The sequence below is a fragment of the Kribbella sp. NPDC004875 genome (genome assembly GCF_042873375.1).
Taxonomy (GTDB): domain Bacteria; phylum Actinomycetota; class Actinomycetes; order Propionibacteriales; family Kribbellaceae; genus Kribbella.
Genome location: NZ_JBIALI010000003.1, coordinates 1 through 114918, shown reverse-complemented (window position 1 = coordinate 114918; position 114918 = coordinate 1). Strand labels below are relative to the sequence as shown.

The 114918-nt window shown below is 68.3% G+C and carries 102 protein-coding genes (1 of these 102 only partly in view); 56 read left to right on the top strand and 46 right to left on the bottom strand.

Translation table 11 applies throughout. The features are described from left to right. The 8 genes in view from ACFYRH_RS17740 to ACFYRH_RS17705 are tightly spaced (at most 56 nt apart) and all read right to left on the bottom strand, a layout consistent with a single transcriptional unit that may run on beyond the window. Positions 1 to 587, bottom strand: the start of a protein-coding gene (locus ACFYRH_RS17740; protein ID WP_387775623.1) for a right-handed parallel beta-helix repeat-containing protein. Its footprint begins 2056 nt before the window's first position; only the first 587 of its 2643 coding nucleotides appear in the window; the start codon lies at positions 585 to 587; the stop codon falls past the left edge of the window. Between the two features lie 29 nt (positions 588 to 616). Then, positions 617 to 3334: a right-handed parallel beta-helix repeat-containing protein gene (locus tag ACFYRH_RS17735; protein ID WP_387775621.1), complete on the bottom strand. Its 2718-nt coding sequence runs from the start codon at positions 3332 to 3334 to the stop codon at positions 617 to 619. Positions 3335 to 3390: 56 nt separating this feature from the next. After that, positions 3391 to 4215, bottom strand: a complete 825-nt coding sequence (locus ACFYRH_RS17730) for an NAD-dependent epimerase/dehydratase family protein (RefSeq protein ID WP_387775618.1) — start codon at positions 4213 to 4215, stop codon at positions 3391 to 3393. Continuing rightward, positions 4212 to 6200: a TIM-barrel domain-containing protein gene (locus ACFYRH_RS17725; protein WP_387775615.1), complete on the bottom strand. Its 1989-nt coding sequence runs from the start codon at positions 6198 to 6200 to the stop codon at positions 4212 to 4214. The genes ACFYRH_RS17730 and ACFYRH_RS17725 overlap by 4 nt, the downstream gene beginning before the upstream one ends. A 2-nt stretch (positions 6201 to 6202) precedes the next feature. Beyond that, entirely contained in the window at positions 6203 to 7084 is an 882-nt protein-coding gene (locus tag ACFYRH_RS17720; RefSeq protein WP_387775612.1) for a carbohydrate ABC transporter permease, read from the bottom strand. Beyond that, positions 7081 to 8034, bottom strand: coding sequence for a carbohydrate ABC transporter permease (locus tag ACFYRH_RS17715; RefSeq protein ID WP_387775609.1), 954 nt, complete (start codon positions 8032 to 8034; stop codon positions 7081 to 7083). Before ACFYRH_RS17715 ends, ACFYRH_RS17720 begins: the two co-directional genes overlap by 4 nt. After that, complete coding sequence (locus ACFYRH_RS17710) at positions 8031 to 9404, bottom strand: extracellular solute-binding protein (RefSeq protein WP_387775606.1); 1374 nt, start codon at positions 9402 to 9404, stop codon at positions 8031 to 8033. Before ACFYRH_RS17710 ends, ACFYRH_RS17715 begins: the two co-directional genes overlap by 4 nt. Further along, the gene (locus ACFYRH_RS17705; protein ID WP_387775604.1) at positions 9401 to 10417 is read right to left on the bottom strand and encodes a 2-hydroxyacid dehydrogenase; all 1017 of its coding nucleotides are present in this window, start codon (positions 10415 to 10417) and stop codon (positions 9401 to 9403) included. Before ACFYRH_RS17705 ends, ACFYRH_RS17710 begins: the two co-directional genes overlap by 4 nt. A gap of 202 nt (positions 10418 to 10619) precedes the next feature. On the opposite strand from ACFYRH_RS17705, the gene ACFYRH_RS17700 reads away from it, so the two are divergent. Both ACFYRH_RS17700 and ACFYRH_RS17695 read left to right on the top strand, forming a co-directional pair. Continuing rightward, positions 10620 to 11327 carry a FadR/GntR family transcriptional regulator gene (locus tag ACFYRH_RS17700; protein WP_387775601.1) on the top strand — a complete coding sequence of 236 codons (708 nt, stop codon included), beginning with the start codon at positions 10620 to 10622 and terminating at the stop codon, positions 11325 to 11327. Between the two features lie 325 nt (positions 11328 to 11652). Continuing rightward, positions 11653 to 11985 (top strand): chorismate mutase, encoded by a 333-nt coding sequence (locus ACFYRH_RS17695; RefSeq protein WP_387775598.1) that lies wholly within the window; start codon positions 11653 to 11655, stop codon positions 11983 to 11985. Between the two features lie 131 nt (positions 11986 to 12116). Here ACFYRH_RS17695 and ACFYRH_RS17690 read toward each other — a convergent pair whose 3' ends face one another. From ACFYRH_RS17690 to ACFYRH_RS17670, 5 genes are read right to left on the bottom strand one after another with little or no spacing between them, the layout of a single operon-like run. Next, positions 12117 to 13049 (bottom strand): aldo/keto reductase family oxidoreductase, encoded by a 933-nt coding sequence (locus tag ACFYRH_RS17690; protein ID WP_387775595.1) that lies wholly within the window; start codon positions 13047 to 13049, stop codon positions 12117 to 12119. 46 nt (positions 13050 to 13095) lie between these two features. Next, entirely contained in the window at positions 13096 to 13884 is a 789-nt protein-coding gene (locus tag ACFYRH_RS17685) for an alpha/beta fold hydrolase (protein WP_387775592.1), read from the bottom strand. Positions 13885 to 13897: 13 nt separating this feature from the next. Beyond that, on the bottom strand, positions 13898 to 14578 hold the full coding sequence (locus ACFYRH_RS17680) for a phosphatase PAP2 family protein (protein ID WP_387775589.1): 681 nt from the start codon (positions 14576 to 14578) through the stop codon (positions 13898 to 13900). A 33-nt stretch (positions 14579 to 14611) separates the two neighbouring features. Continuing rightward, a complete protein-coding gene (locus ACFYRH_RS17675; RefSeq protein WP_387775586.1) occupies positions 14612 to 15289 on the bottom strand; it encodes a response regulator transcription factor in 678 nt (225 codons plus the stop codon). Positions 15290 to 15340: 51 nt separating this feature from the next. Further along, positions 15341 to 16729: an ATP-binding protein gene (locus ACFYRH_RS17670; RefSeq protein WP_387775583.1), complete on the bottom strand. Its 1389-nt coding sequence runs from the start codon at positions 16727 to 16729 to the stop codon at positions 15341 to 15343. Between the two features lie 204 nt (positions 16730 to 16933). On the opposite strand from ACFYRH_RS17670, the gene ACFYRH_RS17665 reads away from it, so the two are divergent. From ACFYRH_RS17665 to ACFYRH_RS17640, 6 genes are all read left to right on the top strand, one after another. Next, positions 16934 to 18319: an FAD-binding protein gene (locus ACFYRH_RS17665; protein ID WP_387775580.1), complete on the top strand. Its 1386-nt coding sequence runs from the start codon at positions 16934 to 16936 to the stop codon at positions 18317 to 18319. Further along, positions 18316 to 19020, top strand: coding sequence for an SDR family NAD(P)-dependent oxidoreductase (locus ACFYRH_RS17660; RefSeq protein ID WP_387775577.1), 705 nt, complete (start codon positions 18316 to 18318; stop codon positions 19018 to 19020). The genes ACFYRH_RS17665 and ACFYRH_RS17660 overlap by 4 nt, the downstream gene beginning before the upstream one ends. A 43-nt stretch (positions 19021 to 19063) precedes the next feature. Then, on the top strand, positions 19064 to 20203 hold the full coding sequence (locus tag ACFYRH_RS17655; protein ID WP_387775574.1) for a phosphodiester glycosidase family protein: 1140 nt from the start codon (positions 19064 to 19066) through the stop codon (positions 20201 to 20203). Then, positions 20200 to 21105, top strand: a complete 906-nt coding sequence (locus ACFYRH_RS17650; RefSeq protein ID WP_387775571.1) for a decaprenyl-phosphate phosphoribosyltransferase — start codon at positions 20200 to 20202, stop codon at positions 21103 to 21105. The genes ACFYRH_RS17655 and ACFYRH_RS17650 overlap by 4 nt, the downstream gene beginning before the upstream one ends. 91 nt (positions 21106 to 21196) lie before the next feature. Next, entirely contained in the window at positions 21197 to 22024 is an 828-nt protein-coding gene (locus ACFYRH_RS17645; protein ID WP_387778286.1) for an undecaprenyl-diphosphate phosphatase, read from the top strand. Positions 22025 to 22030: 6 nt separating this feature from the next. Continuing rightward, positions 22031 to 24058, top strand: coding sequence for a hypothetical protein (locus ACFYRH_RS17640; protein ID WP_387775568.1), 2028 nt, complete (start codon positions 22031 to 22033; stop codon positions 24056 to 24058). A 2-nt stretch (positions 24059 to 24060) separates the two neighbouring features. Here ACFYRH_RS17640 and ACFYRH_RS17635 read toward each other — a convergent pair whose 3' ends face one another. The 3 genes from ACFYRH_RS17635 to ACFYRH_RS17625 are packed head-to-tail and all read right to left on the bottom strand — an operon-like array spanning position 24061 to position 27251. After that, the gene (locus ACFYRH_RS17635) at positions 24061 to 25314 is read right to left on the bottom strand and encodes a hypothetical protein (protein WP_387775565.1); all 1254 of its coding nucleotides are present in this window, start codon (positions 25312 to 25314) and stop codon (positions 24061 to 24063) included. A 39-nt stretch (positions 25315 to 25353) separates the two neighbouring features. Beyond that, complete coding sequence (locus ACFYRH_RS17630; RefSeq protein ID WP_387775562.1) at positions 25354 to 26607, bottom strand: ATP-binding protein; 1254 nt, start codon at positions 26605 to 26607, stop codon at positions 25354 to 25356. Next, positions 26598 to 27251 carry a response regulator transcription factor gene (locus ACFYRH_RS17625; protein WP_387775559.1) on the bottom strand — a complete coding sequence of 218 codons (654 nt, stop codon included), beginning with the start codon at positions 27249 to 27251 and terminating at the stop codon, positions 26598 to 26600. Before ACFYRH_RS17625 ends, ACFYRH_RS17630 begins: the two co-directional genes overlap by 10 nt. Before the next feature lie 165 nt (positions 27252 to 27416). Between ACFYRH_RS17625 and ACFYRH_RS17620 the strand changes: the two genes are divergently transcribed. Next, complete coding sequence (locus tag ACFYRH_RS17620) at positions 27417 to 27746, top strand: glutaredoxin domain-containing protein (RefSeq protein WP_387775556.1); 330 nt, start codon at positions 27417 to 27419, stop codon at positions 27744 to 27746. Here the strand turns inward: ACFYRH_RS17620 and ACFYRH_RS17615 are convergent. The 9 genes from ACFYRH_RS17615 to ACFYRH_RS17575 all read right to left on the bottom strand — a co-directional run bounded on the left by ACFYRH_RS17615 (position 27743) and on the right by ACFYRH_RS17575 (position 36982). Beyond that, positions 27743 to 28366: a TMEM175 family protein gene (locus tag ACFYRH_RS17615; protein WP_387775553.1), complete on the bottom strand. Its 624-nt coding sequence runs from the start codon at positions 28364 to 28366 to the stop codon at positions 27743 to 27745. The genes ACFYRH_RS17620 and ACFYRH_RS17615 overlap by 4 nt on opposite strands. A 62-nt stretch (positions 28367 to 28428) precedes the next feature. After that, positions 28429 to 29256 carry a PIG-L deacetylase family protein gene (locus ACFYRH_RS17610; protein WP_387775550.1) on the bottom strand — a complete coding sequence of 276 codons (828 nt, stop codon included), beginning with the start codon at positions 29254 to 29256 and terminating at the stop codon, positions 28429 to 28431. Further along, positions 29253 to 30299 (bottom strand): sugar phosphate isomerase/epimerase family protein, encoded by a 1047-nt coding sequence (locus tag ACFYRH_RS17605; protein WP_387775547.1) that lies wholly within the window; start codon positions 30297 to 30299, stop codon positions 29253 to 29255. The genes ACFYRH_RS17610 and ACFYRH_RS17605 overlap by 4 nt, the downstream gene beginning before the upstream one ends. 10 nt (positions 30300 to 30309) lie before the next feature. Then, positions 30310 to 31248 carry an ABC transporter ATP-binding protein gene (locus ACFYRH_RS17600; protein WP_387775544.1) on the bottom strand — a complete coding sequence of 313 codons (939 nt, stop codon included), beginning with the start codon at positions 31246 to 31248 and terminating at the stop codon, positions 30310 to 30312. Further along, positions 31245 to 32213, bottom strand: a complete 969-nt coding sequence (locus ACFYRH_RS17595; RefSeq protein ID WP_387775541.1) for an ABC transporter ATP-binding protein — start codon at positions 32211 to 32213, stop codon at positions 31245 to 31247. The genes ACFYRH_RS17600 and ACFYRH_RS17595 overlap by 4 nt, the downstream gene beginning before the upstream one ends. Continuing rightward, positions 32206 to 33096 carry an ABC transporter permease gene (locus ACFYRH_RS17590; protein WP_387775538.1) on the bottom strand — a complete coding sequence of 297 codons (891 nt, stop codon included), beginning with the start codon at positions 33094 to 33096 and terminating at the stop codon, positions 32206 to 32208. Before ACFYRH_RS17590 ends, ACFYRH_RS17595 begins: the two co-directional genes overlap by 8 nt. Further along, on the bottom strand, positions 33093 to 34076 hold the full coding sequence (locus ACFYRH_RS17585) for an ABC transporter permease (RefSeq protein WP_387775535.1): 984 nt from the start codon (positions 34074 to 34076) through the stop codon (positions 33093 to 33095). Before ACFYRH_RS17585 ends, ACFYRH_RS17590 begins: the two co-directional genes overlap by 4 nt. Positions 34077 to 34079: 3 nt before the next feature. Then, positions 34080 to 35756: an ABC transporter substrate-binding protein gene (locus tag ACFYRH_RS17580; RefSeq protein WP_387775532.1), complete on the bottom strand. Its 1677-nt coding sequence runs from the start codon at positions 35754 to 35756 to the stop codon at positions 34080 to 34082. 50 nt (positions 35757 to 35806) lie between these two features. Next, entirely contained in the window at positions 35807 to 36982 is a 1176-nt protein-coding gene (locus tag ACFYRH_RS17575; RefSeq protein WP_387775529.1) for an ROK family protein, read from the bottom strand. Positions 36983 to 37160: 178 nt separating this feature from the next. Here ACFYRH_RS17575 and ACFYRH_RS17570 point away from each other — a divergent pair, with 178 nt between their 5' ends. Together ACFYRH_RS17570 and ACFYRH_RS17565 are read left to right on the top strand one after the other, a co-directional pair. Beyond that, positions 37161 to 37307, top strand: coding sequence for a hypothetical protein (locus ACFYRH_RS17570; RefSeq protein ID WP_387775526.1), 147 nt, complete (start codon positions 37161 to 37163; stop codon positions 37305 to 37307). Between the two features lie 278 nt (positions 37308 to 37585). Then, entirely contained in the window at positions 37586 to 38443 is an 858-nt protein-coding gene (locus ACFYRH_RS17565) for a DUF6011 domain-containing protein (RefSeq protein WP_387775523.1), read from the top strand. 5 nt (positions 38444 to 38448) lie between these two features. Here the strand turns inward: ACFYRH_RS17565 and ACFYRH_RS17560 are convergent, their stop codons facing one another. Beyond that, positions 38449 to 38670: a hypothetical protein gene (locus ACFYRH_RS17560; RefSeq protein WP_387775520.1), complete on the bottom strand. Its 222-nt coding sequence runs from the start codon at positions 38668 to 38670 to the stop codon at positions 38449 to 38451. Between the two features lie 72 nt (positions 38671 to 38742). On the opposite strand from ACFYRH_RS17560, the gene ACFYRH_RS17555 reads away from it, so the two are divergent. From ACFYRH_RS17555 to ACFYRH_RS17545, 3 genes are read left to right on the top strand one after another with little or no spacing between them, the layout of a single operon-like run. Next, positions 38743 to 39669, top strand: a complete 927-nt coding sequence (locus ACFYRH_RS17555) for a sugar phosphate isomerase/epimerase family protein (RefSeq protein WP_387775517.1) — start codon at positions 38743 to 38745, stop codon at positions 39667 to 39669. Beyond that, entirely contained in the window at positions 39662 to 40879 is a 1218-nt protein-coding gene (locus ACFYRH_RS17550) for an amidohydrolase (RefSeq protein ID WP_387775514.1), read from the top strand. The genes ACFYRH_RS17555 and ACFYRH_RS17550 overlap by 8 nt, the downstream gene beginning before the upstream one ends. A gap of 4 nt (positions 40880 to 40883) precedes the next feature. Continuing rightward, on the top strand, positions 40884 to 41549 hold the full coding sequence (locus tag ACFYRH_RS17545) for a GntR family transcriptional regulator (protein ID WP_387775511.1): 666 nt from the start codon (positions 40884 to 40886) through the stop codon (positions 41547 to 41549). 6 nt (positions 41550 to 41555) lie between these two features. Here the strand turns inward: ACFYRH_RS17545 and ACFYRH_RS17540 are convergent, their stop codons facing one another. After that, the gene (locus ACFYRH_RS17540; RefSeq protein WP_387775508.1) at positions 41556 to 42644 is read right to left on the bottom strand and encodes a sugar phosphate isomerase/epimerase family protein; all 1089 of its coding nucleotides are present in this window, start codon (positions 42642 to 42644) and stop codon (positions 41556 to 41558) included. Positions 42645 to 42749: 105 nt separating this feature from the next. On the opposite strand from ACFYRH_RS17540, the gene ACFYRH_RS17535 reads away from it, so the two are divergent. From ACFYRH_RS17535 to ACFYRH_RS17520, 4 genes are all read left to right on the top strand, one after another. Then, positions 42750 to 43964, top strand: coding sequence for an amidohydrolase family protein (locus ACFYRH_RS17535; RefSeq protein ID WP_387775505.1), 1215 nt, complete (start codon positions 42750 to 42752; stop codon positions 43962 to 43964). Positions 43965 to 43989: 25 nt separating this feature from the next. Continuing rightward, the gene (locus ACFYRH_RS17530) at positions 43990 to 45075 is read left to right on the top strand and encodes an MFS transporter (RefSeq protein WP_387775503.1); all 1086 of its coding nucleotides are present in this window, start codon (positions 43990 to 43992) and stop codon (positions 45073 to 45075) included. Between the two features lie 28 nt (positions 45076 to 45103). After that, entirely contained in the window at positions 45104 to 46114 is a 1011-nt protein-coding gene (locus ACFYRH_RS17525) for a zinc-binding dehydrogenase (protein WP_387775500.1), read from the top strand. Positions 46115 to 46316: 202 nt separating this feature from the next. Then, positions 46317 to 47915: an ABC-F family ATP-binding cassette domain-containing protein gene (locus tag ACFYRH_RS17520; RefSeq protein ID WP_387775497.1), complete on the top strand. Its 1599-nt coding sequence runs from the start codon at positions 46317 to 46319 to the stop codon at positions 47913 to 47915. 32 nt (positions 47916 to 47947) lie between these two features. Here the strand turns inward: ACFYRH_RS17520 and ACFYRH_RS17515 are convergent, their stop codons facing one another. Next, positions 47948 to 48955 carry a LacI family DNA-binding transcriptional regulator gene (locus ACFYRH_RS17515; RefSeq protein ID WP_387775494.1) on the bottom strand — a complete coding sequence of 336 codons (1008 nt, stop codon included), beginning with the start codon at positions 48953 to 48955 and terminating at the stop codon, positions 47948 to 47950. A 303-nt stretch (positions 48956 to 49258) separates the two neighbouring features. On the opposite strand from ACFYRH_RS17515, the gene ACFYRH_RS17510 reads away from it, so the two are divergent. From ACFYRH_RS17510 to ACFYRH_RS17480, 7 genes are all read left to right on the top strand, one after another. After that, positions 49259 to 49879: a nucleoside/nucleotide kinase family protein gene (locus tag ACFYRH_RS17510; RefSeq protein WP_387775491.1), complete on the top strand. Its 621-nt coding sequence runs from the start codon at positions 49259 to 49261 to the stop codon at positions 49877 to 49879. A gap of 14 nt (positions 49880 to 49893) precedes the next feature. Then, entirely contained in the window at positions 49894 to 51645 is a 1752-nt protein-coding gene (locus ACFYRH_RS17505) for a GH32 C-terminal domain-containing protein (protein WP_387775488.1), read from the top strand. Positions 51646 to 51811: 166 nt separating this feature from the next. Beyond that, positions 51812 to 53773, top strand: coding sequence for an ABC transporter substrate-binding protein (locus ACFYRH_RS17500; RefSeq protein WP_387775485.1), 1962 nt, complete (start codon positions 51812 to 51814; stop codon positions 53771 to 53773). 38 nt (positions 53774 to 53811) lie between these two features. Next, complete coding sequence (locus ACFYRH_RS17495; protein ID WP_387775482.1) at positions 53812 to 54804, top strand: ABC transporter permease; 993 nt, start codon at positions 53812 to 53814, stop codon at positions 54802 to 54804. A gap of 3 nt (positions 54805 to 54807) precedes the next feature. Continuing rightward, positions 54808 to 55989, top strand: a complete 1182-nt coding sequence (locus tag ACFYRH_RS17490) for an ABC transporter permease (protein WP_387775479.1) — start codon at positions 54808 to 54810, stop codon at positions 55987 to 55989. After that, the gene (locus tag ACFYRH_RS17485; RefSeq protein ID WP_387775476.1) at positions 55964 to 57049 is read left to right on the top strand and encodes an ABC transporter ATP-binding protein; all 1086 of its coding nucleotides are present in this window, start codon (positions 55964 to 55966) and stop codon (positions 57047 to 57049) included. Before ACFYRH_RS17490 ends, ACFYRH_RS17485 begins: the two co-directional genes overlap by 26 nt. Next, positions 57030 to 58088, top strand: a complete 1059-nt coding sequence (locus tag ACFYRH_RS17480; RefSeq protein WP_387775473.1) for an ABC transporter ATP-binding protein — start codon at positions 57030 to 57032, stop codon at positions 58086 to 58088. Before ACFYRH_RS17485 ends, ACFYRH_RS17480 begins: the two co-directional genes overlap by 20 nt. A 3-nt stretch (positions 58089 to 58091) precedes the next feature. Here ACFYRH_RS17480 and ACFYRH_RS17475 read toward each other — a convergent pair whose 3' ends face one another. From ACFYRH_RS17475 to ACFYRH_RS17460, 4 genes are all read right to left on the bottom strand, one after another. Then, positions 58092 to 58310, bottom strand: coding sequence for a hypothetical protein (locus tag ACFYRH_RS17475; RefSeq protein WP_387775470.1), 219 nt, complete (start codon positions 58308 to 58310; stop codon positions 58092 to 58094). Then, entirely contained in the window at positions 58307 to 59086 is a 780-nt protein-coding gene (locus tag ACFYRH_RS17470; protein WP_387775467.1) for a COG4280 domain-containing protein, read from the bottom strand. The genes ACFYRH_RS17475 and ACFYRH_RS17470 overlap by 4 nt, the downstream gene beginning before the upstream one ends. Positions 59087 to 59183: 97 nt before the next feature. After that, positions 59184 to 59756 (bottom strand): Chromate resistance protein ChrB, encoded by a 573-nt coding sequence (locus tag ACFYRH_RS17465; RefSeq protein WP_387775464.1) that lies wholly within the window; start codon positions 59754 to 59756, stop codon positions 59184 to 59186. Positions 59757 to 59830: 74 nt separating this feature from the next. Then, positions 59831 to 60553 carry a VIT1/CCC1 transporter family protein gene (locus ACFYRH_RS17460; RefSeq protein ID WP_387775461.1) on the bottom strand — a complete coding sequence of 241 codons (723 nt, stop codon included), beginning with the start codon at positions 60551 to 60553 and terminating at the stop codon, positions 59831 to 59833. Between the two features lie 284 nt (positions 60554 to 60837). Here ACFYRH_RS17460 and ACFYRH_RS17455 point away from each other — a divergent pair, with 284 nt between their 5' ends. Beyond that, a complete protein-coding gene (locus ACFYRH_RS17455; protein WP_387775458.1) occupies positions 60838 to 61587 on the top strand; it encodes a GAF and ANTAR domain-containing protein in 750 nt (249 codons plus the stop codon). Between the two features lie 162 nt (positions 61588 to 61749). Here the strand turns inward: ACFYRH_RS17455 and ACFYRH_RS17450 are convergent, their stop codons facing one another. Beyond that, entirely contained in the window at positions 61750 to 62205 is a 456-nt protein-coding gene (locus ACFYRH_RS17450) for an SRPBCC family protein (protein ID WP_387775455.1), read from the bottom strand. A gap of 87 nt (positions 62206 to 62292) precedes the next feature. After that, positions 62293 to 63783, bottom strand: a complete 1491-nt coding sequence (locus ACFYRH_RS17445) for a sugar porter family MFS transporter (protein ID WP_387775452.1) — start codon at positions 63781 to 63783, stop codon at positions 62293 to 62295. Positions 63784 to 63884: 101 nt separating this feature from the next. Between ACFYRH_RS17445 and ACFYRH_RS17440 the strand changes: the two genes are divergently transcribed. The 6 genes from ACFYRH_RS17440 to ACFYRH_RS17415 all read left to right on the top strand — a co-directional run bounded on the left by ACFYRH_RS17440 (position 63885) and on the right by ACFYRH_RS17415 (position 72725). After that, a complete protein-coding gene (locus ACFYRH_RS17440; RefSeq protein ID WP_387775449.1) occupies positions 63885 to 64208 on the top strand; it encodes a plasmid stabilization protein in 324 nt (107 codons plus the stop codon). A 173-nt stretch (positions 64209 to 64381) separates the two neighbouring features. Continuing rightward, positions 64382 to 65410 carry a LacI family DNA-binding transcriptional regulator gene (locus ACFYRH_RS17435; RefSeq protein WP_387775446.1) on the top strand — a complete coding sequence of 343 codons (1029 nt, stop codon included), beginning with the start codon at positions 64382 to 64384 and terminating at the stop codon, positions 65408 to 65410. Between the two features lie 146 nt (positions 65411 to 65556). Beyond that, positions 65557 to 66657, top strand: coding sequence for a glycoside hydrolase family 172 protein (locus ACFYRH_RS17430; RefSeq protein WP_387775443.1), 1101 nt, complete (start codon positions 65557 to 65559; stop codon positions 66655 to 66657). 11 nt (positions 66658 to 66668) lie between these two features. After that, positions 66669 to 68021, top strand: a complete 1353-nt coding sequence (locus ACFYRH_RS17425) for a glycoside hydrolase family 32 protein (protein WP_387775440.1) — start codon at positions 66669 to 66671, stop codon at positions 68019 to 68021. A gap of 114 nt (positions 68022 to 68135) precedes the next feature. Further along, complete coding sequence (locus ACFYRH_RS17420) at positions 68136 to 69212, top strand: LacI family DNA-binding transcriptional regulator (protein ID WP_387775437.1); 1077 nt, start codon at positions 68136 to 68138, stop codon at positions 69210 to 69212. Between the two features lie 78 nt (positions 69213 to 69290). Beyond that, a complete protein-coding gene (locus ACFYRH_RS17415; RefSeq protein ID WP_387775434.1) occupies positions 69291 to 72725 on the top strand; it encodes a sugar-binding protein in 3435 nt (1144 codons plus the stop codon). A 45-nt stretch (positions 72726 to 72770) separates the two neighbouring features. Here ACFYRH_RS17415 and ACFYRH_RS17410 read toward each other — a convergent pair whose 3' ends face one another. After that, on the bottom strand, positions 72771 to 73202 hold the full coding sequence (locus tag ACFYRH_RS17410) for an SRPBCC family protein (RefSeq protein WP_387775431.1): 432 nt from the start codon (positions 73200 to 73202) through the stop codon (positions 72771 to 72773). 129 nt (positions 73203 to 73331) lie between these two features. On the opposite strand from ACFYRH_RS17410, the gene ACFYRH_RS17405 reads away from it, so the two are divergent. Both ACFYRH_RS17405 and ACFYRH_RS17400 read left to right on the top strand, forming a co-directional pair. Beyond that, positions 73332 to 74702 (top strand): protein kinase, encoded by a 1371-nt coding sequence (locus ACFYRH_RS17405; protein WP_387775428.1) that lies wholly within the window; start codon positions 73332 to 73334, stop codon positions 74700 to 74702. 412 nt (positions 74703 to 75114) lie between these two features. Then, positions 75115 to 76443: an alpha-amylase family protein gene (locus ACFYRH_RS17400; protein ID WP_387775425.1), complete on the top strand. Its 1329-nt coding sequence runs from the start codon at positions 75115 to 75117 to the stop codon at positions 76441 to 76443. Positions 76444 to 76484: 41 nt separating this feature from the next. On the opposite strand, the gene ACFYRH_RS17395 is transcribed toward ACFYRH_RS17400, so the two are convergent. The 5 genes from ACFYRH_RS17395 to ACFYRH_RS17375 all read right to left on the bottom strand — a co-directional run bounded on the left by ACFYRH_RS17395 (position 76485) and on the right by ACFYRH_RS17375 (position 81273). Then, positions 76485 to 76874: a LysR substrate-binding domain-containing protein gene (locus ACFYRH_RS17395; protein WP_387775422.1), complete on the bottom strand. Its 390-nt coding sequence runs from the start codon at positions 76872 to 76874 to the stop codon at positions 76485 to 76487. A gap of 19 nt (positions 76875 to 76893) precedes the next feature. Beyond that, positions 76894 to 77034 carry an LPXTG cell wall anchor domain-containing protein gene (locus ACFYRH_RS17390; RefSeq protein ID WP_387775419.1) on the bottom strand — a complete coding sequence of 47 codons (141 nt, stop codon included), beginning with the start codon at positions 77032 to 77034 and terminating at the stop codon, positions 76894 to 76896. A gap of 3 nt (positions 77035 to 77037) precedes the next feature. Beyond that, the gene (locus ACFYRH_RS17385; protein ID WP_387775416.1) at positions 77038 to 78111 is read right to left on the bottom strand and encodes a glycosyltransferase; all 1074 of its coding nucleotides are present in this window, start codon (positions 78109 to 78111) and stop codon (positions 77038 to 77040) included. 317 nt (positions 78112 to 78428) lie between these two features. Next, on the bottom strand, positions 78429 to 80375 hold the full coding sequence (locus tag ACFYRH_RS17380; protein ID WP_387775413.1) for an exo-alpha-sialidase: 1947 nt from the start codon (positions 80373 to 80375) through the stop codon (positions 78429 to 78431). A 166-nt stretch (positions 80376 to 80541) separates the two neighbouring features. Next, positions 80542 to 81273: a FadR/GntR family transcriptional regulator gene (locus ACFYRH_RS17375; RefSeq protein WP_387775410.1), complete on the bottom strand. Its 732-nt coding sequence runs from the start codon at positions 81271 to 81273 to the stop codon at positions 80542 to 80544. Positions 81274 to 81370: 97 nt separating this feature from the next. On the opposite strand from ACFYRH_RS17375, the gene ACFYRH_RS17370 reads away from it, so the two are divergent. From ACFYRH_RS17370 to ACFYRH_RS17340, 7 genes are read left to right on the top strand one after another with little or no spacing between them, the layout of a single operon-like run. Further along, positions 81371 to 82966 (top strand): ABC transporter substrate-binding protein, encoded by a 1596-nt coding sequence (locus ACFYRH_RS17370; RefSeq protein WP_387775407.1) that lies wholly within the window; start codon positions 81371 to 81373, stop codon positions 82964 to 82966. A gap of 9 nt (positions 82967 to 82975) precedes the next feature. Then, a complete protein-coding gene (locus tag ACFYRH_RS17365) occupies positions 82976 to 83932 on the top strand; it encodes an ABC transporter permease (RefSeq protein ID WP_387775404.1) in 957 nt (318 codons plus the stop codon). Then, positions 83932 to 85890, top strand: coding sequence for a dipeptide/oligopeptide/nickel ABC transporter permease/ATP-binding protein (locus tag ACFYRH_RS17360; RefSeq protein ID WP_387775401.1), 1959 nt, complete (start codon positions 83932 to 83934; stop codon positions 85888 to 85890). Before ACFYRH_RS17365 ends, ACFYRH_RS17360 begins: the two co-directional genes overlap by 1 nt. Then, positions 85887 to 86945 carry an oligopeptide/dipeptide ABC transporter ATP-binding protein gene (locus ACFYRH_RS17355; RefSeq protein ID WP_387775398.1) on the top strand — a complete coding sequence of 353 codons (1059 nt, stop codon included), beginning with the start codon at positions 85887 to 85889 and terminating at the stop codon, positions 86943 to 86945. Before ACFYRH_RS17360 ends, ACFYRH_RS17355 begins: the two co-directional genes overlap by 4 nt. Beyond that, on the top strand, positions 86942 to 87862 hold the full coding sequence (locus tag ACFYRH_RS17350; protein ID WP_387775395.1) for a dihydrodipicolinate synthase family protein: 921 nt from the start codon (positions 86942 to 86944) through the stop codon (positions 87860 to 87862). The genes ACFYRH_RS17355 and ACFYRH_RS17350 overlap by 4 nt, the downstream gene beginning before the upstream one ends. Beyond that, positions 87862 to 88752: an ROK family protein gene (locus tag ACFYRH_RS17345; RefSeq protein WP_387775392.1), complete on the top strand. Its 891-nt coding sequence runs from the start codon at positions 87862 to 87864 to the stop codon at positions 88750 to 88752. Before ACFYRH_RS17350 ends, ACFYRH_RS17345 begins: the two co-directional genes overlap by 1 nt. Further along, the gene (locus ACFYRH_RS17340; protein WP_387775389.1) at positions 88749 to 89432 is read left to right on the top strand and encodes an N-acetylmannosamine-6-phosphate 2-epimerase; all 684 of its coding nucleotides are present in this window, start codon (positions 88749 to 88751) and stop codon (positions 89430 to 89432) included. Before ACFYRH_RS17345 ends, ACFYRH_RS17340 begins: the two co-directional genes overlap by 4 nt. A gap of 242 nt (positions 89433 to 89674) precedes the next feature. Here the strand turns inward: ACFYRH_RS17340 and ACFYRH_RS17335 are convergent, their stop codons facing one another. Beyond that, the gene (locus tag ACFYRH_RS17335; RefSeq protein ID WP_387775386.1) at positions 89675 to 90334 is read right to left on the bottom strand and encodes a FadR/GntR family transcriptional regulator; all 660 of its coding nucleotides are present in this window, start codon (positions 90332 to 90334) and stop codon (positions 89675 to 89677) included. A 105-nt stretch (positions 90335 to 90439) separates the two neighbouring features. Between ACFYRH_RS17335 and ACFYRH_RS17330 the strand changes: the two genes are divergently transcribed. The 9 genes from ACFYRH_RS17330 (at position 90440) to ACFYRH_RS17290 (ending at position 101423) form a co-directional block, all read left to right on the top strand. After that, on the top strand, positions 90440 to 91906 hold the full coding sequence (locus tag ACFYRH_RS17330) for an MFS transporter (RefSeq protein ID WP_387775383.1): 1467 nt from the start codon (positions 90440 to 90442) through the stop codon (positions 91904 to 91906). Continuing rightward, entirely contained in the window at positions 91906 to 92793 is an 888-nt protein-coding gene (locus tag ACFYRH_RS17325; protein WP_387775381.1) for an ABC transporter substrate-binding protein, read from the top strand. Before ACFYRH_RS17330 ends, ACFYRH_RS17325 begins: the two co-directional genes overlap by 1 nt. Further along, positions 92790 to 93788 (top strand): ornithine cyclodeaminase family protein, encoded by a 999-nt coding sequence (locus ACFYRH_RS17320; RefSeq protein ID WP_387775378.1) that lies wholly within the window; start codon positions 92790 to 92792, stop codon positions 93786 to 93788. Before ACFYRH_RS17325 ends, ACFYRH_RS17320 begins: the two co-directional genes overlap by 4 nt. 95 nt (positions 93789 to 93883) lie before the next feature. After that, a complete protein-coding gene (locus tag ACFYRH_RS17315; protein WP_387775375.1) occupies positions 93884 to 95269 on the top strand; it encodes an NAD-dependent malic enzyme in 1386 nt (461 codons plus the stop codon). Continuing rightward, on the top strand, positions 95262 to 96812 hold the full coding sequence (aceB, locus tag ACFYRH_RS17310; protein ID WP_387775372.1) for a malate synthase A: 1551 nt from the start codon (positions 95262 to 95264) through the stop codon (positions 96810 to 96812). The genes ACFYRH_RS17315 and aceB overlap by 8 nt, the downstream gene beginning before the upstream one ends. Next, positions 96800 to 97534, top strand: coding sequence for an aspartate/glutamate racemase family protein (locus tag ACFYRH_RS17305; protein ID WP_387775369.1), 735 nt, complete (start codon positions 96800 to 96802; stop codon positions 97532 to 97534). The genes aceB and ACFYRH_RS17305 overlap by 13 nt, the downstream gene beginning before the upstream one ends. A gap of 192 nt (positions 97535 to 97726) precedes the next feature. Then, positions 97727 to 99085, top strand: a complete 1359-nt coding sequence (locus ACFYRH_RS17300; RefSeq protein ID WP_387775366.1) for an MFS transporter — start codon at positions 97727 to 97729, stop codon at positions 99083 to 99085. Positions 99086 to 99111: 26 nt separating this feature from the next. Then, complete coding sequence (locus ACFYRH_RS17295) at positions 99112 to 100533, top strand: M24 family metallopeptidase (RefSeq protein WP_387775364.1); 1422 nt, start codon at positions 99112 to 99114, stop codon at positions 100531 to 100533. Next, positions 100530 to 101423 carry an ABC transporter substrate-binding protein gene (locus ACFYRH_RS17290; RefSeq protein ID WP_387775361.1) on the top strand — a complete coding sequence of 298 codons (894 nt, stop codon included), beginning with the start codon at positions 100530 to 100532 and terminating at the stop codon, positions 101421 to 101423. The genes ACFYRH_RS17295 and ACFYRH_RS17290 overlap by 4 nt, the downstream gene beginning before the upstream one ends. A gap of 16 nt (positions 101424 to 101439) precedes the next feature. On the opposite strand, the gene ACFYRH_RS17285 is transcribed toward ACFYRH_RS17290, so the two are convergent. After that, the gene (locus ACFYRH_RS17285; RefSeq protein ID WP_387775358.1) at positions 101440 to 102300 is read right to left on the bottom strand and encodes a MurR/RpiR family transcriptional regulator; all 861 of its coding nucleotides are present in this window, start codon (positions 102298 to 102300) and stop codon (positions 101440 to 101442) included. Between the two features lie 133 nt (positions 102301 to 102433). Here ACFYRH_RS17285 and ACFYRH_RS17280 point away from each other — a divergent pair, with 133 nt between their 5' ends. The 3 genes from ACFYRH_RS17280 to ACFYRH_RS17270 are packed head-to-tail and all read left to right on the top strand — an operon-like array spanning position 102434 to position 106341. After that, positions 102434 to 103876 carry an MFS transporter gene (locus ACFYRH_RS17280; RefSeq protein ID WP_387775355.1) on the top strand — a complete coding sequence of 481 codons (1443 nt, stop codon included), beginning with the start codon at positions 102434 to 102436 and terminating at the stop codon, positions 103874 to 103876. 1 nt (position 103877) lies between these two features. After that, the gene (locus ACFYRH_RS17275) at positions 103878 to 105050 is read left to right on the top strand and encodes an amidohydrolase family protein (RefSeq protein WP_387775352.1); all 1173 of its coding nucleotides are present in this window, start codon (positions 103878 to 103880) and stop codon (positions 105048 to 105050) included. Beyond that, positions 105040 to 106341, top strand: a complete 1302-nt coding sequence (locus ACFYRH_RS17270) for an amidohydrolase family protein (RefSeq protein WP_387775349.1) — start codon at positions 105040 to 105042, stop codon at positions 106339 to 106341. The genes ACFYRH_RS17275 and ACFYRH_RS17270 overlap by 11 nt, the downstream gene beginning before the upstream one ends. 100 nt (positions 106342 to 106441) lie before the next feature. On the opposite strand, the gene ACFYRH_RS17265 is transcribed toward ACFYRH_RS17270, so the two are convergent. After that, entirely contained in the window at positions 106442 to 107755 is a 1314-nt protein-coding gene (locus ACFYRH_RS17265; RefSeq protein WP_387778283.1) for an ABC transporter ATP-binding protein, read from the bottom strand. 72 nt (positions 107756 to 107827) lie between these two features. Next, positions 107828 to 109003, bottom strand: a complete 1176-nt coding sequence (locus tag ACFYRH_RS17260; protein WP_387775346.1) for an N-acetylglucosamine-6-phosphate deacetylase — start codon at positions 109001 to 109003, stop codon at positions 107828 to 107830. 142 nt (positions 109004 to 109145) lie between these two features. On the opposite strand from ACFYRH_RS17260, the gene ACFYRH_RS17255 reads away from it, so the two are divergent. Beyond that, complete coding sequence (locus tag ACFYRH_RS17255) at positions 109146 to 109931, top strand: glucosamine-6-phosphate deaminase (RefSeq protein ID WP_387775343.1); 786 nt, start codon at positions 109146 to 109148, stop codon at positions 109929 to 109931. Positions 109932 to 110219: 288 nt separating this feature from the next. On the opposite strand, the gene ACFYRH_RS17250 is transcribed toward ACFYRH_RS17255, so the two are convergent. Continuing rightward, positions 110220 to 111551, bottom strand: coding sequence for a Gfo/Idh/MocA family protein (locus ACFYRH_RS17250; protein WP_387775341.1), 1332 nt, complete (start codon positions 111549 to 111551; stop codon positions 110220 to 110222). Between the two features lie 22 nt (positions 111552 to 111573). Next, positions 111574 to 112239, bottom strand: a complete 666-nt coding sequence (locus ACFYRH_RS17245) for an SGNH/GDSL hydrolase family protein (RefSeq protein ID WP_387775338.1) — start codon at positions 112237 to 112239, stop codon at positions 111574 to 111576. Between the two features lie 95 nt (positions 112240 to 112334). On the opposite strand from ACFYRH_RS17245, the gene ACFYRH_RS17240 reads away from it, so the two are divergent. Further along, on the top strand, positions 112335 to 113540 hold the full coding sequence (locus ACFYRH_RS17240; RefSeq protein ID WP_387775335.1) for a putative glycoside hydrolase: 1206 nt from the start codon (positions 112335 to 112337) through the stop codon (positions 113538 to 113540). A 15-nt stretch (positions 113541 to 113555) separates the two neighbouring features. Continuing rightward, on the top strand, positions 113556 to 114827 hold the full coding sequence (locus ACFYRH_RS17235; protein WP_387775332.1) for a putative glycoside hydrolase: 1272 nt from the start codon (positions 113556 to 113558) through the stop codon (positions 114825 to 114827). The last annotated feature ends 91 nt before the right edge of the window (positions 114828 to 114918 follow it).

Genomic DNA, 114918 nt, shown 5'->3' with positions numbered 1-114918 from the left:
GAACCGGAGAAGACATGCCGGACCATGGCCCACGGTGCCCAGGTCATCGCCAGGTCGCGCAGGGAGACGGTGTCGACTCGCTGAAACTCCCACCCGCCGTTCGAGGTGTACGTCGGTGCTTCGTGCCCGTTCGCCAGCAGCTTCGGACGGGTGAACGCGATGACGGACGCATCACCCTCGCCGACGAAGTGAATGTTGGCCATCGGACGCTGCCATGCCCAGATACCGGGGGCCGGCGGTGGCGGGAAGTGGTACCGGCCGGACGGGATGTAAACAATCCCACCACCGGACGCCTTCAGGGAATCGACCGCGGCGTTGAACGCGGCGGCGTCGGATGTGACGCCGTCACCGGTCGCGCCATGGTCACGGACGTTCGCGACAGCCATCGCCTCGTAGTCGAGGCGAGGCATCTGTTCGAGACCGTCGCGCTGATAGAACGAGGCGGGCAGGTTCCTGATCCGGCCGTCGGGCAGGAGGTTTCCGGCGGAGGTCGCCGCCGCGGACTCGGTACCGGCCACGACGACTCCGGTCGCCGCGACGGCGGCTGATGCGGCCAGGAGGGTACGTCGCCTGACGGGAATGGTCACCTTGGCTCCTCAGAACAGGGGATGGACGGTCAGACGATCGTGAGATGGGTGATCGCGGCCTGTTGCTCGGTGGTCATCAGCACGTTGCTTCCGGCAACCGATGTGTACGTGTTGCCGGTGATGGTGAGCGTGTCGAGCTCGGACAGGTAGCGGACGGCTTGTCCGGTGGTCCAGTGCACCCGGGTGACCGGGCACTCACCACCGACCCAGATGGCGGAGAACGGTGCCGTGTCGACCGTGTTGCCAGTGACCGTGACAGTGGATCCGTCGGTAGCGCCGGCGCCTTCGCGGATGCTGTGGATCCCGATCGCTCCGGGCGTGTAGCAGAGCGGCCCGACGCAGGTATTGGTCACTGTGTTGCCGGTGATGTCGACGCTGTAGATCGGGAACGCGGGGTTGCGGCCCACCAGATAGATCCCCGACTGCGCGGTGTTGCTGATCTGGTTGTCGCTGATCGTCACGTTGGCGCCGCTGCTGACGCTGATGCCGCCGCTCTCGGCAGTCCCGTCGACGGTGTTGTCGTGGATGCGGACGTACTGCGACTCGCGGTAGATGACGCCGTTCCAGCCGAGGTGGATCCCGGCGTCGCGGCTACCGGTCGAGGTGCAGCCGGACAGCTCGACCTGACGGCTGGCCTCGATCTGGAGGCCGTGGTTGTTCGCGTCCTGGCTGGTGATGTTGTTGATCAGGACCTTGCGGCTGGAGTCGACCAGCAGGTTCGATCCGCCGGACCCGGTCAGTGTGGTGTTCGTTATCGAGCAGACCTGGGAGCCGGAGAAGTTCAGGAGCGCGCGGCAGTGTCGCAGCGACGGCTTGTTGGCCGGCGCGAGGCTGAGCTTGACTCCGTCGACCGAACTGTTGGTGCAGTTCACGAACCGGATGCCATGGTGATCCGGGCTGGTGAAGATCAGCTCGGAGCTGACTCCTTGGCCTTTGACGAAGATCTTGTTCTTGTCGAGGATCCCGAAGTGGTGCTGGATCTTGGTGTAGGGGTAACCGGACCGGGACGCGACCGGGTTGATGAGGTACTGGCCGGAGGGGATCCACAGAATGCCGCCGTCGGCCGGATCGGCGTACAGTGCGTCGAGCGCGGCGTAGAAGGCGGGCCCGTCGTCGTGTACGCCGTCCCCGACGGCACCGTAGTCGCGGACGTTGAAGGAGCTGAGGCCGGTCGTCGACGGGATGAACGGTTGATCCCAGGCGGTCTCGTTCCCCGCCGCGCGGATCGTGCTGTAGGTGTCGACGAAGGCCGGCTGGGTGCTGACGACGGTGTACCCGGTGAAGGCAGGGCTGACCGATCCACCAGTGTCGGTCTGCGGTGCTGCGGTCAGGTTGTTGTTGCCGCTGGCCGCGTTGGTGACCGTGCCACCGATCGAGATCGACGGGCCACCGTTGCCGAGGATGTCGTTGTCATGGATGTTCAGGCCGTTGATCGTGGAGGTCGGCCGCATCCGGATGCCGGCGCTGCCGGCCCGGCTCATCGTGTTGCTTCCGATGTCGACGTTGGTCGCGGTGATCGTGCGCCAGCCGTCGATCCCGAGCGTCACGTCGTACTGCTCGGAGCCGACGATCGTGTTGTTCGAGATCTCCAGGTCGTCGACCAGGTCGTGGACGGAGATCGCGCCATGGAAACCGGAGTTTCCGGTGCGGACCCGGTTGTCGGAGCGCATCTCGAAGTTGCTCCGGACCAGGGTGTTCCTGCTGACGACGGCGCCGCGGAGTACGGCGTTCGGCCGGTTGGCGATGTCGGTCTGGTCGATGTCGCTGAAGATCCCCGACGCGGTGGCCGTCTCGACCCAGTTGCCGATCAGCGAATGGTTCGTGCCACCGATCGTCAGGCCGCGGCCGCCGGCGACACCGATGGTGGTGTTCGACTGGAACAAGACGTTGCTGAACGCGGCACTGTCGGGATTGGTCCCGGTGTTCATGAAGTTCGCGAAGCCGTCGTCGGTGATGTTCTCGGCCCAGTTGTAGGCGGCGACCGAGTCGTTGGCGTCACCCAGGTTGAAGGCATCGGACGCGCTGTTCCGGATGACGCTGTCGACGATGTAGCAGTCGGTTCCGTCCGGCATGATGATGCCGGGCTGACAGTGATCGACGCTGACCCGCAGGATCTGTACCCCCGTAGGTCGGCGGCAGAGCAGCCCGGTCCCGGTGATGCAATGCCTCGTCATGATGTACGGCGTCCACTGGAAGGCGAGGTCCCGGACCGAGACGTTGATCGCGTCGTCGAACTCCCAGCCCTGCCCGGCGTCGCGAAGATTGGCGGTGTTCCCGTTGGACGGCAGCGCATCGCGCTGGAAGACCAGGACCGAGGCGTCGCCTTCGCCGACGAAGTGGATGTTGTTCAGCTTCGCCGCGCCGCCGCGGATCCACCAGCTGGTGGCGCCCGCGGCCGGAGCCGGGAACACGTAGCGGCCGGGCGGCAGGTAGACGATGCCGCCGGCCGTTCCCAGGGCGGTGATCGCGGCGTTGAAGGCTGCGACGGTGCTGGAGGCGTGCGTACCGTCGGAGTAGGCGCCGTGATCGGTGACGGATTCGACGGCCATCGTCGAGTACTGGATCTGGGGCATGCCGGCCAGGCCGGTGCGGTTGTAGAACGAGCTCGGAAGGTTCGAGACAACCCCGTTCTGGAGGTTGCCGATCGGGGTTTCGGCGCGGGCTGTGCCGCGGCCGAGGACGGTGAAGCCGGCGGCGGCTAGGGCAGTGGTGCCGAGGAAGGTACGGCGGCTCATCGAAGAGGGCATAGCGGAGCTCCCTGAGTGGTGAATGAGCTGGAGTGGGTACTGCGCGGTGCTCGTGGTCAGGCGGACGGGATCGCGGTGGCGTGCCGGAAGCGCGGGGTCCAATCGAGAAGAGATCTCGCGTTGGCGCAGTTCACGAGACTGGTGTGCGGTGCCGGATCGTTGCCGTCGTGCCAGGGGATCTGGTCGTAGTCCCTCGTGAGGACAGCACTGAGCAGGCGTCCACCCCAGAGGTCGTCTGCGGCGAGCAACGCGGTATGGAATCCGGTGAGATCGACGGTGAGAGCACTTCGAATCGCGCGGACGACGTCGCGGATGTCGACGTACGCGTAGAGGTCTGCAACTCCTGGTCCGGGGCTGCTCGACTTGTGGATGACATACGTGGGGCGCAGGCTCATGACGGTTGCGTCATGGCGGTCGGCGAACTGCCTGCACGCCTCTTCGGACAGATGTTTCGACAGCTGGTACGGCGAGGTCGGTGTGTGCGGGTGGTCGTCGTCGACCGGGAGATAGGCCGGAGTGCCGGCGCCGACGCAACCGAGCGCATTGATGCTCGACAAGTGGACGATCCGCGGAACTCCGGCGCGGGCGGCGGCGAGCAGGAGCGTGCAGGTGCCGGCGATGTTGATGTCGTAGGTGTCGTACTCGCGGCCTTTCCGGTCGCTCGGGAGCCCGCCGCAGTGGACGATCGCGTCGACGCCGTACAGGGCCGCAGTCATGGCTGCGAGATCGCGGACATCTCCGACGAGCTGTTGATAGGGCTCGGCGGTGACTATCGGCGCGACGTCGAGCGCTGTGACGGTCGCCCCGGCCTGGTGGAGGTTCTCACTGATCGCCGAGCCGATGGCTCCTCGTGCGCCGGTGACCAGGACGTGTCCGGTCATCGGTCCGCCTTGCTCAGCGTCTCGGCCAGGTCCGAACCCTCGCGGAGGAAGAAGCAGGTCTCGTCCAGCGGTACGTCGACCGTGAGCCACTGGCCGCCACGATGGACAGTCGAGGTCCGGGGATCCACCCACTTGGTGTCGGCGGGCAGCCAAACGTGGCGCGAACGAGCGCCGTACTCGAGGACCGGTGCCGCGAGCAGGTCCGGCCCGCACAGGAACTGGTCCGAGATGTCCCAGGATTGCTCCTGCTCGGGGAAGTCCAGGAACAACGGCCGCATCAGCGGCTGGCCGGCGGATGTCGCGATCGCCATCTGGGTGCTGATGTATGGCCGCAAGGCTTCGCGGAGGTGCAGGACCGGGACGATCGCGTCGTACACCTCCTCGCCGAAGGACCAGACTTCGTTCGGGGCTCCGCGCAACAACTCGCCGGCAAGGTCCGGACGGCGGTGGCCGTGCAGGCGGAAGAGTGGGGTGAAGACCTGGAACTGGAACCAGCGGACGATCAGTTCGCGGAGCTCGGGGTCGTCGTTCCCGGCCCAGGTGACGAAGCCGCCGATGTCCGCGCTCCACCAGGGCATGCCGCTGAGTCCGGCGTTGAGGCCGGCCGGCACCACGGCCTGGAGTGCGGCGAAGCTCGCGTCGATGTCGCCGGCCCAGACCGCCGCGCCGTACTTCGCGGTGCCGGCCCACGCCGAGCGGCTCAGCAGGAGTCCTTCCGTTTCCCCGGCGGCGGTCAGACCCTCGTGGAACGTCTGAGCGTTCCAGCGCGGGTAGAGCCCGGCGACCGCGGCTCCCGGCCCTGCGTGGTACTGCCACTGAGCGGGATCAGGCGCGACGAGTTCTGGCTCGCAGGCATCGAGCCAGAATGCCCTGATGCCCAGGTCGTGGTATCCGGTCCGGACTTGGTCCCAGACGAAGCGACGGGCATCGGGGTTGCTCGGGTCGTAGTAGTGCAGGAAGGCGGGACCGCTGGTTCCGACATCGACGAAGCGTGACCCGATCGACAGTTGGTCGCTGCGCAGCAGTAGACCGTCCTCGGCCATCTTCGGGAAGTTGGGGCTCTGTTCGCTGACCGTCGGCCAGATCGAGACCATGACCTCGACGCCGAGTTGCCGGAGTTGTTCGATCATGCCGGCGGGGTCCGGCCAGCGCTCCTCGTCGAACGCCCAGTCACCGTGATGCTTCCAGTGCAGGAAGTCGATGACGATCGCCGACAAGGGCAATCCACGGCCGAGATGCTCGTGGACGACCTCCATCAGCTCCTGCCGGTTGTCGTACCGCAACCTCGACTGCCAGAAGCCGGTCGCCCAGTCCGGGTACGGCGGGGCGTGACCGGTGAGGTCGGCGTACCGACCGAGGACGTCGCCGACCGTCGCGCCGCGGACGATCCAGTAGTCGAGTTCGGGTGCCGCGTCAGCGATCCACCGGGTGTGGTTGTGGCCCAGTTCGACGCGCCCTGCGCCCGGGTTGTTCCAGAGCACGCCGTACCCGCGGTTCGAGACGAGGAACGGGATCGCGATCTCGGCGTTCTGCTGGACCAGGTCGATGACGCAGCCCTTCTGGTCGAGCCGACCGTGGCGGTGCTGGCCGAGTCCGTAGAAGCGCTCGCCGTCGTACGCCTCGAACGTCGCGGTGATCCTGTGCAGGTCGCCGCCGGCGACTGGACGCAGGTGGCGCGGAGGCACGCTTTGCAACCACTGCTTCCGTTCGCGGAGGATCTCCAGGCCGGACCCGGAATCGAGGTATGTGATGGTTCCGCGACGATCCACCGCCGCGCGCAGACGGCCATTCGTGATGGTGGCGCTGCCGTCGGTCGACCGCTCGATGACAGCGGTACCGCCGGTTGCGGCCGGCTCCAGTGCGCCCGGCTTGTCAGCTGGGCGGACGCGTCCGGAGGTGCTGCGCACCCGGAACGCGTCGGGACCCCAGGCCTCGATGCGGGTCAGCTGGCCGTGGGCTCGAATCTCCAGTACCTCGTCGTTCATGGTCAGCCTTTCAGCCCGCTGAACCCGATACCGCGGACCACCTGGCGCTGGAAGATGATGAAGGCCAGCAACGGTGGCAGCGTCGAGATCAGCATTCCGGCGATCAGCATCGCCTGGTCGGAATAGGTGGCGAGTCGGGGCAGGGCCACCGACAGCGGTTGCTTGGTGGGGTCGGTCATCGCGACGAGTGGCCAGAGGAAGTTCTTCCATTCGGCCATCAGGGAGAGCAGCGCGACGACGGCGAGCATCGGCCGGGACATCGGGAGGACGAGGCTCCAGAAGATCCGGATCGGACCGGCGCCGTCGACCTGGGCCGCGTCGAAGAGTTCGTGGGGGAGCGCGTCGAAGAACTGCTTCGCGACCAGGATGTTGAAAGCGTGCGCGCCGGCCGGCAGCCAGATGGCGAGCGGCGTGTTGGCGATCGACACACCGAGCCCGGGAAGGTGGATCACGGTCAGGTAGAGCGCGACGAGGGAGACTGTGCCCGGGATGAACAGGGTTGCCAGGATGGCGCCGTACACGAGCTTGCCGAACCTCGGCCGGAGGACCGAGAGGGCGAACCCGGCAGTGGTCGCGACGAAGACCTGCGTCGCGCAGGAGCCGGCGGCGTACACGACCGAGTTGAGGAGGTAGTGGCCGACCTCGAGCTCGTTCCAGGCGTGCGACAGGTTGCTCCATCTGAACGCGGCCGGCCAGGCCTTCAGCGGATGCCCGATCAGGTCCTGGGTGTCGGACACGGCGCCTTTGAACAACCACCAGATCGGTACCAGGCCGGCCGCGGCAACGCACAACATCAGGACGAACTGGGTCAGCCGGATCGACCACCGGGTGATGGGATCGGAACGGTCGGACGGGGAGATGAGCCCGCGGGGAATGGTCGTCATGTCTTGCTCCATCGCCTCGTCAGCCGCAGATACACCGCGGACAGCACGGCCAGAACCATTGCCAAGAGAACGCTCAGGGCGGCCGCCGAACCGAAGTCGCCGCTGACGAACGCGTTGCGGTAGATGAGGTAGAGGACTGTCACGGTCGAGTTCTCCGGCCCGCCGTCGGTCATCACGAACGGCTCGGTGAAGATCTGCAACGTGCCGATGATCTGCAGCAGTAACAGGACGAGCATCAAACCGCGGAGCTGAGGCAGCGTCACGTGCCAGACGCGCCGGAGGATCGACGCTCCGTCGACCTCCGCTGCCTCGTAGAGCTCAGTGGGAACCGACGAGAGCGCGGCGAGGTACAGCAGCACTGTTCCACCGGCCGACTCCCAGACGATCAGCAGAACAAGGCTCGGCAGGGCTCCGCCGCTGGTCTGCAACCACGACAGCGGACCGATTCCGACAACGCCGAATGCGGCATTGAACAGACCGTGGTCGGGGTCGTAGAAGAACTTCCACAGCAGGACCGATACGACCGGTGGGACCACGACCGGGAGGTACACCAGGACCCGGAACACTCCTCCGAGGCGGCGCAGTTCGGACATCGCCAGCGCCAGGACGACCGGAAGTGGGAAGCCGATCGCGACCGCGAGGACGCCGAACTTGATCGTGTTCACGACGGCCGTCGTCAGCAACGGATCGTCGAGGACGTGCCGGAAGTTCGCGAGCCCGACCCAGACCGCGGGGTCTACCAGGTTGGTCTGCTGGAAGCTCAGCGCGAGACCGCGCAGGATCGGCCACCACGAGAAGTACCCGAAGGAGAGCAGCGCCGGCAGGAGGAACACCAGGCCCCACCAGCCGAACCGGTTCGCCCGCCGTCTGCGTCGGTGGGGTTCGTTGCCCGAGGCACGCGATACCGCGATGTCCTCGGGCACCGAACTCCGCAGCGTGGTCAAGGTCATCGCTGCCCTTGCTCGACGATGGCCTGCGAGTCCTTCTGCGCCTTGCCGAGGACGGTCGCCGGATCCGCGTCCTGCCGGGTGAGGACGGCCTGCACCGCGGTGTCGAGAGCGGCGTACAGGAGCTGGGCCGCGACCGGTGGCTCCGGCTTGTAGCTGAGGGCGCCGGTGCCGGTCACGAACGGCTCGAAGTTCTTCGCATCCACGGTGACGTAGGGCTTGATCGCGGTGGAGATCTGCTGCTGGACCGCGGTGTTGAACAGGGCAACAGTCGGTACGCCGACCGGGATGCCGGAAGCCTTGTTCGTCTTCGCCCGGGCCACGGCCGCGTCGGCGTCGTACTGCGGGCGCAGGTAGTAGAAGTCGGTCCATTTCATGATCGCGGCCTTCTGAGCGGCGGTCGCGCGTGGATTCGCCATCACGACCTGGCCGCCGACGAGCGTGGCGTTTCCGCCGTCCTGCGGGTAGGCGGCTGCTCCGAACGCCTTCGGGTCGCCCTTGTACTGGTTGATGTAGCTCGCGTAGTACCCCGGGTCCGCGATGATCATCGCGAACTTTCCGGCCGCGAAGCCGCTGTTGACATCGTCGTACCCGAGCAGCTGGTTGTTGCCCATCGACTTGTCCTGCCAGCGCATTTCCTTCAGCAGCGCGAGTTGCGCCTGGCTCTGCGTGTTGTCGACACTTGCCGCGAACTTCCCGCCCTGGTCGGACTCCATCTCACCGCCGCGCGAGTAGGTCGCCGCGGTGAGATGCCAGCCGCCGCCGTTCTTCACGGTCATCTCCGCGAAACCGACGACGCCGGTCCGTGCGGAGATCTGCTTGGCCGCCGCCCGCAACTCTGCCCAGGTCGCCGGCGGCTTGTCCGGGTCGAGGCCGGCCTTGGCGAAGATCGTGCGGTTGTACACCAGACCGAGCGCGTACTGGCTGGTCGGTATCCCGTACAGCTTGCCGCTGGAGTCCTTTACGTTCTGCAGGACCCTGGGATCGAACTCGGAGTACTTCCGCAGATCCTTCGCGGCATCGGTGAGGTCGGAGACCTGGCGACGAGCGATCAGGCCGGCCGGCTCGGTGAGCGGGACGAGCAGCATCGTCGGTGCCGAGCCGCCGGCGATCTGGGTGACGTACGACGTGGCGTCGAAGGTCGCGTCGGTGGTCTCGATCTTGATCGACGGATTCTCCTTCTCGAACGCCGCGATCTGGTCGAGGTAGGTCTTGCGGGCCTCGGCTTTGGTCGTCGGGGGGATGCCCATGACGGTGATCGTGGTGGTCGCGTCGGTGCCTGCCGCGGGCTGCGACGAACAGCCCGCGGCGGCCGCTGCGGTCAGCACTACCGCGATCGCACTCGCCGCGACGCGGGTTGGCCTTCGGATCATCGGACTCCTCCTGTGGTGCCGGTAACGGGGGCTTGGGTCTCGCGTGGGTTGCGGAACACGACGTTGCGCAGGGGTTCGCCGTCGCGGAGCGCACGGATGTTCGCCGCGACATCGAGCATTCGGCGCTCGAAGACATCTGTGGTGACGCCGGAGGTATGCGGGGTCATGACGACGTTCGGCAGGTCGCCGAACGAGAAGCGTGACGGCTGGGCCTGTGCGCCGGGTGCCGGGTACTGCCACCACACATCCAGGGCAGCCCCGGCGATTCTCCGGTCGGCGAGCGCGTGGTAGAGCGCTTCCTCGTCCACGATGGGTCCGCGGGCGACGTTGATCAGGAACGCGGATCGCTTCATTCGGTCGAGCATCGAAGCGTCGAGAAGATGCGTGGTCTCGCTCGACAGCGGCACCGTCAGAACGACCACGTCGCTCTCGGTCAGCAGGTGACCGAGGTCGTGTGGTCCGCCCAGCCAGTCCACCGAAGTGGCGCCCGCTGTCGAACTGCGCCGAGTCGCGAGGACCCGCATTCCCAACGCCTTCGACAGTTGGGCGACGTGGCTTCCGATCTCTCCGTATCCGATCAGGCCGATGGTCTTCCCGGCGAGAGTTTCGTGCACAGGCGCGGAGGCGTCGTTGAACACCGACAGCCAGCGGCCGCTGCGAAGAGCGCGATCCTCGACGAGCAGTTGGCGGGACAACGCGATCATCGCCATCAAGCAGTACTCCGCGATCGCCCGGCCGTGGTGAGACGTGTTGGCGACAACTGCACCCGGGCCGAGGCTTTCCAGCGCGATGCCTTCGTACCCGGCGCCCGCGACCTGGACCAGACGAAGTGCCGGCGCCTGCCCGGCCAGTGCCGCCGGGAGCTTGGAGCCGACGAAGACGTCCGCCTGGTCGAGCCAGCCGTGCCAGTCCGCACCGCTGCGGGCGCACCGGAGAACCGCCCCCGAGCCGATCTCGGCCGCGAGCCTCCCGGCGAGCCGGACCTGCATCGGATCGACCACCACGACCTGCATGCCGTCTCCCTGTGACTCGCCTCACGATCGAATAAGCAGATTAAACTGAGTAGACACGCAGCTGTCAACGGGTCACTGGGGGGTGCCTCGCAGCGGGTCGACCCGGTGGTGATGTAAGGTCTAATCTGACTATTGAGCCTAGTTCTGGGAGTTGCCGATGCGCGGACGAGATGTGGCGCACCCAGGTCGACATCACGATCGGGTGGTTGAGGAGGTCGGTCGCGCGATCGTGACCGGTCGCTACGAGGACGGAGAGTCCGTGCCGCCGGAACGCCTGGCGGAAGAGTTCGGTGTGTCCCGTCCCGTGATCCGCGAGGCATTCCGCGCTCTGCAGGGCAAGGGCCTGCTGATCGCGAGGCCGAAAGTCGGCACCCGCGTGTCGGACCCGCGGACCTGGAACTACCTCGACCCGCAGATCATCACCTGGCGCCTCGAGAGCGATCGGCGTACCGAGCAGGTCGACGAGCTGTACTCCGTCCGGCTCGCGGTCGAGCCGGTCGCGGCGCGGATGGCGGCGCTGCGGTCGAAGCCTGCGGATCTGGCGCAGCTGACGCGCGCCATCGACACCATGTATGCCGCCCTGGATCAGCGCGACCTGCACACCTTCGTCTCTGCCGACGTCAGCTTCCATGTCGCGCTGCTCGACCTGTCAGGCAGCAAGATGTTCGAGTGCCTCAGCAGTGTCATCGCCACCGCCGTACGGACTCGGGAGACGTTGGTGTTCCCGGTCGTCGAGGCGATGCGCCGAGGGCTCGAGCTCCATCGCCAGTTGGTGCAGGACATCATGACCGGGGCGCCCGAACTCGAGACGACATCCCGCAGGCTCATCGTCGACGCCCACGAGGAAGCCAACCGAGCACTCGGAGTCTGGGGTTCGGGCGCCGACAGCCAGGTCACAAGCCAGCGCTGACCGCCGCGGCGGTACCGATCGGTGCCTCCGAACGCAGCTGACAACCCAAAGGTGCGTGGTGGGACGCGGGTGAGGCCTTGTCTGCGCCACAAGGGCTCGCGGCCGTTTCCTTGGCTGTGCGAGCGGATGTGAACGCTCGTGGCGGTGATTGCGGCGACTGTGTCGACCTCTTCGTCGGTTAGAAAGGTGGAGTGGGCCGGTCGCCGAGTGGTGAGGAGTTCGAGTTGAGCGGAACGTTCGAGGCGGAGGCGGAGCAGATCAGCTCGGAGTCCGGGGTGCCCGTCGATGTCCGCGTCGCGGAGGGCCGCGCGCGTAGGCTTCGGCAATGACCACGGGCAACGGCATCCAGCCAGGGGAGGTCGATCCGGCCGTCATGGCCGAGCTCGGCCGGCTTCGGGACAGCATCGACAACATCGACGCAGCGGTCGTGCACATGCTCGCCGAGCGCTTCAAATGTACGCAGCAGGTCGGGCGTCTCAAGGCCGCGCACACGTTGCCGCCCGCCGACCCCGCCCGGGAGGCCAGCCAGATTGCCCGGCTGCGAAGTCTCGCCGAGGATGCCAAACTCGATCCGGCGTTCGCCGAGAAGCTTCTCGGCTTCATCATCAGCGAAGTGATCCGCCACCACGAACAGATCGCCGGAGCCACGAAGAGCTGACTCCGCGCCTGGTTGGCGCGGTTCGATGCCTCCACACACCGGTTGCCGGGACAACGGACAGCGCCGCGGCCTACTCGATCGCCGCCGTCAGGTGGAGCTTCCGCTCCACCTGATGTGCGGAGGACGTGCGGTCAGGGGACGCGGTGGCCGGCTGTGCGGAAGAGTTCGTACCACTCGGTGCGGGTGAGGGGGATGTCGGAGCCTTGGGCGGCGCCGGTGACTCGGGCGGGGGTGGTGGTGCCGAGGACTACCTGGGGCTGGGCGGGGTGGCGGGTGATCCAGGCGGTGGCGATTGCGATCGGCGGTACGTCGTACTGCTTGGCGAGGCGGTCGATCACGGCGTTGAGTTCCGGGTACTCGGGGGAGCCGAGGAATGGGCCGGTGAAGAAGCCGGCCTGGAACGGGGACCAGGCCTGGACCGTGATGCGGTGGATGCGGCAGTAGTCGAGGATGCCGCCGCCGTCGACCACCGCGGACTGGTCGAGGCCGGCCATGTTCGCGGCGACGCCTTGCGCGACGATCGGCGCGTGCGTGACGGACAGCTGCAGCTGGTTGACCACGAGCGGCTGCCGTACGGCGGTCTTCAGCAGCTCGATCTGCAGCGGCGTGTGGTTGGACACCCCGAAGGCGCGGACCTTGCCGGCAGCCTCCAGGTCGTCGAAGGCGCGTGCGACCTCGGCCGGCTCGACGAGCGCGTCGGGGCGGTGGATGAGGAGTACGTCGAGGTAGTCGGTGCGCAGTGCCCGCAGCGAGTCCTCGACGGAGGCGACAAGGTGCTCGTACGACGAGTCGTACCCGGTGCCGGGGACGATGCCCGCCTTGGTCTGCAGCGTGATCTCGGCGCGCTCGGACGGCGTCAGCCGGAGTGCGTCCGCGAACCGTTCCTCGGCGCCGTGCAGCGTCCCGCCGTACACGGCGGCGTGGTCGAAGAAGTCGATGCCGGCGTCGCGCGCGGTCCGCACGAGGGTGCGGATCTCGTCGTCGGTCTTGTCCCCGATCCGCATCAGTCCGAGGGTCACGTTCGGTACGGCGAGTCCGGTGGCGCCGAGGGGCACAGTCTTCATCGAGGGGTCCTTAGAGGTTGTGGAGCCGATGACGACGTGAGCCTACCTACCGCCCTGATTCGACCGCCCCGAGGAAGGTGTTCACCTCGGCGACGTACTGCGACCGGTTGTCGCGGCGCACCGAGTGTCCGGCGCCGGCGATCTGTACCGCACGGAACTCGCCCGCCGCGGCTTGCGCGCACTCAGCGGCGTACTCGGGAGAGATCAGACCACCGCGTGAGGTGTCACCGTGGATCAGCAGCACCGGGCAAGTGATCGCGGTCAGCAGCTCGGTCAGCGGGACCGGTTGCTGGAACGTGAGGTCGAACAGGTGCGGGTTGACCTGGGCCTTCGACACGGCCCACGGCTCGAGCTCGTCGTCGGGCCAGCCGGGGTCGTTGGCCCGGCCACGCGCGATCCGGTCCGGCAGGTCGAGGGCCCGGAGGCCGGCGAGCCAGTCCGGCTCGGACCACGGTTCGTCCTGATGGTTGCCCGCGGCCCCGGGCGGCGGGTCCTCCAGTACGACGGCACGCACCAGTTCCGGCCTCGACGCGGCCAGGTAGGCGGCCGCCATCGCTCCCATCGAGTGGCCAACCACGACGACCCCGCCGTCGTGGGGCCCGCTCGACAGCACGAGTGCCGCGTCGTCGCTCTGCGCGCTGTAGCGGATGGGCTCCTCGGGAAGGCCCGACTCGCCGTGCCCCCGCGCGTCGATCGTCACCGCACGGATCCCCGGCATCGCGCGGATCACCGGCTCCCAGCACTGCGCCGAGTCGGTGAAGCCGTGCAGAAAGGCGACGTCGACTGCCGCCTCATCGGTCCGGTACCAGGCCAGATGCCCCGTTCGCCCTCGCATGCCCCTGATGATTTCATCCGCTGCCCGGCGCCGCTCGGGAACCGACGCGCCGGCGTGTGGTGACGAAGTGGATGCCGGTGGCGAGCAGGCACAGCCAGGTGAGCGCGAGGGTCCAGCCGGCGAGTACGTCGGTGGCCCAGTGGTACCCGAGGTAGACGCGGCTGAGTCCCATCGCGATGCTCAGGACGACGGCGACCGCCGTACCGGCGATCTTGAGTGCTCGGGAGGCGGCCGAGTAGCAGAGCAGTCCGGCGAGCAGCAGGAAGAACGTCGTACCGCTGAGCGTGTGGCCGGACGGGAACGAGAAGCCGGTGTTGACGGTGCCGATCACCAGGCTCGAATCTGGTCGATGACGGCCGATCAGGAGCTTGATGAGCGAGGTGAGGACGGCGGCACCGGCCATCCCGGCCACGAGTACGACGGACGCTCGCCACCGACGCGTGAAGACTCTGAGGAGGCCGGCGACGACCACGGTGATCGCGGTCAGGACCGGCACCTGGCCGAAGAAGGTGATCGTCTGGGCGACCTTGCTCAGCCCCGCCGCGCGGTGCGCGACGAAGTCCTGGGTGAGCTGAGGGTCGAAGGCGGCGAGCCCATCACCTTCGACCACCGCGTCCGCCTGGACGACGAAGCCGATCGTTCCGAAGAGAGCCACGAGCAGACCGATCACCACACGACGCGACAGCAGGCTCACCTCGTTCGGATCGACGGTCGGAGGGGCACGGCGTCAGCCACCGTCAGGATCGAGACGGTATCCCATACCCCGGACGGTCTGGATCGCGTTCCGGTTGTACGGCGCGTCGAGCTTGAGCCGCAGGTAGCGGATGTAGACCTCGACGACGTTCGGGTCGCCCTCGAAGGCGGGGTCCCAGACATTCTCGAGGATCTCGGTCTTGTTGACCGTCTCGCCGCGATGCCGCATCAGGTACGCGAGCAGCCCGTACTCGCGGCGGGTCAGGACGACCTCCTGGCCGGCCCGTTCGACCCGACGCCGGACCGGATCGAGGCTGAGGTCGCCCGCGGTCATCACCACCGGCCGCTCAGGGGCTCCGCGCCGGATCAGCGCATGCAGCCGCGCGACCAGGATCATGAAGCTGAACGGCTTGGTCAGGTAGTCGTCGGCGCCCAGGTCGAAGGCGTCGGTCTGGTCGTACTCGCCGTCCTTGGCGGTCAGCATCAGGACCGGGGTCCAGATGCCGCGTTCGCGGATCTGCTCGAGCACTTTGTAGCCGTTGAGCTTGGGCAGCATGATGTCGAGCACGATCACGTCGTACGGATGTTCGGTCGCGGCCCACACACCGTCCTCGCCGTTGTGGACCACCTCGACGACGAACCCGTCCTCGGTGAGGCCGTGCCTGACCGTCTCGGCCAGGGGGATCTCGTCCTCGACTATCAGCACCCGCATGTTTCCAGTGTCTGCCCCACTGGCTGAGAGCAACCTGAGTCGACACGCTACTCAGGGTAATGGAATCATCACCGTTGCCGTGGTGCCGCCGTCGTCCGCCGGGCCGAGCGTCACGGTGCCGTGGTGGGCCTTGATGATCTCCTGGACGATCGAGAGGCCGAGGCCGGAGCCGCCGCTGGCCCGGGCCCGGCTCGTGTCCAGGCGGACGAACCGCTCGAAGACCCGTTGCCGGTCGCTTTCCGGGATGCCGTCGCCGTCGTCCTGGACCGTGAGGAGGGCGTGACCGTCACGTTCCGTCGTACTGAGCCGGACCGTGCTGTGGGCGGCCGTCGCGGCGTTCTCGACGAGGTTGCGGATCAGCTGACTGAGCCGCAAAGGATCCCCGTACACCCGGACCGGCCGGACATCGCCCACCACCCTGATCCGGTTGTTCTCGCGGAGCCGCAGGATCTCCATGTCCACCAGGTCGTCCAGATCGACCTCGGTGCGATGCATCGGCAGGGCCGCGTCGTCGGCCTTCGCCAGCAGGAGGAGGTTCTCCACCAGCCGCCGCATGCGCTCGGCCTCACCCTTCATCAACCGCAGCAGCTCCTGCCAGCTCTGCCCGCGGGCCGACGGCTCGATGACTTCGAGGCCGGCGGCGATGGTCGCGAGCGGCGATCTGAGCTCGTGGCTCGCATCCGCGACGAAGGCGCGCTGGGTGGCCTGTCCGGTCTGCAGGCGGTCCAGCATCTCGTTCATCGTCGCGGCGAGTCGCGCGATCTCGTCGTCCGTCTGTGGGACGGGTACCCGTTCGGTGAGGTCGCTGGACTCGATGCCCTGCACCCGCGTCCGGATCCGTTCGACGGGCCTGAGTGCCTGTCCCGTCAGCATCCAGCTCGCCGCACCGACCACGAGCAAGAGCACGGGAAAGCCGATCGCCAGGTACTTCGCCACGGTCGCGAGCGTCGATCGCTGCGTCTCCACGGACGACGCGACCACGACCGAGTACGTCTGACCGCCGTACTCGACACCGCGCGCGACGATCAGGTAGTCGTTGTCGTCGTCCAGCAGCCGCATCTCGCCGACCTCGGTCCGCTGAACGGTGCCGCCGGCGGGTCGCAGATGGGTCAGCGGTGCGGAATCCGCTCGCGCGGACGAGGCGGCGACGACCGTCCCCGAACTGTCCAGCACCTGCACGATCTGACTCGCCCGGGTCGTCCTGGCGAGATCGGTACCGAGATTGTCGACGCCCTCTTCACTCACCTGGGCAGCGACGTCGGCCGCGCGTCCGTCGGCGGCGTCGGAGACCGCGGAGATGAGCCCTCGCTGCAGCAGGAGCAGCAGGAGAGCGGCGCCGAGGGCCATTGCCACAGCGACGACGAGAACTGCGGCCGCGGTCGATCTGCTCCGCACGCTCGCGCGGTTCAGTCTGGAGATCGCGCTACGCAGTCCGGACAACTGGGACTCCCTGTCCTCTGCTCGTTGGTTCCTCCGTCCCGGCCATCGTCGCAGGGGTCCGCGGTGCAGAGGTGGACGCTGCGTCCAGTGTGGCGCCCGGCTGCTGAGTGTCGCCTGAGAGGCGATCGCTGGTAGTTGCTCTCAGCATCTGCCTGCGGGCGCTACTCAGGACGCTCTCAGTCGCCGATGCCTAGCGTCGACAGCATGACCGCTGAAAGTCCCGGCACCCAGTCGCTGTCCGGATGGGGCCGGACGTTCCGCCGCACGGCGAGGGTCCGGAGGCCGGAGCTCGAGGGCGGGCTCGTCGATGTGGTGCTCTCCGAGCCGAAGATCACCGTGCGGGGGGCGGGCAAGAGCTACGGCGACGCGGCGTTGCCGGGCGTCGGTGCGGGCGACGGAATCGTGCTCGACCTCACCGGTCTGGATCGGATCAGTGTCTTCGACGAAGGCAACGGCATCGTCGTGGTCGAGGCCGGCCTCGTGCTGAAGGATCTCATCGACCAGACGCTCCCGCTGGGCTGGAAGCTGCCGGTTGTCCCTGGAACCGAGCGGGTCACCATCGGCGGTGCGCTCGCCGGCGACGTCCACGGGAAGAACCATCCGGGCGCCGGATCGTTCGGACAACATGTGCTGTGGATCGACGTGCTGCTGTCGGACGGCTCGACGATCCGGCTGTCGGCCGGTCAGGATGCGGACGCGTTCTGGGCCACGGTCGGCGGTATGGGCCTGACCGGCGTCATTCTGCGCACTGCGATCCAACTGCAGCGGGTGGACACCGGCTGGATGATCAGGAACCGGCTTCGGACCCACTCGCTGGACGAGACCGTCGAGGTGATGCATGCGGCGGCCGGGCGGCAGGAGCTCGATCCCGATCGGCACGTGATCGCCTGGCTCGACGCGAACGCCCGGGGGAACCGGGCCGGCCGAGGCATCGTCGACGAGTACTACGACGCCTCGACACTCGATCTGCCCGGCGTGGTCGCGCCCTTCCCCGAGACGCGCGTGACGAGTTCGCGCGAGCACCGTTCGTTGCCGGGACCGGGTGTGGTGTCCGCGGCGACCATCGCCACGGCGTCGGCGGCACGGTGGCACCTGAGCAGGTCGGCCAACAGCCGGCTCGTCGCCCGGCGTACGGCGCTCTGCCCACTCGACCGTGCGGACGCGTGGCCGGCCGCGTTCGGGCGGCGGGGCGTGGTCCAGTACCAACTCGCCGTACCGCTGGACGAAGTGGGTGTGCTGCACGAGGTGCTCGCGTTCTTCAGCACCCACGGGTTGACGCCGGCGCTGGTGACGCTGAAGAACTTCGGGTTCGGCACCGCCGGACCGTTGACGTTCCCGATGCCGGGCTGGACGCTGGCGGTCGATCTTCCGGCGCGGTGGTTGCACGATGCCGGTGCGTTGCATCCGATCGACAAGCTGGTGGCCGGCGCCGGTGGCCGGGTCTACCTGGCGAAGGACGCCGTCACCGACGCGGAGCTGATTCCCGTGATGTATCCGCGGCTTCCGGACTGGCAGCGCACCCGCAGCCGATTGGATCCGGCAGGGGTCTGGACCTCCGGGCTCGCCGAACGACTGAAGCTGCTGTCATGACAGGCTCGGCTCTCCTGGTCGGCGGGTCGTCCGAGATCGGGATGGCCGTGCTGCTCCGCTTGCTCGGACCGGCGCCGCGCCGGGTGATTCTGGCAGGTCGCCCGAGCGGAGAACTCTGGCAGAACGCCGACAAACTTCGCGATGCCGGATACACGGTGTCGACGACGCAGTACGACGCGGGTCTCGACTCGGAAGAGATCGACGGCATGCTCGAGCACGCCTGTGCGCAGCATCCGGTCGAACTCGCGATCGTCGCGGTGGGGTCGATGACGGCGAAGTCGTTCGCGGAAGGTGTGATCGTGAACGGTCTTGCGGTGGCGCTACTGCTACGCGCGTTGGTGCAGCGCAAACCCCGGCACATCGTGCTGCTCTCGTCGGCCGCCGCGGTCCGTCCCCGGCAGTCGATCGCGGAGTACTCGATCGGCAAGCAGCTGGCCGATTCGACCGCGGTTCTGCTGGCGCGGCAGGCCGAAGAGACCGGCGTACGGCTGCTCGTCGTGCGGCCCGGGTTCGTCACGACCCGGATGACCGCCGGCCTCTCGAAGCCCCCGCTGGCCACCGATCCCGAGCGAGTGGCGGACCGCGTCGCCGCGGCGATGGAGCACCGCAAGACGATCGTCTGGGTCCCGCGCCCGATGGGTTTCGTCGTCCGGGCGCTGAGTCTGGTACCGCGGCGGCTGCTGCCGGCCGCATGGCGGTGACTTTCTCCGGGTCCTCTCAGGTCGGCCTGGATCTACTGGAGGCATGAAGCAGAACGCTCCTCAGCGTCGTCGGCGGCCGGTGCGGAAACGGTGGATCGCGCTGGCCGTCTGTCTGCTCCTGGTCGTTCCCGCGGTGTCGTACGTTCGTGCGTTGCTGTACCCGGGGAACGCGAGCTTCTCGGTCCGGACGGTGGAGTGGTTCCGCGATCACGGTGCCGGGGCGATCATCGACACCGTCGAGACCTGGAAGTACTCCCGCCAGCAACCGTCCGCGACCGGAGCCCCGATCGACACCACCGCCCCCGAGACTGCTGCAATACCGCGGCCCGGCCGGCCGGCGGTTCACGCGAGTACGGCGGCTCTGCCGGTGGTGCACCTGCTGCCGAAGCCGTTCGCGCACGAGGGGAGCTGGTCCGTCGCACGGCAGTCGACGTCCGGCGTACCGCTGGTGTGGACGACCTGGTTCCGGCCGGACCCCGGCCACCTGCCGGTCACGGCGGGAGCGGCGCTGTTGCCCCGCGGGAGCTATCACCTGCACCTGATGCCGGGGACGCGGGAGCCGGTCGTCGGAATGGCGTCCAAGGAGGGGTACTCCGTTCCGCCCGCCGACCGTTCTGCGCTGGTGGCGACCTTCAACGCGGGCTTCAAGATGCGCGACTCGCACGGCGGCTGGTGGACGAACCAGACGGCCGCGGTACCACTGATCGACGGCCGCGCATCGGTGGTGATCCTGCGCGACGGCTCCGCGCGCATCGGGACCTGGAACCAGACCGTCAGGATGTCCAAGGACGTCGTCGCGGTCCGGCAGAACCTCGACCCGGTCATCGTCGACGGCCAGGTCGTGCCGGGTCTGACCACGAATGCGAACGGGCGGTGGGGAACGGTGCGCAGCCAGTTCCAGTACACCTGGCGCTCCGGTCTCGGGACTGATGCCCACGGCAACTTGATCTATGTCGCCGGCAACAAACTGACCCTCGCGACGCTGGCCGCGGCCATGCACCAGGCGGGCATCGTGCAAGGCCTGGAGCTCGATATCCACTCGGCAATGGTCAGCTTCGACATCGAGCAGCCCGGCGCGAACGGCACCGTGACCGGCCGGCGGCTGTTGAACTCGATGAACTCACCGGCCAATCGCTATCTGGTCGACGACCAGCGCGACTTCTTCTATGTGACTGCGCCATGACCAATCTGCAGGCCCGGCCCTTTGTCACGCGACAGGAGTCCACGACCCGGGCGCTGCTGCGACTGAGCCGGCCGCGGCAGTGGCACAAGGCGGTGATGGTGTTCGCGGCTCCGGCCGCCGCAGGTGCTCTGACATCGCCGGTCGTGCTGCTGCAGGCTGCTGTGGCCGCGGTGGGATTCATCCTGCTGGCGGCGGCGATCTACGCGTTCAACGACATCCAGGACGCGCCTGACGACCGGAGGCATCCACGCAAGCGCCTGCGGCCGGTCGCGTCGGGCTCGCTGAGCCCGACCTTGGCCGCGGTGTTCGGCGTGACCGCCGCGCTCGTGGGGCTCGCGATCGAGAGTTCCCTCGGGTTGTCGACGTTCGCGCTGGCGGCGGCGTACCTCGTGGCGCAGGTGCTGTATGTCCTCGGTCTGAAGCACGTCGCGGTGGTCGACCTGATGATTGTGGCCCTCGGCTTCGTCCTGCGCGCCGCGGCCGGCGGGACCGCGACGGGGATACCGGTGTCGCATTGGTTCCTCCTGGTGTCCTTGTTCGGCGCGATGTTCCTGGTCACCGGGAAGCGGAAGGCCGAGCATGTGTCGGCCCGTAACGCGGTGAGCCGGCCGGTGCTGGCCGCGTACCCGGCGTCGTGGCTAGACCAGGTCATGACAGTGGCCTTGCTCGGTACGGCGTTGTCGTACGGAATGTGGGCCTTCCAGTACCTCGGTCACGACGTACTCCGTGAACTCCTGGCGATCTCGTTCGTCCCCTTCCTCACCGGCCTGCTGCGCTACGGGCTCCTGGTCTCGACCGGCCGCGGCGAGGAACCCGAGCACGAGATCTTCCACGACCGGGTGCTCCAGGTAGCAGGTCTCACCTGGGCTGCCCTGCTCGCCATCGGTATCTACAGCGGCTGACGGTCCGTTTTCTCTCAGGTCGCGCTCAGGAGGCCGTCGGTACGGTCTTGTCGACATCCGTACCGATCGAGGAGAGCAGTTGACGCACGGCGTGACGATCTGGGACTCGCTGGTTCTGGGAGTGGTCGAGGGACTGACGGAGTTCCTGCCCGTGTCCAGCACGGGCCACCTCACGATCGTGTCCAAGATGCTCGGACTCGAGATCGACGATCCGGCGGTGACCGGCTACACGGCCGTGATCCAGGTCGGAGCGATCGCGGCCGTCGTCCTGTACTTCTGGCGCGACATCAGGCGGATCGCGGTCGCCTGGGTGCGAGGCCTGCTCAACCGGGAGGAGCGGGACGACTTCGACTACAGCATGGGTTGGTACGTCATCGTCGGCTCGTTGCCGATCGGCATCGTGGGCTTTCTCGCGAAGGACCTCATCTCAGGTCCGCTGCGGAGCCTGTGGTGGGTGGCGGCCGGTCTGATCGGCTGGTCGTTCGTGATGGTCCTGGCCGAGCGGCTCGGCAAGCGGACCCGTCCGCTGACCCGGATCAGGATGCTGGACGCCGTGGTGATGGGCGTGGTGCAGTGTCTGGCGCTGATTCCCGGAGTGTCCCGGTCCGGGGCGACGATCTCGGCCGGCCTGTTCCTCGATCTGGACCGGGTGGCAGCGACCAGGATCGCGTTCCTGCTCGGCATCCCGGCGTTGGTCGGCGCCGGCCTGTACGAGCTGAAGGACGCCCTCAACGGTGGGACCGGGGCGGCGGCCCTGGTGATCGGGACGGTCGTCAGCTTCGCGGTCGCCTACGCATCGGTGGCCTGGCTGTTGCGCTTCGTCTCCAAGCACTCGATCGAGGTCTTCGCGTTCTACCGGGTCCTGCTGGGTACGGCGCTTCTGGTGGTCCTGACAAGTGGCGTCGCCGCGGCGACGTAGGCCGTCATGAGAGCGTTGGAACGCGGTTCGGCGATGCTGCTCTGGGCGTTGGGGTTCCTGGCCCTGAGCGTGGCTCTTCCGCCGACCGCGACGGCGGCTCCGCCGACCGGCGCTCAGGTGGTCGTCCTCGGAGTCGGCGGTCTGAGGTGGACCGATCTCTCGGCGGCCGCAACTCCCAATCTCTGGCGGTTGGCCGGGCAATCCGCGGTCGCGGCCGTGTCAGCGCGTACGGCGAAGGTCGACAGTTGCCCGTCCGATGCGTGGCTGACGCTGAACACCGGCGTACGCATGGCTGCGCCGCGGCGCGCGGACGGTGTTTGTCCGGATCCCGGCGAACTGATGCCGTCGCGGGGGAGTACGAACGTCTCGCGATGGTCCGAGATCGCCAACTCGTCGTACGACCCTGAGCCTGGTCTGCTGGCGGCCGGCGCCGCGCACCGTGGCTGCGCGACCGCGGTCGGTCCTGGAGCCGGCCTCGCTCTCGCCGATGCTCGAGGTCACGTGGCGCGGTATGCCGCGCGGCTCGACACTGCCGATCTGCACGTATGTCCGTTGACCGTGGTCGATCTCGGGAGTCTTCCGCAGGGCCGGAGTCGCGGCGAGGCCCTGAGGGCGATGGATGCTGCGATCGGCACGGTGAATCGCGCCGTACCGAATGCTGAGCTCGTCGTGGTTGGTATGGGCAACGAGTCGACTCCACACCTGCAGACGTTGCTGATGCACGGAGGCGCCGACCAGGGCTGGATCGATGCGAACTCGACCCGGCATCGTGGTCTCGCGCAGTTGACCGACGTCACCCCGACCGTCCTCGCGAGACTGGGCGTCGCCGTACCGGATCGAGCCGTCGGTTCGGTACTGCGGACCACGCCCGGAGCACCGCGTGATCCGCAGACGCTGGTGGATGAGCTGAGTCAGTTCGACCGCGCCGCACAGACCATCGACCAGAACATCGTGGGGTTCTACTTGCTGGTCGTTGCCGGCGCGTTGATCGCCAGTGCGCTGCTCATCGCCTTCCGCCGACCACAGTGGCCGCTCCTCGTCGTCGCCTCATTGCCTGTGGCATCTTTCCTGGCGAATCTCCTGCAGTGGTGGCGGTTCTCCTGGGCTGCCGCCGGCCTGTGGGTGGGCGCCATCGGGTGGGCAGTCGCGATCGGGACGCTGGCCCGGTTCGGTCCGTGGCGACGGCAGCGATTCGGGTCGGCAGGTTTCGTGGCGGCCGTGACGGCTGTGGTTCTCGTGGCGGACGTGGCCACCGGGTCGCGGCTGCAGTTGTCGAGTCTGTGGGGCTTGTCGCCGCTCGATGCGGGACGATTCTACGGATTCGGAAATGTCGCGTTCGCTCTCTTCGCGATGAGCGCGCTGATCGCCGGCACGTGGATCGCCACGCTGTTGATCCGCCAGGGCCGCCGTCGATGGGCCGCGGCGGTCGTCGTCGGGATCGGTGCCGTGAGTGTGGCGGTCGACGGGTGGCCGTCGTTCGGCGCGGACTTCGGCGGAGTGCTTGCGTTGGTGCCCGGTTTCGCGGTCCTGGTCGCGGCGGTCGCCCAGGTCCGGCTCCGACTTCGTTGGGTACTGATCACCGGGGCGACCGCGATAGTTGCGGTCGTGGGGGTCGCGCTCGTCGACTGGTCGCGCCCGGCGGGGAGCCGAACGCACCTCGGCCGCTTCGTCCAGCAGGTGCTCGACGGCGGCGCCGGCAGCACGGTACAGCGAAAGCTCGATGCGAACGTACAGTCGTTCACCGACCGGCCGTGGCTGGCTATGCTCGTTGTGGTGGTCGTGGTGTTCACGGCGGTGCTGGTCATCCGCCCACAGCGCCTCCCCAGGTTGCGAGCCGCCACGACCTTTGCGGAAGAACCTCTGCTGCGGGCCTGTATCGCAGCGTGTTTGGTCACCGCGGTCGTCGGGCTCGTCGTCAACGACTCCGGTGCTATCGTTCTCGGCGTCTGCTGCGCGGCCGCGGTGCCGCTACTCGTCCACGCGTGGCACTCGGTCACGTCCGATCGGGAACCGCGCAGGCAGCCTCTGACGTAGCGTCAACCGAGAGTTTTCAGCAGCGCATCGATCGCTTGCTTCTCGGCTGCCGCGTTCTTGGTCTCGCGCACTGAGGTGAACAGGTCGTCGTTCTGGTTGTCGATGAACGCCCAGGCCTTTTTGTCGAGCGGTTCGAGCTTGTCCTGGTCGTCGTCCCAGGCCTTCTCGTAGGCGTTCACGGCGCCGTTCAGTGCGCCTTGGTCGCTCTTCGCGAGGTCGGACCGCATGCTCCGGACCAGCGTCCGGTAGCGGGCCACGTCGGTCTTCGGGAAGTGTGCGACGGCCTGAGCCGACGTCAGGTGGATCTTCGCGCCCGGGTTCGGACCCTCGTTCTCGGCGGCCGCGTTCGCGTGCGGCTGGGCGGAGGCCCAGTTGAGCAGTACCGCGGCCGCGACGGCGGAGGCGAGCATGACGCCGGCCATCGGCCACTCGCGCCCCGGCCGGTGGTACTTCGCGCCGCCGTCCCGGTGCTGCCGGCCCTCGATGACGTCGGACCTGGTCAGCGTCAGGTAGACGACGGTCGCCAGAATGGCCGCCAGGAAGATGATGCTGGTCACCAGCGTCCCCAGTCCCAGGCCCTTGTCCGGGACCCTCGGGGAGGCCAGCCAGTCACCGAGGTTCGCGCCCAGCGGGCGAGTCAGGATGTACGCGATCCAGAACGCGAGCACCGGGTTCGCGCCGAACCGCCAGCAGCTGACGACGATCGCGATCAGCGCGAGCGGCAGCAGGACGGACACACCCGGGCTCCACCCGGTCAGTTCGAGAGTCCAGTCGCCGGCCGCCGTACCCAGGGCGAAGGTGACCAGGACGGCCAGCCAGTAGAACGCCTCACGAGGCCGGGTGACGATGCTGTGGATCGACAGCGTGCGCTCACGAGCCCACCAGATGCCGAACACGGCCGCAAGCCCGATGCTGAACACCGTGGTGCTGATCCACAGTGGTACGCCGAGTTGGTCGGTGAGGATGTCCGTGTACAGCGTGCCGGTCACGCTGACGACCACGACGGTCAGCCAGTAGGCGGCCGGCTGATAGCGCGACCTGGTCAGCTGCCAGATCAGGACCGCGGCGAACACGACGGTGAAGATCACCGCGGTGGCGATGAGTCCGACGCCGAGCTGCATGTTGATCCAGTCGGCGAAGCTCTCACCGACAGTCGTGCAGAGGATCTTGATCAGCCAGAACCACAAGGTGACCTCGGGGACTTTGTTCAGCAGCACCCGGGGCGCCGCGGTGCGCGACGCGGTTTCGGTAGTCATGCCGGCCAGACTTGCGCAGTACACCTGCAGACAACCTGACTACGGCGCCGGGAACCTGACCTCGACGTGACCGTTGCCTTCCGCAAGGGCTCGCACCCCGACCCCGGTCGCCGTTGCGATCCGCCGTACGACGGCAAGCCCCAGGCCGGTCCCGCTCGTCGCACTGTGACCGGGAGCGAACGCACGCTCGACATCGTCCGGATCGAAGCCCGGCCCGTCGTCGAGGACGTGCACCAGCACGTCGTCGCCGGCCGCCTCGACGATCAGCGCGACCTTCGCGTTGGCGTGTCGCGTGGCGTTGTCGAGCAGCGGGGCGAGGACCGAAGCGACGACTTCGGCCGGTACGGCGACTTCGACGTCCATCGGCCCGTCGACCAGGATTTCACGGCCCTCGACGACTCGGCGGAGCACCGGTCGCAAGCGACAGGAGGACTCGCGGCTTCGAGTACGCGCCGCATCGAGGATCGTGGTCACGGCGGTGGACAGACGGTCGGTCTCGGTGAGGACGACCCGGGGATCGACTTGTATCCCGGAGATCTCCGCGAGCTGGGCCTCGCCACGCAGTACCGTCACCGGCGTTCGCAGCTCGTGGGCGATCTCGTCGGTCAGCCGGCGCTCGTCGGCGATCGTCGCGGACACCCGGTCGAGGAGGCGATCGAACGTCTGGGCCAGTTCACCGAACTCGTCGCGCGGCGGTCCCAGCCCGAAGCGCCGGTCCGGGTCGTGATCGCCCCATTCGTCCGCCATCGCCGACATCTGGTGCACGACGCGCAGGGCCCGACTCACCCCGACGTACGCCGTGACGCCGGCGAGCACGATGACGAGCGCACCGAGGATCAGCGACATCACCAGATCACGCTGCTCGGCCTTCTCGAACGGAGCGAGGTCGACCATGACCACCACGGTGACTTGGTGTCCAGGGACCATCAGCGGTTCGGCGTACAACAGGTATCGGCCTGTCGGGAGGAAGCCGGAGCGGCCGGCGGTGCCGAGACGTTCGGCTGCGGCCGCCACGGCCGGGTGTAGTTCGCCGTCGATCAGGCGGCCGTCGGAGAAGACCCAGGCGACGGTGTCGAAGGCGTCACCCGCGCCCTCGACGAGGGTGATCTTTCCGTTGCGTGATTCAACCGTCGCCGCGACGGCGTCGGCGCGAGTGTGTGCCAGCGTTCGGGTGTCGGTCTCGGTCGCCCGCGAGGCGAGCACGTGGCTGAGAACGACGAGTACGGCGACAACCAGCGTCGCCGTGAGCACCGCGAGCGAGACGATCCGCGCGCGGAAGCCGGTCAGTCCCATCGGTAGCCGACTCCACGGACGGTGCCGACCCGATCTGCCACCCCGAGACGGTCGAGTTTCACCCGCAGCCGGCGCAGGTACGAGTCGAGGGTGTTCTCGCTGACCTGCGCACCGTGCGGCCAGCCCGCGGCGATGAGCGAATGCCGGCGTACCACCTCGCCCGGGACAGAGATGAGCCTGCCGAGGAGGCGGAACTCGGTCGGCGTGAGCGCCTCGCCGACCGCGCCCCGGCGTACCTCGTGGCTGGTCGGATCGAGCACCACCTCATCGGCGGTGGCAGTCACGGTGGTCCGTCGCAGCAGTGCCCGGATGCGGACCAGCAGCTCCGGGATGTCGAACGGCTTGGTCAGGTAGTCGTCCGCGCCCGCCTCGAACCCGCTGACCTTGTGATGAGTACCTCCCAGCGCCGTGAGCATCAGCACCGGCGCATCGACACCCCGCGCCCGCAAGGCCAGACAGACGTCCCGGCCGTCCGCATCCGGCAGCCCGATATCAAGAATCACCACCTGCGGCTCCGGCTCGAGCCGCGCAAGCATGTCACCCGCACCCGCCGTAGCCACCACCTCATGCCCATCACCCCGCAAGGCCCGACTCAAAAGCCCACGCAGCGCCAGATCATCCTCACAAACAGCAACCCGAGCCACACGCAGCAACGTACCGACCCCAACCTGAGAACCATCTGAGCCAGCCGGACAGGCGTCTGGTTTGATGGGCGGGTGTTGCGGAGTTGGAAGTTTGCGGTGGGGTTTGGGGTGATGGGACTGGTTTTCGGGGGCTGGTCCTGGGTGGGTGGGTCACGGGGTGTGGCCGTGGCGGAGCTGGTGGTTTGTGTGGTGCTGGCGGTGGTGCTCTCGCCGCTGGTGTTTCCGCGGTCGGTGAGTGTGGTGGAGGCGGCTCGGGTGGGGAAGCCGGTGATCTACTGGCGGCCGGGGTGTCAGTTCTGTCTGCGGTTGCGGTTCACGCTGCTCGGCTCGGCCGGGGGAGCGTCGTGGGTGAACATCTGGTCCGACCCGGCGGCGGCCGCGGCGGTGCGGGCGGTGGCGGACGGGAACGAGACGGTGCCGACCGTCCTGGTCGGGAGCGAGAGCCGGGTGAACCCAGCGCCGCGCTGGGTACGCGAGCAGCTCGAGCACCGTTAGAAGCGGAACGGGAGCCTCGGCGAGACGATGAAGAACAGCTGAACGGCGGCGAGCGCGATGATGCTGGCCGGCGGGCTGAGCAGTGAGATCGCCGCGGCGAGTGCGTACAGGGTTTGGGCGACCACGAGCCGTCGCCGGATCAGGACCACCGATTCGGTCCGCTCCGCGAGACCGGCGCGGACGACGTGAACGACCTGCCACCCGAGCGTGAGCCCGAGACCGAGCAGGTTCAACCAGTACACACCCACGGCCAGCGGCAGGTGGACGTGCGAGGAGAGCACGGACGCCGAGAACGGCAACGTCGACACGAAGAAGAGAAACGTCAGCACGGACCACGCCAGCATCCGGTCGGAACGGTCGCACACGTTCAGCAGCGTGTGTTCGGCCAGCCAGAAGGTCCCCAGCATGGTGAAGCTGAGCAGGTACGCCGCGAACTCCGGCCCGAGCGCCTGCAGTTGATGCCACAGCGCACCGTTGCTCGAAGCCTCCGTGCCTTCAGGCAGCCGGACGTCGAGAACCAGCAGAGTCATCGCCACCGCGAAGACGCCGTCGGCCAGTGTCCGCAGGCGCTCGGCGTCGCGCCCGGACAATTGGTTGTAGCTGGTCCCCACATCCACCATGCCCACAGTGTGCACACCGAGAAGCGCACCGGGCGCGGCACCCGCGCCCGGCGCACCAACGGTCAGTCGAACAGCGGGATCAGCCGCCGGAGTTCGTCGTCCGAGACGGTCCGCCCGTAATCGGCGAGTTGGAAGGTCTCGGCATGCCGTACGCCGTCCGCGCGCGCCTCCCCGTAGTACTTCGCGAGCGCCGGCCGGACATCGTCGGGCACACCCATGAACTCGCTCCAGTAAGTCAGGATGAACTCCCGGCAGGCGGCCCAGTCGTCGGCCGGCGGGACCTTGTCCATCAGCCCCCGCTGGTGCGGCGCGAACTCGTAGAACTGCGTGGCATGCGCCGCGCAGGCCCGGAGCTTCGCCTCGATCGTGGCATCGACATCAACCGCGACGTCGTGCCGGTGCCCTTCGAGCGAGCCGTAGTCCGGCATCAACAGACACACCGGCGACCGATCGAGAGCAGGCGAGTCCGGTACGACGTTGGGCACGCTACTGAACGAGACCGCATCCCGAACCACCCGCCCGGCCGCCCGGTTGTCGGGATGCCCCGGGCACTCCCCGTGGAACGCGATCACCACGTCGGCCCGCCAGGACCGCAGCGCCGCGATGACGCGTCGCCGTACCTCGATCGACGCCTCGAGTTCGCCGTCGTGGTACTCCCAGATCTCGTACTCGAGCACGCCGAGCAGCCGTGCCGCGTCAACCGCCTCGTGCGCGCGACGCCGCGCCAACGGACCGCGTTCGAGCGCGTGATGACCGGCGTCCCCGTTGGTGAGGGACAGGTACTTCACCGCATGTCCCGCCTCGGCGAGCAGCGCGGACGTGCCACCGGCGTACATGTCGGCCTCGTCGGGGTGCGCCCCGACCACCAAGACCTTGAGTGCCTGGGTCATCGGTTCTCCTTCTTCTGGTCGAGGACGTCGCGCAGCGTCGCAGCGGACCGGCTGACGAACCCGAGCTGACGGTCGAGATCGAACGGCTCGGTGTAGTAGTCGTCCGGCCCAGGAGCTCGCCCGGCCGCGACGTCGTCGATGTACACCTGCGACAGCCGCACGAGTTCGAGCACCTCGCTGACGGCGAGATCCGGCTGACCGGCCTGCCACTCGGGGTCGTAGACCGGGATGTCGTTGAAGTCGCGCGCCGTGGTGTTCTCGATCGTGAGAATCGACACCGGCGCCTCGGCCACCAGGGCCCCGAGCAGCGCGGTCCAATCGATCACACCGTCGCCACAGGCCCGGATCTGCCGGGCCAATCCGCGCGGCGTCGGGTAGAGCACCACATCGCGAAGATGCGTGAGCACCGTGTACGGCGCCATCCGCTGCGCTGCGCGGACCGGGTCCTCACCGCGCACGACCACGTTGGCGGAGTCGAAGGTCACGGCGAGCACGTCCTCGCCGACGTCCTCGATCAGCTGCAGGATCTCCGTGGTGGTGATCTCCTCGTGCGTCTCCACGGCGGCCTTCGCGTCGTGGTCCCGCAGTACCGGCGCGAGCTGCCGCAGGAAGTTGCGCGTGGCCACCAGTTGCTCGGGCCAGGTGACGTCGGTGCGGAACCTGTCGATCGCCTGCAGCCCCCAGTCGTGTTTCTGGTAGTTGGCCGTGTCGACCCAGAGCAGGTGGCAGCCGATCGCGGTCACCGCCTCGATCATCCGGGTCATGCCCTTCAGATAGTCGCCGCGCCCGAGTTCCCGGACCTCGGGCGCCTCGGGAGTGTTGAAGGGGTTGACCTTCCCCAGTCCCATGTCGATCCGCAGACCGAGGTCGTCGGCGGTCTTGCGTACGTCGGTCAGCACGGCCTGGTCGAGGTCGGGAGTGATGTCGAGGACGGTCCGGAAGAACACCCCGGCGTACCCGAGTTCGTGGCACCGTTCGAGGAGCTTGAACGGGCCGAGCTCGGCCGCCTGTGGGAACTTGCGTCCGTCGATTCCGATCTGCACGGAAGTCTCCTCAGGATTGGACGGCGTGACACCGCACCCAGCGATCGCCGGGCAGAGTGGTCACGGGTGGCATGACGGTTGCGCACTGCTCCGTCGCGAGCGGGCAGCGGGCGACGAACGGACAGCCGTCGGCCGTCGTCGCAGGCTTCGCAACCGTGGGCTTTGTGACAGTGGGCTTTGTAGGAGTGGTGGTGGATCCAGGCACGGAGGCCAGGAGCAGCCGCGTGTACGGGTGCTGCGGTTCGTCCAGCAGGGCGGTGGCGGGCGCGGACTCCACGCCGTACCCGCTGAACATGACCGTGATGCGGTCAGCGAGGTAGCGGGCGCTGACCAGGTCGTGCGTGATGTAGAGCAACGCGACGCCGCGTTTCTCGCGGAGGCCGGCGAGCAGGTTGAGGATGTCGACACGTACCGACATGTCGAGCATCGAGACCGGTTCGTCGGCGATCACCAAGCGCGGCGCCGGCGCGAGGGCTCGGGCGATGCCGACGCGCTGGCGCTGACCACCGGACAGTTCGTGCGAGTACCGCTTCGCGAAGCGCTCCGCCGGCCGCAGACCGACCGACCCGAGCAGCTCGGCGACGGTCTTGTCGACGTCGTCCTCGTGCGCCGAGCGAACGATCGCCCGCCGGAGGTGATGACCGACCGAGTGCGCTGGATTCAGCGACCCGAACACGTCCTGGAAGATCATCTGGACGGTCGGTTCCGGCTGATGTCCGGCAGGTCGCCCCTCGAACTCGACGGTGCCGGCGGTTGGCCGGACCAGTCGCGCGAGGATCCGCCCGGCCGTGGTCTTCCCGCTGCCGGACTCTCCGACGAGCGCGACGATCTGCCCGGCGTCGATGGTCATGGACAGATCGCGTACGGCGTTCACCTGGGTCCGCGACCACAGGCCGCCGCGGCGATACACCTTGCTGAGCCCGCGGACCTCCATCAGCGGCGTGCTCATCGCGATCCCTCCATGATCCTCGTGGTGACGTGACATGCCACGCGACGTCCGTTGTCGAAAGCAACCAGCGGCGGCTGCTCGACCGAGCACTGCTCCTCTGCCAGCGGACAGCGCGGGTGGAACCGGCAACCGGACGGCGGTTCGCTGGGATCGGGCGGCTGCCCGGCCAACCCGGTGAGGCGGGCCGGTCCTCCGCGCAGCGAAGGCACGGCGGCGACCAGTCCCTGCGAGTACGGATGCTCCTGCCGTACGCCGAACTCGGCCGCGGGCGCTGTCTCGGCGAGCCGACCGGCGTACATCACGGCGACCCGGTCGGCGGTCTGCAGCAGCAACGGCAGGTCGTGTGTGATCATCAGCACCGCGAACCCGAACTCGCTCTGCAACCGCCGCACCTGCCGGATGATGTCGTCCTGTACGACGACGTCGAGCGCGGTCGTTGGCTCGTCCATCAACACGACCCGCGGCCGGAGGGCGAGGGCCATCGCGATCGCGACCCGCTGACGCATCCCCCCGGACAGCTCGTGCGGATACGCGCGGACCCGACGCCGCTCGATACCGACGAGGTCGAGCAGCTCGGCCGGTGTGTCAGCCGCTCGTTCTCCCGCCCGCCCACGGTCCAGCACCTCAGCCAGTTGCCGCTCGATCCGGGCGACCGGGTTGAGCGCGTTGAGCGAGTTCTGCATGACCATCGAGACCTCGCGCCAGCGGATCTCACGCACCTGCTGGTCGGTCATCGTGAGAATGTCCCGATCGCCCAGCAGCACCCGTCCACCACTGATGAAGCCCGGCGCCCGGAGCAACCGCACCACCGCCAGCGCCGCCGTCGACTTCCCGGAACCGGACTCGCCGGCCAGCCCGAGGAACTCGCCTCGTCGCAGCTCAAGATCCAGCCCGTCGACCACGGTGACGGGACCGTCTTCGGTCACGTAACCAACCTCGAGACCTTCGACCCGTAGCTCAGTCATGGCTCACCACCGGCGTGACGAGCGAAGCGCTCCGTGGCCGCAGGCCGAAGGCCCGACGCAACATAGGTGCCGCGCGCAACCGTGGATCGGCCTTCTCGTCGACGGAGTGGTTGATCAGGGCGAGCGCGGACGCGGTCAGGGCGATGCCCAGACCCGGTACGACGAATGTCCACCAGTACCCCTGGAGCAGGGCCGAGTCGTTCTGCGCCCAGTTCAGCATCGTGCCCCAGGTGACCTTGCTGCTGTGGCCGAGGCCGAGGAACTCCAGCCCGGCCTCCGCGGTGATCGCGTAGATCACCTGATTGATCAGGTAGGCGACGGTGATCGACACCATGTTCGGCAACAGCTCGACCACGATGATCCGCCACCGCGCCTCCCGGGCCAGTCGGGCCGCGGCGATGAACTCCCGCTCGCGCAGACTCAGCGCCTGCGACCGGAACAAGCGCGCCCCGAACGACCACCCGGTGAACGTCAGCACCACGATGATCGTCAACTCGCCCGGTGGCAGAAAGGCCGCGAGTACCACCATCAGCGGTACGCCGGGAATCGCGAGGAACACGTTGGTCAGCAGGGACAGAGCGTCGTCCACCCACCCACCGGCGTACGCGGACACGAGACCGACGAGGATGCCGATCAGGGTCGTCAGCCCGGCCACCGAGAACGACACGAGGAACGACGTACGGGCGCCGTACAGAAACTGGCTGAGGACGTCGAAGCCCTGACCTGTCGTCCCGAGCGGATGGCCGAGCGACGGCGAAGCGTTGAGCGGTCCGGCCTCCGTCGGTGGGTACGGCGCGAGCAGTGGCGCGAACACGGCCGCCAGCACGAGCAGCGCCAGGACGCCGGCACCGAGCCAGAACGAGAACGAACGTGGCGGTCTCATCGGGAGCCTCCCAGCCGGACGCGGGGATCGAGCAGGACGTAGAGCGAGTCGACCGCGAAGTTCGCGCCGAGCACGGCGAGCGTGATGATCAGGAACAGTGCCTGCATCAGTGGGTAGTCGACGGTGTTGACCGCTTGGAGCAGCAGGTAGCCCAGGCCTGGGTACGAGAACACGATCTCGGTGAGGATCTGACCGCTCAGGACACCACCGAGGACGACGCCGAGCATGGTGACGTTCGGCAGCAGGGCGTTGCGGGCCGCGTGCCGCAGTACCCGACCCGGCTGGAGACCCTTCGCCTCGGCGAGGGCCAGGTAGTCCTCGGAGAGTACGGCGACCATCGTGTTGCGCATGTTCAACGTCCACGCGCCGAGTGACACCAGCACGATGGTTGTCACCGGCAACGTGAGGTGGCTGATCACGCTCGACACGAACAGCCAGGACCACTCGGGCACCAGACCGTCGTCGTACGCGTGGCCCAGTGGGAACGCGCTCCACTTGAGGCCGAGCAGGTAGAGCAGCAGGAGGGCAAGGAAGAAGTACGGGAACGAGCCGACGAAGATCAGCGCCGGCGGCGCGATCCGGTCGACCGCGCCGGACCGCCGCCATGCCGCGACGGCGCCGATCCCGCAGCCGATCGCGAAGCTGAGCAGCACGCTGATCACACCGAGCAGCACGGACCAGCCGAGGCCGGTCGCGATCACGTCCGTGACCGGCGACGGGAACTGCGACAGGGACACCCCGAGATCACCGTGCAGCAGGCTGGCCAGGTAGTGCACGTACTGCGCGATGAGCGGGTCGTCGGACAGCCCGTACGCCTGGCGCAGGCTGTCGAGCGCGGCCGGCGTCAGGTTCTTGCCATACTGCGCGAACATCGTCGTGGCCGGATCGCCGGGCGCCAGCCGGGGGAGGAAGAAATTGACGGAGACGGCGACGAAGGCCGCCAGTAGGTAGAAGCCGAGACGTCTGATCAGGAAGGCCATGGATCACGCCGTGTAGGTGAGTTTGGGCCAGATCAGGTACGTGTTGCCGACCCCTTGGTTGTTCAGCAGTGCGTACTGGTCCTTGCTCGTCGGCATGCCGCTGAACCGCTTGGTGTTGTACGTCCCCCAACTCGGCTGCCCGTACATCGGGATCGCCGGCGCGTCCTCGGAGAACAGTGCCTGCAGCTGCCGCGCGAGGTCCTTCTGCGCGCGCTCGTCCGACGTCGCGGCGAACTTCTCCAGCAGTACGTCGGCCCGCGGGTCCTTGAAGCGCTGCAGGTTCAACTGGGACGGCGTACCGGTGGGAGCGTAGGTCTGGCTCGACATCATCGCGCGGAAGAACTCGAACGGGGTCGCGGACAGGTCGTTGTTGGTCAGCGTCATGTCGAAGCGCCCGCTCTGCGTGTTGTCGGTCCACGTCTCGACGGCCGGGGTCCGCAGGTCGACCGTGATGCCGACTTGTTCGAGGCTCTGGGTCACCACCTGTGCCGAGGCGATCCAGTCCGTCCAGCCGGTCGGGACCTCGATCGTGAACTGCAGCGGCTTGCCGTCCGCGCCCACACGCCGCCCGTTGACCAGCTTGAGGCCGGCGGCATCGAGTTGCGCGCGGGCCGCGGCGACGTCGTGGTCCACCCAGGACCTGCCGCTCGACACCACGGCCGGGTCGATCCAGTCCTTGAACGCACCCTCGGCCAAGCCGGTGGCGTTACCCGGCTGACTTTTGCCCCACAGCGCGACCTGGATCATCCGCTGACGATCGAGACACAGACTGATCGCCTTCCGGACCCGCACGTCGTCGAACGGTTTCTTGGTGGTGTTCAGTGCGAGGAAGACAGTGCTGGTCAGCGGCCACCAGTACCCGAAATGCTTCGGATCCTTGGGTACGAACGTTTTGTCCGGGTCGACCGCCGTACCACCCCAGTCCAGTTGACCGGAGATCAACGCGGCCGCGATCTGGTCGTTCCCGGAGTACGCCGGGACGTTGAGCCCACGGATGTTGAGCTTCTGCCAGTACTGCGGATTCTGCGTGAGCTGGTACTGCTGCGCGCCGAACACCGCGATGGTGGTGAACGGACCGGTCGCGACCGGCGATTCGTCGGTGTACTTGACCGGGTCGCTGACCGCCGACCAGATGTGCTTGCTCACGATGTACTGACCGGCGAGCAGGTAGAGGCCGGGGGAGTAGACCTTGCGGAAGTCGAAGCGGACGGTCTTCGGATCGGGAGCCGAGACGGCGCCGAGGAAGTCCTGCCAGACGCCCGACGCGGGACCGATGAGGCCCTTGTTCGCCTTCATCAGCTCGAAGGTGAAGACCACGTCGTCAGCGCTGAACGGCTGCCCGTCCGACCACTTCACGCCGTCGCGCAGTGTGAGCTCGAGTCGTCGCCCGCCGTTCGACCACGTGTACGCCGTGGCCAGGGACGGCTCGAGTTTGCCGGTCGCGAAGTTCTGGATCATCAACGGTTCGTACATGGTCTTGGTCGAGGCCCACCGCGACGTCGCGGAGAACGGGTTGAAGTTCCGGGTGAACGTCCGGCTGCTCTCGCAGGCCAGCGTCAGCAACGCACCCTTGGCGCCACCGGCCTGGCCGGCGTTTCCGCTACACCCGGCCAGCGCGGCCGCGGCCCCGAGAGCCAGGACGGTACGCCGGGAAAAATGAGACACCTCTAGTACGGACATGGGTCCTCCAGGGACAGAAGTGGAGGTAGTGAGTAGGTAGGGGAGTGGGATCAGCGGCCGGCAGTGCCGGCGGACAGGATCCGGTCGCGGGTGAAGGACAGACCGAACTCCAGGGCACCGGCCCGCACCGGGTTGCCCTGCACAGCACTGGTCACGATCGGCGTCCTGGCGAGCAAGGTGCCGCCCAGCCGCTGGGCGAGCAGGTCACACAACGCGTCGCCGCCGGTCTGCCCGATCGGCCCGCCGAGGACGACGAGTTCGGGGTCGAGCATGCCGACGACGTTGATCAGGGCAACGGCGATCCGGGCTACCAGATCGTCGAGAAAACCGGAGTACCGCTCGGGTTCCGCGAAGCCGGTCCGGACCGCGTCGACCGGCGTACGGGCATTCAGGTCATGGGCGTGCGCGAGCCGGAGGAGTGCTCGAGGGTCGAGTACGCCGTCCAGCGGGCCGCCCTGTTCGTCGTACACACGGGCACGGCTGACGGGATCGGGGACGATCACGCTGCTGAGCTCACCGGATCGCCCGGTCGCGCCGCGCCACAGTTGCCCGCGCAGCACCAGGCCTGCGCCGACTCCTTCACCGATCCACAGCAGCGCGAACGTGTCGATCCCCGTCGCGGCGCCTTGCGCGAGTTCTTCGAGCGCGACGAGGTTGACGTCGTTCTCGATCCGCACGTGGTCGATGCCCAGCGCTTCCTGCACCGAGTTCAGCACATGGAAGCCCGACCAGCTCGGCACCTGCAGGACCGACGTGAGCTGTCCGGTGTGTGGATCGACCACACCGGGCATCCCGATCACGACCTGGTCGATGTCGTCGGTCGTCACCTGCGCCGCGGCACAGGCGGTGGCCACGGCGTCGGACAGTACGGCGACCGCGTCGTACTTCTTCGGGGTACGGACATTCGCCTCTCCCAGCACGTGTCCCGCGAGGTCGGCCACCGCGACGTCGATCGCTTGCGGCGTCACGTCGACGCCGACCACGAGCGATGCGGTGCCCTGGATCGCCCACAACTGCGCGGGCGGTCCGGCGGGACTCGGCTTGGAGCCGTTCTTGTGGACGAGGCCTGCCGTTTCGAGTCGGCGCAGTACCTCGGCGACGGATGCCTTGGACAGCCCGGTGAGCTCCTCGAGCTCCGCCCGGGTCGACGGGCCGTGCTCGATCAGCAGCTCCATCGCGGCACGCTCGTTGAGCGTCCGCAACAAGCGCGGGCTTCCTCCGGACATCAGTCACCTCGTCCACTCGGCACTGGCAACCGCCACCGTCTGGATACTTTCTAGACGGTTATCAGAAGGTAAGCACCGCCGTCCCCGAGGTCAAGGCCCAACTCAAATCCGCGTGCTGCTGAAAGCGCCTTGAAAGCGCCGAACGGCAGTCTCGAAACCCCCGGCCGAGGAGGCGCCGATGAGACGCATCATGGAAACCCTGCTCGCCTTCACCCGCTCCTGGCTGTCCCCCACCGGCCCACTCCGCGAGCAGCCCCAACGAGCCCCGGAAGAACCCCCTCCGCCCGACGAAGAGCCTGATCACGACGACGGACGTGCCGGCTGAGCTCATTGCCTGGACACGAACGACACGCAGTACGGCTGGTCGCTGCCGATAAAGGTGAAACGCTGACGCGTCCAGCAGCGATAGGGGGAGGAGGACGGAGCGGTTGGATGGTGGGGGAATCATGGGGAGAGGCGCGAGCCGTACGGTCACGTTTCGTGTGATGGCGGACGATGACAAGTTCTGATGGATGGGTCACGGAACCTCGGAGAGCTAGGCGGGACGCGCTTGTCGCCGACGCCGTGCGCCTGACAAGCGGGAAGAAGGACGGGGTGCACCGAGTGCGGCTGGCGCGGCGCCTCGGCACAATGCACAAGCTCCACCCGAGAGTGGTGATGGCCGTCCTTGACCAGGCGTCTGAGCTGATCAGCGAAGGGTTCATGGTCCGGCGCCGGCCGGCGAAGCGGCAACAGCCGGCTCCGTCAGGAGCCGCCGCACGGAAGGACTGGCCGGGTCTCACCAGCGAGATCCGGTATTTCCTGAGCGAGATCCAGACCGACGCGGTCTATCTCCAGGTTGCGGGAACGCTGGGTGGAATCGTTCTGCGCCTGCGGCTCGATTTCGTCGACGGCGCGCGCAAGCACCCGATCTGGCTCGCCTGCCTTGTCGAAGGCGAGGTGATCCGTGACGAGCTGTTGGCCGAGTCGCCGCTCGTGCTCGGCCGCAACTGGTCGCTACCTCTCGTCCGGCCGGCACCGGACAGCTCCCCGCCTCTGGTGGCCGTTTGGCGTACCTCGTCTCCGGGCGAGGCGGCCGACACCGTTCGATCTGTGCTGGAAGGCCGGCTCGGGATCGCAGCCGAACGAGTGCATCTCACGCGCGACGAGTGCACTCCCCGGGAACTGGATCGGCGGGTGACGGGGCAAGCAGTCGTCCAGCGGTTGCGACGATCCGGGGGCCGCAAGGGCGTCGTACGGCGATCGTGTGACAGGTGCGGACAACCGCTGAGCGATCCGGAGAGCGTCCGTCTGGGGATCGGCCCGGAGTGTCGCAGCTACTACAGCCGACAGATCCTCGACGCCGTACGCAGACCCTCAGCCGACGTTCGACGCCCGGGCAGTAAGTCTCAGGTGACCTGGCTGTCTGCCGTGAGGTCGAAGTGGTGGCCCCCGCACGGCGCGCCCATCAAGTCAGCCTGACGGCGCTAGTCGAGGTAGCCGGTTTTGGGGTTGATGCCGGAGAGGAAGGCGCGGATGGACTGTTCGTGGTCGGCCTCGGTGCGGGTCTGCTCCGGTGACGACGACTCGCTGAAGCCGTAGCCGGGATTCGGGCCGGAGACCCAGTCGTAGTCGTAGGTCCCGGGGTGGTTCTCGCGGACCGAGACCTCGAAGAGCTCGCCGTCGACCTCGACCCTCGATGTATACATATGAGTCTCCTAGCTGCGGATAACAAGCGGTACGATTGCGTCAATCATGGGATAGTTGTATACATTGCTGCTATGTCCAGTGCTGCTGATGCCCTCCATCTTCCGCCGATCGCCGGCATCGCGGCGAGAGACCTTCCGGCGCACGAGGACGTGGTAGCCGCGCTCGACGAGTTGCAGCGGCGTGGCGCCGGCGTACTGCTGCTGCCGTCGCCCCGGGACGCGAGCCCCGACCTCGACCCAGGCGAGCTCCGAGAAGTGCGCGCCGAGGCGAGCAGACGCGGCGTGACCATCGAGACCGGCATCGGCGAACTCCATCCCGATCGGTTCCGGTACGACGAGAAGCTGGCGCTGCTCGCGGCCGGCGAGGTCCTGGGAGTCACGGCGTACCACACGTCCTTCGGCGTACTCGCGGACCGCTTCCGCACCGATCCGACGTGGGAGCAACAAAGAGCGGCCGGTGTGGCCGGCGTGAGATCGCTGGTGGAGCGCGCGGAGCGACCGTTGGTACTGCGGACCCATGAAGAGATGACGACGTTCGAGCTCTGTCGACTCGTGGACCAGGTCGATCACCCAGGCCTGCGCGTCGGGTTCAGCCCGGTGAACGTCATCACTCGGCTCGAAGATCCCCTCAGTGCACTGGAACGCATCGCCGACCTGGTGCGGACCGTGTTCGTCGACGACGCGTGGGTTGTCCGCACCGGGACCGGGCTCGCGCGCCGGCTGCGGCGACTCGGCGACGGCGACCTGCCGTGGCGGGCGATCGTCGACCGGCTCGCCGACAGGCCGGTGCAGTACATCCTCGACATCCACCGGGCCGAGTTCGACATGCCGCTGTACGACGCCACGTGGCTCGGGCACCACTCGGATCTCACCGTGCAGGAGTTGGTCGCCGTACTTCGGGCCAGTCGCGATGCCGGCGAGCAGACGCCGGCGTCCGAACGTGCTGCCTGGGCGTTGGAGCTGCTGCGCGGACACCATCGAGAGGGCGAGCATGTCTGACCTGTTCATCCGGCGAGTGACAGCGCTCGGCCACGGCCGCTGTGACGTCCTCATCCAGGACGGACGCATCGCCCGGATCGGGTCGCTGGCTGCGCCGCCGGATGTGGAGGTGCTCGACGGCGCCGGCCAGGTTCTGCTGCCCGGGTTCGTTGACGCCCACTCGCACCTGGACAAGTCGCTGCTCGGCCGCCCGTGGTACCGCCGAGAACCGAGTCGCGACCTCCAACGGATGCTGGCCGACGAACGCGACCTGCGCCGGTCGCCGGACTGGGACTACGAACAGCAGATCGGCACGAATGTCGACGTACTGATCGCCTCCGGTGTCACCCACACGCGGGCGTTCGTCGACGTCGACACCGACGCAGGTCTGCGCGGCCTCGAGGCAATGCTCGCCATCAAACACCGGTACGCCGATGCGCTGACGATCCACGTGGTGGCCTTCGCACAAAGCGGCGTCTCGGGACGCCCCGGGACCGCGGAGCTGCTGGATCAGGCCCTGGCCAACGGTGCGGACTGTATCGGCGGGATCGACCCGTGCCTGGTGGAACGCGATCCGGTCGCGCATCTGGACCTGGTCTTCGGGCTGGCGCAGCGGCACGGGTCCGCAGTCGACATCCATCTGCACGAGCCAGGACCCCTCGGCGCATTCTCGGCAAGCCTGATCATCGAACGCACCCGCGCCACCGGCCTCGGCGGAAAGGTCGTGATCAGTCATCCCGATTTCCTCGGCGGCATCCCCGCCGGTCAAGCGTCGGCGCTGATCGAGCAACTGGTGGACGCCGGAGTCGCGGTGACGACCAACGTGTCCGCCGGCGATCCGAAACCGCCACTGCGGGAGATGCTCGCGGCCGGCCTGGCGGTCGGCGCCGGATGCGACGGCGAACGTGACTCCTGGGCGCCGTTCAACCGGTCCGACATGCTGTTGAAGACCAACCAGCTGGCCTGGCGGCACGGTCTCGGAACCGACGACGAACTCGAACTCGCGCTCCGGGTGGCGACCACCGGCGGCGCCGCGGTCATGGGCGTGACGGACCACGGTCTCGCGCCCGGCTGCCGCGCGGATCTGGTCCTGGTGCCCGGCGAGGTCGTGGTCGAGCCGGTCGTCGCAGTGCCGGCCGAGCGAACCGTGGTCAAAGGCGGTGCGATCGTCTCGCGGCCGGGTTCGGCTATTCTGCGGACACCGAACGGGGAGCAACCAAGGCAGGGATGACGGGGTGAAACAGACGCCGGAGCCGCGGCTGTCGGCGCGGCTGTACGAGGAGCTGCGCCGCCGCATCATCACCGGCGTCTACCCACAGGGCCAGCGGTTGACCGAGCAGCACATCGCCGCCGAGCTCGGCGTCTCCCGGATCCCGTTGCGCGAGGCGCTGCCGCAGCTGGAGGTCGAGGGCTTCATCCAGAGCTTCCCGCGCCGCGGCGTCGTCGTACGGCGCTGGACGGACGAGACCGTGCATCACGTGTTCGACGTCCGGCTCGCGATCGAAGGCCAGGCGGCTCGGCTCGCGGCGCGACGGGTGGCGAAGGGGGACGTCGACCTCGACCAGCTGTGGGCGCGGCTGGAGGAGTCCGAGGCCAAGATCCGCACCGGTGAAGCCCTGGCGGTTGCGCAGGCGAACGCGGACTTCCACCAAGAGGTCGTGTCCGCCACCGGGAACGAGCTGATGTCGGCATTGATGGCAGCGGTGGCGGGCCGGCTGGTCTGGATGTTCTACCTGTCCATCCGGCGTGACCCGCACAAGCCGAGCCCCGAGCACCGCTCGGTCACCCAAGCCATTGCTGATGGCAACGAGCTGCTGGCCGAGTCGATCATGCTCGCGCACATCGAGTCGGGCCGCGAACCCGCCCTCACCATGCTCCGCAACAGCCTGACCGAGGCCTAGGGAGCCCTAGTCGTCGCAGGGGATGCCCGAGTCCCGGAGTACCTCGCGGATGTAGGCGAAGGAGTCGTCGACCCACTTCCAGGCGTCCTCGGCCGTGAAGCCGCGGGCGGAGACCTCTGCGAGTGAGGGCACCTCGCCGGCGGCGATCCGGTTCTCGAAGGCGCGGGCCAGACCGAGGTACTCGACGAGCTCGGTGACGGTCAGGTCCGGGTGGCCGTCGAGCCAGATCGGGTCGTACAGAGCGATGCCGGTACGGGCGTCCTTCGCGCGGGTGGCGAGCTGCGGCGCGCTGGAGATGCCCACCTCGGCGATCTCCAGCGAGAGGTTCAGTCCGGGGTTGGCGGCGTACAGGGCCGGAAGGATCCAGTGCAGGTCGACGACGCCTTGCCCGTTCGGACGCATCTGGTCGCGCATCCCGTGCGGGTCGTGGACGAGTGCCGCGTCCTTGAGATGTGTCTGCCGGACGTACGGCGCCACGCGTTGCGCCGTCCGCGCTGGATGTTCGGCGCGCTGCAACGGGTTCGCGGTGTCGTAGGTGATCCCCATGACATCGGGGCCGACCTCCTCGACGAGGCGGACGAGTTCGAACGAGGTGATCTCCTCGTGGGTCTCGGCGTTCAGGTGCAGACCGAGGTCGCGGGCGATCGGCGCGAGGATCGTGCAGAACTTCGCGGTGGCCGCGAGTTGGTCGGTCCACGTGACGTCGGTGCGATAGCGGTCGTAGCAGAGCCGTCCGGAGTACGGCTTGATGCCGGCGGTCGCGACCCAGAGTTCGGTGATGCCGATCGCGGCGGCGGCCTCCATCATCCGCCGGAAGCCCGCCACGGTGTCGCCGTCGCCGAGGGCACGAAGCTCGGGGGACTCGGGCAGCCCGTACGGATTGACCTTGCCCAGCCCGGACTCCAGGTACAGGCCGAGGCGGTCCGCGGTACTGCGGACCTCGCGGAGCAGACCGGGGTCGAGCGTGGGGCTCAGATGCAGCATCGTCCGGAAGAACAAGCCGCCCAGACCGTGCTCGGCCGCCTGCTGGAGCTGTTCGGGCGCGGTCAGCGTGGTCGCTCCGGGCAGCTTCAGGGCATCACTACCAAGACGCATGCGAAGTCTCCTAAGTATACAATTTCCTCAAGCGTCAGGCTTGGAATCGCTGCTGTCGATCCTTGAGAGGCTAAAATTGTATTCTAATCTGGCAGTGGCGGGTTCATGGTGAACGCGGGGCGGGAGTCGAGGCACTGGTGGCTCGATCAGATCCGGATCGAGACCGCGATCGAGGCGCAAGCGGATGGGTCGTACCGATCGCGGGCGGAACTCGGCGCGGTCCGCATCGAGGACGGTGTCTTCGCGGAGATCAAGCTCGGCGGCACGGCCCCCGATGACGGCCGGCCGGTCGTCGACGGTGCCGGCCAACTGCTCGTCCCAGGTCTGCGCGACACGCACATCCATCTGGACAAGACGTTCTACGGCGACGGCTGGCGGGCCCCGATCGCCGGCCGGTTCTGGCTGTCCGAGGAGGAACGGCTGCTGCCCGAGATGTCGGAACGCATCCCGGTCCGCAGTAACGCGATCCTCGACCTGCTGGTCGCCAACGGCACCACCGAGGTAGTTGCCCACTGCAACGTCGACCACGTGATCGGGATCCGGAACGTCGAACGACTCCTCGCCGTACTGCGGAGCCGGACCGACGTCGACTGGAGCGTGGTCGCCTACCCGCAACACGGCCTGCGGGACGGCGTGATCGCACCGCTCCTCGAGCAGGCGCTCGAGCTGGGAGCGGGCGTCGTCGGCGGGATCGACCCGGCCCGGATCGAAGGCGATGTCACCAAGGCCCTCGACGTCACCTTCGGGATCGCGGTCGACCACGACGCCGGTATCGATTTCCACCTCCACGACGGCGGCAGCCTCGGCCTGTTCGAGATCGACCAGATCCTGCGGTACGTCGACCGGACCGGCTGGGAGGGCAAGGTTGCCTTCAGCAACGCGAACGCCCTCGCCCACGCGGATCCGGGCACCGTCCGCACACTCGCGGCCCGGCTCGCTGCCGCCCAGGTCGGCATCGGTACGACGGTCGGCGCCGGCGGCGACCTGATCCCGTTCAAGGCCCTCACCGAAGCGGGTGTCACCGTCAGCCTCGGCAGCGACAGCATCATGGACATCCTCACGCCGTTCGGCCAGGGCGACATCCTCGAGCAACTCTGGATGCTGGCCCAACGCCTCGGCGACTCCGACGACCGGGGTATCGCCCGAACTCTCCAGTACGGCGCTGGTCCGGCGGGCCGCTGGAACCCCGACGGCTCTCGCTCCTGGCCGGCCGCCGGCGACCAGGCCAGCTTCTACCTCACCCCGGCGACCTGCACCGCCGAAGCCATCGCGCGCCGCACCCCGCGCACCCAGGTCTTCCATCGCGGCACCCGGTCTTGACCGGCTCGGGCGCAAGTGGATCCTGGTGGCCACGCTGACCCTGATGGGCGTCGCGACGATGGCGATCGGCGTGCTGCCGACGTACGAGTCCGTGGGGGTGTGGGCGCCGATCCTGCTCGTCCTGAGCCGGTTCCTGCAGGGCTTCGGCGCGGGCGCCGAGCAGTCCGGCGGCGCCACGCTGCTGACCGAGACCGCGGCCCGTGGCAAACGCGGCCGGCTCGCGGCGCTGGTGATGACCGGTGCGGCCGCCGGTACCGCGCTCGGCGCCGGGGCGTGGGCGCTCGTGCAGTTGCTGCCCGACGACCAGCTGCTGTCGTGGGGCTGGCGGGTCGTGTTCCTGAGCAGTGCGTTCGTCACGATCGCGGCGTACATCCTGCGGCGCCGGTTGAAGGAGACACCGGTGTTCGCGGAGATCAAGGCGGAACGTGCGGCGGCCGCCGCACCGGTGCGTGAGGTGTTCCGGAACGGTAAGAAGGCCGTCGCGCTGGTGACGCTGATGACGGTCGGGTTGAGCGTCCAGTCGTACACGTACCAGGTGTTCATGGCGTCGTACCTCAAGGGCACGGTGAAGATCGACGCGCAGACGGTGCCCGAGATCCTGCTGGTCGGCGCGATCTTCGGCGGCATCGGCGCGGTCGTGCTCGGGTACCTGTCGGACCTGTTCGGACGGCGCAGCGTGTTCCTCGCGATCGCCGGGTTGCTGCTGGTGCTGCCGGTGCCCACCTTCGTTGCCCTGAGCACCGGAAATCTCGGGATCATCTACCTGGCGATGATCATCGGGTTCGTGTTCGCCTGCCAGGGCGGCGTCGCGGTGACGATGAGCTACTTCCCGGAACTGTTCGGCAGCCGGTACCGGTACGCCGGTGTCACGCTCGGCCGCGAGTTCGCCGCCGTACTCGGTGGTGGCTTCGCGCCGCTGGTCGCGGTCGCCCTGATGGGTAAGTTCGACTCATGGGTGCCGGTCGCGGTCTACATGACAGTCGCGATGGCGATCACGTTCGGCGCCGCGCTGTTTGCCCCGGAGACCAAGGACCGCGACCTGCTCGCACCCGAGAACGCCACGGACGGCGCGCTGGTGACGCGCGCGTCCACGGCCACCGCCACCGTCTGACCTGTTGAACACCGATCCGAGGAGCGTCATGAAGGCGATCGTCATCCAGGGCAAGCTCGACCTCGTCGAGCTGGACGTCCGCACTCCTGAACCGGAAGCCGGCCAGGTCCGGCTCCGGATGGCGTACGGCGGCATCTGCGGATCGGACCTGCACTACTACCACGAGGGTGCCAACGGCTCGTTCGTCGTCCGCGAGCCGTTGGTCCCGGGGCACGAACTGTCCGGCACCGTCGACCTCGACCCGTCGGGCGACCTGGCCCCGGGCACCCCGGTCACCATCCACCCCGCCACCTTCGGTACGCCGGAACGCGGGATCGAGGACCGCCCGCACCTCTGGCCGAACGGGGCGTACCTCGGCAGCGCCTCCACCTGGCCGCACACGCAGGGCGGGATGTGCGAGTTCGTTGTCGTGAGCAAGGACATGGTCCGGGTCCTGCCCGCGTCGCTGCCGCTGCGGCGCGCCGCGCTGGCCGAACCGCTGGCGGTCGCCCTGCACGCGCTCGCGGTCGCCGGCGGGGTCGAGGCGAAGCGCGTGCTGGTGTCCGGCTCGGGCGCGATCGGACTACTGGCCGCCGCAGCTGCTCTCGCGGCGGGCGCGGCCGAGGTGGTCACGACCGATGTGCTCCCGGGTCCGTTGCAGCGGGCGAGGGAGCTCGGCGTCCACGGCACGTTGCAGGTCGGGACCGACGAGATCCCGTCGATGGCGTACGACGTGGTCCTCGAATGCACCGCCGTACCGGTGGCGATCACCGCCGCTCTCGAGGCGGCGCGCCGCGGTGGCACCGTCGTACTGGTCGGCATCCCGGCCGATGAACCACGTCCGGTGAACCTCGCGCCGGTGGTGTCCCGCGAACTCCAGGTCCGCGGCACCCTCCGCTTCGACGACGAGATCGACCACGCGATCGCCCTGCTCGACCAGTTGCCACACCTCGAGCAGATCGTCACCCACGAGTACCCGGCCACCAAGGCCGTCGAGGCCTTCACCACCGCCACCAACTCCGACACCTCAGGCAAGGTCCTGATCTCCCTCTGGCCCTGAGTCAGCTCGCGAGCAGTTTGTTAGTGTGAATGCCTGAAATCTCCGAGGGAGTGCAGACGTGGTGGGTGAAGACGACATCTCCGGGTGAATCCCGAGGTGACAGGCCGCTGGCTGATTAGCCGTGGCCTGGTTGGTGTTTCGTCTTCCTGTCTCTTGCTGAGCGGCGCCTTCGCGTGCTCGGCGTCTCACCTTGGGGTTCTGCATGTCTGCTCGTTCCTTGACGGCCGTCGACCTGGTTCGCACGTTCGGTGCGCGTCGGGTGCTCGACGGCGTATCCCTCACCGCGCAACCTGGGCACCGGATCGGTCTCATCGGCGAGAACGGGGTGGGGAAGACCACCGTGCTGCGGCTGTTGGCCGGCCGCGACGAGCCGGACGGCGGCACCGTCGTACGGCCTGCGGAGCTGGGGTTCCTCGAACAGGAGCTGCCGTTCGAGCCCGGGCACACGGTGGCCGACGTACTCGACGATGCTCTCCAGGAAGCGCGCGACGATCTCGCCGAGCTCGATCGGTTGTCCGCGGCGCTGGCCGACCGACCGGACGACGCCGACTTGCTGACGCAGTTCGGCGACCGGCTCGATCAAGCCCATGACCGGGAAGCGTGGGATGCGGATCGCCGAGCCGCGATCGTGCTGGCCGGGATCGGCTTGGGGGAGATGACGCATGATCGGCAATTGGCGACGCTGTCCGGTGGTGAGCGCGGACGGCTGGCGCTGGCAGCGCTCCTCGTACGCCGGCCCGCCGCGTTACTGCTGGACGAGCCGACCAACCACCTCGACGACGCGGCAGCCGGGTTCGTCGAGGAACAGCTGCGGGGAATGCAGGGTGTCGTGGTGGTCTCAAGCCACGACCGCGCGTTCCTCGACGCGGTGTGCACGGACCTCATCGATCTGGACCCGGCGGTGGAGGGTCCGGTGCGGTACGGCGGCAACTACACGGCGTACCTGCGGCGGAAACAGGCCGAACGCGATCGCTGGCAACGGCGGTACGACGACGAGCAGGCCGAGCTGGATCGGCTCCGAACCGCCTTGGTCGAGACCGCGTACGACATCGCGCCCGGGCGACTGAAGCGCGACAACGAGAAGATGGGTTTCGGCCACACCTCGGGCCGGGTGCAGAACCAGATCTCCCGGCGGGTCCGCAGCTCCGCGGCCCGCCTGGAGGCGCTGGAACGCGACCAGGTCCCCGAACCGCCTGCACTGCTCCACTTCCACGCGCCCCTCACAGCCACGTCCGCCGAAGCGACCGAGCCGCTGGTGTCCTTGCGCGACATCGACGTACCAGGCCGCCTCGAGCTGGCACATCTCGACCTGCGGCTCGGCGACCACCTGCTCATCTCGGGACCGAACGGCGCCGGCAAGTCCACGCTCCTCGCCGTACTGGCAGGCCACCTGAACCCTTCAGGCGTGGTACGCCGACGTCCCGACCTCACTGTCTCTCTGCTCACCCAGGACACGATCTTCGAGCACGAGCATCGCACGGCCCGCGAGACCTACGACCTCACCCTCGGCAAGGACCGAGCCGGGACCGTCCCACTCAGCACCCTGAACCTGATCGCTCCCCGAGACCTGGACACCCCGGTCGGGCACCTGTCCGTAGGCCAACGCCGCCGCCTCGCACTGGCCCTCCTGATCGCCAACCCACCCGAACTACTCCTCCTCGACGAGCCCACGAACCACCTCTCGCCATCCCTGGCCACCGAACTCGAACAAGCCCTCACCACCACCCCCGGCGCCACAGTCCTCACCACTCACGACCGCTGGCTACGCCATCGCTGGCCCCACGCACACCTGCGCCTCTGAGAACTCCCGATGCCGAGCAGAGCGCTCGTCGTTCAGTCGAGGGGGGTGTTGGGCAGGCAGCCGCAGGACGTGCGGTGCATGATCATCGGCTCGAGCTGGATGCGGCGGACGGCGGCGGTGTCGTCGGCGATGCGGGTGAGGAGGAGGTCGACCGTGGTCTCGGCGAGGGACCGGATCGGCTGGGCGACGGCGGTCAGGCCGGGCTCGAAGAGGTCGGCCCACTCGAAGTCGTCGAAGCAGACGAAGGCGACGTCGGCGGGCACGCGGACGCCGCGCTCCTTCAGTAGCCGTAGGGTCCCGATCGTCATCGCGTTGTTGCCGCTGACCAGCGCGGTCGGCTTCGTACGGCGGCGCAGTAGCTGGTCCGCCGCCGCGTAGCCGCCGGCTCTGGTGCTCAGACCGGAGATCATCAGCCGCTCGTCGACCTCCAGGCCGGCCTTCCGGTGAGCGGCCAGAAAACCGTCGATCCGCTCCTCGGTGGTCGGCAGTCCGCGCTCACCGGTGATCATCCCGATCCGGGTGTGGCCGAGCTCGATCAGGTGTCCGGTCAGAACGGCCAGCGCGTCCGAGCTCTTCACGGCGGCCTGGTCGCACTCGTGCTCGGGCTCGAACCGGTCGACGAGCGTCAGCGGAATCCGGTAGCGGTCCGCGAGCCGGACGGCTTGATCGGCCGACGCGCTCGGCGCGAGCACCAGGCCGTCGACGCGCCGGGCGATGAGTTCCTGGACGACCTGCTGTTCGCGCTCCGCGTTGTCATGGGTGTCCATCAGCAGGATCGACTTGCCGTGCTCGCTGAGCAGACTCTCGAGCTCCTGCGCGAGGGCGGAGAAGTACGGGTTCGACACGGCGGACATCGCCAGGCCGATGACGTTGCTGGAGCCGGCCCGCAACGTCCGGCCGGCCGGGTCGAGGATGTAGTCGAGCTCCTCGATCGCTGCGCGGACCCGGCTCTCGGTGTCCGGCAGCAGCCGCCGCGTCTTGTTCAGGTAGTGCGACACGGTGGCCGTCGACACCCCGGCCGCGCGAGCGACGTCGGCCATCGTCGCCGGTGCCTGGGAAGGCTCCCCGATCGCCCCTGCCGAGGCGGGACGCCGGTCATCCGGCTGAGCAGCTCTGCGCGCGATGGTGAGCCCCTTCCAAGTTCGTTGCCCGTGGTGGGACCCCATGCTACAGTCCCCGCAATCGGTTACGTAATCGATTGACTGGACTTCCTCCGGCCGCCTCGCGCCCGGTTCCCGGCGAACAAGGGACACATCACCGTGGACGCGCACCAACCGCCCACTCCTCATCGCGTCACTGCCCGTCGTACCACCGCCCGTCGTACTACCGCCGCACCCAGGCCGTTGACCTGGCCCGAAGCCGCCGCCCGCCTGGGTGAGCTCGCCGCAGCGGGCCGGCGGACGATCGTCGGCATCGCGGGCCCGCCCGGCGCCGGGAAGTCGACGTTGGGGGAGTGGCTCCTCGCGCACGCGACGGTGCCGGTCGCGCTCGTCCCGATGGACGGCTTCCACCGGAGCAACGCCGAACTCGCACGCCGCGGGCTGCTGTCCCGCAAGGGTGCGCCGGACACGTTCGACGTGTCGGGCTACCTGCAACTCCTCCGGCGCCTGCGCGACGAGGATCAACCGATCGACGCTCCGATATTCGACCGCTCACTGGACGAACCTGTCGCCGGCGGGATCGCCGTGGCACCTTCGACCCGCGTGGTAGTTACCGAAGGCAACTATCTGTTGCACGACCGCGACGGCTGGGAACAGGTCGCCGATCAGCTCGACGAGACCTGGTGGCTGTCCTGCGCCGATGACGAGCGTGGACGCCGCTTGGTCGAGCGGCATCAGGCCTTCGGCCGCAGTGCCGAGGACGCCGCGGAGTTCGTCGCCCGGTCCGATCAGGCCAACGCCGCCCTGATCGCCGACGGCCTGCACCGCGCCGACTTCGTCCTCGCATCGAATTCACAACCGTGACAAGGGAGAACACCGTGACTGACCTGTACGTCGGTGACTTCAGGGCGCCCGACTGGTCGGGCTGGGAGGTGCACGGCAACGCCTTCGGGTCAGGTCCCGGCACCACCGACCAAGCGCTGAAAGGCGCGACGAGCCGGAACAAGCCGGCGGGAGCGCAGGGGCGGCTCGTCTCGGCACCGTTCATCGTCTCCCACCCGTATCTGAACTTCCGGATCAGCGGCGGCGACTACGAGTACAAGACCTGCCTGAACGTCGTCGTGAACGGCCAGGTCGTCCGCACCGAGACCGGCCGCGCCGCCGAACTCCCGCACGCGGCGTCCTTCGACCTCACCGACTGGCTCGGTCAGGAGGCGCGAGTCGAGATCGTCGACGAGGCCGACGGCGACTGGGGCTATGTCTGCGTCAGTGAGATCGTCCTGAGCTCCACGCCGACAGCCAGTACGGCGAGACCGCCGCTCTACCGCGAAGCGCTCCGTCCCCAGCTGCACTTCACGTCCCGCCAGTGGGCGATGCACCGGGAGAACCCGGTGGAGCGCGAGGAGGGCTGGCTCAACGACCTCAACGGGCTGGTCTTCTACGACGGCGAGTACCACCTGTTCGCCCAGCGCTGGAACAAGTGCTGGATCCATGCCGTCAGCAACGACCTGGTGCACTGGACCGAGCTCGCGCCGGCGTTCTTCGAGGAGTCCCTCGGTACCGGCGTGCAGTCGGGCAGCTGCGTCATCGACCACGACAACACGTCCGGCCTCGGTGAGCCCGGCGCCGGTCCGCCGATGGTCGCCTTCTGGTCGCGCAACGACAACCGCTCACAGTGCGTGTCGTACAGCCTCGACCGCGGCCGGACCTGGACGCACTATGCCGGCAATCCGATCATGGACCTCCCGGAACGCGATCCGATGGTCTTCCGCGATCACCGCCGCTCCCAGTGGGTGATGGTGCTGTACGGCGACGATCGCTATCAACTGCTGCGCTCCGACGATCTGCTGCACTGGGATTCGCTGGACAGCGCGATCTCGGACAGTTTCGAGTGTCCGGACTTCTTCGAGCTCGGCGTGGAGGGCTCCGACGAGTCGCGCTGGGTCCTCGTGCGCGGCGACGGCCGGTACTCGATCGGCGAGTTCGACGGACGGGAGTTCGTCGAGGAGACATCGCAGTTGCAGGTCGACGGCGGACCGCACTTCTACGCGACGCAGAGCTGGGCGGCCGGCGCGACCACTGATCTTCGCCGGGTCCAGGTTGCGTGGATGCGTGGTGGCCGCTACCCGAACATGCCGTTCAACCAGCAGGTGAGCATCCCGTGCGACCTGTCCCTTCGTCGCACCGATGACGGTCTGCGGATGTATCGCAAGCCGGTGCCCGAGCTGGAGAGTCTGACCCGAAGCCGGCACAGCTGGCCGTCCCGGGTGCTGGCCGCGGACGGCGGATGGCGGGTCGGTACGGCGTGGCCGTTGGTCCGCATCACGTGCGACGTATCCCTTGCCGCCGAAGGCGAACTGGCGATCGACATCAGCGGTACGCGCGTCACGGTGACGCCGGAGCGGATCGCCGTACTCGATGGTGAGCAGCCGACGATCACCGGGGTCAGCAAGCTCGACATCATCGTGGACACGACGTCGATCGAGGTGTTCGCGAACGACGGCGAGGCGTCGCTGACGGCCTGCGTGCAGCCGGGGCACTACGACCTGACGTTCACCGCGTCCGGCGCCGATTGCACGGTCGAACACCTCGAGGTCGCCGAGCTCGCATCGATCTGGCCGCTGGGCTGAACGAGGTCTTGTAGCCCTCTGGCACCCGTGCTACGTTGCGGTAAATCGTTTACGTAATCGATTGACCAGTCTCCCGAAGTGCCGCATCGCGGCCGGCGCGGGGACCGACAGCCCGCTCTGTTCCTTCCTCCCTGCCCGCCAAGGGTTCACGTAAGGGGTCCTGAGAATGTCTCTGACACGTCGCGAGTTCGGCCTCGGCGTGCTCGCGCTGGCCGGAGTCCCGCTGGTGGCCTGCAGCCCCGCTCCCAGTACCGTCGCCAAGCGACCGCGGCCGGTGGAGAAGCGGACGAAGCGCGGCTTCGTCGAGCCGCCGTTCCTGGCCGAGCGGGTCGCGTCCGGTGCCCTGCCGCCGATCGACGAACGCCTGCCCGAGCAGTGCTTCGTCGTCGGCGCCGGAACCCTGTTGCGCAGCAGCAACGGCGACTGGACGGACGGCATCTACGGCGGCTCGATCGCCAACTCGCCGACCGCCCCGACCGGCAACCTGAACATCGCCGCGGGCAGCACGATCCTGCGGTCGCCCGGTCAGGAGTCGGACGTCTCGGTGCCGAACGTGGTCAGCAAGTTCGTCCCGTCGAAGGACCTGCGCAGCTTCCGGTTCACGATTCGCCGCGGGCTGCGCTGGTCGGACGGGGTCAAGGTGACCACCGAGGACGTCCGGTTCCTGTTCGAAGACCTCTACCAGAATCCCCAGGCGAACGTCGCCCTGCCCACCGATCTCTACACGCAACGCAATACAACGTTGGAACCGGCCGTCCTCACGGTGATCGACGCCGAGACCTTCGTGCTGACCTTCAGCCGCCCGTACGGCCAGTTCGTTGCCGCGCTCAACAGTTGGGTCGCCGGGATCAACCTGCTGTTCGTCCCGGCGCACCACCTGAAGCAGTTCCACCCGAAGTACGCCGAGAAGGCCGCGCTCGACGCCGCGCTGAAGAAGAACAACTACAAGACCTGGCCGCAGCTGATGGCCGCGAAGAACCTGTCCGAGTGGTCCGCGGGGGAGGCCGACGCCCTCGGGCTCCCGGTGCTGAACGCCTGGGTGCTGACCAAGGTCGACGGTCAGCAGCGCATCTTCGAGCGGAACCCGTACTTCTGGCACGTCGACCGCAGCGGGCACCAGCTCCCGTACGCCGACACCGTGGTGAACAACATCGTGGTGGACGACGACGCGCTGACGACCGCCATCATGGACGGCCAGGTCAGCGTCGCGGCGGGGGACAACGTCACGCTGAACAAGATCCCGGTCTACAAACAGAGCGAACGGCACGCGGGCACGCACGTGTTCACCACCGGCTCGTTCAACTTCCCGGTCCTGCTGTTCCTGAACCACGACTACAACTACGACAAGCCGCACGATCCCTGGCAGGGCCTGGTCGCCGATCCGCAGCACCGGTTCGGGCAGGCCATCGCTGCGGCGATGGACGCGAACGAGATCAACAACTCGGTGTACTTCGGTCTGCACGGCCCGCCGATACTGAACAGCAAGCACCACGACCCTGACCTCGCCCGGAGGCTGCTCGACGAGGTCGGCATGCAGCGGACCGACTCAGACGGTTTCCGGCTCGCCCCGGACGGCTCCCCGTTCACGTTCTCGATCACGTTCCCGGCGAGTCTCGCACCGGACTTCGCGCCGGTGGCCGAACTGCTGAAGTCCCAGATCGGCGCGGTCGGTCTGCGGGTCGCGATCAAGGGCATCGACGGTTCGCTGTTCAGCCAGAAGGCCAACGGCAACCAGCTGATGGCGTCGCTGCACTGGAACGACGGACCTGCCTGGGGCGCCGGCATCTCGAACGACTACATGCCCGCCGACAAGGGGCCGTGGTCGCCGGCGACATGGGCCTACGTGTCCTCGCAGGGCAAGCAGGGGCGCAAGCCGCCGCCGTACCTGCAGAAGTTCTACGACCTGGCCAGCGAGCGCACGCAGTACGTGCCCAGCTCGCCGGAGGGCAAGCTCGCCTTCCAGCGGCTGATGGACTGGCTGACCGGAAACTATGCCTTCATCCCGACCACGGGGCTGAAGGTGAAACCCAATGTGGTGAAGAGCAGCGTCCGCAACGTCCCCCGGCAGGGCGCGCCGTTCGAGCTGGACACCGTGATCAACCTCGAGGGTGTCTGGTTCGACGAATGACGCCACGCTAGTCAACGCCTCCCGAAAGTAGGCATCTCATGCTGCGCTATCTGCTGCGCCGCGCCGCCATCATGATCCCGCTGCTGCTCCTGGTGTCGTTCCTGGCGTTCGTCGTCATCCAGTTGCCGCCCGGCGACTACGTCGACACCTACGTCCAGAACCTCAGCGCCAAGGGCGGCAGCGTCAACCAGGCCCAGCTCGAAGCACTCCGGGCGCAGTACGGCCTGAACCACTCGCTCCCGGAGCAGTACCTGATCTGGATCAAGGGCATCGTGCTGCACGGAAACTTCGGCAACTCGTTCGTGTACAAGCGTCCGGTCGCGGACATCCTGATGGAGCGGGTGCCGCGGACGGTGGCGATCTCGGTCGCGTCGATCCTGCTCACCTGGCTGATCGCGATCCCGATCGGGCTGCTCTCGGCCGTGCGCCAGTACTCGATCTGGGACCACCTGTTCACCCTGCTGAGCTTCATCGGCCTTGCCGTCCCCGGGTTCCTGCTGGCGCTCGTGCTGATGCTGGCCGTCTACCACCAGACCGGCTTTCTGATCACCGGGTTGTTCTCACCCGGGTACCGAGCCGCGCCCTGGTCGTGGGACAAGCTGCTCGACCTGCTGCGCAACGTCTGGCTCCCGTTGTTGGTGCTGGTGATCACCAACACCGCGGGCATCGTCCGGGTACTGCGGGCCTCGCTGCTCGACGAACTCGGCAAGCAGTACGTCGTCACCGCGCGCGCCAAGGGTCTCACCGAGTGGCGGATCCTGCTGCGTTATCCGGTCCGGATCGCGATCAACCCGCTGCTGAGCACGATCGGTTGGATGCTTCCGGCGACGGTCGGCGGTGAGGTCGTGGTGTCGAAGGTGCTGAACCTGCCGACCACCGGTCCGATCCTGCTCCAGTCGATCCTGTCGCAGGACATGTACCTGACCGGCGCGCTGATCCTGATCCTGAGCGCCCTGACCGTCATCGGCACGCTGCTCTCGGACGTCGCGCTGGCGTGGGCCGATCCGCGGATCCGGTACGGGAGGAGCTGATCCATGACCGAGAACGCCCAAACACTGGGGTACACGGCCCGTCGGGGTCAGCGGCTGCTCGAGCAGCACACGTCCCGCCGACACCGGCGGCGCGACGCGAACGAGAAGCTGTACGAGGCGTCGCAGAGCCGGCTCGTGATCAACCGGTTCGCCCGGCACCGGCTGGCGATGGTCAGCCTCGTGCTGCTGGCGTGCGTGTACCTGATGGCACTGTTCGCCGAGTTCGTGGCGCCGTACGACAAACTCGAGCGGTTCGCCGACCAGCCGTACGCCGGTCCGACGCGGATCCACGTCATCGATGCCGAGGGCAACTGGCATCGCCCGTTCGTCTACAAGTCGTCGATCCGGATCGATCCCACGTCGTTCACCTACAAGTCGGTGCAGGACACGTCGCAGCGCTACTCGATCGACCTGTTCGCCCGCACCGCGCCGTACAAGCTCGCCGGGGTGATCCCGATGCATCACCGGCTGTTCGGCGTCGACGGGTCGCAGCCGGTCTTCCTCTTCGGGGCCGACCATCTCGGCCGGGACTCGTTCTCGCGGGCCGTGTACGGCTCCCGGATCTCGTTGCTCGTCGGCTTCGGTGGAGTGCTGATCAGCTTCGTGCTGGGCATTGTCATCGGCGGCATCTCCGGGTACTTCGGCGGCGTCGTGGACACGGTGTGCCAACGGCTGATCGAGTTGATCATCAGCATTCCGCTGATCCCACTGTGGATGGCGCTGTCCGCCGCGGTTCCGCAGAGCTGGAGCGGCATTCAGACGTACTTCGCGATCACGCTGATCCTCTCGCTGGTCGGATGGACGGGGCTGGCGCGCGTGGTCAGAGGCAAGGTGATCGCGCTCCGCGAGGAGGACTACGTCACCGCGGCGCGGGTGTCCGCGGCCGGTACGGCGTCGATCATCGGCCGGCACCTGATCCCGGGGCTCACCAGCTACCTGATCGTGCACATCACGATCGCGGTCCCGTCGATGATCCTCGGCGAGACCACGCTCAGCTTCCTCGGTCTCGGGATCTCCGCGCCGGATGTCAGCTGGGGGTCGCTGCTGCAGGAGAGCCAGGACGTGACCGTGGTGTCCAACTATCCGTGGCTACTGATGCCCGCGGCGTTCCTGGTGGTTGCTGTGATCCTGTTCAACTTCGTCGGCGATGGGATGCGAGATGCCGCAGATCCGTACCAGCACTGACGTCGCGGGCGCCCGCCCCGGCACACCGGAGGACACCGCTGTACCGCGGCTCGCGGTGCGCGACCTGCGCTCGTACTTCTTCACCCGGGAAGGCGTCGTCAAGGCGGTCGACGGGGTGGACCTGGTCGTCGGCGACCGCGAGACCGTCGGGGTGATCGGCGAGTCGGGGTGTGGGAAGAGCATCATGGCGCATTCCCTCATGCGACTGGTCAGACCACCCGGCGAGATCGTCGCGGGTCAGGTGCTGCTCAAGCAGGAGGACCAGCAGACCGTCGACGTGCTGGCGCTGGATCCGCGGTCGCCGCGGCTGCGGTCGATCCGCGGCGGCGAGATCGCGATGGTGTTCCAGGAGCCGATGACGAGCTTCTCGCCGGTGCACTCGGTCGGCCGGCAGGTCGCCGAGATGATCAGAACCCACGCCGACGTCAGTAAGGCCGAGGCCCGCAACCGGGTCGTCGACCTGTTCACGCGGGTCGGGATCTCGAACCCGGCGCACCGGTTCGACGAGTACCCGCACCAGATGTCCGGCGGGATGCGCCAGCGGGCGATGATCGCGATGGCACTGGCCAACTCGCCGCGGGTGATCGTCGCCGACGAGCCGACGACCGCGCTCGACGTCACGATCCAGGCGCAGATCCTGGAGCTGATGAAGGAACTCCAGGACGAGCGGGACATGTCCACGATCTTCATCACCCACAACATGGGCTTGATCGCCGAGCAGGTGGATCGCGTGTACGTGATGTACCTCGGTCGCGTGGTCGAGTCGGCCACCACCAGCCAGCTGTTCGCCAATCCGCTGCACCCGTACACGCAGAAGCTGTTGAAGGCCGTCCCGCGGCCGGGGCGCGCGGTGGAGCGGCTCGAGACGATCGAGGGAACGGTCCCGACGCCGATCGGCCTGCCCCGGCAGTGTGGGTTCGCGTCGCGCTGCCAACTGGCGATCGAGGGTCGCTGCGAGAGTCATGTCCCGGCGATGCGCGAGATCGAAGACGGTCATTTCGTCCGCTGCTTCCTGCACAGCGACGTCGAGGAGGAAGCCCATGACTGGGTCAACGTCTGAATCCACCGAGCTCCTGGCCGAACGGGGGACCGAGCCGGCCGAACGGTTGCTGGAACTGCGCGGTCTGACCAAGGAGTTCGACCTCACCAGCACGATGTTCCGCCGGGTCACCGGCCGGCTGACCGCCGTCCGCGAGGTTGACCTGGAGCTCGACCGCGGCGAGACGCTCGCGCTGGTCGGCGAGTCCGGTTCGGGGAAGACCACGCTGGGCCGGATGGTGGTTCGCGCGATCGACCCGACGCGCGGCGAGGTGCGGTTGCGGACCGGGTCCGGCTGGGTCGACCTCGCGGCGTTGCGGGGTGCGGAGTTGCGCCGTACCCGACGGAATTTCCACATGATCTTCCAGGATCCGTACTCGTCGCTCGATCCGCGGATGACCGTGTACGAGGCGGTTCGTGAACCGCTGGTGCACAACAAGGTGGCGTCCGGTCAGGAAGCCAAGGACCTGGTCGTACGGGCGCTGGAACGGGTCGGGTTGAGTGCGCAGCACCTGTCGCGCTACCCGCACGCCTTCAGTGGTGGCCAGCGGCAACGGATCGGCTTCGCCCGGTCGCTGGTGTGCGACCCGCAGCTGATCGTCTGCGACGAGCCGGTCTCGGCGCTCGACGTCTCGGTCCAGGCCCAGATCCTGAATCTGCTCAAGGACCTGCAGGCGAGCCTCGGACTGTCCTACCTGTTCATCGCTCACGACCTGTCCGTGGTCCAGCACCTCGCCCAGCGAGTGGCGGTGATGTACGCCGGGAACGTGGTCGAGCTGGCGCCGAAGGACTCGTTGTTCGACCGGCCGCGGCACCCCTACACCGAGGCGCTGCTGTCCGCGATGCCCGTTCCCGAACCGGACCGGGTGCGGGAACGGATCGTCCTGCGCGGCGAGCCCGCGAACCCGGCCGACCTGCCGACCGGGTGCGTTTTCCACCCGCGCTGCCGCTACGCCACGGAGATCTGCCGCGTCGAGATCCCGCAGCGCCGCGAGATCGCACCGGGTCACACCGCCGCCTGCCACCACGCCGAAGAACTGCAGCTGAAGGGCGTGATGTAGCGGCTAGCGCTGCTTCTGGCGGACGTCGAGGGTGAGGCTGACGGTGAACGCGGCCAGGACCAGGACGGCACCGATCAGGGTGATCGCGGTGTCACCGAGGGACGTGGCCAGCAGGATCGCGGTCAGCACGGCGAGCACCGTGACGACGGCGGCGGCGATCTTCCAGTCGTCGCCGATGATGAAGTCGTACCAGAACTGCCCGAACGCCTTGAGGTACTTCACGGTGCGACCTCCACGGTGACCGCTGCGGTGGGTTTGCGGAGAGCGGCGACGAAGATCCGGCTGAGCAGCAGCCAGGCGGCGAGCAGGACCAGGATCATCAGGTCGTGACCGGGCCAGGCGAGGCTTTCGCGACCGGTCCGGAAGATACCGAGGCCCTCGATCGCCCAGTACGTCCCGAAGGACGCGAGCATCAAACCGACGCCGTACTTGAGCAGGTTCTCGTTGATCATCGACAGCGGGCGGCGGAGCGCGACGGCGATGCCGAGGACGACGAGCACCGCGGCCAGCGCGCCGGCCGCGGCGACCGGGATGTTGTCCGCGTTCAGGCCGAAGGTCAGCACGATGAACACGACCTCCATCCCTTCGAGGAAGACGCCCTTGAACGAGACCATGAAGCCGAACAGGTCGAGGCCGCCCTTGGCGTCACCGGCGGCCTTGGCCGCTTCGACCTCTTCGCGGTAGATCGCGTCCTCGTCGTGGACGGCCTTGCGGCCGGACGATCTGAGGATCGCCTTGCGCAGCCACTGCAGACCGAAGATCAGCAACAGGCTCCCGATCGCGAGCTGCAGCGCCGACTCGGGCAGCCAGGTCGTCAGCGCGTAGCCGGCCGCCAGCGTCACGACGGCGAGGACGCCGAGGGCGGCGAAGGTGCCGGCCAGCGCGGACCGCCAGCCGCGGGTGTACCCCATCGCCATCACGATCGTGGTGGCTTCCACCATCTCCACGAAACACGCGACGAAGGTCGCGATGATCAAGCCCCACGTTGCCGCGTCCATCTGCCACTCCCAGTCTGATGAAACAGATGCTGCATGAAACAGTAGTTACATCAGCAGGTAAGCGTCAATGGCCCGGGTGGTCGCGGTGCGGGAACGGTCAGGCCTGGCCTTCGGTGCGGGCGTACACGTCGGCCTCGAACTCCTCGAGCAGCCGCTCGCAGTCGGCGACCTTGCTCCGGGCGAGGTCCTTGCCGTCGGCGCCCATCCAGTCGCGGCCCTCCACCTTGGCGAGCCAGCGGCGGAGCTTCTCCAGGTCCTGGCGGATCTCCTCGGTCTCCTCGAAGGTGTAGTTCTCCCGGAAGCGCTCGAACTCGATCTCCTTGACGAACTTGGTGTCGCACTCCTCGACGATCTCGGCGTACTCCTTGGCCGACTGGCTCCGGAAGCCCTCGACGAACTGCTCCCGGACGTCGTCCTCGACGTCGGTCAGGGTGAGGAAGACGCTCGATCCGCCGAGCTCGGTGACGCGTTCGCGGACCTTCTCCATCCCGGCCCGCAGATCCTCGCGGTCCGGCAGCACGCAGACCGCCTGCTGCACGTAGAAACCGCCGAGCCGCTTCAGGTCCCGCCAGACGGCGACCCGGGCCCGGGAGGACTCGCTGGGCACCTTGTAGATGAGCAGCAGCCAGCTCTCCGGCTTCCGGGTCTTCGTACGTCGGGTCGTCGCCATGCCGCACAGGCTATCCGCTGAACCCACGGTGCCGAGCCCCGTGACAAGCCCCGTGACAGGCCCTGTCACAAGACCTATGACAAGCCCGTCCCGACGGCCAGCCCGATCGCGAACGTAACCGCTGCCGAGAGGCTCCCGAGGAGCAGTTGGCGACCGCCGCCGTACCAGAACGGGCGGGCGGTGATCTTGCCGACGATGCCTCCGGTGACGACCAGGCCGAGTGCGCTGAGCAGCAGCGCGGGCAGCACGCTGCCGGCCCCGAAGACGAACGGGATCAGCGGAATCAGCGCGCCGATCGCGAACGCCGCGAACGAGGAACCCGCGGCGGTCCACGGAGACGGCAGGTCGTTGGGGTCGACGCCGAGCTCTTCGCGGACGTGGACGTCGAGCGCGACCTTCGGGTTGGCGGTCAGCTCGCGCGCGACCTCGGCGGCCAGCTCCGGCCGCAGACCTTTGGCCTCGTACATCAACGCGAGCTCGCGTTCCTCTTCCTTCGGGTGGATCTCCAGCTCGCGTTGCTCGACGGCGATCTCGGCCTTGATCAGCTCGGTCTGGGACGACACCGAGGTGAACTCGCCGGACGCCATCGAGCAGGCGCCGGCGACCAGACCGGCGAGGCCGGTGACGAGCACGACCCTGCCGCTCGCGCCGCCGCCGACGACGCCGGCCACCAGGGCGAAGTTCGACACCAGTCCGTCCATCACGCCGAACGTCGCCGGCCGCAGCCAGCCGCCGGTGACGTCGCGATGTGAGTGGTGCAGCTCGGGGACCGGCTGCTCCGCGACTTCCGCCGTCATCAGAAAACCTTCCTTCCGAAGTGAGGTGAGGCTTGCCGCAGTGAGGTGAGCGTAACCTCAGTTCTAACGAAGCATCTGTTACACAATTCTATTCGTTACGCCTGGGCTGGGGCAAAGGCGCTCTCAGCTCACGCTCGCGGCCAACTCGCCGTACCCCGGGCCGAACGCCGAAGCCCGCCAACTGCTGACCGTGGCTCACGCGCTGTCAGGCCGGTGACGCCACGTCGCCGGCACGGTGCGCGGAGGCAGAATGGCGCTGTGCACGGGGGCGATCGCGGAGGATAATGCGAGCTGTGGAGTCTGCTGATCGGACCCCGGCATCTCAGGCGGAAGCACCCCTGTCCGCGCTGACTGGGCAGACCACGGCCGCTGACCTGTTCTCCCGCCTGGCCACGGAGCTGCACGACTCCGCCGGCGTCGGCGAGACGGTGCAGGCGGTGGTCGAGTTCGCGCTGCCGGTCCTGGGCTGCTCGCATGCCGGCGTCGCGTTGCAGACGAAGGGATCACCGGAGGTGCCGGCGGCCACGGATCCGGTGGTGGAGCAGATCTACCGGTGGCAGATGGAGGGTGGAGTCGGCCCGCTGGTGGTATCGATGCGCGAACGCCGGACGATCCTGGTCCGCGACACGGCCTGCGAGACGCGGTGGCCGGACTGGTGCGCCAAGGTGCTTTCGCTTGGTGTGCGCAGTGTTCTGGACATCCCACTGATGACGGCTTCGGGCACGGTGGGTGTGCTCGGGCTGTACAGCGCGAGTGCGGATGCGTTCGACGCCGACGACGAGGCGATCGCGCAGATCCTCGCACGGCATGCGGCGGTCGCGGTCGCGAGTGCGCGGACCGAGGAGAACCTCGAGCGTGCGGTCGACACCCGGAGGCTGGTCGGGCAGGCGATGGGGATCCTGATGGAGCGGTACGGCGTGGACGAGGCGCGGGCGTTCGCGATCCTGCGCAGGTACTCCCAGGTCACCAACACCAAGCTGCGCGACGTCGCCGCGCAACTCGTCGACACCCGCCGCCTGCCGCGCCAGCCCTAGCGGCCTGAGCCGGAAGTTCGCTACAGAATTCCGGGTTCGTGGTCACACCTCAAGCCACCGGCCCGCTGTGTGCACGGGATCCGCGTCACGGGCGCTTGGCCGCACGGATCCGGTGCACAAAGTGCTGCGACCGTCAGGCGCAGGACGCTGGCGGCGGGGGACTCAGGCTCCGGAGTCGGACTCGCTGGATGGTGAGTGCTCGAGGAGAGAGCGGATCCCGGCCAGTGCCTCGCTCAGTTCCGCGTCGACGGCCTCGTCGTGCTTGGTCCGAACGCGCACGGTGAGCTTCGACTCGTTGTCGGCGACGAAGTCGACCGTCAGTTCGCCGGCGTACTCGTGGGCACCTTCCGCACCCCACCGCAGCACCCGGTCCTCGTCGATGACGTCGATCCACCCGGCCTCATGCCCGATGCCCTCCGTGCTGACGTCCACCTCCTCGTGCACCGGCTGGTGCGGCAGCCGAAGCTCCAGCCCCTGGGCCTCGACCGGGCGCGGCCGCGTCCGTCGCATCGCGGTCATCCAGGGCAGGTAGTCGGGAAGGTGGTCCAGATCGGCGAGCCGGTCGAACACGACGTTCGGCGCGACGTCGATCCTCGTCCAGGCTTCGTGGTCACCCATGGAATGCTCCTTCCGGACGTCCCTCACCTCCACGATGCGATCCGAGAGCCGCGACGTCCACCCCCGCCGTACGACGGGATCCGGCGCTCACCGGGTCCCGCCGGCTGCCTGGCGCTCGAAGATCTCGGTGATCTCCTCCACCGACAGTTCCTTGGTCTCCGGCAGGTACGCGAAGACGAACACCACCGCGAGGACCGACAGCACCGCGAACAGCACCATCAACCAGGCCAGCCCGAACCCGCCCACCAGCGTCGGCACCAGCAGGATCAGCGCGAAGTTCGCGATCCAGTCGACCGACGCGGCGATCGCGGCGGCCCGGCCGCGGACCTCGGTCGGGAAGTACTCGCCCTGGATCAGCCAGCCCGTTCCGCCGACGCCGATCGCGAACGCCGCGATGAAGACGTCCAGCGCGACCAGGATCAGTACGACCCGGGTGACGCCGCCGGTGAACGCGACACCCGCCGCCCCGAACAGCATCGCGGCGGCCATCACGGCGTACCCGCCGAGCGCCAGTTTGCGGCGGCCGGCCTTGTCGATGAACTTGAACGCGAAGAACGTCGCGATCACGTTGACCACGCTCATCAGCGCGGTGACCGCGACCGCGGCGATCGCCGCCCGGACCTCGTCGTCGCCGGTCTGCAGATAGGGCTGCAGCAACTTCGGGCCGTAGTAGAACGTCAGGTTGATACCGGTGATCTGCTGGAAGACGAAGAACACCGAGACCACGATCAGCGCCCGCTTCACGCCCCGTGTCCAGTGTCGCTTCCTCCGGCCCGCGGCGCGTTCGTGCTCGTCGACGGTCCGGGCGCCGCGCTCGATCTGCTCGGCGCTGATGTCGATCCCGAGCTTGGCGAGCGCCCGGTGCGTGTCGTCGTACCGTCCCTGGCGCATCAGCCAGCGCGGCGACTCGGGCATCCTGGTGCGCAGCACGAGCGCGAACAACGCCGGTACGGCGCCGAGTCCGAGCAGCAGTCTCCAGTCGAGGCTCTTGGCGTGCTGAGGCAGCGGCACCAGGACCGCGAGGGCGATCAGGTACGACACCAGGATGCCGACGGTGATCATCCATTGCTGCAGGATGCTGAGCGCACCACGGCGTGCCTTCGGCGCGTACTCCGCGATGTACGCCGTCGCGACCGCGGAGTCGGCGCCGATCGCGAGACCGATCAGCGTCCGCGCGAACAGCAGGACCCACGCATCCCACGCGAACGCGGACAGCAGCGCGCCGATCGCGTAGATGGCGGCGTCGACGACCAGCAGCGATTTGCGGCCCAGCCGGTCGGACGTCGGGCCGGCGGCGAGTGCTCCGACGGCGGCGCCGATGGATGCGCCGGCCACCAGGTATCCGAGCGCGAGCGTCCCGAGATCGTACGGCAGGAAGTTGACGACCGAGCCGATGTTCGCGGTGTCGTACCCGAACAGGAACCCACCGACGGTCGCGAGCGCCGTGAGCGACCAGTAGAACGACGTCGGAACGCGGCTGTCCAGATGCTCGAGTACGGCGGTGGCCGATTGTTGCTGCGGCGCCATGGCGATGCGCCTCCTTGATCGATCCGCGGTTTGCCCTTCACCGGTGACCATCGCGGCCCGCTCGAAACCCGCCGGTTGTGCCCGGGCGGGCGTGGGCTGATTGCCGGGGGACGACGGCGGGTACCGGACGGGACACAGCGAGGGAGGTCATGATGCCTGCGGGAGCCAACCGGAAGCGGGAACGGCAGTACGAGCACATCAAGGCCGGCCTGGAGGACCGCGGCCGGAGCGAGGACGTCGCCGAGGAGATCGCGGCGCGGACCGTGAACAAGGAGCGGGCCAGGTCCGGCGAGGCGAAGCAGAAGAGCCGGACGTCGACCGACGACATCTCGTCCAGCCGGCGGGGTGGGTTGCGGTCGCACAGCGGCTCCGGGGGCCGGACCAAGGAGCAGCTCTACAACGAGGCCAAGGACAAGAACGTCAAGGGCCGCTCGAAGATGACGAAGGCCCAACTCGCGAAGGCCGTCGGTCGGTAGCTCGCGGCGGCGTCACCGAGAATCATCCGTCGGCCGAGGCCGACGGCTCCCCGATTCCGGACGGACCTCGCAGGACTCGTGAGATGCTGGCCGCGCCGCGGCATCCCGGCCGGCAAAGAGCCGGCGAACGGTTGGCGAAGGGTTGGCGGGGGCGAAGCGAGGCGGAGGGGAGCATGGGCGAGCGGCGGGTGACGTCTGCCGACGTCGCGAAGGCGACCGGAGTTTCGCGGTCGTCGGTGTCGCTGGTGCTCAACGGGCGCGGTGACGGGATGGTCGACGCCGAGAAGCAGGCGCGGATCCGGGCGGTCGCCCGCGAGCTCGGCTACGTGCCGAACGCCTCGGCCGTGAACCTGCGCCGGCAACGGACCGCGACCATCGGTCTCGTCACCGACGCGATCGCGAGCGCACCGTTCGCCGGCCCGCTGCTGTCGGCCGCCAGCGACGTGGCGCTCGAGGCCGGCTACATGATCCTCACCATCGACACCTGGCAGCACCCCGATTACGTCGACGGCGCGATGACGACACTGCGCGCCCGCGACGTCGACGGGCTGATCTACGCAGAGGCCGGCTTGCGCCAACTGGACGCGCTCGACGCGCCGCCCGGCGTACCACTGGTGCTCGCGAACGCCTTCGTCGCGGACGACTCGCTGCCGGCGTTCATTCCCGATGACGAGGCTGGCGGCCGGGCCGCGGCCGAGCTCGCGATCAGCGCCGGTCACCGGCGGATCGCCTTCATCACCGGCGGCCCGGAGTCGCCGGCCACCGTACGACGCGTCCGTGGCTTCACCGCGGCGATGAACGCGGCCGGCCTGCCGGTGGACGGCGCTGTGGTGCAGGCCCGGTACAGCGTCGGCACGAACCACGCCGCCGCTCTCGAACTGCTCCGCCGCCCGGATCGCCCGACCGCGATCCTGGCGGCCAACGACCGCGGCGCGATCGGCGTCATGCTGGCCGCCGCGTCACTGGGGTTGTCGGTGCCGGTCGATCTCTCGGTGATCGGGTACGACGACGAGCAGATCCTCGCCGCCGACGTACCACCGGGGATCACCACGATCGCCCTGCCGCACCGCGAGATGGGGCGACGCGCGACCGCCGACCTGCTGGCCCGCCTGGCCGGTGAGCCCCGCCCACCCGGCGGCACCGAGAAGCTCCCGTGCCGACCCGTCGTCCGCGGCACAGTCGCCCAACCCCCACCCACCTGAGCCCCCCGCGGCAAGTTCGCGCCGCCTTCACCCAACTGCGCCGTCCGCGGTCGACGGGCATTGACAGCTGCGAGTTGACACCTGTTAGGTGTACTGGACCTAACACCTGTTAGGTCGCCGCGGAGCGAGAGTTGGTGCGGGAACGGATGACGGATTGGGCAGCACTCACCAGGTCTCCCGGTGAACGCCGGAGCCGGTCGATCAACGCCGAGAACCCGACCGGCGCACCGGGCCGGGCAGCGACCACCGCATCCGCCCTCGGCCCGTCCCGCAAAGGCCGCCCGGCGATCGGTCTCGACCCGGGGGAGGCCACGACGCTCGCCGACATCAACGGCCCCGGGACCATCCGGCACCTCTGGATGACCGTGCCGGACAAGACCGCGGCCGGCCCGTGGGTACTGCGTGATCTCGTCCTGCGAATGTGGTGGGACGACGACGAGTACCCAGCCGTCGAGGTACCGCTCGGAGACTTCTTCTGCAACGGCTTCGGCCAACGCGCACTCGTCACCTCCGAACCCATCGTGGTCGCACCGACCGGCGGGCTGAACTGCTACTTCCCGATGCCGTTCCGCCGGCACGCGCGGATCGAGCTGACGAACGAACACCCCGGACCGGTCGGCGGAATCTACTACCAGATCGACTACACGGTCGGCGACGAACTGCCGACAGACACCGCGTTGTTCCACGCGATCTGGCGCCGCAGCAACGCCGGCACCGCCCTGGGGGAGGACCACGTCATCCTCGACGGAGTGACCGGCAGCGGCACGTACGTCGGCACGTACATCGGGCTGACCGCGCTCGAGCGTTTCTGGTGGGGCGAGGGCGAGGTCAAGTTCTACATCGACGCTGACGACAAGTACCCGACGCAGTGCAGCACGGGTCTCGAGGACTACGCGGGTGGAGCCTGGGCGTTCCAGGACGCGCTGCGTGCCGACCCACCACCGGTGCCGTTGACCTTCAGTGCGCCGTACTGCGGCTATCCGTTCTACTCGGCGCAGGACACCACCGGGCACTCGCCGTTCGTCGCGGACACGCTGCAGTCGCACGGGATGTACCGCTGGCACCTGCCGGATCCCGTGATCTTCCACGAGCGGCTGAAGGTGACGCTGCAACAGATCGGTGCCTGGGATCACGGGCACTTCGAACGCAGCGACGACATCTCCAGCGTCGCCTACTGGTACCAGATACCGGGTGGCGGCAACGAACCCGTCCCACTGCCGGCCCGCGAGTACCGCCGCCCCCGTTAGAGAGGCCTCCTGTGACCGACTACCTCGAGCCCAACCGTGGCCAGTTCCACTTCAGTCCGCGGCGCGGCTGGATGAACGACCCGAACGGCCTGCTGTACTACCGCGGTACCTACCACCTCTTCTTCCAGCATGCTCCGGACAGTCTCGTGTGGGACACGATGCACTGGGGACACGCGACCAGTCCCGACCTCGTGCATTGGGAGCAGCAGCCGATCGCTCTCGACCCGAAGGTCCATCCGGGCGATCTGTGGTCCGGCGGCGGCGTGGTCGACGTCCACAACACGTCCGGGCTCAAGGACGGCGAGCACGATCCGATCCTGGTCTTCAGCGGGACGCAGGGCGTGCGGATGTTCTGCAGTCTCGACGGCGGCCGTACGTTCACGGCGTACGACGAGGGCCGGGTGCTCGCCCAGCCGAGTGGACGGGAGAGCCGGGATCCGAAGGTCGTGTGGCATGAGCCCAGCGACGCGTGGGTGATGACCGTCTGGTCGGACAACGACGGCAACGGTGTGGACTTCTTCGTCTCCAAGGATCTGCGTCAGTGGGAGCGGACCGGGCGGTACGTCGCCGCGTGGTTCTTCGAATGCCCCGACGTCACGCTGATGCGGCTGGACGACACCGAGTACTGGGTACTGCGGGACGCGCGCGGGTCGTATGTCGTCGGCGACTTCGACGGTCGCGAGTTCCGCACGGATTGGACCGAACCTCGCACGATCACGGTGAATCCCGGCGGCGCGGGTAGTGACTACTACGCGGCCCAGTCGTTCGACAACCTGCCCGACAGGCGGGTCGTGACGCTGGCGTGGCAGGGGCAGAATCGCGGCTCGGTGTGGACCGGGAACGCGAGCTTCCCGATCGAGCAGCGGCTCGTCGCAACCGCGGACGGTCCGCGGATCCGCAGTACGCCGGTCGACGAGATCGAGTCGCTACGCACGGCGGCGATCGCTGTGGAACCACAGGTCCTCGCCGGCGGCAGCACGATGGTCGTCGCCGGCGCCGCGACCAGTTACGAGCTGGAGGCAACGTTCGACCTGGCGGGGACGCCGGCCGGCACGTTCGCGTTCCGCCTGCGGACGGGGCCGGACGGGGGCGCGGTCCGCGAGGTCCGGTACGACGTGACGGCCGCGCAACTGGACGGCGTACCACTGGAACCGGCCGCTGACGGGACGCTCACCGTCCGCCTGCTCGTGGATCGCGGCCAACTGGCGGTCTTCGCGGCCGGCGGCGCGTACTACGCCTGCTACAACGTCGACTTCGACACCGCGACCGGCGACGCCGTCGAACTCACCACCACCGAGCCCCTGAACCTGCAGTCACTCACCCTCCACCACCTCGCGTCGATCTGGCCGACCGACGGGCGGTGACCCGCTGGTTCTAGCGTTAAAACTTCTCCCCCTGCTCAGCTCTTGACGGCTCCGTCCTGAGCGCCGTAGCGTCTGGCTACAGTTTTTAACGTTAATATCCGACGGAGATTGCCGATGGTTGCGGAATCGCAGCACGTCAGCCGCGGGCCTGCTCCGCACGGGCACGTGACGCTCGTGCAGGTGGCGCGGCGGGCCGGGGTGTCGGCGCAGTCGGTGTCGAACGCGCTGAACAATCCCGACCGGGTCGCGCCGGCGACCCGGCAGCGGATCCTGGACGCGGTCGCCGAGCTCGGCTACGAGCCCAATCTCTCGGCCCGCGCGCTGCGCAACCGCAGCTCGTCGCTGATCGCCTTCAAGATGCGGCCGTCCCGACCGGACAAGGCCTCGTTGCTGATGGACGACTTCCTCTACGTACTGAACGCCGCCGCGGTCGAGGCCGGCTACCACCTGATCCTCTGCCACGCCGAGGACGGGCCGGCCGGCGAGATCAAGGCGTACCGGGACCTGTTGAAGAAGACGTCGATCGACGCGTTCATCCTGGCCGAGACCCATCACAACGACGACCGGGTCGCCGCGCTCCGGTCCTGGGGTGTGCCGTTCGCGTCGTTCGGCCGGTCCTGGGACGGCGACGACAGCGTCGCGTGGGTCGACGTCGACGGGCGGGCCGGTACGCGCGCCGCGACCGACCACGTGGCGGCGCAGGGCCATCGGCGGATCGGCCACATCGGCTGGCCGGCCGAGTCCGAGCTCGGCCAGGACCGCCGGGAAGGGTGGCTCGACGCCTGCCGCGAACGCGGACTCGAAACCGATCTGCAGGCCGCCGTCGCCGACTCGCTCGAGGCCGGTTGCCAGGCCGCGCACCGGATGCTCGACGCGTCCCGGCCCGCCACGGCCCTGGTCTGCGGATCCGACACCCTCGCCCTCGGCGTGATGCGGGCCCTGCACGAACGGGGACTGCGGCCGGGGGCCGACGTCGCCATCACGGGGTACGACGACTCGCCGACCGCCGCCCTGGTGAGTCCAGGACTGACCACGTTGCGCCAGCCGATCGACGAGGTCGGCCGGCAACTCATCCAGGCCGTCGACAGCCTGATGGCGGGCGATCCCCGCGCGCCGCAGCACGTCCTGCTGGAGCCCGAACTCGTCGTCCGCGGATCCAGCCTCCGCGGACCGCGCACCCGCGAACCGTAGTACCGACTTTCCCGACGCGCGCCCGAGCCTGCGGTTCCGGCGCCCGTCCACTGTGCCAACCGCCTGAAGGGACACCAGATGAGAGCCGGACCCAGACTGCTCGCGGCGATCGCCGCCGGGGCACTCGTGACGACCGCGGTGATCACCGCCGCGGCAGCCCCGGCGGCAACTCCGCCGGCCGACCCGTTCGTGGTCAACACCGAGTACCTCCCGAGCGGCCGCGCGGTCGCCGGTGCCATGGACCTGACGACGTACGGCGACCTCGACTGGGTGCACGTCACCGGATCGGGCGTCGAACGGAAGGCCGCGGCGCCGTCGATCACCGTCGACGACCTGAACCCGGCCGGTGGGCGGACCGAGCTGGGCGACAGCCCGCTGTCGTTCGGCTGGTCGGACGGAACCTCCACTCCGTCCGCATCGGGCGTCACCACGGGCGGTGTCTTCAACTACGACACCACGACCGTGGGCGATGCGACGGCCCACGACGCCGGCTACCGGATCACGGTCGCGCCGTCGGACTCGCCACGACGCCTGGTGTTCGTGGGTGGGATCTGGCAGGCCACCGGCTCACTCACCGTCGCAGCAGCCGACGGCAGCGGTACGGCGTACTCCACGAAGCTCACCGCGAGCGGTACAGCGGCGGTCAAGCGCTACACCGTCACCATCCGCCCGGGGGAGGGCGTCGTGGTCACGGCCAAGTTCGCGTCGAAACTCCAGGCGGCCGGCAACCTCTCGTTGGCTGCCGCCGCACTGTCGCGGATCACGAACGATGCGAACCTGAGCGCGACCGCTCCGCCCGTCTCGATGAACCTCACCGCCGACGGACCGGTCGACTGGCTGCACCTCGACGGTACGACGGTCAACCGGCGCGCGGGTGTGCCGGACGGGACGCCCCGCCTCGCGGTCGCGAACCGGCAGGCGGGCGGCACGATCGGCTCCCAGAACGACAACCCGGTGAGCTATTCGTGGACGAACGGCACCCCGTCCGCGTCGCAGCCGGGCACGCGCCACGGCGGCATCTTCTTCGCCGACGGAGCGAACCAGAACGCCGATCTGACTGATCCGTACGGCTACGACCTGACCGTCCCGGCCGCGGCCGATGGCCAGACGGTGCGGTTCGTCTCCGGAGCCTGGCGCGCGACCGCGAGGGTCTCGGTCTACGTCAACGGCGCGACCACGCCGACATTCGTGAGCACGGATCTGGTCAGCACCGACGCCTCGGTGACCAGGCTCTACGAGCTGACACTCGGCGCCGGCGACTCCGCCCGGATCAGCGCCCAGCTGCTCCGCAAGACGAATGCTTCCGGCAACGTTACGCTCGCTGGTGTGACACAGTCCGGTACGTCGGCCGACGGGTACCGCCGGCTCATCCAGGATCTACTGCCCCAGGCGGGCGCGGCCGATGTGGGCGGCGCGATCGAGTCCGCGCAGAAGCAGCTGGACAGCGAGATCGCGGCCGCCGAGGCGACGCTCGCCGATGCGGCGGCGCAGCGTGACGAGCTCGGGCTGGCGTACCGGTTGCTGAAGGCCGCGTACGACGAAGCGGTGTCCTCCGCGGCGCATGCGGAGTACAGCAATGTGACGAATCCGGGGCTGACCTCGTCCTTCGGGTGGGAGGGTGATCTGAACGCGCCGATCGCCTTCATCGACGGGAGCTACCGGCTGCGCAGCCGAGGCGATGTGATGGTCAACTTCGGCGTACCGAACATTCCGGGGAAGATCAAGTGGTCGAATGCCGAGGGGTATCTGCCGGCGTTCGTCAGTGAGTACGCCAAGGACGGGCTGGCGATCGAGGTCGAGAACTTCGCCGACCTGGTCGTTGTCAGCGGCAACCGATTCGAGGTCGCCTACTCGCGGATGACCGTCACGAACACCACCTCCGCGACGGCTCGGCTGCCGAAGGTGTCGACCCTGCTGACCCCACTGACCAACGGCACCGTGACGACCGTCGAACCGGGCCGGACCGTGGTGCGCGACTACGCGGTCGCCGCGGACCGGTTCGACGGCACGTACGACTGGCCGACCGCGGTGCAGTTGCAGCAGCTCGGCGGTTTCGACAAGCACTACGCCCACATGCGGCAGTACTGGAACACGCGGCTCTCGGCGATCGCGAACATCACCGACCTGCCCGACAAGCGGCTGATCAACGCGTACAAGGCCGGCTACATCTACACGCTGATCATCCGCGACGACATCAACGGCGAGAAGCAGTTGCACGTCGGCGAGAACGGGTACGACGAGATGTTCGACCACGACACGATCGGCATCGTGTCGACGCTGCTCACGATCGGCGACTTCACCTACGCGAAGGACTACCTGTCCACGCTGCCGGCCCAGTTGCAGTACGACGACGCGAAGTGGAAGTACAGCTGGCCGTACGCCCTGTACCTGCAACGCACCGGCGACAAGGACTTCCTGCGCAGCCGGTTCGAGACGATCAAGAAGAACACCCACACCATCGAGACCGACCGGATCGACGGCGGCACCGGGATCATGAAGCAGACCGACGCGATCGACTCGCACGGCTACTGGACGATCGACAACTGGTCCGCCCTCACTGGTCTGACCACCTACCGGTACATCGCCAACGCCCTCGGCGAGACCGCGGAGGCCGCTTGGGCCAAGGCGGAGTACGACGATCTGCTGCGCGTCGCGACCGACAGGATCAACCAGACGATGCGGCAGTACGGGCTGGACTACATCCCGATCTCGATGGTCGAGCCGAACGAGACCGGTCCGCGGAAGGACCCACGGGACGCGAACTGGGCCTCGATGTTCCTGTTCGGACGGTGGGCGTGGGACGGGTACCTGTTCGGCGCCGAGCAGACCGGGACGATGATCGACAAGATCGACGACACCTACACGCACGGCTTCGACCGGCGCAAGGACATCTCGGACACCATCTACAACTTCGGTGGCTATCCGCACGGGTACTTCTCGAGTGCGTACAACGCCGGGTACGGGAGCGCCGCGCTGCGTGGTGAGCAGTACCGCGACCTGGGGATCAAGGCGTACCAGTTCATGATCGACAAGTCGCAGAGTGGACCGTTCGGCTGGTGGGAGGGCGTCGACTACCCGAACGCGACCTCGCCGTGGGACATCGACCACGCGGCGGGTGGCGGGGGCTCGAACCAGCACATGTGGGGCCAGTCGACCGCGACCAAGGTGCTGTTCGACTCGCTGATCGCGGAACGGTCCGACGGCACGGTGATCCTCGGCCGCGGCATCCCGAACGAGTGGATCCGTACCCATCAGAAGGTCGCCCTCGACCGGTACCCCGTCGCCGCCGGTGGTCGTGTCGGCTACACGTTGACGACCACGGGTAAGAGCGTGCAGATCGAACTGACCGGCGCGGTCGGTGACGTCGCGGGCTTCAGCATCGAGTTGCCCGCGCTCCGGGACAACATCGCGAATGTCTCGGTCAAGGGCGCAGGCGTGAACCAGTCCGCCGGCACGGTCCGCCTTCCGCACGGCACCAAGCGGGTGACGCTCACCTTGCGCCACACGATGTAGCCAGGTCCGCACCCGGCGGCGGGCAAGCCCCGCCGCCGGCCGCGGTCAGGCCTCCGGAACCGGCTCAGCGCTTTCGACCGTCGCCTTGAAGCGGTACAGGTCGGCGACGACCATCCGGTGCAGGATGCCGGTCTTCTCGGCGAAGTTCTCCACCAGCCCGTGGGCGTCGAGCCGCAGCTCGATGGTGATCGTGGTGTCGCCGCTGGGCAGCGGCTCGAAGGCGACCGATCCGCCGAGCATCGGCCCCGGGTCGCAGGTCCACGCGATCCGTTGCCCAGGCCGCTGCTCGACCAGCGTCGCGTCGAACTCCCGGACGAAACCCCCCACCGAGGTCACCCAGTGCGAGTGCACCCCGTCGAACTCCTGGACGTCGTCCACGCTGTCCATGTACTGCGGGAACGAGGTGATGTCGTTCCAGCGCCCGTACGCCAGATCGATCGGCACCTGTACGTCGACCGATTCGGTGATGCGCTCCATCGTCGTAACCTCCAGCTCGCGTCGTCACGGGTAGTGCGGATCAGGTGACGTCTCGTGCACTGGGTAGCCTGGCGGCTTGGCATCCAAACGTATGGGTTGCCGACTGAACTGCGTGGGTACGGGGAACGGATGCTGATTGCGGAGCGGTACCGGTTGGGCGCGTCCCTCGGACGTGGCGGGATGGGGGAGGTCTTCCGCGCCACGGACGAGGCACTCGGTCGTGAGGTCGCGGTGAAACTGATGCTGCGGTCGAACGACGACGCGTCGGCCGCGGGGCGGTTCCAGCGCGAGGCGCGGGCGGCCGCGCGGCTGAGCGATCCGCACATCGTGGCGGTTTACGACTTCGGGCAGTACGACGACAACTTCTATCTCGTGATGGAGCTCGTCGAGGGGCGTTCGGTCGCCGGCGAGCTGGCCGCGGACGGTCCGCTGTCGTGGGAGCGTGCGGTCACGATCGTCGAGCAGGCGGCCGCCGGGCTGCAGGCGGCGCACGCGCAGGACGTCGTCCACCGCGACATCAAGCCCAGCAACCTGCTGGTCGCGGCAGACGGCACCATCAAGGTCGCGGACTTCGGGATCGCGCACCTGCCCGGCTCGGAGACGAACGAGCTGACGGCCACCGGCCAGATCATGGGCAGTCCGCACTACCTGTCACCGGAGCGAGCCCGGGGTCTGAAGGCCGGCCCGGAGTCGGATGTCTACGCGCTCGGGTGCGTTCTGTACCAACTGGTCACCGGACGGCCGCCGTTCATGGGCGACCACCCGACCGCGGTGCTCTATCAGCATGTCGACACCGCCCCCGTCCCGCCGAGCGAGCTGCGCCCGGAGTTGGCGGGCCCGTTCGAGGGCGTGCTGATGCGGATGCTCGCCAAAGATCCGGCAGAACGGCCGACGGCCGCTCAGCTCACCGCACTACCGGTTGCCGCCGAGTGGTTCCCGACTGCCGCGCTTCCGAGCTCGCCGCCGAAGACTCCATCCATCGGTACGCCCGCCGTCGTGCCGCCTGCCGCGCCGCTGCCTGAGAGCGCCCCGAATTCTCGAAAGCCGTTGATGGTCGCGGCCATCGCAGTGCTCGTTCTGGCCGGTGCGATCACGGCAGGCGTCGTACTGCACAACACCGGGGACAACCTGCCGCCGACCGTCGACGTCGGCCCCACACCCAGCTCCAGTGCCGGTACGCCGTCCACGCCGCCGACCACCGCACCGACCAGGAGCGGCGAGGTCAGCGAGGCGGCCCGACGTACGTCGACCACGCCGTCCAGCACGCCGACGACGCCGAGCTCGACCCCGAGTTCTCCCACGCCGAGCACGCCGACGACCACGTCCGAGACTCCGTCGAGTACGCCATCCAGTTCGTCGACACCGACTCCGACACCGACTCCGACGAAGACCTCCTCGTCGTCCACGCCTTCGTCCACGCCGACATCTTCCAGCCCGAAGCCGTCATCGACCCCGAAGGCGTCCGACACGCCACCCCCGCCGGACACACCGACCCCGTAAGCGTCGCCCCAGATCGTTCCGAGCGCGCGGCCCGCTGTCGGTCACGACGTACACGACGTGGCAGAAGACCATGCCGTAGCTGGCCATGTCTGCGGTCGCGAGGCCGCGGAGCAGCGTCCAGGGCAGCACAAGCACCACGAGACGATTGCTCCGCCCAAGGATTTCTACGTGAGAGAGTCCACCACCCCTGACGGTTGATCCCATCTACCAACTGCAACACAACCTCAACAATCCGTCCGCGTGCCGGCCTGCGGGTGACCGGTTGAGGTGGGGCGGTTCGGGTAGGTCTGGGGGTATGGCTGGATTCTCGGGTGGGCGCTGGCTTCGCACGGCGATCGTGGGGCTGGGGGTGCTGTTGCTGGTGGGGTTTGGGGTGCAGCCGGCGGGGGCTGTGCCTTTGGGGGAGCGGGATGTGGTTGTGCAGTTGTTCGAGTGGAACTGGAAGTCGGTGGGGCGGGAGTGTGGGCAGGTGTTGGGGCCCAAGGGGTACGGCGCGGTGCAGGTGTCGCCGCCGCAGGAGCATGTGGTGGTTGCGGGGTATCCGTGGTGGCAGGACTACCAACCGGTCAGCTACAAGCTGGACCAGACCCGCCGCGGCACCCGGGCCGACTTCGTCGCGATGGTGAACAGCTGTCACGCGGCCGGCGTGAAGGTGTACGCCGACGCGGTGATCAACCACATGACCGGAGGATCCGGCACTGGCAGCGCCGGGTCGTCGTACAGCCACTACGACTACCAGGGCACCTACCAGGTCCAGGACTTCCACCACTGCGGCCGCAACGGGAACGACGACATCGTCAACTACAACGACCGGTACGAGGTGCAGAACTGTGAGCTCGTCGATCTCGCGGACCTGGCGACCGAGACCGACTACGTGCGCGGGCGGATCGCGGCGTACCTGAACGATCTGCTGTCGGTCGGTGTCGACGGGTTCCGGCTGGACGCCTCCAAGCACATGCCGGCCGCGGACATCGCCGCGATCAAGGCCCGCCTCTCGCGTCCGGTGTACCTGTACCAGGAGGTCATCTACGGCGCCGGCGAGCCGATCACCCCGGACGAGTACGTCGGCAACGGCGACGTGCTCGAATTCCGGTACGGGAAGGATCTCGCGAAGATCTTCAACACCGAACGGCTCGCGTACCTGAAGACGTTCGCGGAGCCGCTGCCCTCCGACGACGCGGTCGTCTTCACCGACAACCACGACACGCAGCGCGGCAGCGGCGTCCTGACGTTCCGGGACAACGGGCGGTACGCGATGGCCAACGCCTTCATGCTGGCCTGGACGTACGGGACGCCGAAGGTGATGTCGAGCTACGAGTTCGGCTCGAACGACCAGGGCCCGCCCTCCGACGCCGGCGGACGCACCTCGGACACCACCTGCTTCACCAACGGCTGGCGCTGCGAGCACGAGTGGCGGGTGATCGCGAACATGGTTGCCTTTCACAACAACGTCCGCGGTACGGCGGTGACGAACTGGTGGGACAACGGCAACGACGCGATCGCGTTCGGCCGCGGCGACAAGGGCTACCTGATCCTGAACGACGAGAGTTCGGCACTCACGGGCCGGAGCTTCCGGACCTCGCTCCCGGCCGGCGTGTACTGCGACGTCTTCCACGGCGACTTCTCGCAGGGCAAGTGCACCGGCCCGACGTACACGGTCGACGCGTCCGGCTGGTTCCGCGCCGACGTGGCCGCCACCGACGGACTCGCACTGCACGCCGCGGCGCGGGTCACCGGCTGATCTCCACCTCTCGCTCGAGGGATCTGTCCTGCCGCATCCGCCTACCGGTTGGGCCTTGCTGGTAGACGCTGCAGGAGGCGGCCGCGGACGGCGACCGCCGGGCTGCGGCTGCCGGTATCCGCTCTGGTGGCGAGGTAGATCGTGTTCAACGGCGGCACCTCCGGGTCGGCGAGCAGCACCACCTCACCGGCCGCAAGCTCCTTCGCACACAGGTACGTCGGCAACACGCTCGCGCCCGCCCCGGCGCGAACAGCCGTCAGCACTCCACGCAGATCCGGTACGACGAGGTCCGCCGTGCGCGTGAGACGGGTGTTGAGGACTGTCCGCCAGTACCGGCGGATGATCGGCGCCTCCTCGGCGTACGCGACGAGTGGGATCTCCCGCAGCGATGCGTGGCGTGCGGACGTGGCCTGGGCGAAGGCCTTGCGCACTTCGCCCGGGCACGTCGTGCTACTGGTCGTCCGTCGTGCGGCGGAACGTGCCGGCCGCTCGCCAGAGGGCCACGCCGAGCATCACGAGAGCGAAGCCGGCCAGCGGGAGCCAGAAGGCCGCTGCCGCGCCGGTCGATGCGAGTTCACCTGCGCTGTACACCTTTTACCACCTCCTCTCACGTCCAGTCGCCGCGTGCAGATAGGCCGTCGCCTGCACGCCCTGCAGGAACATGTCGTAGATCATCTCCACGAACAGCGTCGCCGCGACCGCCATCGCGAGCTTGCCGCGACGGCGAACGGTGACGACGCGTTCCAGCATGAAAAGCACCGTGACCCCGAGCCAGAACCCGTGGAACTGCAGGCCGTTCACGACACCCCAGACGAGTGACACCAGATAAGCCAGGGTGATCAGGACGCCGACCGCACCGAGCGCCTGCCGGCCCCAGTACGAGCGCGTCGTCCGCGACCAGCCGTAGTCGAGCAGGTTCTCCAGCGCGCCGCGCTTCCAGCGCAGCCGCTGGTTCGCGAGGGTTCGCCAGCTCTGCATCGTCTCGGTGGTCAGCGTGCAGCCGGCCGGTGACCGCAGCCGGTAACCGAGCCGTAGCAGCGCGAACGACAACTCGTTGTCCTCGGTCAGTACCCGGGTGTCATACACCCGCGGTTCACCTGGCAGCCGCCCGTCCTGCCGTGCCCTGATCACTTCCCGCAGTACGCCGACCCGCAGCAAGGTCGCCGTACCGGTCAGGACCAGGACCTTGCCGCGCTGCCGGCGAATGTCGAGTTCGTAGCGCGCGTACTCATTGGCCTGGAACCATTCCACCAATCGTCCCCATGGAGTTTCGGAATCGATCCGTCCACGAAATACACCGCCGACGCCGCCGACATTCCCGGCGTACGCCCTCAGGCCGGCGGTGATGAATCCCGGGTCGAGGTACGAGTCGGCGTCCTGGACCAGGACGACGTCGTCGTCGCGCAGACTCGGCAGCAACAGGTCGAGGACCTGGTTCAGTGCGCCGGCCTTCTTGTCGCGGTTGCCGACCGTCTCGTACACCTCGACGTGCTGTGCCCGCGCCACCTCGACGGTGCGGTCCGTGCAGTTGTCCGCGATGACGATGATGTGGTCAGGACGCCTTGTCTGCTTGCGTAACGCGGCCAGCGCGGAGGGTAGCGACCCCTCTTCGTTGTGTGCCGGTACCAGCGCCACGACCGTGGCCGCAGGCGTCGGTTCGCCTGTCATGCGGTTCCTCCCCGTGGACGCGAACCCCCCGGTAACGCGCCAGACAACCCAAGGTCGTGGTCGGCCACAACCCCTTCACCAAAAGAGCACTGTAAGAATGCGGTAAATCTCGGAATCAGTGCGCACAGCGTATTCAGGGCGTCGCACTCCGAAACAATGTGCAGATCGGGTGCGGCGGCAATGCATCCCCTTCATCGCAGAACCCCGCCACAGCGTTACAACACTCGTTTGTTTCCAGCCGGCCGGCCCGGAAAAAGATCTGGGCCGGCCTGTCGTTCAGTACCGCGGGCCGGCGAGGAGTGCCGGCCGCGGGGTCCTCACGAGGTGGTGATGTGGATCGACTGGATGGTGCCGGTGAAGAGCCAGCGGTTGGTCAGGGCGCCCGGGGGAGTGACGTAGGCGCGGTTGCCGCCGATGGTGAGGTTCGGCCGGCCGGACGGGTTGAGGGTGTGCACGGGCGTCATGTCGTCGACGTCGCGGAAGAAGTGCTGCCCGGTGGCCTGCCCGACTACCTGGCCGTCGAGGATCAGGCTGCTGATTCCGTTGCTGCTGGCAAAGACCAGTTCGTGGTCGTTGCCGTCGGCAGCGTTCACCGAGCTCTGGATCCGGATCGGGTACGTCGACGACGCGGTCCGGAATTCGACGTACGGTGCCCCGGAGTTCAGCGACACCACGAGATCGCGCACCTGACTGACCGGGTCGGCGCTGGACAGCAACGTGGCCGCCGCCGAGCTCGCCGTCGTACGGAACCGGATCGCCACCGCGCCGCCGGTCAGATCCTTCAGGCCGGTGAACTGGTCCGACACGTCCCGCAACCCCGACCCGTCGTACGTGCGCGGTGTCGTGTCCTCCCACACCGTCGCCCCACCGCGTACGACGATCTGCGTCGGGTTCGGCGTGGTGGACTGTCCCCGGCTGGTGCGGTACACCGCGCGGACCGGGTACGCGTTGGTCGTCGTACCACTGGGGACGGTCAGCGGAACCGAAACGCTCGCGCTCGCACCCGCGCGGAGTCGAGGTACCTGAACGGTCCCGGCGCTCCACCCGGCCGGGAGATCGGTCAGCGTCACCGCACCGTCGAGATCGCCGGCCATCTGACTCGTCACTCGCACCGTGACGTTCATCGTCCCGCCGGCCTGCGCGTCAGCAGGCGCGCTCACCGAGAGCGGCGCGCACACCCCGTCCAGCCAGTCGCGATCGAACTTCGAGAACGTGATCCGCGTGTAGTCCTTGCTCTCCCACAGCAGCCCGAAACTCCCGTCCGGCAGTCGGGTCACCGTCGAGTACGCCGCGAAGCCCGGCTCCACCACCTTGCGGATCGGCCAGGTCTTCCCGTTGTCACAGGACTGCTTGACCACCAGGTTGCTGCGCGACGACGTGCTCTCGTTGTTGCTGAACAGCAGCCAGTCGGCCTGCTGCGTCCCGGGCGCCGCGTTCTCGTTGTACCGCAGGATCGAACCGTTGTCGGCCGGGTCGATCAGGTTCGGGTCCGCGTGCAGACCCTGCCAGCTCTCGCCGCCATCGGACGAGTACGCGACCAGACGGTTCGGTTTCGCGCGGCTGTTCAGCATCAGCCGGCCGTCCGAGAGTTCGACCGACTTGTTCTCGTCGGTGCCTGGTCCGACCAGTGCACCCATGTGCCAGGTGTCACCGTCGTCGTCGCTGTACGCGCTGGCCGCCCAGTTCTGTCCCTGGTAGCGAACCGAGTACTGCTGCACCAGCCGGCCGGCGTACGGTCCGCGCTTGATCTGGATTCCGGCGCCGCTGGCCGCGAACATGCCGCCCCACGCGGGATCCTTGATCTGCGGCGTGATCCGGCGGTGCTGCCAGGTCAGGCCGTCGTCGTCGGAGTACGAGTAGTCGGCCTGCAGGACGTTCGGATCGTTCGGGTCGTTGCCGGTCGTGCCGCCGATGTAGCCCTGGTTCTCGCCGGCGGCGTAGAAGAGGAAGATCCGGCCGGTCCGACGGTCGACCACGAAGCTCGGGTCGCCGTACCGGTGCGGTGCCGGGTCCTGGCGGACGATCTGCTGGTCCTGCCAGGTCACGCCGTTGTCGGTACTGCGGCGCACGACCATGTGGATGTTCGACGGCAGGTCGCCGAGCGTCGGGCGGGCGTCGTACGCCGCGAGCACCGTGCCGCGGGTTGACACCGCGAGCGCGGGGATCCGGTAGTACGGCGACCCGACGCCGGCCGCGGCCAGATCCTGGGACACCAGGGTGGATGCCGGGTCCGCGGCGGCGGCCGGGGTCTGTCCGGTGGTCACGGCGCCCAGGCTAAGCGCGACCGCGGAGAGCGCGGCCAAGCTGCGGGTCAAAGGGTGGGAGATGGTCATCTGCAGGCCTCCAAGGCGGGGAATGTCTGACCTCAGATGTCTGATGTTGTCCAGGAGAAAGGTCCGGGTCAAGATCTGACCCGGACCTTTGTGGGTGTCAGGAAGTCTGCAGGCGGGCGATCGCCCGCCGGACCGGCGCGTAGTGCTCGGCGATCGCGGTCCGCAACGCGACCACGTCCTCGGCGACGATCGCGTCGACGATCGCCTGGTGCCGTTGGGCGGTGATGATCAGGTCCTGCGGGTCGGCCTGCAGGGTCGGCGCCACGATCGCCTGGACCTCCCAGAAGGCGCCGGTCAACTGCAGGATCAGGTCATTGCCGAGCGGTTCCATCAGCTTCAGGTGGAACGCACGGTCGGTCTCGAGGAAGTCCTCGCCCTGCATCGCCCGGTCGTGCATCTCCTGCGCGAGTTCGGCGAGCGACTCCCGGTGCTCCTCGTCGAGGGTGGCGATGATGTCGCCCGCCATGCCCTGTTCGAGGGTTTGGCGGACGTCGACGACCTGGCCGAGGACCAGGTGATCCTGCTCACTGCTGAGCAGGCCGCGGAACGTGAGGCTCTCGACGAGCGCGGCCAGCGACAGACCGCCGACGTACGTGCCGTGGCCGTGCCGGACCTCGACGATGTCGAGGGTTGCCAGTGTCTTGACCGCCTCGCGCACGCTGGACCGGCTGGCCCCGATCGCGGTGCACAACTCGGCCTCCGTCGGGAGTGGATCGCCGGGCCGCAGCCGGTTGCTCAGGATGTAGTCCTTGATCCCCGCGATGACCGTTTGGCGCCGGTCGGCGGGACGGTCGGCACCGCGCAGCGGGCCGGCGTCGATTGTCGCCATGGTCTTGACCCTCCAGTGATCGATCTGCCAACCTCAGCATATCGGAATCAGACATCAGACATCAGATCTCGTGTCGAAAAGTCCCCTGGAGGCACACGTGAGTACGACACCGACCAAGCTGAGGGGCCGGGTCAGCGCCCTGGCCGCGGCCGTTGCCCTCGCCGTCGGACTGGCCGCCTGCAGCGGCGGCCCGGCCTCGACCAACGCGGTCGGCCAGGGCTCGAGCAAGTCCATCGAGGCGACGCTGGCTTTCACGCTGTCGGGCGGCTTCGACCCGGCGAACGCGTCCAGCGCGGTCGCCACGGCCGCCAACTCGCACCTCTTCGAAGGGCTCGTCGACCTCGATCTGACCACCGGCGAGCCGTACCTCGCGCTGGCCAAGTCCGACCCGGTCGCGAGCGCGGACGGCAGGTCGTACACCGTCACCCTGCGCGACGGCGCCAAGTTCTCCGACGGTACGCCGGTCACCGCCGCGGACGTCGCGTGGTCGTTCGAGCGGGTGCTCAAGCCCGCCGACCCGGCGTCGCCGCCGTTGATGGCGGGCTTCATCCCGTTCATCGCGTCGGTCACGGCGAAGGACACGAGTACGGTGTCGTTCCAGCTGAAGTACCCGTTCCCGCTGTTCAAGCAGCGAATCTCGGTGATCAAGATCGTGCCGAAGGCGAAGACCGCCGACGCCGCCGCCGCGAAGGCGTTCGACACCGCGCCGATCGGCTCCGGTCCGTTCAAGCTGGACAGCGCGTCGAAGGAATCCGGTCTGCGGCTGTCGAAGAACCCGAACTACAACGGTCCGCGGCCGGCGCAGGTCGACTCGATGACCTGGAACACCACGACCGAGGCCTCGGCCCGGATCGCCGACCTGCAAGGCGGTCGCGTCCAGGCGATCGAGCAGGTGCCGTACCTGAACGTCGACTCGCTCAAGGGCAAGTACACGGTGGAGGAGAAGCAGGCCTTCAACCAGGTGTTCCTGATGTTCAACACGTCCGCGAAGCCGTTCACCGACCGCCGCGTCCGGCAGGCGCTGTACTACGCGATCGACACCGACTCGGTGATCAAGACCGCGCTGAACGGTTTCGGTACGGCGGCCACGAGCTACCTCGACGAGGGCAACAAGGACTACCAGAAGGCGTCGACCGTCTACACCTACGACCCGGCCAAGGCGAAGGCCCTGCTGGCCGAGGCGGGCGTGAGCAACCTGTCGTTCCAGCTCGACACCACCGACAACGCGATCGTCAAGGACGTCGCACCGCTGCTCGTCGAGGCGTGGAAGAAGATCGGCGTGAACGCCACGCTGAACACGCAGCCCTCGGCCGCGATCTACGGTGACGTCGTACCCAAGACCACCTTCCGGGTGCTGGCCGCGTCGGGTGATCCGAGTGTCTTCGGCAACGACCCCGACCTGCTGCTGCGCTGGTTCTACTACGGCCAGACCTGGCCGGGCGCGCGGTACCGCTGGGACGCTGCCGACCGGGCCAAGATGGCCGGGCTGCTGGACAAGGCCGCGCAGACCTCGGACGAGGCGCAGCGCAAGGAGTTGTGGAAGCAGGCGCTGGACTTCGCCGCCACCGAGGTCCCGCTGTACCCGATCCTGCACACCAAGGTCGTCACTGCGTACGACCCGAACAAGCTGACCGGGTTCAAGGCAGCGCCGACCACCGGCCTGTACTTCCTCGGCGTCGGCCGTAAGGGCTGAGAGTTCCCGATGCTGACCGTCCTGAGCATGATCGCGCGGCGACTGCTGACGCTGGTGCCGCTGTTGCTGGGCATCACGCTGTTCGTCTTCGGGATCATGCAGTTCTCGCCGATCGATCCGGCGTTGTCGGTGCTGGGGGACCAGGCGACGCCGGCGCAGATCGCGGCGTTCAAGGCCGCGAACGGCCTCGACGACCCGTTCCCGCTGCGCTACCTGCACTTCCTCGGTGACCTGCTGCACGGGAACCTGGGCATGACCTTCCCACCTTCGGTGCCGGTGGCAACGAAGATCTCGACCGCGCTGCCGTTGACCGTCCAGCTCACGCTGCTCGGTGTGGCCGGTGCGCTGGTGATCGCGCTCGGCCTCGGCATCACCGCCGCCGTCTACCGGGACCGGTGGCCGGACCAGGTGATGCGGTTCGTGTCGATGGCCGGGATCGCGATGCCGTCGTTCTGGCTGGCGCTGCTGCTGATCCAGGAACTGGCGGTACGGCGAGGGCTCTTCCCGACCGGTGGTTACGTCAACCCGGCCGACTCGCCGACGCAGTGGCTCCGGTCGATGACGCTGCCCGCGCTGGCGCTCGCCATCCCCGTCGGGTGTTCGCTGGCGCGGATCGTCCGTACGTCGATGGTGGAGGAACTGGACAAGGACTACGTCCGGACCGCCGTCGGCGCCGGCCTGCCGCCGCGGGTGGTGATCGGCCGGAACGTCCTGCGGAACGCGCTGGTCAACCCGCTCACGGTGCTGGGACTGCGGATCGGCTACCTGATCGGCGGGACGGTCATCATCGAGGCGATCTTCTCGCTGCCCGGGATGGGGACGCAGATCATGAGCGCCGTACAGCAGAACGACACCGCGCTGGCGCAGGGCACCGTGCTCACCATCGCGCTCGGTTTCGTGGTCGTGAACCTGGTCGTCGACATCGCCTACCTGTTCGCCAATCCCCGCCTGAGAGGAGGGCACTGATGCGCACGGGTCTGGCCCGGCGGCTCGCCCGTCCCGGCATCGCCTTCCGGCGACTGCGGCTCCCGTCCCTGATCGCGCTGGCCTTTGTGGCGCTCGTCGTACTCGTCGCGGTCCTCGCGCCGTTGCTGCAGCGGCACGACCCCGGTCAGACCGGCCTCGGTCCAGCGCTGACCGGACCGAACGGTGACTTCTGGTTCGGCCTCGACCGGCTCGGGCGGGACGTGTACTCACGGCTGGTCGCCGGCAGCCGGCGGTCCCTGATCGTGGGCCTCGGCGCGGCGGCGATCGCGCTGGTGGGCGGCGCCGTACTGGGTGCTGTCGCGGGGACGAGCCGGCGCGGCGTCGACGAGTTCGTGATGCGCTGCCTGGACGTGGTGATGGCGTTCCCGGCGGTCGTGCTGTCCGCGCTGCTGATCATCTCGTTCGGGAAGAACAGTCTGTTGGTGCTGGTGATCGCGATCGGTTTCGTCTTCCTTCCGTCGATCGCGCGGATCGTCCGGGCGAACGTGCTCGCGCAGTACGGCGAGGACTACATCGCCGCCGAGCAGATCATCGGCGCCCGCCGCCCGCACATCCTCTGGCGGCATGTCCTGCGGAACTGTGCGGCACCGATCCTGGTCTTCGTCACCGTGATGGTCGCGGACGCGATCGTGTTCGAGGCGTCGCTGTCGTTCATCGGTGGCGGCCTGGCACCGCAGGAGGCACAGTCCTCGTGGGGGTCCGTGATTGCCTTCGGCAAGGAGATGGTGCAGATCGGTGGCTGGTGGGCGACGTTCTTCCCCGGCCTGCTGATCCTGCTCACGGTCCTGGCTCTGAACGTGCTGTCCGAAGGGATCTCCGACGCCTGGGCCGCACCTGCTGCCCGGCGGTCGGCCATCGCCCCCGCGGGAACTCCCGTCGCGACCGCACCGGTCGGCGGCGGCGAAGTTGTCGCGCTGCCCGGCCTCGAGGAGGCCGCGGCGCGGTTGCGGGAGCGGGCGCGGCCGTTGCCGGCGGGCGATCCGGTGCTCGAGGTGGACAACCTCTCGATCGGGTTCGACGGCCGGCACAACGGCGTGGCCATCGTGTCCGGGATCTCGTTCGAGGTCCGGCCCGGCGAGGTCCTCGGGCTGGTCGGCGAGTCCGGATCGGGCAAGTCGCTGACCGCACTCGCCGTCATGGGTCTGCTCGCGCGCGGTGCCCACGTCGGTGGCGCGATCCGCTTCCAGGGCACCGATCTGCTCGGTTTGGACTCGAAGCGCCGGCGCGGTCTGATGGGCCGGGACATCGCGATGGTCTACCAGGACGCCTTGTCCGCGCTGAACCCCGCGCTGAAGATCAAGACCCAACTCGGCCAGCTGATCCGTCGCGGTGGCACCCGAACCGCCGAGGAACTGATGCGGCTCGTCGGGCTCGACCCGAGCCGCACGTTGTCGGCGTACCCGCACGAGCTGTCCGGTGGGCAGCGGCAGCGGGTCGTGATCGCGATGGCGTTGTCGCGGGACCCACGGCTGATCATCGCCGACGAGCCGACGACGGCGCTCGACGTCACGGTGCAGGCGCAGATCATGGAGCTGCTGTTGCGTCTGCGCGACGAGCTCGGGTTCGCGCTCGTCCTGGTGAGCCACGACCTCGCGCTGGTCAGCGACGTGTCGGATCGCGTGGTCGTGATGTACGGCGGCCAGATCGTCGAAGCCGGCGTGACGGCAGAGGTGATCGGGGCGCCCGGTCATCACTATGCGCGCGGACTGCTCGGGTCGGTGCTCTCGCTGGAGTCCGGCGCCGAGCGACTCACGCAGATCCGTGGCGTCGTACCCTCGCCGGCCGACTTCCCGGACGGGTGCCGCTTCGCCGACCGTTGTCCGATGGCCACGCAGGTCTGCCAGGAGATCGCACCCGTGCTGGAGGGGACGGGGGAGCACCGCCTCGCCTGTCATCACCCCGCCGGCACTGTCTCGGACAAGGAGCTCGCGCGATGACCGACGGTACGCCGATCATTCGGTTGCGGGACGTCCACGTGGTGCATCGCGCGCGGGGCGGCGGTGTGTTCTCGCGGGAGCGCGTGTACGCGTTGACCGGTGCGGATCTGGTGATCCGGGCCGGGGAGACGGTCGGTGTGGTCGGCGAGTCGGGGTGTGGCAAGTCCACGCTCGCGAAGGTTCTGGTCGGACTGCAACGGCCGACGAGCGGCGAGGTGAGTATCGACGGGCGTGACGTCTGGTCGATGAGCGCCGCCGAACGCCGCCTGCACATCGGCGCCGGCGTTGGGATGGTGTTCCAGGACCCCGCGACCTCGCTGAACCGGCGGATGCCGGTGCGCGAGATTCTGCGCGACCCGCTCGACGTCCACCGGCGCGGGACCAAGGCCGAGCGGGAGCAGCGGGTCGACGAGTTGATGGCGCTGGTCGGCCTGCCCCGGTCGGTCGCGGACGTGCTGCCGAGTCAGCTGTCCGGCGGGCAGCGGCAGCGTGTCTCGATCGCGCGGGCGCTCGCGCTCGAGCCCGGCCTGGTGATCGCCGACGAGCCGACGAGTGCGCTCGACGTCTCGGTCCGCGCGCAGATCCTGAACCTGCTGCTCGATCTGAAGGACCGGCTCGGGCTGGCGATGGTGTTCGTGTCGCACGACATCCAGACCGTGAAGCGGGTCAGCGACCGCGTGGTGACGATGTACCTCGGCCGGATCGTCGAGGAGACACCGTCGAGTCTCGTGCCAGGTCAGGCACAGCATCCGTACACGCGGGCACTGTTTTCCGCCACGCCTGGTCTGCTGTCGCCGCTCGACCCGATTCCACTGGCCGGACCAGTGCCCTCGGCGACCCGTCCGCCGAGTGGCTGCCCGTTCCGGACCCGCTGCTGGAAGGCCACCAAGGTCTGCGCCGAGGAGTTCCCGGCCGCGGCCGCCGGCACCGTGAACGGCGGTCATGCGCCGCACGTCTTTCGCTGCCACCACCCTGTTCCCGGCGGCACCAGCGATCGTCAGCTCGTCGAGCTGGCTCGTTCCGCCACCCCTTCGGCTGTTGAGGAGAACCAGTGACCGTCACACGTTTCGCCGGCGTCGTACCGCCGATCGTCACTCCGCTGACCGCGGAGCGGACGGTCGACGTCGCCTCGCTGGAGCGCCTGGTCGAGCACCTGCTGTCGGCGGGTGTCGACGGGATCTTCGCGCTCGGGAGTTCGGGCGAGACGGTGTTCCTCAGTGACGAGCAGCGGGACCGCGCGCTGGAGGTGATCGTGAAGACGGCGAGTGGCGCCGTACCTGTGCTGGCCGGGTGTATCGAACCGTCGACCCAGCGGGTGATCGACCGGGCTTCGGCCGCCGTACGGCTCGGGGTCGAGGCGGTGGTCACGACGGCGCCGTTCTACGCGATCGTCGGGCCGCACGAGATCGAGCGGCACTTCCGGGCGGTCGCGGCCGCGGTCCCGGTGCCAGTGCTGGCGTACGACATCCCAGTGTGCGTGCACACGAAGTTGTCGGTCGGGCTGCTGACTCGGTTGGCGGCGGACGGCGTACTCGCGGGGGTGAAGGATTCGAGTGGTGACGACGTCGCGTTCCGGCAGTTGTGCCTGTCGGTGCAGCAACCGGACTTTGGTCTACTGACCGGGCACGAGGTCGTGGTGGACGCGATGATGCTCGCCGGTGCGTCCGGATCTGTTCCTGGGTTGGGGAATGTCGACCCGGACGGGTATGTCCGGCTGCATCGCGCTTGTCTGGACGGCGACTGGGGCCGGGCGCGTGCGGAGCAGGACCGGTTGACCCGGTTGTTCCGGATCGTCGATGCGGCCGATCCTTCGACGTCTGCGGGTGCGACCCGCGGCGTCGGCGCGTTCAAGACCGCGCTCACCTTGCTCGGGATCATCGAGTCGAACACCGTGTCGTTGCCGTTGCGGGAACTCGATGAGGTGGAAGCCGGGCGGATTCGGGTCGAGCTCGAGCTCGCGGGGTTGTTGTAGTGACGCTCGCGGTCGCGGCCGCGGTCGACATCGGCGGGACCAAGATCGCCGCGGCACTGGTCACGCGATCGGGTGAGATCGTCGACCGGATCAGTACGCCGACGCCGGCCAGGTCCGGTGGACGCGTCGTCCTCCAGACCGCCGGTGATCTGGTGGCCGGGTTGCAGGGACCGGATACCCGGCTCGTTGCCCTCGGCATCGGAAGTGCAGGGGTCGTCGATCCGGCGTCGAAGCGGGTGCTGGCGGCGACGGATCAGTTGGCCGACTGGGTCGGCACCGACCTCGGCGCGCTGGGCGAGCGATTCGGCGTACCGGCGGTGGCGATGAACGACGTCCACGCGCATGCCGTCGGCGAGGCACTCGACACGACCAGCATGCTGTTCCTCGCGGTCGGGACCGGGATCGGCGGTGCGTACGTCGTCGACGGGTCTGTGCTGTTCGGTGCGCATGCCGTCGCCGGGCATGCCGGACACGTGCCGTCGGTGTACGCGGATCGGGAGCCGTGTACCTGTGGCGGTCGCGGGCACCTCGAGGCCGTTGCCTCCGGGCCGGCGCTCGTGGCGCAGTACCGCCGGCGGACGCAGGTGGACGTCACGGATCTTCGTGAGGTAGCTCAGCGCGGCGACCGGGTGGCAGCCGAGGTGATCGAGTTCGGCGGTACTGCGGTCGGCTCGGCGCTCGGTGGACTGGTCAACATGCTCGACCCCGAGACGGTGGTCGTCGGCGGGGGAGTCGCCGGGCTCGGAGCGGTCTGGTGGGACGCTTTACGGGCCGAGTTCCGCCGGGAGGTGTTGCCGCGACTCGCCGACGTACCGGTGTCGGCGGCGCGGCTCGGGAACGACGCGGCCTTGATCGGTGCGGCCAAAATGGCCTGGGAGAGGACTGCATGACCGACGTACTCGAAGCCATCCGCGGACGCCTCGTGGTCTCGTGCCAGGCATACCCGGGGGAGCCGATGAACACCCCCGCCACGATGCGGGCGGTGGCACTCGCCGTGGCGCGCGGAGGTGCCGCGGGCCTGCGGGTGCAGGGGCTGCAGGACATCGCCGAGATCCGTGCCGCGGTCGAGCTGCCGATCATCGGTCTGTGGAAGGACGGGGACGACGACGTCTACATCACCCCGACACTCGACCACGCGATCGCGGTCGCCGAGGCGGGCGCCGACGTCGTCGCGCTCGACGGCACCCGGCGCCCGCGTCCGGACGGCCGCACGTTGCGCGACACCGTCACGGCGATCCACGGACGCACCGGCAAGCTCGTGATGGCCGACTGCTCGACGTACGAGGAGGGCCTCGACGCGGCGGCGGCAGGCGCCGACCTGATCGGTACGACGCTGTCGGGCTACACGCCGTACACGGTCAAAGGTGACGGCCCGGATCTCGCGCTCGTGGCCGAGCTGGCCGCGGCCGTCGGCAAGCCGGTCGTCGCCGAAGGGCGCGTGCACACGCCGGACCAGGCCGCCGCGGCCATCGCCGCCGGCGCCTGGAGCGTGGTCGTCGGGACAGCGATCACCCACCCGACCACGATCACCACCTGGTTCGCGCAGGCTGTGACCACCAGGCCGACGTGATCGCCAATGACCGCGGGCGAGTCCTGAACCCGGACGGCGTACCGCTGCCCGGTTTGTACCCCCGCCTGGCAACGCGGCCGGCAGGCAGACACCTCCTGTCGAGCTGCCGGCCCAACCCCACCGGCCGCGTCCTCGCCGGATCTCCAGCACTCACTAAGCCGGTCGATCCCGGTCTCGCCACGCTCAGCCTGCGGCCGGCGGGCGGGGCTCGGCGAGGTTGGTGAGTGCTTGAGGTCTGCGGTTCAGCTGGTGCTGTCGAGGAGGGAGAGGGTTGTGGCGGCGGCTGTTGTGGGGTCGGCGGCTTCGATGGCGGCGGCGAGGGCCTCGTGCCAGGTGTCTTGGCCGGTGGTGAAGACCTGGAGGCACTGGTCGTCGCGGACGCTTTCGGCGAGGGCGCGGGCGAAGCTGGTGTAGAGCTCGATCAGGACCGGGTTGTGTGAGGCGCGGGCGACGCACAGGTGGAACTCGACGTCGTTCGCGACGAACGCCGCCTCGTCGCCCGCGACGCCGGCCGTGGCTCGGTCCGCGAGCGCCTTCTTCAGCGACTTGATGTCGGCCGCGGTACGTCGCGACGCCGCCAGGCCGGCCGCGACGATGTCGAGACCACGCCGAACCTCGACGACGTCGGTGTGGTCGGCGGTCACCAGCCGCCGACGGATCGCGACATCGGTGGCGTCGCTCGCCGTCACGTAGGTCCCGTCACCCTGCCGCGTGGCGAGCAGCCCGGCCTGCACCAGACCGCGGACCGCCTCGCGCACGGAGGCCCGGCTGACCCCGAGCTGCTCGACCAGTTCGGTCTCCGACGGAATGCGCTCGCCGACCGCCCAGCGCCCCGTGGTGATCTCCTCGCGCAGCTGGGTCCCGACGGACTCGACCAGCGAAACCCGCTCGACTTTCTTCATCGCATCGCTTCCTTAAACGTCAGATGACTGGTAATCCTATCACCTAGCAACACCCGAGATCCCGGCTCGGTTCCGACAAGTCCCCTCTCGAAGGAGGTCGGTCCGATGCACAGCCCAGAGTCACCGCACCAGCTTGCTGCCAGCCCGGTTCGCTCCGCCCACGAACCGCCGCCGGCGGATCCAGGGTCCGTGGTCGGCCGGGTCCTGGACACGATCCCGTTCAACCGCGCTCACCGGCTGATCCTGCTGATGGTCCTGCTCGGCGCCTTCTTCGACGTGATGGAGGAGAACTCGCTCGGCGCGGTCGGTCCGGCGCTGAAGTCGGTCTGGAACATCTCCACCCCGGAGCTGGCGTTCCTGCAGACCGTGACGATCGGCGCGATGATCATCGGCAAGGTGGTCACCGGCGTGCTCGGTGATCACAAGGGCCGCCGGTTCGCGCTCGGGTTCAACCTGGCCGTCTACTGCCTGGGCGCGCTGGTGTGCGCGCTCGCCCCGGGCTACGCGGTCCTGGCGATCGGCCGGTTCATCGTCGGGCTCGGCCTCGGTGGCGAGATCGCCGCCGGGATGACGATCCTCAGCGAACTGGTCTCGACCAAGTACCGCGGTGCGGTCGTCGCCTCGCTGAACGTCGGCGCCGGCGGCTTCGGCAACGTGGTGTCGTTCGGCTTCGCGGCCGTCGTCCTCGGTCCGCTCGGGAACTTCTTCGGCGGCCCGGACAACAGCTGGCGCTGGATGTTCGGCCTGCTCGTGCTGCCCGCGTTACTGGTGCTCGTGTATCGGCGGTTCCTCCCCGAGACACCGCGCTACCTCGCCTCCCGCGGGCGGATCGACGAGGCGAACGGCGTCCTCACCAGACTCGCTTCCGGCCGCTTGAAGGACACCGGCGGACCGGTCACGCCGTACATCCAGACCGTTGGTGGGGTCGTGCCGAAGGTCGAGAAGGTGCGGTTGTCGGAGGTGTTCCGCGGCGTCCTGCTCCGCCGTACGGCGGCCCTCGCGGTGATCTCGTGGATGACGTTCGGGGCGCAGGTGACGGTGCTGGTGCTGATGCCCACGATCCTCGTCGAGCAGGGGTACACGATCACCAAGAGCCTCGCGTTCACGATGGTGATGAACCTGGGCAGCCTGTTCGGTGCCGCCGCGGCGACCTGGGCGGCGCTGAAGCTCCCGCGCCGCCTCGTGATCACCGTCGGCGCCGGGGCCGCCTGTCTCGCCGCGCTCGCGTTCGGCTTTCTGGCGAACACACCGGCGCTGGTGCTGATCCTCGGCGCCGCCTTCCAGTTCTTCGTGCTCCTGCTGAACAGCACGATCTTCGCGTGGGCCCCGGAGCTCTATCCGACCCGGGTTCGCGCGTTCGGCACCGCGATGGTGGCGGTCCAGGGCAATGTCGCCGGGGCGTTCGTCCCGATCGGCGCCGGACTGCTGCTCGACCACGCCGGTGTGGTCGCGGTGTTCGTCCTGATCGCCGTCATGTACTCCGTGATGGCGATCGCGAGCCGATTCGCGCCGGAGACGCACGGCCGTTCGCTCGAGGACATCAACTCCACCACGAATGAAGGAGTCGCATAATGGCCCGTCTACACGTCAGCGCCACCTCGCACTGGCCGAACTACCTCCCGGAGTACGTCGCCCGCGAGCTCGGGTACTACGAGGACGAGGGCCTGGAGTTCTCCCGGTCCGCGCCCGACGACTGGACGCAGGTACTGCGGGACCTCGAAGGCGGCACCGCCGACGTCGTGCTCGGTGGGCTGTGGGTGCCGGCGATGTACCACGGTCGCGGCCGTGAGTACCGCGCCTTCGCCCAGCTCAACAGCCGGAACCCGAAGGCGCTGGTCACCCGCGAGAAGGTCGCCGACTTCGACTGGAAGGACCTCGAGGGCAAGGTCGTACTCGCACCGGGTGCCGGTGGTACGGCGCCGTTCGTGCACACGGCCGGGTTGATGCGTGAGGCCGGTGTCGACATGTCGAAGGTCCGTTGGGTCCGCGACCTGTCCGGCGGGATGCTCACCGAACTGTTCCTCGGCGGCATGGGTGACGCGCTCGTCACCGACCTGGTGAATGCCGCCTTCCTGGAGCACCGCGAGGAAGCTTTCGTTGCCGTGCGCCACGATCGGGCCGGCGGCCTGATGCCGAACAGCGTGTACTACACGACCGACGACGTACTGGCCCGCGAGGACAAGCTCGTCGAGCGGTTCTACCGCGCACTGCAGCGTTCGTACGACTGGCTGAAGGCGCACGAGGCGGCCGAGCTGACCGACCTGCTCGCTCGCGAGTGGCCGTCGCTCGACACCGACGTACTCGTTGGTGTCGTCGACGATCTGCGGGCGAGCGGGATCTGGGAGGACTTGCGGATCAGTGCGGAAGGGTACGGCGAGTGGATGCGCATCCTCACCGAGGACGGACTGCTCGACACGCCACCGGCGTACGGCGATCTGGTCGCGACGGTGGAGTCATGAGCGTCGGTCGGCCGATCCTCGCGCTGAGCCGGGAAGAGATCGCGAAGACCCTCGAGATGCCGGCCGTGATCGAGGCGGTCGGGAACGCGCACGCGGCGCTGAGTACCGGGGGCGCCGCACAGGCCGAGCGCTCGACGGTCGAGGTCCCTGGGCGTACGACGTTGCTCGTGCCGATGACCGCTGCGATCAGTTCTCAGTCCGTCGCGGGCATCAAGTTGCTCACCGATACCCCCGCCAACGCGGATCGTTCGCTCCCGGTGCAGCAGTCGACGTTGCTGCTCGTCGACCCCGACACCGGGGCGTGCGAGGCGATCCTGGACGGACCGGCGTTGACGTTGTTCCGCACCGCGGCGGCGTCCGCGGTGGCCACGCGCCACCTCGCGCGCAGTCAGTCGCGGACGCTCGGCCTGGTCGGTGCCGGTGCACAGGCGCGGGCTCATCTGGACGCGTTGTCGTGCGTGCTGACGATCGACCGCGTGGTCGTCTGGAGTCGTACGAAGGAGCGGGTCGAGGCGTTCGCGGCGTACGCGCGGGAACGTGTCGGCGAGGTGGTCGTTGCCTCCGGCCCCGAAGAAGTGGTGCGCGAGGCCGAGGTGCTCTGCACGCTCACGCCGTCGCGTGCGCCGATCGTGCGGGGCGAGTGGTTCACGCCCGGCCTGCACGTGAACGCCGTCGGCGCGCCGCCGCGGCCCGACTATCGCGAGATCGACAGCGCCGGGATCGCTCGCAGTCACGTGGTCGTCGACAGCTACGACGTCGTACGGCGAGAGTCGGGAGACGTCCTCGTCCCGCTCGCCGAGGGCGTGATCTCGGCGGACCATTTCGCCACCGAGCTCGGTGACGTGGTGACCGGCGCCCGACCGGGTCGCCGGACCGACGACGAGATCACGTTGTTCGACTCCGTCGGGCTGGGGCTGCAGGACATGGCGGCCGCGCGGCTGGCGGTCGACGCGGCCCGCCGTACCGGACTCGGCGTGGAGCTCCGGCTCAACTGACGACCGCCCCCGAAGACGTGTGACCCGCCGCTCGCCGGGATCGAGCCGGCGGGTCACACCTCGGGATCCACATCAACCACAAGGAGTGAGCCTGGATGCCGACACCGAGCCCGGGATACTCGATCACCGCCCGCGTGGAGGCGCCTGCCTCACCGCACATCACGACCGCGCTGACCACCGCGGTCGGCGCCGCCGGCGGCGCCCTGACCGCGCTCGACGTGGTCGAGTCGCGCGCCGACCGGATCGTCGTCGACGTCACGTGTGACGCCGTCGACGCGAACCACGAGGCTGCGCTGGAGAAGGCCCTCGGCGAGGTCGAGGGCGTGGCGGTCCGCAAGGTCAGCGACCGCACCTTTCTGCTGCACCTCGGCGGGAAGCTGCAGGTACTGCCGAAGGTCCCCCTCAAGCACCGCGACGACCTGTCCCGCGCGTACACCCCAGGGGTGGCGCGCGTCTGCCAGGCGATCGCGGAGAACCCGGCGGACGCCCGCCGGCTGACCATCAAACGGAACACGGTCGCGGTCGTGACCGACGGCTCCGCCGTTCTCGGCCTCGGCAACATCGGGCCCGCGGCGGCGTTGCCGGTGATGGAAGGCAAAGCCGCGTTGTTCCGCCAGTTCGCCGGTGTCGACGCGTGGCCGGTCTGCCTGGACACCCAGGACACCGACGCGATCGTGGAGATCGTGCGGGCGATCGCACCGGTGTACGGCGGGGTGAACCTCGAGGACATCGCCGCACCACGCTGCTTCGAGATCGAGAAACGGCTCCGGGACATGCTCGACATCCCGGTCTTCCACGACGACCAGCACGGTACGGCGATCGTCGTACTGGCGGCGCTCGCGAACGCGCTGCGGGTCGTCGGCAAACGGATCGAGGACGTCCGGATCGTGGTGTCCGGCGTCGGCGCCGCTGGTCATGCGGTGATCCGGCTGCTCGCGGCGGAAGGAGCGGGCGAGATCGTCGCCTGCGGCCGGAACGGAGCCGTCCACTCGGGACAGAGCGGGCTCGACGAGTACCGCGGGTGGATCGCGGCGAACACGAATCCGCGCGGCGAGACCGGTTCGCTGGTCGACGTACTCGCCGGGGCGGACGTCTTCATCGGGGTGTCGGGACCCGGTCTGCTGACCGGCGACGACATCGCGACGATGTCCGACGATGCGATCGTCTTCGCGCTGGCGAACCCGGACCCGGAGGTCGACCCGCTCGCCGCCGGTGAGCACGCGGCCGTCGTCGCGACCGGGCGGTCCGACTACCCGAACCAGATCAACAACGTGCTGGCGTTCCCCGGGTTCTTCCGCGGCATGCTCGACGCGGGGGCGCACGAGATCACCGACGCGGTGATGCTGGCCGCCGCGGACGCGATCGCGCGCTCCGTCGCACCGGAGGAACTGAACGCGACGTACATCGTGCCCAGTGTGTTCGACCCCGAGGTGGCGCCCGCTGTCGCCGCCGCGGTCCGGCAGGCGGTGAGCGATGACTGAGATCCTCACACCGGAGGCCGTCGAGTTCGTCATCGGTCTGCACCACGCTTTCGGTGCCCGACGCAACGAACTGGTCGAGGCCCGGCAACGCCGCCGCGCCGAGGTCGCACGGACCGGACGGCTGGACTTCCTGCCGGAGACCGCCGCGATTCGCGACGCGGACTGGAAGGTCGCGCCTGCACCGGACGACCTGCTCGACCGCCGCGTCGAGATGACCGGTCCGACCGACCGGAAGATGACCATCAACGCGCTGAACTCCGGCGCCCGCGTCTGGCTCGCCGACCTGGAGGACGCGAGCACGCCGCACTGGGACAACGTGATCGGCGGCCAGCAGAACCTGTACGACGCGATTCGCCGGACGATCTCGTTCCGCTCGGAGGCCGGCAAGGAGTACCGGCTCGCCACCGACCGCCGGCTCGCGACGATCGTGATGCGACCGCGCGGCTGGCATCTCGACGAACGGCATCTGCTCGTCGACGACGTACCGGTGGCCGGTGCGCTGGTGGACTTCGGGCTGTACTTCTTCCACAACGCGGCCGAGCTGATCGCGCGGGGGAGTGGACCGTACTTCTACCTGCCGAAACTGGAGGGTCATCTGGAGGCACGGCTGTGGAACGACATCTTCGGGTACGCGCAGGACCAGCTCGGCATCCCGCAGGGCACGGTGCGGGCGACGGTGCTGATCGAGACCATTCCGGCCGCGTTCGAGATGGACGAGATCTTGTACGAGCTACGCGACCACGCGTCCGGCCTGAACGCGGGCCGCTGGGACTACCTGTTCAGCGTGATCAAGTACTTCCGCGACTCGGGCCCGGACTTCGTCCTGCCGGACCGCAACGCGGTGACGATGACGGCGCCGTTCCTGCGGGCGTACACACGGTTGCTGGTCCGGACGTGTCACCGGCGCGGGGCGTTCGCGATGGGCGGGATGGCGGCGTTCATCCCGAGCCGCAAGGACCCGGAGGTCAACGAGCTCGCGTTCGCGAAGGTCCGCGCGGACAAGCAGCGCGAGGCCGGCGACGGGTTCGACGGGTCCTGGGTCGCGCACCCGGATCTGGTCCCGATCTGCCGCGAGGTGTTCGACGGCGTGCTCGGCGATCGCCCGAACCAGGTGGACAAGCCGCTCGAGGAACTCGACGTCACCGCGGTCGACCTGATCGATCTCCGCTCGACGCCCGGCGCGCCGACCGAGAGCGGGCTGCGGAACAACGTGCGGGTCGGCCTGCTGTACGTCGAGGCGTGGCTGCGCGGAAACGGCGCGGTCGGCATCGACAACCTGATGGAGGACGCCGCCACCGCCGAGATCGCGCGCTCACAGATCTGGCAGTGGGTGCACAACCAGGTCAAGCTCGACACCGGCGTCCAGGTGACGGCCGAGCTGGTCGAACGGATCATCGACCAAGAACTGACAGTGATCGGCGCGGACGCCCGGTTCGACCAGGCGCGGCGGATCTTCGCCGACGTCGCGCTCGCCGACAGCTACGCCGACTTCCTCACGCTCCCGGCGTACGACGCCGTACTGGAGGCCGAATGCGCATCCTGATCGCGAACGTCAACACGACGAAGGCGATGACCGAGACCATCCGTGCCCAGGCCGCGGCCTCCGCGTCCGAGGGAACGGAAGTGATCGGCCTGACGCCGGACCTCGGTCCCGAATCGGTGGAGGGCAACTTCGAGAGCTATCTCGCCGCCGTCGCCGTGATGGACGCGGTCGTGCGCCACGAAGGTCCGTACGACGCGGTGATCCAGGCCGGGTACGGCGAACACGGGCGCGAGGGCCTGCAGGAGTTGCTCGACGTCCCAGTGGTCGACATCACCGAGGCCGCGGCGCAGATCGCGATGCTGGTCGGCCGGAGCTACTCGGTGGTGACCACGCTTGACCGGGCGGTGCCCCAGATCGAGGACCGGCTGCTGTTGGCCGGAGTCTCCGGACGTTGCGCGTCGGTCCGCGCCAGCGGGCTCGCGGTACTCGAACTCGAGGAGGATCCGGACCGCGCCGTCGACGCGATCGTTGAGCAGGCGGTGCAGGCCGTGCGCGACGATCATGCCGAGGTGATCTGTCTCGGCTGCGGCGGAATGGCCGGCCTGGACCGAAAGATCGCCGCGGCGACCGGCGTGCCCGTGGTGGACGGTGTGACCGCGGCCGTGCAGCTCGCGGAGTCGCTGGTGCGGCTCGGACTGTCCACCAGCAAGGTCCGGACGTACGCCGCTCCGCGCCCGAAAACCATCACCGGCTGGCCACTGCGCCAAGCAGCCGGCGCGTGACTTCGCAGAATCCCTTGAAACGTCAGACGACTGGTAATCATACTAACTACCACCCCGAGATCCCGGCTCGGTCGACAGCAGATTCCTTTGTCAGCAGGAGGTCGACCCATGCACCCCTCGGATTCACCGACCACGGCAACATCGGCACCAACCCCACCCCCGGCACCTGAGACCGGTCGCCTCTCGGAGGTGATGGACCGGATCGGCTGGACCCGCGCGCATTGGGTCGTGGCCGGTCTGGTCCTCGCGGGGATGTTCTTCGACGCGCTCGAACAGGACACCACCGGCGCCATCACCGAAGGCCTGAAGGCCAGCTTCGGGATGGACACCGCCGACCTCGCCTTCCTGAACACCGTGATGATCATCGGTGGACTCGTCGGCCGTGTCACCACCGGCTATCTCGCCGACCGCAAGGGCCGGCGGTACGCGCTGTCGTTCAACCTGCTGCTCTACACGCTGGGCGGCATCCTGAGCGCGATCGCGCCGAACCAGACGATCCTCGAGATCTCCCGGTTCATCGTCGGTATCGGCCTCGGCGGCGAGTTCACCGTCGGGCTCGCGCTCGTCACCGAGATGGTCGCGACCAAGTACCGCGGCACCGTCGCCGCGTCGCTGAACATCGGCTCCGGCGGCGTCGGCAACTTCGTGGCCTTCGGCCTCTTCCTGATCGTCCTCGGTCCACTGAACGACGTCCTCGGCGGTACCGACGCGAGCTGGCGCTGGCTCTACGTGCTGCTCGCCGTACCCGCTCTGCTCGTCGTCTTCATCCGGCGGTACATGCCCGAGTCACCTAGGTTCCTGCTGTCGAAAGGGCGGTTGGACGAGGCGAACGAGGCGCTCACCACGTTGGCTTCCGGACGGTTGAGCCGCAAGGGGCGCGGCCCGGTCACGGCGTACCTGACGCAGGACGACATCCCCGATGTCGTCGGGCAGTCGGTGCCGCTGCGTACGTTGCTGACGGTCGGGTCGTTGCGCCGTACGGCGGCCATCGGGGTCGCGTCGTGGATGTCGTTCGGCGCGCAGATCACCCTGCTGGTGCTGATGCCGAGCATTCTCGTCGCCCAGGGCTACAGCATCAGCGACAGTCTCGCGTTCACGATGGTGATGAACCTGGGCAGCCTGTTAGGTGCCTGCGCCGCCGCACTGCTGGCCCGGAACGTGGGCCGCCGAACGACGGTGGTCTCGGCGGCCGTCCTCGGCTGCGTGGCCGCGGTCGCGTTCGCGAGCTTCGCGCACGGTGCGACGCTGATCCTGCTGCTCGGCGGCACGTTCCAGTTCTTCGCACTGCTGCTCAACACCACCCTCGCCGCCTGGTCCCCGGAGGTCTACCCGACCGAGGTGCGCGCGCTCGGAACCTCGATCGTGAACGGCATCGGGAACGTGTCCGGCGCCGTGATGCCGCTGATCGCGGTCCCGGTCTTCGCCGCCTGGGGGATGTCCGGGGTGTTCCTGATGCTGGCCCTGATGTACGTCGTGCTCGCGATCGCGGCCCGGTTCGCACCGGAGACGTACCGGCTGTCACTGGAACAGATCAACCGGACCCAGGTCTGACCATTCTCCAGAAAGGAAGAACATCTGTGAGGGAATACAGCGCCCCGGTCGACTACCGGCGGATGGAGTCGTTGCTACGTGACTTCGAGCCGAGCTTCACCTTCGAGCCGGCCGGGCAGATCACCGAAGCGGAGTACGCCGACCGGATCGAGCGGCTCCGCCGGGAGGCGACGGTCGCGGGTCTGGACGCACTCCTCGTGCACGCCAGCCTGGTCGGCTGGTACCACACGTCGAACCCGTTCCTGCGTTACCTGTGCGACTGGATGCGGGAAGGGGTCCTGATCCTCCCGACGGACGCCGACGTGGAGCCCGAACTGCTGTCGTTCTGGACCGAGTCGGCCGTCGTACCGCCCGGTGGCGAGCCGTTGCTGGTGGGCGACATCTGGCAGATCTCGCCGTTCGGGCGGGAGAGTGTCGACCGGCCTGGATCACCGCTGGGCAAGACGGTCGAGGCCGCGGTCGGCGTACTGCGGCGGCTCGGTCTCGCGGGCGGACGGGTCGGCCTGATCGGTGACGACACCGCGACGTCGTGCTGGGCCGGTCTGCGAGACAGCCTGCCGACCAGCGAGTTCCGCGACGCCACCGACATGATCCTGCGGATGCAGCGGATCCGGTCGAAGGCCGAGATCGAGATCATCCGGTCGGCGGGGCAGCTGATCGACATCGGGTGGGAGGCGCTGTGTCACGTGGCCCGGCCGGGGGTGACGGACTACGAGGCGTACGCAGCGTTCTCCTATGCGCAGATGGCGCGTGGCGGCGAGACGGGCGACGGGTATCAGATCGGTGCGAACAGGTACGGAACGCTGTGCGGGAAGCCGTACGGGCATGTGCTCACCGACGGCGATCTGCTCAACCTGTACATCTCGAACGTCACCTATCTCGGCTACTGCGCGCAGGCCGCCCGGATGATGGTGATCGGATCGGCGACCGAGCAGCAGGAAGAGGTCCTGGCGATGACGGTCGACGCGGTCCGCCGGGCCGAACGGCTGATCAAACCCGGCGTGAAGTTCAGCGAACTGCACGACGCCGCCTTCGAGGCGTATGTCGAGCGCGGGTATCTGAAGTCCAAGGAGACCCGCACGATGCCGTTCAACTGGGAGGCATTGCCCGACGGGTCGCCGCGGCCGGTCGAACGGCAGTACGTCGAGGACGCCGACTGGGAGGCACAAGGGCGGCGGTTGATGCACGTCTGGCCGGCCGCTCCCGGTCCGCACAACCCCAATCTCGGTCACGCGATCGGAATGCCGAAACTCCCGCAGTACAACGTCACTTCGCACAACACCGACCGGATGGAGCCCGGGATGGTGTTCGTCCTGCACGCCCAGTGGGTCGAGCCGCTGGTCGCCGGCTCCAACCTCGGTGACCTGTACGTCGTCACCGAGACCGGCTTCGAGAACCTGACCTGCCGTACCTCGGTCGAACCGTATCGAACGGAGAAGTCCGTATGACCGTCCTCAAACTCAGCTCGATGGCGCACGGCTTGAACTACCTCCCCGAATATGTTGCGCGCGGCAACGGAATCTTCGCGGCGAACGGCCTCGAGGTCCCGTACACGTTGCGCGACCCGTGGGACGGCATCATGCACGACCTCGCCGACGGGACCTCCGACGTCGCGCTCGGTGGTCTGTGGGTGCCTGCCATGTACTCCGGCCGTGGGCGGGACTTCGTCGCGATCGCTCAACTCAACGACCGCTTCCCGATGTGCATCGTCACGCGCGAGCGGGTGGACGGCTTCGACCTGTCCTGGCTGCGGGACCGCACCGTCCTCGTTCCCGGACAGGGTGGTACGGCGCCGGCCGAGTTCACCCGCGGGCTGATGCGTGAAGCCGGTCTCGATCCGTGGCAGACCCGGTTCGCGCATGACCTGTCGATGCCGATGCTGTATGAGCTGTACGTCAACGGGCTGGCCGATGCGTTCGTCACCGACCTCGTCACCGCACTCGAACTGCAGCAGTCCGGCCGTGGGCAGATCGCGTACCTGCACGCCGAGCGTGGTGGTCGCATGCCGAACAGCGTGTACTACGTCCTCCGCGAACGCCTCGACGAACTCACACCCGCACTGATCCCGTTCGTAGGATCCATCGACAAGGCCATGCAACAACTCCGCGACGGCACCGTCGTCGACCTCCCCGGTCTGCACGCTACCGAGTGGCCGGAAGCCAACCCGTCGACCCTCACCGCAGCCACCGAACTCCTCATCAAACACGGCGTCTGGAACACCACCCGAGTAGACCAAGCCGCCTGCGAACGCTGGACCGGAATCCTCCACACAGCCGGTCTAACCGTGAATCACGTCCTGTACGCCAACATCACCGACACCCGAGCGATGCCCGAGTAAGTCATGCGTGGGGCGTTCAGTCGGGGACGAAGAAGTTCATGTCTTGCCAGAGGGTGTCTACGTGGGCGATCGCGGTTCGGCTGCGTTGGGGCTCGATCGCGACCAGGGCTGCGGCGAGCCCGTAGGCGAGGCTGGTGGCTGCTGTCATCGAACGGAAGTTGGAGATGCCCTCGGCCGGGATGAGCAGGACGTGGTCGGCGTGGTCGGCTGCGGGGGAGTGCTTCGTGTCGGTGATGGCGCAGGTGGTGGCGCCGACCTGTTGGGCGAAGCGGAGCGCCGCGACCGTCTGCTTGTAGTGCTGCCAGAAGCTGAACGCGACCAGACAGTCCTCGCTCGTCAGCCGGGCGAGCGCGTTGGTCAGATGCGGCCCGCCACGATCCTCCAACGTGATGTCGTACCCGCGACTCGCCGCCATCATCGTCAACCCCTGCGCGGGCAGCGCGTGCGTCCCGGTCGCCACCACCAGCGTCCGTGGCGCCGCATGGATCGCCTCCACGACCGCCGCGCCTTCCTCGAAGTCGAAGGAGTGCAGGCAGGATTGCAGGTTCTCCGTGTCCCGCGCGAACGCGGTCGCCAGTACGCCGGCGTGCCCCGTCGTGGGTGCGCCGGCGTCCACGTCGTACCGCCGGACGACGTACACCGAGCGGAACTCCGCCTGGAACTGCGGCCAGCCGGCGTACCCGAGCGACTGCGCGAACCGGACCACGGTCGCGCCGTTCACCTCGGCGCGCTCGGCGACCTCGGCGGCGGTCGCGTACGACGAGAAGCTCGGTTGGGTGGCCACCACGTGGCGGACCCGTTCGGCCTTCGGTCCGAGGCGGGTGCCGCCGGCCTGGGCGTCGAGCCATTCCGCCACCGTGTGGACCTGGTCAGTCATCACCCCATTGTGCCGGATGCAAGAAATAATGCACCATCCCTTGCATGCACGATTTCATGCATCTACTGTCCTGAGTCATCCATCCCCTCCCTGGCCGCGCGAGCGTGTCAGAGCATGGAAGAAGGAGGCTCCGATGACCGTGGAAATCCCCGCCGCCGGCCGGACGCTGCTGGACCGTCTCGAACGGCTCCCATTGTCCCGCCCGCATTTCGTCCTGCTACTGATGGGCGGTCTCGGGATCGCCTTCGACGGTATGGACGGCTCCCTGGTCTCGTACCTGCTGCCGGCCGTCAAACCCCTGTGGCACCTCGCGCCGTGGCAGATCGGCCTGATCGGCAGCTCGCTGCTGATCGGGATCCTGATCGGCGCGTTGACCGCAGGCATCGTCGGCGACGCGATCGGCCGCCGCAAGGTGATGATGTACGCGCTCGCGCTGTACTGCGCCGCCACCCTGATCGCGGCGTTCGCGCCCTCCTGGGAGATCTTCTTCAGCGCGCGCATCGTCGCAGGTATCGGCGTCGGCGCCGAGGCGGCGATCATCCCGGCGTTCATCGCCGAGTTCATCCCGGCCCGCTCCCGCGGTCTGCTGGTCGGCGCCGTCGCCGGGTTCTTCTCCGCCGGGTACGTCGCGTCGGCGCTGCTCGGGCGCCTGTTCGTGCCGACGTTCGACCATGGCTGGCGGATCGCCCAGATCGTCACCGCGCTCCCCGTGCTCATGCTGCTGTGGTGGCGCCGCAGCCTGCCGGAGTCGCCGCGCTGGCTGATCCAGCAGGGCCGGTACGCCGAAGCGGGCGAGGTCGTCGACGCCCTGGAGGACGCCGTCCGCGCCACCGGGAAGGACGTGCCGCCGGTGCCCGCGCCGTCGATCGAGACCACGGTGTCGGTGCCGCGCAGTCCGAAGCCCGGTGCGGGTCTGGTGTTGATGTGGCGGGACGGACTGGCTCGTCGTACGGCGGTGTTGTGGTTGCTGTGGATCTCGATCACGTTCGCGTTCTTCGGCTTCTTCACCTGGATCCCGTCGCTGCTCGTCGAGCGGGACCTGACCATCTCCAAGAGCCTCACGTACGCGCTGCTGATCACGCTCGCGCAGATCCCGGGGTACTACTCGGGCGCCTACCTGAACGAGCGGCTCGACCGGAAGTGGACGATCGCGTCCTACCTGACGGCCGGCGCGATCTCGGCGTTCCTGCTCGCGAACGCCTCGAACAACGGGCAACTACTCGCCTGTGGCATCTTGCTCTCGTTCTTCATGAACGGCACGTACGCCGGTCTGTACGCCTACACGCCCGAGGTGTACCCGACCGCGATCCGCGCCACCGGGATGGGCACCGCGTCCGCGGTCGGCCGGCTCGGCGGGATCAGCGCACCGATCCTGATCGGCGTCCTGTTCACGTCGATCGGCTTCCTCGGGGTCTTCTCGATGATCGCGGCGGCCCTGCTGCTCGGCGCGGTCGCCATCCTCACGCTCGGCCTGTCGACGCGCGGCCGCCGGCTCGAGGACCTGGACCCGGAGCAGCCGGTCGCCCAGCCGAGCGCGGCCATGCTGCCCGAACGCGGCGCGGCGGCGGCGAACTGACATGGACACCGTTTTCGTCAACGCCACCGTCCTCGATGTTCGCAACGGCGTCCTGGTCGAGGATCAGGAAGTTGCCGTGTGCAACGGACGGATCCAGGACGCCGTACCGCGTGATGCCCGCGTGATCGACCTGCACGGGCGGACGCTGATGCCCGGGCTGATCGACTCGCATGTGCACGTGACCCAGGCCAGCGCGAGTTTCGCCGAGATGACCTCGTGGCCGGCGTCGTACGCGACCGCACGGTCCGCTCAGGTGCTGAAAGACATGCTGCTGCGCGGGTTCACCACCGTGCGCGACCTGGGTGGTGCCGAGGCCGGGCTGGCCCGGGCGCTGCGCGAAGGACTGATCGAGGGACCACGGCTGCTGTACGGCGGCCCGATCCTCGCACCGACCGGCGGGCACGTGCTGACCAGGATCTGCGACGGTCCGACCGAGCTCCGCCGGGCGATCCGCGAGCAGATGGCGCAGGGTGCGCACCACATCAAGCTCACGCTCAGCGGTGGCGTCGTGTCGTCGATGGCGCTCGACGCGCTCGCCTTCTCCGAGGAGGAGATCCGCGTCGCCGTCGAGGAGGCCGGGTTCGGTCACGGGTACGTCGCCGGGCACGCGTACTCCGCCGCCTCGGTGAACCGGGCGCTGCGCTACGGCGTACGGACGATCGAGCACGGGAACCTGATCGACCAGGAGAGCGTCGACCTGTTCCTGGAGCTCGGTGCGTTCCTGGTGCCGACGCTGGCGACGTTCGACGCGCTGCGGCGGAGTGGAGCCGAGCACCTTTCCGCCGAGGGCAAGGGGAAGCTCGACAACATTCTCGAGCTCGGGTTGCAGGCGTTGGAGCTCGCTGATCGTGCGGGTGTGGCGATCGGGTACGGGACCGATTTGCATGGAGATCTGCATGCGCATCAGCTCGACGAGTTCATGCTGCGGGCCGAAGTACAGAAGCCTGCTGACATCTTGCGGTCCGCGACGTTGGTCGGCGCGGAGATCGCCGGGCTGGTCGGTGAGGTGGGGGAGATCCGGGACGGGGCCTGGGCGGATCTGCTCGTGGTGGACGGGAATCCGCTCGAAGACATCGCCGTGCTGACCGACCCGGACCGACGCTTGCGCCTCATCATGCAGGGCGGCCGGATCGCGAAGGACACCCTGGACGAGGAGACTCCCGATGTGCCGTGATCATGACGAGGTCGAACCGCTGCCGAGTTCGATCAGCCGGCGGGGCGTGATCGGCGGCGCGATCGCGCTCGCCGGCGCGGGTCTTGCGGCGGTCGGTCTGCCCGCCGAGGCGGCGGGGCCTGGTGAGGCGCGGTCGTTGGGGCGGCCGCCGGTTCCGCAGGCGGTGGTGGTCGAGAACGGGATCGTGCTCGATCCGCTCACCGGTCGGGTCGTCGAGGACGCCGTCGTGGTGCTGGACCGCGGGAAGGTCGTGGCGGTCGGCAACCGTTCCCAGACTCGCGCGGCGGTGGCCGAGGTCAACGGTCGCGCGCGGGTGATCGACGTCGAGGGCCGCTGGGTGCTGCCCGGGCTGATCGACGTCCACGTGCACGAGAACGCGGTCGCCGACGCGCGAGCAGCCCTGATCCGTGGCGCGACGACGGTCCGCAGCGGTACGTCGGACTTCTACCAGGACATCGGCCTGCGCGCACTGGGACCGTGGGCGCCGGGCGTCGTACCGCGGATGAAGGCGTCCGGCACGTTCGTCACACCGGATCTCGGCACCACGATCCTCGGAGACCCCGCGCTGGCTCCGCTGGCCGGTGGCGTCCGTACGCCGGAGGAGCTGCGGTACCTGACGTCGGTCAATCTCGATCGCGGCGTCGACTGGGTGAAGACCCGGGTGAACGAGCGGGCCGGCGTACCTGAGCAGGATCCGCTCACGCAGGTGTACGACTACGAGCAGATCCGGGCGATCGTCACCGAGGCACGTAAGCGCGGGGTCGGCGTGATGTGCCACAGCTACAGCGAGCAGGCGATCGACGACGCGGTCCGGGCCGGGATCAAAACCCTCGAGCACGGGGTGTTCGTCAGCGAGCGGACGCTGGAGCGGATGGCGCGGCAGGGGACGCATTTCACGCCGACGATGTCCGCGATCGGCGGCATGCGCGACTCGTCGAACCCGATCCTGAAGCAGCGTGGTGAGCAGTTCTTCCCGGTTCTCCAGGCCGCGGTACGGCGGGCCGTCGAGCTGGGTGTCACCGTGGTCGCCGGCACGGACTCGTTCGGGCTCGACGTCGACCCGATCGGCGGTGAGGTCCGGCTCCTGCACGAGGCGGGGCTGAGCGCCCTCGACGCGATCCGCGCGGCGACGACAAGCGCGGCGCGACTGCTTGGCCTCGAGAGTTCCGTCGGCCGCCTGGCCCGCGGGTACGCCGCCGACCTGATCACCCTCGACGGCAACCCTCTCGAAAACCCCAGCGCCCTCGAACAGCCCCACCTGGTCATCGCCGGCGGCGCCATCGTCACCTGACCCGGACCGCCAGCACTCATCAATCGCACGATCCCCACCCTCCCCACGCTCAGCCCACCCGATCGACACCCATTGATGAGTGCTGGCGGTCCGCGAGGGGTCAGCGGGTTACTCGGTCTACTCGGTGCCCGGTTCGGTCGAAGATGTGGAGTTGGGTGGGGTCCAGGGCCAGGTGGATGCGGGCGCCGCGGTGGAGGTCGGCGTCTTGGGGGACCTCGATGACCAGATCGGCTCGGCGATGCGTGGGCGGTGGTTCGGGTGCGGGATCGGTGGGGGAACCCAGGCCGATGCGGGAGCGGAGTCTGGTCAGCAGCGAGGACTGGTGAGTGGGCGACCTACCGTCGTGGTCGGGTAGGGCGTGCAGGGGTTGGGCGCGGCCGACGCGGTCGGGGTCGACCGCCTCGATGCCGCACTCGACGAACGCGATCGACTGCTGGCCGTGGAACTCGAACGCGCGCAGTGTCCCGGACAGCGGGTTCGGGACGTCCTCGTCGGCGATCAACCGGAAGGCGTTCGAGCGCGCGCCGACGATCACCTGGGCGCCGTCGTGGTGGCGCAGGATCAGCGAGCGACGGTCGGTCGGCGGCAACGCGATCGCCTGGGCGCCGAAGTCGAGTGACACCCGATGGTGGGCCGTCACCCGGACGGTCGCGTGCAGCAGATTGATCCGCGGCGTCCCCAGGAACCCGGCGACGAACGCGGTCGCCGGGTCGTTGTAGACCTGCGCCGGGGTCCCGACGTCCTCGATCCGGCCGTCGCGCATCACCGCGATCCGATCGGCCAGTGTCAGCGCCTCGACCTGGTCGTGGGTGACGTACAGCGTGGTGACGTTCAGGTCCCGCGTCATCGCGCCGATCTCCTGGCGGAGCTCGGTCCGCATCGTCGCGTCCAGGTTCGACAGCGGTTCGTCGAGGAGGAACACCTCCGGGCGGCGAACCAGCGCGCGGCCGATCGCGACCCGCTGCCGCTGCCCGCCGGACAGTGTGCGCGGCATCCGGTCGAGCACCGAGGAGATGCTCAGGATCTGCGCCAGGCCGTTCGCGGTCGAGCTCGCCGCGGTGTCGTCCTGCCCGGCGATCTGCAGCGGGAACATGATGTTCTCCCGCACGGTCCGGTTCGGGTAAAGGGCGCCGGTCTGGAACACCATCGCGACCCCGCGCTCCCGTGGCGCCAGGCGGGTCCCGTTCGTCCGGCCGAACCACACCTCGCCGGCGGTCACCTGCTCCAGACCGGCGATCATCCGCAGCAGCGTGGTCTTCCCGCACCCGGAGGGCCCGAGCAGCACCATGAACTCGCCGTCGCCGATCTCCAGCGTCAGCTCGTCGACGGCGAGGTGTTCACCTTCGAACACCTTGGACACCGCGTCGAGCTTGATCGCCGTCATGTACGCCTTATACGGGAAGATCCGGTTCACCGGCAAGAAGTGAGCATCCTTGCAACAGGCAAGGTTGACGACTTGACTGTTGCCGACAGCAATCAAAGACCGTCAGGACGACTGGGGAACTCGCTGTGGCGTGCCGTTGACAACGACGGCGGTCACCTCGCCGATACCGCCGTCCGGGGTGCGGGTGAGCTGGACCAGATCGGCCCGGGCTCCGACCGCGAGGCGTCCACGGTCGGTCAAACCGAGCAGATCGGCGGGTGTCGTGGTGGCCATCGTGACGGCGGTTTCCAGCGGCAGTCCGCCAGGCCCAATGGCCCAGCGGAGGCAGTCGAGGAGTGAGGCGCCGCTACCCGCGAGGTACGGCGTACCGTGCAGGCGCAGGCTGCCGTCGGGGGAGACGGTGACCGCGCCGCCGACCGCGGTTCGGTAGTCGCCCGGAGCGCATCCGGCGAGGGCAGCGGCGTCGCTGGTGAGGACGCAGCGGGCCGCGCCCTTCGCGCGGACGAGAGCGGCGAAGGTGTCCGGGGGCAGGTGATGGCCGTCGGCGATCAGGCCGGCGGTGAGGGTGTCTGCGGTCAGCTGCGCCCAGATCGGGTTGTGGTGGCGATCGATCTGCGCGGGCAGGCCGTTGCCCAGGTGAGTCGACAGCCGCCCGCCGGCCGCCGCGAACGCATGCACGTCCTCCGCGGACGCCAACGAATGCCCCACCGACACCACCACCCCACGCGCTCTCGCCGAGCTCGCGATGGTCAGGTGGCGGGTGAAGTCGATGGCGCCGATGCGTTCGGGGGCCAGGGTCATGATCGCGATGGCGCCCTCGGCGGCGGTCTGCCAACGGTCGAACTCGGCCGGGTCGGGGTCGCGGATGACGGCTGGGTCGTGGGCACCTCGGGCGCCCTCGGTCGACGAGATGTACGGGCCTTCGAGATGCAGGCCTGGGGCGCCGTAGGCGACTGCGGGGTCGGCGGCGCGAGCGGCGGCTGCTCGGGTGACGAGGGCCGTCGTCGTGGCGTCGTCGGCCGAGATGATCGTGGGGAAGACCGTGGTGACGCCCTGCTGCCAGAGCGTTCGGACGAGATCGGACAACTCGTCGGCCGGCCGGGTCGGGTCGTTGACGTCCAGACCGGCGTACCCGTTGAGCTGGAGGTCGACTAGGCCGGGGATCAGCAGCAGGTCCGGGGCGGTCGGGTGGTCGGTGATCTCCGCGATACCGGCGGGGGAGTACCGCACCCGTACGCCGCGGCCGCTCGCGGTGCGGCCTTCCAGGACCTCGCTCATGACAGGACCTCGCTCAGCACAGGGGCCTCCTCGGGTTGTTCGGGACAACACAACTGCATCTTGGGACTCGCGGCAAGACATGCTAGTTTGCTGCAAACGTTTGTAGTCACCATAGTCGCCAATCCGTCCCGAGGAGTGCACCGTGCTCGACACCCGGACCAAGATCGAGGATCTCCAGCTCGAAGTCTTCGCCGCCACCGCGGACATGGCCGCCGCGGCCGCGGCCGGCACCGCCCAGGTGCTCACCCAGGCGGTGGCCGAGCGCGGCGCGGCGCGCGTCGTGATCGCCACCGGAAACTCGCAGCTCGCCTTCGTCACCGCCCTCGCCGGGTACAACGTCCCGTGGGCCGACGTCACCGTCTTCCACATGGACGAGTACGTCGGTATCGACGCGAACCACCCGGCGTCGTTCCGGCGCTGGATCCGGGAGCGGATCGCGGAGCCGTTCGGCCCGGCGCGAGTCGAGTACATCGACGGCGAGGCCACGGACGTCGAGGCCGAGTGCCGGCGGTACGAGGAGCTGCTGCGCGCGGCCCCGATCGACCTGACCTGCATGGGGATCGGCGAGAACGGTCACCTCGCCTTCAACGAACCCGGCCAGGCCGACTTCGACGACCCGCGCTGGGTCCGCCGGATCACGCTCACCCCGGAATCGCTGCACCAGCAGGTCGGCGAAGGGCACTTCCCCGACGTCGACGCGGTCCCGCCGACGGCGATCTCCCTGACCGTCCCGGCCCTCCTGAGCGCCCGCGTCGTACAGGTCGTGGCTCCCGAGCAGCGCAAGGCCGCCGCCGTACGGAACACCCTCACGCTGCCGATCGACGCGAGCTGCCCGTCCACAATCCTCCGCCGTACCCCGAACGCGACGCTGTACCTGGACGCCAACTCCGCCGGCGACTCCCTCGACCTCCTCCCCACCACCGCCTGACCACCCGCCAACCCGCCAACCCTCCATCGCAGGGGGCACCCCTCGAGCTGCAGGGTTGCCCCCTCGAATTTCGGAGGGGCAACCCTGCGGTTGCGGGGGGCGCCCTTTGGGGTGGAGGGTTGCCCCCTCGAAATCCGGAGGGGCAACCCTGCGGTTGTGGGGGCGCCCCTTGGGGTGGAGGGTTGCCCCCTCGAATTCCGGAGGGGCAACCCTGCGGTTGTGGGGGCGCCCTTTGGGGTGGAGGGTTGCCCCCTCGAAATCAGAGGGGGCAAGCCTGCAGCTGCGGGGTCAGCCCTCGAGGTGGAGGGTTGTGAGGCCGAGGAGCGCGGGGAGGTTGACGGGGGTGTGGGTGGTGATGGACTGGGTGAGGGCGTCGCCCATGGCTACGGCGTACGCCGCTTCGGTGCTGGTCGCCATCAGGCCGAGTTCGGTCGACTCGGGGCTCGGGCCGGCGAACAGGTCGCGGCGCATCAGCGGGTCCGCGCCGCCGTGCCCGCCTTCTTCGGGGACGATCTCGAGGACCCGGGCCGGCCCGAAGAGTTCGGCTACCGTGATCTGGCCGGAGTCGGGCAACGCGGTGCCGTCGACGGTGCGCCCGTGGCGTAGCTCGATGGATCCGTGGGTGCCACCAATGCTGACCCGGTAGCCCTCCCACGTGCTGGAGAAGTCCACCGAGTACGTCAGGCTCGCGCCGCCGGGGTAGCGGGCGATCGCGCTGTACGTGTCCTCGATGTCGATCTCCGCGTCGTACAGGTACAGCGGGCGCGACGCCGGATACTGCCCGGGGTAGTGCAGCCCGAAGAGACCCGCGCGGACGCCGTCGTCAGCCGGGAACACGCCAGAGCCTTGCTGCGCAAGGAAGTACGGGTCGTCGGCACGCCGGTCGCTGCGGTGTGGACTGCCGGGGCCGTAGTAGTTCAGCGCGCCGTACCCGAAGATCTCCTCCGGGGCGGAGCCGATCCACCAGTTCAGCAGGTCGAAGTGGTGTGACGACTTGTGCACCTGTAGCCCGCCGGACAACGCGCGCCGCCGGTTCCACCGCAGGAAGTAGCTCGCGCCGTGCCGCAGGTCGACGTGGTAATCCATCACCACGCGGGTGATCCGGCCGATGACGCCGCTCTGGATGAGCCGCTTGACCTCGCGGTGCGCGGCCGGGTAGCGGAAGTTGTGGCTGACCTGGACGGTCCCGCCCGACTCGCGCTCGGCGGCGAGTACTGCGCGGGCGGCCGCGGCCGTGCTGACCATCGGCTTCTCGGTGATCACGTCGACGTCGCGCCGCAACGCGCCGACGATGTACTCCTCGTGGGTGTGGTCCGGCGAGGTGACGATCACCGCGTCCGGGCCGACCCGCTCGAGCATCTCGTCGTACGCCGTCCGCGGGTAGAACGGGATCGGTGCGCGGCCGAGCCGTTCCAGCGCCTGGTTGAACTCGGCGACCCGGTCCGCGTCGGTGTCGACGATCGCGACCACCTCGGCGTACCCGGACAGGTCGTCCTCGTCGCTGCCGTACCCGAACCCGCCGTCGGCGGTGCGGTCGGTCAGCCCGAGGACCGGCAGGACGAAGCTGGCCAGACCGCGGGCGGACAGGCCGCAGACGGCGTACCGGCGGGTTCCGGACATGGAGCTCCTATCAGTGATCGAGTCAGTGATCGAGTAGCCGGCAGCAGGCGCTGTCGGCGGCGAACAGGCCAAGACTCTCGAACAGGGTCCGCGCCATCACCCGGTGACCGCGGCCGCCGGGGTGGGTCGGGTCGGCCATCCACTCGGCCGGCGCCCAGCCGGAGCCGGCCGCGGTCCAGTGCGCGAAGTGGTCGACGAGCAGCACGTCCCGGCGGGTGGCGACGGTGCGGATCGTGTCGGCGTACGCCGGGAGGTGGTCGCCGAGGTTGTACCGGCACGTCCGCAGTACGGCGGTCGGCGTCTGGGCGACCACGATCGCGCCGGTTTCCAGCACCGCGGTGAGCAACGTGTCGTACATCTGCTCGAACGCGGCCACACCGTCCGGACCGGCCTTCGCGTCGTTGGTGCCGACGCCGATCAGCACGACGTCGGGGGACAGGTCGAGGGCCGCCGGCAGCCGACCGAGGGTGTCCGAGGTCGTCGCACCGGAGACGGCCCAGCGGGCGAACGAGTCGCCGTACCGCGTGAGCTCGTAGCGGACCCGTTCCTCGAGCAGTTGGACGTAGTCGCGCTCGGCGCCGGTCCAGTGCGCGCCCTGGGCGATGCTGTCGCCGATCGTGGCCCAACGAATCGGCTCGCCTGACTGCAGAGCGGCCGAGACTGCCGCCGTACCGGTGCTGTTCGCCATGGCCGACACGATAGCAAGATTCTCTGCTATTGCGACAAACGTTTGCAGTCCGTATCGTCCAGCGCACCCCCTCCCCGTCGCAGAGGAGCCGCCCGATGAGCAACAACCCTCGCCTGACCCGCCGCGGTCTGCTGGCCGGAACAGCCGCGACCGCCCTCCTGACCGTACGTACGACGGCGTCCGCCGAGCCGTCCCGGAGCACCGCACTCACCCTCCCGAACCCGCCGGCCGGTGGGATCTCCCGCGGGCAGGTCTTCGACAACCAGATCCCGGACCGCTCGGTGTACGCCGGGCTGGTCTGGTTCGTCTGGGGCGCGTCGAGCCTGGATCAACCGACCGGCGCGGTGCCGTCGGCGTACCTGCCCGCGTTCCGCGACTTCGACAAGACGCACACGCTGGCGTGGTACGAGGCGAACCATCCGGAATGGATCGCCTACAAGGCAGACGGCTCGACGGTCGCGTGGGAGTTCGGCAACATGACGTACGTTCCGATCGACTTCCAGAACCCGGCTGTCCGGACGTTCTACTGGGACTCGTTCGTGCAGCCGAAGATCGACGCCGGCTACCCGATCATTGCCTTCGACAACATCGGTACGTTCAACGGCTACGGGAACGCCGGGCACAAGAACGGCACCCAGTTCGTCCAGCAGTACACCGGCGACCGCGTCGACGACGCGTGGGCCGCCGCGGTCCTGGACTGGATGTCGTACCTGTCCCAGCGGCTGCACGCCGCCGGGATCGGGATGGCCGCGAACATCACCTGGAACGCCTCGGTCAAGCTCCCCGACATGCTCGCGGCGGTCGACCTGGTCGACGTGTACGTCGACGAGCAGGGGTTCACCGTCCATCGGCCGGAGAACTACAACGACGCGGCCTGGCTGAACAAGTACGACTTCACCCGGCAGATCGCTGCTCAAACGTTGCACCTGGCGATCAACCAGACCACCGAGGAAACCCTCGCGACCGCGACCCAGGCGCAGATCGACTGGGCAGTCGCGAACTACCTGCTCTACCGCGAGCAGAAGAGCCTGCTGACGATCTGTGGCGTCGGCGAGTACCACGTCTTCGTCGACTGTCCGCAGTTGCACACGGACATCGGTACGCCGTCTGCGCCGCCGGTGCTCGACGCGTCCGGCGCGTACACCCGCCGCTACCAGCGCGGCCTCACGCTGGTGAATCCCTCGTCGACCGCCACCGCGGCGGTCACCTTGCCCTCCGGAACCTGGACCGATCTGCACGGCGCCACGGTCTCCGGCCAGCTCTCGCTCCCGCCCAACTCGGGCAGCGTGCTCTCCAACTGAACGAGAGGAACGTCCATGAGACTCCGCCGAACATCCACGGCCGCATTGGTACTCGCGGCCGGCCTGGCGTTGCTCGCACCCACCGCGCAGGCCGCCGAGCCCAGCGTGCTCCAACCCGATCTGGCGGGCGGGACGTGCGGACCGCCGCAAACCGGCGTACCGCTACCCGTGACCAGCGACCACGGTGTCCTGCAGGCGCAGGTTTTCGACCGGCAGGTTCCCGATCCGTCCGTGTACGCGGGCCGTGTCGGCTTCGTCTGGGGCGCGTTGCAAGCGGCCCAGCCTGAGGGAGTGCTGGCCAGTTCGTACGTCACCGCGTTCCGCAACGCGCCCGCACGGCAGTTCACGCCCGAGTGGTTCAAGGCGAACCATCCGGACTGGATCGAGTACACCGACGACCGGCTCACCCCGGCGTGGGAGTTCAACAACCACGTCTACACGCCGATCGACATCGGCAATCCCGAGGTCCGGCAGTGGTTCACCACCAACCTGATCGATCCCGCGATCGCCGCCGGGTTCAAGGTGATCGCCGTTGACAACATCGGTGTCCGGAACGACTTCAACGTGCGTGGTCACTACGACAAGGACGGGAACTGGGTGCAGCAGTTCGGCACCGACCCGAAGGACCCGGCCTGGGTCGCGGACGTCCTCGACTGGCTGCGGTACCTGCGGGACTACACCCACGCCCGCGGCGTCTCGGTCGCGTTCAACCTGACCTTCAACGGCAGTCTGCACGACCAGTTCCAGGACAAGTCGCCGGAGTACCTGGCCGCGCTCGACGAGATGATCGACATCTCCGACATCTGGCTGAACGAGCAGGGCTTCACCGTGCACCGGGTCGAGAACGTCACCGACGACGAGTGGCAGCTGATGTTCGACCTGCTGCGACGGCACCGCTGCAAGCCGTCCGTCGTGATGAACAAGCTACCCACCGACTACTGGGACCAGGCCACGCCCGAGCAGCGGCAGTGGGTCGTCGCCAACTACCTGCTGTACCGCGAGGCTCCCGCGATGCTGGAGAGCACCGGGCGCAAGGACTACGCGGGCTTCAACGAGATCCCGGAGATGGCAGCCGACCTCGGTACGGCGATCACTCCGCCGGTACGCCGTGGTCCGGCGCTGTGGACGCGGTTGTACCGCGACGGGATGACCGTGGTGAATCCGTCGTCGACGCAGTCCGCCGAACTCGTGCTTCCCGCCGGGACATGGACCGATCTCCACGGGGTGCAGTACTCGGGACAGATCGTTGCACCCGCCAACACCGGGCTAGTGCTGAAGAGAAGCTAGGTCGTGTCTGGCAATTCCCCGCCTACTGCGCGGCACTCGGCACGGCACCTCGCTGCACGTGAGCAAAGGCCACGATGCTCCGCATCGAGAC

Coding starts and splice junctions, on each gene's coding strand:
- ACFYRH_RS17735 (WP_387775621.1), bottom strand. CDS start 3,334: ATGCCCTCTTCGATGAGCCGCCGTACCTTCCTCGGCACCACTGCCCTA.
- ACFYRH_RS17730 (WP_387775618.1), bottom strand. CDS start 4,215: ATGACCGGACACGTCCTGGTCACCGGCGCACGAGGAGCCATCGGCTCG.
- ACFYRH_RS17725 (WP_387775615.1), bottom strand. CDS start 6,200: ATGAACGACGAGGTACTGGAGATTCGAGCCCACGGCCAGCTGACCCGC.
- ACFYRH_RS17720 (WP_387775612.1), bottom strand. CDS start 7,084: ATGACGACCATTCCCCGCGGGCTCATCTCCCCGTCCGACCGTTCCGAT.
- ACFYRH_RS17715 (WP_387775609.1), bottom strand. CDS start 8,034: ATGACCTTGACCACGCTGCGGAGTTCGGTGCCCGAGGACATCGCGGTA.
- ACFYRH_RS17710 (WP_387775606.1), bottom strand. CDS start 9,404: ATGATCCGAAGGCCAACCCGCGTCGCGGCGAGTGCGATCGCGGTAGTG.
- ACFYRH_RS17705 (WP_387775604.1), bottom strand. CDS start 10,417: ATGCAGGTCGTGGTGGTCGATCCGATGCAGGTCCGGCTCGCCGGGAGG.
- ACFYRH_RS17695 (WP_387775598.1), top strand. CDS start 11,653: ATGACCACGGGCAACGGCATCCAGCCAGGGGAGGTCGATCCGGCCGTC.
- ACFYRH_RS17690 (WP_387775595.1), bottom strand. CDS start 13,049: ATGAAGACTGTGCCCCTCGGCGCCACCGGACTCGCCGTACCGAACGTG.
- ACFYRH_RS17685 (WP_387775592.1), bottom strand. CDS start 13,884: ATGCGAGGGCGAACGGGGCATCTGGCCTGGTACCGGACCGATGAGGCG.
- ACFYRH_RS17675 (WP_387775586.1), bottom strand. CDS start 15,289: ATGCGGGTGCTGATAGTCGAGGACGAGATCCCCCTGGCCGAGACGGTC.
- ACFYRH_RS17665 (WP_387775580.1), top strand. CDS start 16,934: ATGACCGCTGAAAGTCCCGGCACCCAGTCGCTGTCCGGATGGGGCCGG.
- ACFYRH_RS17660 (WP_387775577.1), top strand. CDS start 18,316: ATGACAGGCTCGGCTCTCCTGGTCGGCGGGTCGTCCGAGATCGGGATG.
- ACFYRH_RS17655 (WP_387775574.1), top strand. CDS start 19,064: ATGAAGCAGAACGCTCCTCAGCGTCGTCGGCGGCCGGTGCGGAAACGG.
- ACFYRH_RS17650 (WP_387775571.1), top strand. CDS start 20,200: ATGACCAATCTGCAGGCCCGGCCCTTTGTCACGCGACAGGAGTCCACG.
- ACFYRH_RS17640 (WP_387775568.1), top strand. CDS start 22,031: ATGAGAGCGTTGGAACGCGGTTCGGCGATGCTGCTCTGGGCGTTGGGG.
- ACFYRH_RS17635 (WP_387775565.1), bottom strand. CDS start 25,314: ATGACTACCGAAACCGCGTCGCGCACCGCGGCGCCCCGGGTGCTGCTG.
- ACFYRH_RS17630 (WP_387775562.1), bottom strand. CDS start 26,607: ATGGGACTGACCGGCTTCCGCGCGCGGATCGTCTCGCTCGCGGTGCTC.
- ACFYRH_RS17615 (WP_387775553.1), bottom strand. CDS start 28,366: ATGGTGGATGTGGGGACCAGCTACAACCAATTGTCCGGGCGCGACGCC.
- ACFYRH_RS17610 (WP_387775550.1), bottom strand. CDS start 29,256: ATGACCCAGGCACTCAAGGTCTTGGTGGTCGGGGCGCACCCCGACGAG.
- ACFYRH_RS17600 (WP_387775544.1), bottom strand. CDS start 31,248: ATGAGCACGCCGCTGATGGAGGTCCGCGGGCTCAGCAAGGTGTATCGC.
- ACFYRH_RS17595 (WP_387775541.1), bottom strand. CDS start 32,213: ATGACTGAGCTACGGGTCGAAGGTCTCGAGGTTGGTTACGTGACCGAA.
- ACFYRH_RS17590 (WP_387775538.1), bottom strand. CDS start 33,096: ATGAGACCGCCACGTTCGTTCTCGTTCTGGCTCGGTGCCGGCGTCCTG.
- ACFYRH_RS17585 (WP_387775535.1), bottom strand. CDS start 34,076: ATGGCCTTCCTGATCAGACGTCTCGGCTTCTACCTACTGGCGGCCTTC.
- ACFYRH_RS17580 (WP_387775532.1), bottom strand. CDS start 35,756: ATGTCCGTACTAGAGGTGTCTCATTTTTCCCGGCGTACCGTCCTGGCT.
- ACFYRH_RS17575 (WP_387775529.1), bottom strand. CDS start 36,982: ATGTCCGGAGGAAGCCCGCGCTTGTTGCGGACGCTCAACGAGCGTGCC.
- ACFYRH_RS17570 (WP_387775526.1), top strand. CDS start 37,161: ATGAGACGCATCATGGAAACCCTGCTCGCCTTCACCCGCTCCTGGCTG.
- ACFYRH_RS17560 (WP_387775520.1), bottom strand. CDS start 38,670: ATGTATACATCGAGGGTCGAGGTCGACGGCGAGCTCTTCGAGGTCTCG.
- ACFYRH_RS17555 (WP_387775517.1), top strand. CDS start 38,743: ATGTCCAGTGCTGCTGATGCCCTCCATCTTCCGCCGATCGCCGGCATC.
- ACFYRH_RS17550 (WP_387775514.1), top strand. CDS start 39,662: ATGTCTGACCTGTTCATCCGGCGAGTGACAGCGCTCGGCCACGGCCGC.
- ACFYRH_RS17540 (WP_387775508.1), bottom strand. CDS start 42,644: ATGCGTCTTGGTAGTGATGCCCTGAAGCTGCCCGGAGCGACCACGCTG.
- ACFYRH_RS17535 (WP_387775505.1), top strand. CDS start 42,750: ATGGTGAACGCGGGGCGGGAGTCGAGGCACTGGTGGCTCGATCAGATC.
- ACFYRH_RS17525 (WP_387775500.1), top strand. CDS start 45,104: ATGAAGGCGATCGTCATCCAGGGCAAGCTCGACCTCGTCGAGCTGGAC.
- ACFYRH_RS17520 (WP_387775497.1), top strand. CDS start 46,317: ATGTCTGCTCGTTCCTTGACGGCCGTCGACCTGGTTCGCACGTTCGGT.
- ACFYRH_RS17515 (WP_387775494.1), bottom strand. CDS start 48,955: ATGGCCGACGTCGCTCGCGCGGCCGGGGTGTCGACGGCCACCGTGTCG.
- ACFYRH_RS17500 (WP_387775485.1), top strand. CDS start 51,812: ATGTCTCTGACACGTCGCGAGTTCGGCCTCGGCGTGCTCGCGCTGGCC.
- ACFYRH_RS17495 (WP_387775482.1), top strand. CDS start 53,812: ATGCTGCGCTATCTGCTGCGCCGCGCCGCCATCATGATCCCGCTGCTG.
- ACFYRH_RS17490 (WP_387775479.1), top strand. CDS start 54,808: ATGACCGAGAACGCCCAAACACTGGGGTACACGGCCCGTCGGGGTCAG.
- ACFYRH_RS17485 (WP_387775476.1), top strand. CDS start 55,964: ATGCCGCAGATCCGTACCAGCACTGACGTCGCGGGCGCCCGCCCCGGC.
- ACFYRH_RS17480 (WP_387775473.1), top strand. CDS start 57,030: ATGACTGGGTCAACGTCTGAATCCACCGAGCTCCTGGCCGAACGGGGG.
- ACFYRH_RS17470 (WP_387775467.1), bottom strand. CDS start 59,086: ATGGACGCGGCAACGTGGGGCTTGATCATCGCGACCTTCGTCGCGTGT.
- ACFYRH_RS17465 (WP_387775464.1), bottom strand. CDS start 59,756: ATGGCGACGACCCGACGTACGAAGACCCGGAAGCCGGAGAGCTGGCTG.
- ACFYRH_RS17460 (WP_387775461.1), bottom strand. CDS start 60,553: ATGACGGCGGAAGTCGCGGAGCAGCCGGTCCCCGAGCTGCACCACTCA.
- ACFYRH_RS17455 (WP_387775458.1), top strand. CDS start 60,838: ATGCGAGCTGTGGAGTCTGCTGATCGGACCCCGGCATCTCAGGCGGAA.
- ACFYRH_RS17450 (WP_387775455.1), bottom strand. CDS start 62,205: ATGGGTGACCACGAAGCCTGGACGAGGATCGACGTCGCGCCGAACGTC.
- ACFYRH_RS17445 (WP_387775452.1), bottom strand. CDS start 63,783: ATGGTCACCGGTGAAGGGCAAACCGCGGATCGATCAAGGAGGCGCATC.
- ACFYRH_RS17440 (WP_387775449.1), top strand. CDS start 63,885: ATGCCTGCGGGAGCCAACCGGAAGCGGGAACGGCAGTACGAGCACATC.
- ACFYRH_RS17435 (WP_387775446.1), top strand. CDS start 64,382: ATGGGCGAGCGGCGGGTGACGTCTGCCGACGTCGCGAAGGCGACCGGA.
- ACFYRH_RS17430 (WP_387775443.1), top strand. CDS start 65,557: ATGACGGATTGGGCAGCACTCACCAGGTCTCCCGGTGAACGCCGGAGC.
- ACFYRH_RS17420 (WP_387775437.1), top strand. CDS start 68,136: ATGGTTGCGGAATCGCAGCACGTCAGCCGCGGGCCTGCTCCGCACGGG.
- ACFYRH_RS17415 (WP_387775434.1), top strand. CDS start 69,291: ATGAGAGCCGGACCCAGACTGCTCGCGGCGATCGCCGCCGGGGCACTC.
- ACFYRH_RS17410 (WP_387775431.1), bottom strand. CDS start 73,202: ATGGAGCGCATCACCGAATCGGTCGACGTACAGGTGCCGATCGATCTG.
- ACFYRH_RS17405 (WP_387775428.1), top strand. CDS start 73,332: ATGCTGATTGCGGAGCGGTACCGGTTGGGCGCGTCCCTCGGACGTGGC.
- ACFYRH_RS17385 (WP_387775416.1), bottom strand. CDS start 78,111: ATGACAGGCGAACCGACGCCTGCGGCCACGGTCGTGGCGCTGGTACCG.
- ACFYRH_RS17375 (WP_387775410.1), bottom strand. CDS start 81,273: ATGGCGACAATCGACGCCGGCCCGCTGCGCGGTGCCGACCGTCCCGCC.
- ACFYRH_RS17365 (WP_387775404.1), top strand. CDS start 82,976: ATGCTGACCGTCCTGAGCATGATCGCGCGGCGACTGCTGACGCTGGTG.
- ACFYRH_RS17360 (WP_387775401.1), top strand. CDS start 83,932: ATGCGCACGGGTCTGGCCCGGCGGCTCGCCCGTCCCGGCATCGCCTTC.
- ACFYRH_RS17355 (WP_387775398.1), top strand. CDS start 85,887: ATGACCGACGGTACGCCGATCATTCGGTTGCGGGACGTCCACGTGGTG.
- ACFYRH_RS17340 (WP_387775389.1), top strand. CDS start 88,749: ATGACCGACGTACTCGAAGCCATCCGCGGACGCCTCGTGGTCTCGTGC.
- ACFYRH_RS17335 (WP_387775386.1), bottom strand. CDS start 90,334: ATGAAGAAAGTCGAGCGGGTTTCGCTGGTCGAGTCCGTCGGGACCCAG.
- ACFYRH_RS17330 (WP_387775383.1), top strand. CDS start 90,440: ATGCACAGCCCAGAGTCACCGCACCAGCTTGCTGCCAGCCCGGTTCGC.
- ACFYRH_RS17325 (WP_387775381.1), top strand. CDS start 91,906: ATGGCCCGTCTACACGTCAGCGCCACCTCGCACTGGCCGAACTACCTC.
- ACFYRH_RS17320 (WP_387775378.1), top strand. CDS start 92,790: ATGAGCGTCGGTCGGCCGATCCTCGCGCTGAGCCGGGAAGAGATCGCG.
- ACFYRH_RS17315 (WP_387775375.1), top strand. CDS start 93,884: ATGCCGACACCGAGCCCGGGATACTCGATCACCGCCCGCGTGGAGGCG.
- aceB (WP_387775372.1), top strand. CDS start 95,262: ATGACTGAGATCCTCACACCGGAGGCCGTCGAGTTCGTCATCGGTCTG.
- ACFYRH_RS17305 (WP_387775369.1), top strand. CDS start 96,800: ATGCGCATCCTGATCGCGAACGTCAACACGACGAAGGCGATGACCGAG.
- ACFYRH_RS17300 (WP_387775366.1), top strand. CDS start 97,727: ATGGACCGGATCGGCTGGACCCGCGCGCATTGGGTCGTGGCCGGTCTG.
- ACFYRH_RS17290 (WP_387775361.1), top strand. CDS start 100,530: ATGACCGTCCTCAAACTCAGCTCGATGGCGCACGGCTTGAACTACCTC.
- ACFYRH_RS17285 (WP_387775358.1), bottom strand. CDS start 102,300: ATGACTGACCAGGTCCACACGGTGGCGGAATGGCTCGACGCCCAGGCC.
- ACFYRH_RS17280 (WP_387775355.1), top strand. CDS start 102,434: ATGACCGTGGAAATCCCCGCCGCCGGCCGGACGCTGCTGGACCGTCTC.
- ACFYRH_RS17275 (WP_387775352.1), top strand. CDS start 103,878: ATGGACACCGTTTTCGTCAACGCCACCGTCCTCGATGTTCGCAACGGC.
- ACFYRH_RS17270 (WP_387775349.1), top strand. CDS start 105,040: ATGTGCCGTGATCATGACGAGGTCGAACCGCTGCCGAGTTCGATCAGC.
- ACFYRH_RS17260 (WP_387775346.1), bottom strand. CDS start 109,003: ATGAGCGAGGTCCTGGAAGGCCGCACCGCGAGCGGCCGCGGCGTACGG.
- ACFYRH_RS17250 (WP_387775341.1), bottom strand. CDS start 111,551: ATGTCCGGAACCCGCCGGTACGCCGTCTGCGGCCTGTCCGCCCGCGGT.
- ACFYRH_RS17245 (WP_387775338.1), bottom strand. CDS start 112,239: ATGGCGAACAGCACCGGTACGGCGGCAGTCTCGGCCGCTCTGCAGTCA.
- ACFYRH_RS17240 (WP_387775335.1), top strand. CDS start 112,335: ATGAGCAACAACCCTCGCCTGACCCGCCGCGGTCTGCTGGCCGGAACA.
- ACFYRH_RS17235 (WP_387775332.1), top strand. CDS start 113,556: ATGAGACTCCGCCGAACATCCACGGCCGCATTGGTACTCGCGGCCGGC.